This is a genomic window from Candidatus Rhodoblastus alkanivorans (assembly GCF_022760755.1).
Classification (GTDB): domain Bacteria; phylum Pseudomonadota; class Alphaproteobacteria; order Rhizobiales; family Beijerinckiaceae; genus Rhodoblastus; species Rhodoblastus alkanivorans.
This window is the reverse complement of sequence record NZ_JAIVFP010000001.1, coordinates 3939194-4050849: the sequence shown is the minus strand read 5'-3', so window position 1 is coordinate 4050849 and position 111656 is coordinate 3939194. Positions and strand designations below refer to the sequence as shown.

The window sequence follows — 111656 nt, the reverse complement described above, 5'->3', positions numbered from 1 at the left end:
GCGAGGTGGTGCTGCCCGAGACGATCACCATTCAGGAACTCGCCAACCGCATGTCGGAGCGCGGGGTTGACGTCATCAAGCTCCTGATGCGCCAGGGGCAGATGCACAAGATCACCGATGTGATCGACGCCGACACTGCGGAACTGATCGCGGTCGAACTGGGCCATTCCGTCAAGCGCGTCGCCGAATCCGACGTCGAGGAAGGCCTGTTCGACACGGCGGATGCCGACGAGCAGTTGGTTTCGCGGCCGCCGGTCGTCACCATCATGGGCCATGTCGACCACGGCAAGACGTCGCTGCTCGACGCCATTCGCCAAGCCAATGTGGTTTCGGGCGAGGCCGGCGGCATCACGCAGCATATCGGCGCCTATCAGGTGCAGTCGCCGCTCGGCGGCAAGATCACCTTCATCGACACGCCCGGCCACGCGGCCTTCACCGCGATGCGCGCGCGTGGCGCCAAGGTCACCGACATCGTCGTGCTGGTGGTGGCGGCCGATGACGGCGTCATGCCGCAGACGATCGAGGCGATCAGCCACGCCAAGGCGGCCGGCGTCCCACTCATCGTCGCCATCAACAAGATCGACAAGCCGGACGCCAAGCCCGAGCGCGTGCGCACCGAATTGCTGCAATATGAGGTTCAGGTCGAAAGCCTCGGCGGCGAGACGCTCGAAGTGGAAGTTTCCGCCAAGCAGCGGCTCAATCTCGACAAGCTGCTCGAAGCCATCACCCTTCAGGCCGAAGTGCTCGACCTCCGGGCCAATCCCGACCGCTCGGCCGAGGGTACGGTCATCGAGGCGCGGCTCGACCGCGGCCGCGGCCCGGTCGCGACCGTGCTCGTCCAGCGCGGCTCTTTGGCGGTCGGCAATATCGTGGTGGCGGGCGCGCAATGGGGCCGCGTGCGCGCGCTCATCGACGACAAGGGCCACAATTGCGTCCACGCCGGTCCGTCCTTCCCGGCGGAAGTGCTCGGCTTCAACGGCGCGCCGGAGGCGGGCGACCGTGTCGCGGTGGTCGAGTCCGAAGCCCGCGCCCGCGAAATCACCGAATATCGCGAGCGCCAGAAGCGCGAACAGGCGGCCGTGCGCGGCGGTTCGGCGCGCTCGTCGCTCGCCGACATGATGAGCCAGCTCAAGACCGCCGGGCGCAAGGAATTCCCGCTGGTGGTCAAGGGCGACGTCCAGGGCTCGGTCGAAGCCATCATCGCGGCGCTGGAAAAGCTCGGCAATGACGAAGTCGCCGCCCGGGTCATTCATGCGGGCGTCGGCGGCATCACCGAATCCGACATCTCTTTGGCCGAGGCCTCCAAGGCGGCGGTCATCGGCTTCAACGTCCGCGCGCACAAGGAGGCGCGCGAGGCGGCGGAGAAACTCGGCATTGAAATCCGCTATTACAATATCATCTACAATCTCGTGGACGATGTGAAATCGGCCATGTCCGGCCTGCTCCCGCCGACTTTGCGCGAGACCATGCTGGGCAATGCGGAAATCCGCGAGGTGTTCGCCATTTCCAAGATCGGCAAGGTCGCCGGCTGTCTGGTCACGGATGGCATGGTGGAGCGCGGCCAGCACGTCCGCCTCATCCGCGACAATGTCGTCGTCCACGAGGGCAAGCTCTCCACGCTGAAGCGCTTCAAGGACGAGGTCAAGGAAGTCGTCGCCGGCATGGAATGCGGGATGGCCTTCGAGAACTATCAGGACATGCGGCAGGGCGACGTCATCGAGTGCTACCGCGTCGAGGAAATCAAGCGGAGTCTTTGATTTTTTAGCCCGACGCGGCAGACCGCGTCGAGCGCCCCTCGCATCAGCTCAGCGACGCGTTCGCTCCTCGCCCGGCCCTTCCGGCCGGGCGGCGCTAGCGTCGCCGGAATTGCTGCTCTGCCGCCGGTATGGGGGCCGGCGTGTCGAAAGGCAACCATGTCCAGACTTCATCAAAAGGGCGGCGAGCCCAGCCAGCGCATGTTGCGCGTCGCCGAACTGATCCGCCACGCCATGGCGCAATTGCTGTCGCGCGGCGAAATCAACGATCCCGATCTCGCCGGGTTGGTCGTCACCATTCCTTCCGTGAGGATGAGTCCCGATCTCAAGCTCGCCACCATTTATGTCATGCCGCTCGGCGGCGCGGCGCAGGAGCAGATTGTCGCCATTCTCGACCGCCACAAGAAGTTTTTGCGCGGCGAGATCGCCCATCACGTCAATCTGAAATATGCGCCGGAAATCCGCTTCAAGGTGGATGAATCCTTCGCCAATGCGGAAAAGATCGACGCTCTGCTCCATTCGCCCAAGGTGGCGCAGGATTTGACGGCGCCGGCGCAGGACGACGATCAGGACAACGGGGACGGGAATTGAACGCGCCGCGCTCCACCCGCGTCGAGGTCAACGGCTGGGTCGTGCTCGACAAGCCCGTCGGGCTCACGTCGACCCAGGCGGTTTCCAAGCTGAAACGCCTGTTCAACGCCAAAAAGGCCGGTCACGCCGGCACGCTCGACCCGCTCGCCTCGGGCGTGCTGCCGGTCGCCTTTGGCGAGGCGACCAAGACCGTGCCCTTCGTCCAGGACGGCGAGAAAGCCTATCGCTTCACCGTGCGCTGGGGCGTCGAGACCGACACCGATGACGCCGAGGGGCGGGCGGTCGCGACCAGCGACGCGCGGCCCGAGGCGTCGGCGATCGCCGCCCTGCTGCCGGGCTTCACCGGCGAGATCATGCAGCAGCCGCCGGCTTTTTCGGCCATAAAAATCAATGGCGAGCGCGCCTATGACCTTGCCCGCGACGGCGAAGTGGTCGAACTTGCCCCGCGTCCGGTGACCATTCACGCCCTGCGCCTCGTCGCGACGGAGCGCGACGAGGCGGTGCTGGAGGCGGAATGCGGCAAAGGCACTTATGTGCGCGCCATCGCCCGCGACCTCGGCCGCGCGCTCGGTTGCCACGGCCATGTCGTCGCCTTGCGCCGCACGCGGGTCGGCCCTTTCTTCGAGGAGGATTCCGTTCCGCTCGGCGAGTTGCTCGATGCGCCGGAATCCGCTCATCAAGATATGCTCGGCGTCGAGGCCGGCCTCTCGGAACTGCCGTGCGTTCTGCTCGACCGCAATGGGGCGGCGCGCGCCCGGCGCGGCCAGTCGGTGATCCTGCGCGGCCGCGAAGCCCCGGCCGAGGGCGCGGCCTATGCCGTCTGCTCCGGGGTGGTGATCGCGTCAGGCGTGGTCGAGCGCGGCGAGTTTTTGCCGAATCGGGTGTTCAACCTGCCATTCTGAGGCAAAAATAAGTCGTCAATCGCCGGGGCGCGCCCCATCCTCCTTGCTGGAGGAGAGCAATGTCGCGCGCGAAAGCATTTGACATGACGCGCCGCGCCTTTGGCGCGGGCCTTTGCCTGTGCTGCCTGCCCGCGCTCGCCCGCGAAAACGCCTTCGCCCTGGAGGAGGTTGGACCTTCCGTCTTCATGCGCCGCGGCATCGACGCCGAAGTGGACGCCGCCAATCTCGACGGCATCGCCAATATCGGCTTCATCATCGGCGAAAAATCGGTACTGGTGACCGAAAGCGGCGGCAGTCTCGCCGACGGCCGGCTGCTGCGCAAAATGATCCGCGACAAGACCGACAAGCCGATCCAATATGTCGTGCTGAGCCATGTCCATCCCGATCATGTTTTCGGCGCGGGCGCTTTCGTCGAGGACAAGCCGGTCTTCATCGGCCACCACAATCTCCCCGAAGCCCTGGGGATGCGCGGCGCGTTCTACCGCAAACGCCTCGTCGACATCTTGGGCGAAAGCAATGCCGGGCCGGTGGTCGCGCCGACGAGGACGATCAAGGGGCGGGAGGAGATCGATCTCGGCGGGCGGCGGATCGTCTTCACGGCGCATGAGCCGGCCCACACCACTTCCGACCTGTCGATGCTCGACATTTCGAGTGGTCTGTTCCTGCCCGCCGACCTGCTGTTCGTCGGCCGCATGCCCTCGCTTGACGGCAGCCTCACCGGCTGGATCGCCCAGCTCGAAGCCATGCGGAAGCAGAATTACGGCGGCGCCGTTCCGGGGCACGGGCCTGTGAGCGTCGAATTCGGTCCCGCTTCCGCCGCACTTCTGCGCTATCTCACGGCGGTGCGCGACGGCGTGAGGGCGGAAATCGACGGCGGGGGCTCGATCGAGCGCGCCATGAGCCATGTCGCGCAATCCGAACGCGACCATTGGAAGCTGTTCGACGATTACAATAAGAGAAATGTCGCCGAGGCCTTTTCTGAACTCGAGTGGCAATAGGAGGAAAGATGAAAACGCGCCTTGCGACAGCATTTCTCGGCCTGTGCGCGCTCGGCCTCGCCGCCGCGCCGGCCTTTGCGGACGATCCCGACAGCCCGGCCGCCCGGCAGAGCCGCTGGCAGGATCTTGAAAAGACCGTCTTTCACGGCAGGACGGCCGGGCCGTCCAACGGCGTGGTGACGCTCGAAGCCCCTGAACGGGCCGAGGACGCGGCCCTCGTGCCGATGACTGTGACTTTGAAACCGGCCGACAAGGTCAAGGCGCTCTGGCTTATCATCGACGACAATCCGATGCCGGTCGCCGCGCATCTCGTGTTCGGGCCGGCCGCCGATCCCCATCAAATGAAATTCCGCGTCCGCGTCAACAGCTACACCAATGTTCATGCGGTGGCCGAATTGCCGGACGGCTCGCTCGTCGCCGACGAGAAATTCGTGAAAGCCTCCGGCGGCTGCTCGGCGCCCATGGGCGAGGGCGTGGTCGCGGCGCTCAAGGGCATCGGCGAGATGCGGCTGAAGTTCGCGGGCCCGGTCCAGCCCGGCGCGCCGGTCGAAGCCAAGCTGATGATCCGGCATCCCAATTTCAACGGCATGCAGATGAATCAGGTCACGCGGCTCTATACGCCGGCGCGCTATCTCGACAAGGTCTCGGTGCGCGACGGCGACGCCAAGGTTTTCGATATGGACTCAGGCATTTCGCTCGCCAGCAATCCGGTTTTGTCCTTCGGCCTGATCCCTCAAGCCTCCGGGCGCCTGACGGTCGAGGCCTATGACAGCAGGAACAGCCACTGGCGCAAGGATTTCGACATTCTGCGCATGACCAACTGACATGCGGGCCAAATCTTCCTTCGCGCCGGTCGCCGTCCTCGTTCTCGGCCTGACCGGCGCCGCCGTCGCCGGGACGAGCGAGCCGCCGGGCCTGTGGACCGGGCCGATGCATGGCGAAACCCCGGCGGCTCTCGCCGGCGCAAAGGTCGTCGACGCGGCCGCGGTCGCCGAACTCAAGAAAACGGGCGCCGTGCTGATCGACGTCGCGGAAGCGCCCGCCAAACCCCCGGGCCTCTCGCCCGATCAGCCCTGGCTGCCGATCCATATGTCGATCCCCGGCGCGGTCTGGTTCGCCGGAGGCGGCTTTGGCGATGGGAGCCCGGCCTATCAGCAGCGTTTCGCCGCGCGCGTCGCCGAATTGACCGGCGGCGACAGGAGCCGCGCGGTGGTCGCCTTCTGCCACCCGCACTGCTGGGGGAGCTGGAACGCCGGCAAAAGGCTGGTCATGCTCGGCTATGAAAAGGTCTATTGGTTTCCCGGCGGCGTCGAGGCTTGGGAAGACAGATTTGCCGCGGCGCCGGTCAAGCCCGACAAGGCGTGGGAGGTGAGCCGCCGCTGACGCGGCCCGAACTCCGGGCTGGCCCTGGCGACGAAAATGTGTATAGAAAGCGGCTTGCGCCGGGATCTTCCGGCGCGAACGAAAAGTCGCGACCGCGCTGGACGACATCCCGGAGCGGCCCGTTTTTCGTTGCACTATTCAGAAAAGGACATCCGATGTCGATCACTGCCGAGCGCAAAGCCGCGCTCATCAAGGAATACGCCACCAAAGCGAATGACACCGGCTCGCCGGAAGTGCAGGTCGCCATTCTGACCGAGCGCATCTCCAATCTGACCGGGCATTTCAAGACGCATGCGAAGGACAATCACTCGCGTCGCGGCCTGCTCAAGCTGGTGTCATTGCGCCGCCAGCTTCTCGATTACGTCAAGAAGAACGACGAAGCGCGCTACAGGACGCTGATCGAGCGCCTCGGCATCCGCCGCTGATCTTTCGCGTGGCCGGCATGGCCGGCCACGCTTTTCCAGGGGCGCGCAAGGACGCGCGCGCAGAAGACGGGCGGCAGGGGCCGTCCGCCAACCGGACGAAGCGTTCGGGCCATGGCAGGATCGTCAGACGCCGTTTTTGACGCGGCGTCTCGCCGTCTTGCCCATGGTGGAGCGCTTGTCCCATTCATGAAAGACGAGACAACATGTTCGAGATTCATCGCGAGGAAATCGACTGGTGCGGGCGCAAGCTCGTACTCGAGACCGGCCGCATCGCGCGCCAGGCCGACGGCGCGGTCTTCGCTTCCTATGGCGAGACGACGGTGCTCGCCACCGTCGTGTCCGCCAAGGCGCCCAAGCCCGGTCAGGACTTCTTCCCCCTCACCGTGAATTACCAGGAAAAGGCCTTCGCCGCCGGCCGCATTCCGGGCGGCTTTTTCAAGCGCGAGGGCCGGCCTTCGGAGCGCGAGACCCTGATCTCGCGCCTGATCGACCGTCCGATCCGCCCGCTGTTCCCGGACGGCTATACCAATGACACCCAGGTCATCATCACCGTGCTCAGCCATGACATGGAGAACGACCCGGACATTCTCGCCATGGTCGCCACTTCCGCCGCGCTGACGCTTTCCGGCGTGCCCTTCATGGGCCCGATCGGCGGCGCCCGGGTCGGCTATATCAATGGCGAGATCAAGGTGAATCCGACGATCGACGAGGCCAAGACGTCGGACCTCGATCTCGTTGTCGCCGGCACCGCCGACGCCGTGCTGATGGTGGAATCGGAAGCCAAGGAACTGTCGGAAGAGACCATGCTCGCGGCGGTCATGGCCGGCCACGCCGGGTTCCAGCCGGTGATCGACGCCATCATCCGTCTGGCCGAGCGCGCCGCCAAGGAGCCGCGCGACCTCAGCTTGCCCGACAAGTCCGAGGTCGAGAAGGCGGTCGCCGAGATCGCCGAGACCGAGCTGCGCGCCGCCTACAAGATCACCGCCAAGCAGGAACGCTATGCGGCGGTGGACGCGGTGAAGGCCAAGGTCAACGCCGCATTGCTGCCCGAGGGCGGCGAAGCCAGGTTCGACAAGCAGCTCGTCGCCGACGTGTTCCACGAACTTCAGGCCAAGGTCGTGCGCTGGAACATTCTCGACGACGGCGTCCGCATCGACGGCCGCGACTTGAAAACCGTGCGCCCGATCGTCGCCCAGGTCGGCGTGCTGCCGCGCACCCACGGCTCGGCCATTTTCACCCGCGGCGAAACCCAGGCTCTGGTCGTGGCGACGCTCGGCACCGGCGAGGACGAGCAGTTTATCGATTCGCTGGAAGGGACCTACAAGGAAAACTTCCTGCTGCATTATAACTTCCCGCCCTATTCGGTGGGCGAGACCGGCCGCATGGGTTCGCCGGGCCGCCGCGAGATCGGCCATGGCAAGCTCGCCTGGCGCGCCATTCATCCGATGCTGCCGACCGCGGCCGAATTCCCCTATACGATCCGCGTCGTCTCCGAGATCACCGAGTCCAACGGCTCGTCCTCGATGGCGACGGTCTGCGGCTCGTCGCTCGCACTGATGGACGCCGGCGTGCCGTTGAAGCGCCCGACCGCCGGCATCGCCATGGGCCTGATCCTCGAAGGCGAGCGTTTCGCGGTCCTGTCCGACATTCTTGGCGACGAGGACCATCTCGGCGACATGGATTTCAAGGTCGCCGGCACCGAACACGGCGTCACCTCTTTGCAGATGGACATCAAGATCGCCGGCATCACCGAGGAGATCATGAAGGTCGCCCTCGGCCAGGCCAAGGACGGCCGTCTGCACATCCTGCATGAAATGGCCAAGGCGCTCACCAGCGCCCGCGCCGAGCTCGGCGAATTCGCGCCGCGCATCGAGACCATGAAGATCCCGACCGACAAGATCCGCGAAGTGATCGGCTCCGGTGGCAAGGTGATCCGCGAGATCGTCGAAAAGACCGGCGCCAAGATCAATATCGAGGACGACGGCACGGTGAAGATCGCCTCCAGCGACGGCAATTCGATCAAGGCCGCCATCGCCTGGATCAAGTCGATCGCCTCGGACCCGGAAATCGGCCAGATCTACGAAGGCACGGTGGTCAAGACCACCGATTTCGGCGCCTTCGTCAATTTCTTCGGCGCCCGCGACGGCCTGGTGCACATTTCGCAGCTCTCCAGCCAGCGCGTCGCCAAGACCACCGACGTGGTCAAGGAAGGCGACAAGGTCAAGGTGAAGCTGCTCGGTTTCGACGATCGCGGCAAGGTCCGCCTGTCGATGCGCGTGGTGGACCAGGAGACCGGCGAAGACCTCGAAGCCAAGGCCAAGGCCGAAGCCGCCAAGGCGGAAAAGGCGGAGGCCGAGGAGCAGCAGGCCTGAGGCCTCGCAAAGCGGATATCCGAAGCGGCCGGCGACGAACCGGCCGCTTTTTTTCGTTCAATCGCTGCGCGGCATGACCTGAAAAGCGTGAAAAGGCGTGCCCTTGATATCGAGCGGGCGCAGCCAGCCGGGAACATGGCCCCGGGTCAATTCGGCGCCGAGCCCGTCCGGCGCCATTTCGCGCAAGGCGGCCTCGTCCGACGGCTTCGCCCAGCACAGCAGCACATATTTCGCCCCGGCCTTGCGCGCCAGGCTTTCGGCCAGGGCAGGGGGGCTGCGCAATATATCGAGCGCCAGGCGATTGCCGTGGTTGTCGCGATGATAGGGCGCGGCCAGCACGCTCAGGCTGGTCTGGGCGAGGAGATAGGAGCCAGGCGAAATCTGGGAGACCGCCAGTCCCGGCCCCAATGCGGCCAAAGGCTCGTAACTCGCCGATTCGAGACAGGGATCGGGCCGCCGCCAGGCCTTGGCCGCGGAATTCTCGATCGCCGCGCTGATAGGAAAAGGCGGTTCGGCGAGGGCGACGCCGAAGGAGGAAAGGCCGAATAGCGCGAGCAAGGCGGTCAGCGGCGCCGCCGTCCGTCCCAGAGCGCTCGTCATGCGCGCGGCGATGAAATCGCGCAGGGCGCCGACCGGCGCGAGCAGACCGAGACCGGCCAGCGGCATGGTGGTCGAAAGCACCCGGACATGCAGCGAGCCAATGGCGACGCCAATGGCGATCAGGGCCGAGAGGAAGAGCCAGCGCGCCCGCGCCATGCCGGACGCGCGCCACATCCCGAACAGGGCGCCGAGAAAGCCGATCAGGATCGTCGCGGCCATCAGCACGGCGGCGGTCGGGTCGATGCGATAGTCCTCGACGATCGATATGACCTCGGCGTTGTGATCGAGCCAATAGCGCCGAACGATCGGATCGAGGCCGGCGAAGGGATCGGCGAGGCAGGCCGGCGACATCAAGGCCAGGGGCGCGATGGTGATGGCGGCGGCTAAGGCGGCCGCGGCGAGACGCGCCGCGGGCGAAGAAATCCGCGCGCCAAAAATCGCCAGCAGGGCATAGATGGCGCAGCCCGTCAGAGCCGAGACGAGATGGGCCATGGAGAGCGCGTCGCAGGCCTCGACGCCCCAGCGCGCCGGGCCAACCGTGAGCAGGAAAAAAAACGTCAGCGCGCCGCCAAGGCCCAGGGCGAAGCCCAAAAGCGCATCGCGCGCCTCGGCGCCGCGCAGAACATAAAGGATCGCCGGCGCCGCCGCGACCAGAGCGAAAAAGGCCAGATTTTCAAAGCCGATCGCCAGACAAAGGGCCATTATGGCGCCCGAAAGCGCCGCCGCTTTTCGGGCGCGGGCGGGATCGAAGGCCTCGGCCATAGCGGCCATCGAAAAAATCAGCGCCGTGATCTGCGGCGCATGGTGGTCGATGCGGCCGGGCGGGAACTGCCAGAACATCACGCCGCAGAACAGCATGGAGGCGACGCCGAACAGGCGCATCGACCGCCCGGCGAAAATCCGCGCCGCATAGGCGCCGGCGCCGAACAATGCGAGCAGGACAAAAGCGGGAAAGGCGATGCGCGCCGCGCGCTCGGCCATCACGCCATTGAGAAAAAGCTGGAAGAATTCGATCAGCAGGACCAGGGGCGCATCGACCACCCGCGACCAGTGCGAAAACACGCCGGCGGGCGGGTCGAGCCGCCAGGCGGTCATGTCGTACCAGCCCTGGCCTGCCATGAGATCGCGCACCTGAACCATGCGCATGGCGTCGTCGGTGTCGAAAAACGCGCCCGTCGTCCAGACCGCGCGCAGCCGCTCCGCCTCGAGGCCGAAATAGACGGCGAGCGCCAGCAGCATGGCGAGTGCAAGCGTCGCGGTCGCGGCACCGGCCGGAACAGCGCCGGAAGAGCCCGGCCTGCGGGACAATCAGGCCACCCTGCGCGGGGCGAGGCGCTCACTGACCAACGCTTCCTCGGCGCCGGAAATTCCCGCCTCGCAATATTCGGCGTCCTCGTTGACCCTCCAGACGTCGTGCGCAATTTCTCCGGCGATGATGTTCAGCGCGGTCAGGAGGCCGGTCATCATCGCGTGGTCCTGGTTGTTGTATTTATGCATGCCGTTGCGGCCGACGAGATGCAGGTTGGGGAAGCGCAGGCTCAGTTCGGCGCGGATCGTCTCGAGATTGGCAGCATAGGTCTCGTCATAGACCGGATAGGCCTTGGCCTGGCGCACGACCGAGGCGTCGGCGACGTCTTCGGGGTCCATCAGGCCGATCCGGCCGATCTCGCGCTTGGCGAGCTCGATCAGTTCGGCGTCTGAAGCGGTCCACAGGCCGTCGCCCTCGAAGCAGAAATATTCGAGCCCGAGGCAGGTGGAGACGCCGTCGGGGATCATTTCCGGCGACCAGGAGCGGAAATTCTGGACGCGGCCGACCTTGACCGCGGGATCGTGGATATAGACCCAATTGTCCGGCAACTCCCGGCGCGACTTGCCGATCAGGACAACGGTGAGGAAATCGCGATAGCGCAGCTGGCGGGCGTGGAGCAGGCTTATCGGCGTCGGCGACAGATTGGACATTAATTCGCGGATCGGGGCCGAGGACACCACATGGCGCGCGCGAAAAGTTTCGCATTGGCCATCGGCGGTCCAGGCCTCGACCGTCCAGATTTTGTTCGCTTCGTCGAAATCGAGCTTTTCCACCGCGCGGCCCATCAGGATCTCGCCGCCGTTGCTCTTGATTTTCGCGGCGGCGGCCTCCCACATCATGCCGGGGCCTTTTCGCGGGTATTGGAAGCTTTCGATCAGGGTCCTGGCGCTGTTTGCTCCATTGTTCCCGCTCTTGTTGAGGCCGAGCGAGCGGCGCAACCCGTCGAAGATCGCCGCGCCAAGACTCAGGCCCTTGATGCGCTGGGCAGCCCAGTCTGACGAAATTTCGTTACAGCTCATGCCCCAGACCTTTTCCGTATAGGTCTTGAAGAAGATCGAGAACAGCCGCTCGCCGAACTGGTTGCGCACCCAATGGTGGAATGTGGCCGGATTGCGGAACGGAAAAGCGCGGGCGAAGCCGAACGAGGCCATGCAGCGCGCGCTTTCCCACAAGCCCAGATTGCGCAGGGCCTCGAAGCCGCGCAAAGGGTAGGCGTAGAATTTGTTTTGGTAGAAGATGCGCGACAGGCGCGGGCGCTCGATGAAGTCGTCGGGCAGGATTTCACGCCACAGGTCGACGATGGTCTTCGACTTCGAGAAAAAGCGATGGCCGCCGATGTCGAAGAGGAAATTCTTGTAATTGACCGTGCGGCTGATGCCGCCGACATAGATCGGATCCTTTTCGAGGACGATGACTTCCCGTCCTTCCTGCGAAAGCTTGTAGGCGGTCGTTAATCCTGCCGGCCCGGCGCCGATAACCAAAGTTTCGATGAAACGAACCATGCGACAACTCCTGCCGTTTGGCTTGTTCTGCCACGGCAGGCGTTAACCGCTGCTTAGTGCTGGCCTCCTTTTATGAAAGGCCGCGCGTCGGGCCGTCTCCTCACGTCCGCGTTGGGCCGCAACGGGAGATGATCCCGGGAAGGATCAGGAAAGGCCTTGGTCCAAATCGGCCTTCAAACTGCCGGGCTGGGGCATGGAGACGATGTTATAGCCCGCGTCCACGAAATGAATTTCGCCGGTGACGCCCGCCGCAAGGTCGGAGAGGAGATAGAGCGCCGAGCCGCCGACGTCCTCGATGGTCACGGTGCGCCGCAGGGGCGCGTGGGCCTTCTGGAAATTGAACATGAAGCGGGCGTCGGCGATGCCGGCGCCGGCGAGCGTCCGGATCGGGCCGGCGGAAATGGCGTTGACCCTTATGTTCTGCGCGCCGAGATCGGCGGCGAGATAGCGCACGCTGGCCTCGAGCGCCGCCTTGGCCACGCCCATCACATTGTAATTGGGCATGACCCGGGTCGAGCCGCCATAGGTCAGGGTCAGCAAAGCCCCGCCGTTCGGCATGAGTTTTTGCGCGCGCTGGGCGATTTCCGTGAAGGAAAAGGCGGAGATCACCATGGTGCGTGAGAAATTTTCGCGCGTGGTGGCGTCCACATAGCGGCCCTTCAGCTCGTTCCTGTCCGAAAAGCCGATGGCGTGGACGACGAAATCGAGGCTTTGCCACTGCTGTTCGATCGCGGCGAAAACCGCGTCGACGCTCGCAAGATCCTCGACGTCGCAGGGCAGGGTAAGACTGGAGCCGAGGCTCTCCGCCAAAGGCTTGACCCTCTTGCCGAGCGATTCGCCCTGAAAGGTGAAGGCGAGTTCGGCGCCTTCCGCCGCCAACGCCTGCGCGATGCCCCAGGCGATCGAATGATTGTTGGCGACGCCCATGATGAGGCCGCGTTTGCCGGCCATAAGACCCTTGGCGGAGATAGTCATGCGCAATCTTTCGGTCAGGCGTCGATATGTTTGAAGATCAGCGTCGCATTGGTCCCGCCAAAGCCAAACGAATTGGACAGGACCACGCCGAGCTGCTGGTTGTCCCTGCGCTGGCGCAGGATATTCATATCGGCGAAAGCCGGGTCGAGATTAACGATATTGGCGCTTTCGCAAATAAAACTATTCTGCTGCATCAACAGGCAATAAATCGCCTCCTGCACCCCCGCGGCGCCGAGCGAATGGCCGGTGAGCGATTTGGTCGCCGAGATCGGCGGGCATTTGTCGGCCCCGAAGACGGCGCGGATCGCCTCGATTTCCTTGAGGTCGCCGACCGGAGTCGAGGTCGCGTGCGGATTGATGTAATCGATCGGAAGCTTGCAGGTCTCCAGCGCCATGCGCATGCAGCGCTCGGCGCCTTCGCCGGAAGGCGCGACCATGTCGTGGCCGTCCGAGGTCAGGCCATAGCCGGCGAGTTCGGCGTAAATTCTGGCACCGCGCGCTTTCGCCCGCTCGTATTCCTCCAGAACGACCACCCCCGCGCCGCCGGCGATCACGAAACCGTCGCGGTCGGCGTCATAGGCGCGCGAGGCCGTCGCCGGCGTGTCGTTATAGGACGAGGACATCGCGCCCATGGCGTCGAACAGCACCGAGAGCGTCCAGTCCAGCTCCTCGCAGCCGCCGGCGAACATCACGTCCTGCTTGCCGTATTGGATCATTTCGGCGGCGTTGCCGATGCAATGCGACGATGTGGCGCAGGCCGAGGAGATCGAATAATTGACGCCCTTGATCTTGAACCAGGTGGCGAGCGTCGCCGAAGCGGTCGAGGACATCGCCTTGGGCACGGCGAAGGGGCCAACGCGCTTCGGGCCCTTTTCGCGGGTGATGTCGGCCGATTCGACGATGGTTCGCGTCGAAGGGCCGCCCGATCCCATGATGATCCCGGTGCGCGGGTTCGAGACGTCGGCAGGCTCCAGTCCCGCATCGGCGATGGCCTGATCCATGGCGACATGGTTCCAGGCGGTGCCCGTGGCGTGGAAGCGCATGGCGCGGCGATCGACGAGCTTTTCCGGGTTGAGCGTCGGAGCGCCGTGGACCTGGCAGCGAAAGCCGAGTTCGGCGTATTTTTCGGCGCGCACGATGCCAGGCCGCGCGGCGCGCAGCGAGGCTGTAACTTCCGCGGCGTCATTGCCGATCGCGGAGACAATGCCGATGCCGGTGACGACGACGCGTCTCATGATGTCCTCCTTGCAGCCGATGTGCTTGAGCGCGGCTCAGGCCGCGGCGGGCTGGAACAGGCCGACGCGCATGTCCTTGACTTCGTAAATCCGCGCGCCGTCGGCCTCAAGCCAGCCGTCGGCGATGCCGAGCACCAGCTTGCCCTTGAACACGCGCTTGAAATCGACGCCATAGACGACCTTTTTGACCGTCGGCAGAACCTGATCGGCGAATTTGACCTCGCCGACGCCGAGCGCCCGGCCGCGCCCCGGAAGACCGAGCCAGCCGAGGAAGAAGCCGGTGAGCTGCCACAGGGCGTCGAGTCCGAGACAGCCCGGCATGACGGGGTCGCCCAGAAAGTGGCAACCGAAGAACCACAGATCCGGCTTGATGTCGAATTCGGCGCGGACATGGCCCTTCCCGTGGGCGCCGCCCTCTTCGCTGATCGCCACGATGCGGTCGAACATCAGCATCGGCGGCAGGGGCAATTGCGCGTTGCCCGGGCCGAAAAGCTCGCCGCGGCCGCACGCCAGCAGATCTTCATAAGCAAATTGAGAGCGTTTCTCGCCCATGTGGGATTTTTCCCCTGTTCGGCCCACGAGAGCCCGGATTGCAGTCATCCGCGACGACGCGCGCCGCGTCGCCGGATTATTGACCGCGCCTTCTAACATAGCGCTTGCCGCGCCGAAAGCCGCGCCGAAAGACTCATTTCCAGCCCCGCACAGCTTCTGGCGGACGAAGCGCGACGCTGTTGCCGGTCCGCGCGCAAAAGTCTATATCTGGAGCAATCGCGCGTCCTCGCGGCCGCGACGAATTTCCGATTCGCCGGGCGGCAGCGCGTTCTCCCATCGGGGCAGACTTCCGTCTTCATGGGGAGAAAAAGGAAATTCCTATGGAGAAGAGGGACAGCGCGTCACGCGCCCGCCGGGCGTCCGAGCGCGGAGCGAAAGGCGGCGGCGCGGTCTATGCGGCGACGGCCGCGGGGGCCGACCTCAGCGGTTGCCCGTTGCACGACCTGCGGCGCAAATTGAGCGAGGCGGGCTTAAGGCCGACGCGCCAGCGCCTGCGTCTCGGCTGGCTGCTGTTCGGCGGCGGCGACCGCCACGTCACCGCGGAGCGCCTCTATGACGAGGCGCGCGCGGCGCGCGCCCCGATCTCGCTCGCGACCGTCTACAACACCTTGAATCAGTTCACGTCCGCGGGCCTGTTGAAGGAAGTGACGGTGGACGGGGCCAAGACCTATTTCGACACCAATCTCGCCGAGCACCAGCATTTCGTGATCGACGACGAAACCCATATGCTCACCGACCTGCCCAAGGAGCTGATCGACTTCACCCGCCTGCCGGAGCCGCCCGAAGGCATGGAGATCGCGCGCGTCGATGTGATGATTCGTCTACGGCGCAAGGCGTCGTGAACCCCGCCGAAACCCGCCCGGCCTGTCGGCGGGGCGGGCCTGACAAAGCTCACACGTCCGAACTATAGTCGTCGCCGCCGGAATAATCGTCGTCGCCCGAATAATCGGCGTTGGAATAGTCCTGATCGCCGTTGTCGGAGGGGTCGAAGGCGGCCTGGGTCTTATCGTTGGGCGGCGTGTCGTAATAATTGTTCACGATCGTCTCGCCGCCGCCAAGTCCTTGCCCGCCAAGTCCTTGCCCGCCAAGTCCTTGGCCGCCGCCGAGCCCCTGACCGCCGCCCAACAGGCCGGCGCCATGGCCGCCGCCGGAGAACAGGCCGCGAATCGAATCAGCCAGAAGCACGCCGCCGGCGACGCCGGCCGCCGCGCCCATCGCATTACGCAGGAAGCCGCCGCCCGCGGAGGGCTGCTGGGGCGCGCCCCAGGGCGAGGGAGCGGGCTGAGGCGGCGGGGCAGGCGGAGGCGCATAGGCCTCCTGCTGCTGCGGCGCAGCCCCCCAGGGATTGGGCTGGGGTTGGGGCTGTGGCGACGGGCGCCCGCCGCCGAACAGGCCGCCCAAAAATCCGCCGCCGCCTTGCGGCGCAGCGGATTGCGCCTGCTGCTGAAGATGGCTGACCTGGGCCTGCAGGTCCTGGAGCTTCTGGTCGGCCGCGCGCAGCGCCTGCTCCTGGACGATGACCGCCTGGGCCAGGAGATAGGGGGCGTAGGGCTGGCCGCGCACGGCGTCGGCGATGAAGTTTTCGGCGTCGCGGTCGCGCGGCGCATTCGCCTGGCTGCGGACGCGATCGAACAGTTCGGAGAGCAACTGGCGTTCTTCGGGCGACATCGCGCAACTCCTTTGGCGCATTCTCTGGCCGTGACCGGCGCATTCCGGATGGCCTGACGCCCGGAATATGGGAGGCGCGCGCGAAGTTGGGAAGTCCGCGGCAGATGAAATTTCCGTCATGTCGGAATTTGGCCGGAGTTTGGTCCAAGGCTGCGCCGCAGCCAGCCGCAAAAAGGACACAGAGCAGGAGAAATTGCGCGACGATCCGCAAAAGGCTTGGCAAAGACTTCTCAATCGTTCTTAAAGAAGGGCACGTCCCGGGGACCTTTCGAATCATGAGGCGCGCGCAAACTATCCCGGCTCTTCGCATCCCGGTTCTTCTCTTGGCCGTGACGCTCGGCGTGACGCCCTTTGCTGCGGCGGCGCAAAGCCCGCTTTCGCCCGAGCCGATGGCGACCCAGCCAGTGGCGCCGGCGGCGGCCCCGCCTGCCGCGGAAGCGCCCGCCGCGCCGAAACCGGCCGCCAAACCGGCCGCGGGCGCCGTCGAATCCTTGCCGCTGCCGCCGCCAGCCGCGACGCCCGCGGCCCAGGCGCCGACTCCCGCCGCGCCGGCGGCTGAAGCGCCCGCCATCCCCGCGGCCGCGCCCATGCCAGCTCCGGCCCCCGCGGCCGCGCCCATGCCGGCTCTGGCCCCCGCGGCTGCGCCTCACACCGCGGCGCCGCGTACGCCGACGACGGCCGAGACCGAGCGCGCCAAGCCGAAGCCCAGGCCGCGCCCCAAGCCGGTCCCGCGCGAAATGGCGCTGTCGGACGATCCGACCCCGGTCCTGCAGCCGGAAACCTTTTATACCACCGCCAAGGCTTCGGAACGTTATGCGGCGATCGCCGACGCCGGCGGCTGGCCGACGGTTCCGGCCGCATTGCGGCCCGGCTCGCGCGGTCCGGCGGTCGAGATTTTGCGCCGGCGCCTTGCGATCGAGGGCGATCTCGTCGGCGCCGAGGCCAATGGAACGCATTGGACCCCGGCGCTCGCCGCCGCCGTCAAGCGCTTCCAGTTCCGCAACGGCCTGAAACAGACCGGCATCGTCGCCGGAATGACCTTGCGCGCGATGAATGTGCCGGCCAATGTCCGCTTCAAACAGCTCGCCTCAAGCGCGCAGCGGCTCGCGGGGCTCAATTTCCCGTTCGGTGACAAATATGTGGTGGTGAATATCCCATCCACCGCCGTGGACGCGGTCGAGAACGGCCACGTTGTCCATCGCTACGCCGCAATCGTCGGCGGCCCGGAACATCAATCGCCTCAGCTCACCGCCAGGATCGTCGCGATCAACCTCAATCCGACCTGGACGGTGCCGGTCTCGATCATCAAGAACGAGATCATCCCGAAAATGCGCAGGCAGCCGAATTATCTGGAGCGCGCCCATATCCGCATTCTCAACTACCAGGGCAAGGAGATCAATCCGCGGTCGATCGACTGGAATTCGGAAAGGGCGACGAATTACATTTTGCGTCAGGACCCCGGCAAGGGCAATGCGCTCGGTCTGATCCGCATCCAGATGCCCAATCCGGACGCGGTCTATATGCATGACACGCCGACGCGGAACCTGTTCGCCAATGATTACCGCTTCCTGTCGCATGGCTGCGTGCGGGTGGAGGGCGTCTATGATCTCGCCGCCTGGCTGCTCCAGGGCGTTCCGGTGACCGGGCCCAGAGTCGCGTCGGCGTCGCCTTCGGCCTCGGCGATTTCGCCCGATCTCGGGGTTTGGACCTCCCGGCTGATCAGGGAGCGGATCGCCACCGGCGTCCGCGAGGACATCAAGCTGCCGAAGCCCGTTCCGGTGGTCTGGGTCTATCTGACCGGCTGGGCCTCGGCCGATGGCGTGGTCCATTTCCGCGACGACGTTTATACCGTCGATACGGTCGGGGGCTAAGACCCCTCAATCCGCTTCGGGATTGGGCTGCGTCTCGGCCTCGGTCGGCGGCTGGGTCAGGTCGAGTGTGACTTTTTTGACGCCATGTTCCGCGGGGTCGTCCTCGATGCGGAAGCCAAGCGCCTGATTCATCGACAGCATGGTCTGGTTCTCGCTCAGGACCTGGCCCTCGATCATTTTCACGCCCTCCGCACGGGCGAATTCGATCATATATTTCATCAGCTTCCAGCCGAGTCCCTGGCCCTTGAGGTCGGAGCGCAGCAATATCGCGTATTCGCCATGTTCATGATCGATGTCGAGCATCAGCCGCACCACGCCGAGCATCAGTCCGGTCTGCTCCTCCACCGCGACGGAGACGAAGGAGCGCGCATAATCGATCTGGATGAGGCGGGCGATGAAGGCGTGGGAGAATTCCTTCACCGGCGCGAAGAAGCGCAGGCGGATGTCTTCCGGCGAGACATGGGTGAAAAAGACCTTGTACATCTCCTCGTCTTCGGGCCGAACCGGGCGCAATTGCACCGCCGTCCCGTTCTTCAACGTGGTGCGGCGCTCCTGCGCCTTGGGATAGGGCGCGATGGCGAAGCGCGGGTTGCAGCCGGCGAGCGTGCGTCCCTCGGCCGGGGCGACCGAGGCGCGGGCGTCAACCACCACCACGCCGTCGGCGTCGGCCAGCACCGGGTTGAACTCCAGTTCGCGGATTTCGGGAATGTCGGCGGAAAGCTGCGACAGCTTGACCAGAATCAACGCGACCGCGTCGATGTCGGCCGCCGGGACATCGCGGTAATCGCGCAATGCGCGAACCACCCGGGTCTGTTCCATGAGGCCGCGCGCGAGCGACAGGTCGAGCGGCGGCAGGGCGAGCGCCTTGTCGTTGACGACCTCGACCGCCTTGCCGCCGCGCCCGAACACGATCACCGGGCCGAAGGTCGGGTCATCGGCGACGCCCATCACCAGTTCGCGGGCGTTGGGGCGGCGCACCATGGGATGGATGGTGACGCCGTCCACCCGGGCGTGCGGGGCCTCGACCGCGACGCGCTCCAGCATTTTCGTGGTCGCCTCGACCACCTGCTCGACCGTGCGCAGGTCGAGCGCGACGCCGCCGAGGTCCGATTTGTGGATGATGTCGCGCGACATGATCTTGACGACGCAGCCGCCATAGCGGCCAAGCACCAGCCGCGCCACTTCCGCCGCCTCCTCCGGCGTGCGGGCGAGGCGCGCGGGGGCGATCGGTATGTCATAGGCTTCGAGCAAAGCGCTGATCTCGACCGGCGCCAGCCAGGCGTTGCCGCGGGCGATCGCCTGCTGGACGACGGCGCGCGCCTTTGACGTATTGGGCGCGAAATCGACGGGCAGCGAGGGCGGCGCCGCCATCAGCGCCTCGCGCGCCTGGCGCCATTTGACCATATACATGAAGCCGGCGACCGCGCCGCCTTCATAGCGCGGAATGCGCGCCTCTTCGAAAATGCGGCTGATCGCGTCATTGGCGCCATACCAGACCGCGAAGACCGGCTTCTGATTGATCGAGGCGCGCCGGTGCTTTTTCACCGCCTCCACCGCCGCCAAAGCGATCTCCTCGGCATTGGAGAGAACGTTCGGCGAATGCATCGCAAGCACCGCGTCATTGGCGCGGTCCTGCAGGACGAGCGACAAAACCTGTCCATAATGCGCGGCGTCGGCGTCGGGGGGGAGTTCGACCGGCGGCGCGCCGCCCCAGGCCTCCGACGCCAGCGGCTTCAAGGCGTCGCGCGTCGTCGGCGAAATGTCGGCGAGCTTGCCGCCGAGATCGAGCAGCCGGTCGATGGCCAGATAGCCCACGCCCCGCCCGTTGGCGACGATGGCGAGACGATCGCCGTTGAAGGGCTTGATCCGCGCCAAGGCCTCGGCGGCCTCAAACAGGGCGCCGATCGAGGGCACGCGGAGCAGGCCGGCGCGGCGGAAGGCGGCGTCATAGACCTCGTCGGCGGTGGCGAGATTTCCCGCATGGGTGCCGGCGCGGCGCGAAGCCTCGTGGCGGCCCGAACGGATCACGATGACCGGCTTGATGCGGGAGGCGGCGCGCGCCGCCGACATGAAGCTTTTCGCGTCCTCGAGATATTCGACGTAAAGCAGGATCGCGCGGGTCATCGGATCGAGGGCGTAGTAATCGAGCAGATCGTCCATATCGACGTCGGCCATGTCGCCGAGCGCCGCCATGCCCGAAAAGCCGACCTGCCGGCGATGGCCCCAGGCGGCGATCGCCTCCATCACCGCCGCCGATTGCGAAATGAGCGCGAGGTCGCCGGCCCGGACCGGTTGCGCCGAAAGACTGGCGTTGAGCTTGACGCGCGGCGCGATGACGCCGTGGCAATTGGGACCGAAGATGCGGATGCCGCTTTTGCGGGAGATGGCGCGCATCTGTGCGAACAGGGAATCGGCGCCCGGCTTGGGGTCGTCGGTCATGACGATGGCCGCCGGAATCCCGAGGTCCGCCGCCTCCTGGACGATTCCGGGGACGTTTTCCCTGGGCGCGACGACGATGACGAGGTCCGGCGGTTCGGGAAGCTCGCGCAATTCCTTGAACGAACGCCGGCCCGCGATCTCCTGGTGACGGGGATTGACGACATGGAGCACGCCATCGAAGCCGGTGGAGACGATATTGTCGAGCACCGCCTGGCCGGTGGAGCCGGCGCGGTCCGACGCGCCGACCAGCGCCAGGGATTTCGGTTGCAGGGCGCGGTCGAGTTGGCGGATGCTCATGACGATTCTCCGTCGCGTTTCGCACGTGCGAACATAGCCGTTTTGCCGGGCCAATTCATCCCGAACGCGCGATTCGCGCGTTACGCCAACCGATAAGCTCTTGCGCGAAGCCGTCGAGACGGATTTAAGTCGCATTCTCGCCCTCCGGCGACGCGCGATTCGTCCCGGGCCGATGTCCCGTTTTTCCGCCCGCGCGGGCGGCTTCGCAACTTCGCCAGAGGATTCGACAGGAGGAACCATGCGCTTTTTCGATCGTCGCGCGCTTGGCGGCGCCATTCTGGCGGCGGCGACGCTGGCGTCCGTCGCCTGCGCGGCGGCCGCGCAGGACGCGGAAGGCACATGGATGCGCGAGGACGGCGCCACCAAGATCCGTTTCGCGCCCTGTGGCGGCGCCCTGTGCGGCACTGTGGTCTGGCTCAAGAATCCCCATTCCAAGGCGCGCGTCGGGCAAAGAGTCTTTTTCGACATGGTGCGCGCCGACCAGAACAGCTGGGCCGGCCGCGCCTTCAATCCCCAGGACGGCAAGACCTACAGCGGCCGCATGGTGGTCTCGGGCAAGAAGCTGCGCACCAGCGGCTGCGTGTTCGGCGGTCTGATCTGCAAGACCATGTATTGGGTGCGGGCGAACTGATCACCCGTTGATCTTGCGCTGCAACAGCCCGCGCGCCTCGGCGTCGGGCGCGCCGAACCAGCGATGACGCACGCCCAGAGTCTGTGAGGCGAGCAGGCCGTAAGCGTCCGAGCCGTCGAGCGCGATCAGAAACGAGACGAAATTGCCGCCGCAATCGTGCGGAATGCAGACCGCGCCATAATAAAACGGCTTTCCGTGCATGGTGACGCGCTCCAGCGGCGTGGAGACGCCGTCGAGCCTGGCGATCCAGGGTTCGCGGCGATAGGCGCGCGGCGTGATGGCGCGCCAAGCGGCCAAGGCGGCCGGCGCCGCCTTGGCGATTTCAGGCGGATAGGTCTGCGCCCTGGCCCCGCAAAGCGGCGTCAAGGCGAGAAAAAAGCACAGGCTGACCTTGAGCATTGGTCCCTCCCCCGCGATGTCCGCCGGGGATCATACCATGGCGAGGGCCTCAGCGAACCCGGGAGAAGGCGCCGAAGCGGCTCACGCCGCCGCCAGCCCCCGCTTCAGATCGTCGATCAGGTCCTCGACGTCTTCGAGCCCGACCGACAGGCGCAGCATGCCCGGCCCGATGCCCGCCGCCTGGCGCGCCTCCTCGCTGAGGCGCTGGTGGGTGGTGGTCGCGGGATGGGTGACGAGGCTCTTGGCGTCGCCGAGATTGTTCGAAATTTTTATGATCTCGAAGGCGTTGGCCATGCGGAACGCTTCGGCCTTGCCGCCGGCGACGTCGAAGGCAACCATGGTCGAGCCGCCCTTCATCTGGCGGCGCGCCAGCTCATATTGCGGATGGTCCGGCCGGCCGGGGTAATAGACCCGGGCGATCTTCTTTTCGCCGGCGAGGAAATCGGCGATTTTCCCAGCGCTGTCCTGCTGCTGGGCGACGCGCAGCGGCAGGGTTTCGAGGCCTTTCAGCAGCACCCAGGCGTTGAAGGGCGACAGCGACGGCCCAGTCTGGCGGATGAAATTATGGACATGGGTCTCGATGAAGGCGTTGGAGCCCAGCACCACGCCGCCGAGGCAGCGGCCCTGGCCGTCGATATGTTTGGTCGCGGAATAGACCACGCAATCGGCGCCGAGTTCGAGCGGCTTCTGCATCAGCGCCGCGGCGAAGACATTATCGACCACCAAGGTAGCGCCGGCCGAATGGACGATTTTTGCGATCGCCGCAATGTCGAGCACGCCGAGGGCGGGATTGGTCGGGCTTTCGAGAAAGGCCGTTTTGGTGTTCGGCCGCAGCGCCGCCTTCCATTGGTCGAGGTCATTGCCGTCGACCAGAGTGGATTCCACCCCGAAGCGCGGCAGCAGATCGGTCACGATATAGAGGCAGGAGCCGAACAGCTGGCGCGAGGCGACGACATGGTCGCCGGCGCGCACCTGCCCCATCAGCGCCGTGGTCACTGCCGCCATGCCGGTCGCGGTCGCGCGAGCGGCTTCGGCGCCTTCGAGCAGAGCCATGCGCTGTTCGAACATGGCGACGGTCGGATTGCCGAAACGGCTGTATTGATAGCCCTCGTCGGCGCCGGTGAAGCGGCTTTCCGCGACTTCCGCGCTGTTATAGACAAAACCCTGGGTGAGGAACAAAGCCTCGGAGGTCTCGCCATAGGCCGACCGCATCGTCCCGCCATGGACCATTTTCGTGCGCGGGCGCAGGTTCGTGGCGTCGAGAGGCGGGCGGTCATAGGCGGACATGGAAAACTCCTCCGGGCGCGAGACGCCCGATCGTTCGAAGCCATGCAGCCGGCTGCTCGATTTTCGGCAGAACCGACCTTTTAGCTCCTTGATTTAACGTGGCGGCAAGCCGGCCGGCTCAAAGGACCACAGTAGCGCTTGTAGCGCCGCGCCGGCGCGGGGTCAACGATTTCGCCTTGGGGCGGGGAGCCGTCACAAGTCGGATGGCCGACTATGCCCGGGCAGCAGCCGGTCGCCGATCGGCAACGCCTCTCCAGAACGCTAAAAAGTTCGCTTGAAAAGATCTCCGACCTCGCCGTGGCCCGTATAATTCCCTGATTGCGGACTGTGACCAGGAACGCGCCATGTGAGGGGCCGGGTCAAACGCTGCAAACACCGCAGGAATCCTTCCCCACGCAAAATCATTGTAGGCGTTGCGAAACATTGCGGAATGGCTGTGGCTCGTCGCTCGCCTCCAAAACCAGGTTTTGCAGGGTGACAATAACTTGGCCGCGGCTTCCCTTTTCTGATCGCAAACTTCTCGCGTGGACGTCAGATGAACGCGCGCTGGCGTTCGCATTGTCAGGCGCGCGCCTCGATGACCATATTGAACGGACCCTCCGTCGCTCTGCGTACGTCCGAAAATCCGCCCGCACGAATGACTTCGACGAGTTTGGCCTCGCCTGCCTGGGCTCCCAAGCCCTCGCCGACCTCCTGATCGAGCGAGGTGGGCACGCAGATCATTGTCGAGCCGTTGTAGTAGAGGCGGCCAATGGGGTTCATATTGTCCCTCGCCTTGTCGCCCGCGATCGGCTCGACGATCATCCATGTGCCGTCGCGTTTAAGGATTCGGCGCATATGCGTCGCGCATCCGCGCGGATCGCCCATATCGTGCAGGCAGTCGAAGGAACTGACGAGATCGAAATCCGATTCCGCGATTTCTTTCGCCTTCGCAGTTTCAAAGCGAACCCGATCGGCGAGACCATGCTGTTCCGCGTGACGGCGCGCTTCCTCGATGGATGGCGCGTGAAAATCGAAGCCGGTGAACCGGCTCTCCGGAAAGGCGCTCGCCATCAGCAGGGTCGAAAACCCGACGCCGCAACCGACGTCGGCGACTTTGGCGCCCGCCTTCAGTTTTTCGCTCACGCCGCGCAGAGAAGGCAGCCAGTTCTGCACGATATTATTGGCATATCCTGGCCGGAAAAAAGCCCCGGTCGCGCAAAACAGGCAAGGCGCCGTGTCGCCCCAGTGCACGCCCGTTCCCGACCGAAACGCCTGCTCGACCATTTTTTCACCTTCGATCATCGCGGCGACGAGGCCGAACGCGCCTGCGAGATAGACGGGACTGTCCTTTACGGCGAAAACCATAGCCTGCTCCGGCGAGAGGCTGAACGTTTCCGCCTCCGGATCATAGTCGATGAAGCCGTTGGCCGCCTGCGCAAGCGCCCATTCCCGGACGTAGCGGGCCGCCAGCCCGCCGGCCTTGGCCGCTAGGTCTTCCACCGTGAGGGGACCTTCCCCGTACAGCGCGTCAAATAACCCGAGGCGCAAGCCGATCCGTGTCGTCGGCACGCAGAACGCGCCACCAAGATCGCCCAACATTTTGCCGATGAATAGTTGCAGCTTTTCGTCATTGACTTGGCTCATCGGTTCCTCCCTGTCATCTTAAGATCGTGCGAGTGTCCGTGGGCCCAGGTCCGCCCCGAGGCCCACATGACGCCCATCAGACAGATTCCGAATTGAACGTCAGGTCGATGAGGGCGAGCGCGATCCGGAGCACATTCGTGCGATGAGCGTCAGACATGGTTGCGTCTTCCATCCGATGGGCTCAGGAATACGCCGTCAACGGGTCGATTACGGTGACCGTCTCATTGACTCTGGTGATTGGAAAGCCGGCCAGGCGCGAGTGCTCGCGAACGCGATCTTCGCTCTCGGCCAGGTAGACGCAGAACGTGTTGTCGGCGGCGATGTAGGACTGCACCCATTGCACGGTCCCGGAAAGCTTGGCGACTGCGCCGTTCGAGGCGGCTGCAAGTTCCTTGAGCTGAGTCTGGCTCAAGCCGCCGACGCCAGGGATATGACGTTCGATCACATAGCGTTTCATTGTTTGGCATCCTTTCGTTTCGCGTTCGACGCGTGGATACGGAGGTCAGCCTTTGGGCAAATAGGCGATTGCGCCGGCGACGTCGGTATCGTCGATCAGGTGAAGCCGGCTTTCGCTGCCGCGCTGGCGGGCCATAGCGAACGGCGCGTAGTCGGGATCGCCGGTGAAGGCCGTCGCGGCCTCAGCCGATGGAAATTCGATGAGCGCCACCAAGGTGGCGTCCAGCGGCCGGCCTTCGAGTGTTTTCACATTGGCGCTGCGGGCCAGGTATTTGCCGCCGTGCCTGTGCACGAGGCCGTGCACGGTTGCGGCATAGCTCGGCAACCACTTATCGTCTGTCACCTTCACGTCAGCGATTAGGTAAACTGGCATCGCTTCCCTCCTCAGGTTAGTTTCGGGCTACGTTTGGTTGAATGAGCCTCGATAAGGGGAGGAAGCTAGCGCTGGACGCGGACTGGCGTCAGGTCGGGTTTCGTCAAAAACGATCCTTTTATGCCAATTTCTGGTGCGGGAATGGCCAACACCAATGCCAAGGCTATCGAGGCGTTGATCCTCGCCTTGCCGGAATCCGCGGGTTCCGCGATCTACGGGTTGATCGACGTTTTTGCGTCGACCGGGACGCTGTGGCTCGCGCTCGTCGGCGATGAGCCGAGCGGGCGGCAGATCCAGCCGAAAATTGTCTCGCTCACGCACGACCCATTCCGATGCGGCAACGCCATTCCGGTCACGCCTGACCTGACCATCGGGGAGGCGTCCGGCGCCGACATCATCGTCATCCCGGAGCTATGGCTCGCGCCCGACGACGACTTAAAAGATCGCTATTCGGAACTGAAGGAATGGCTTCGCAGCCGCCACCGGGCCGGCAGCACGATCTATTCGGCCTGCTCGGGCGCAGTGCTGCTCGCGGCTTCCGGCCTGCTCAACGGCAAGGCGGCGACATCGCATTGGGGCTATGCGGACCTATTCCGTAACAGTTTTCCGGACGTTCGATTTATTCCTGAACCCAATATCGTGTTCGCCGACGATGGCGGACGTATCGTGACCGCGGGCGGCGCCACCGCTTGGCACGACCTCGCGATTCACATCATCTCGCGCCATTGTAGTCCAGGCGAGGCGTTGCACATCGCGAAAGTTTATTTGCTCCAATGGCATGGCGCCGGCCAACTGCCGTTTGCCAGCTTGGTTCGGCGTCAAACGCACGCAGACTCGATCGTGCGTCGGGCCGAGGACAGGCTGCGCGCGCATTACCACGAGCCGCAGGCGGTTGCTGGGGTGGTCGCGGAATGCGGCATTCCCGAGCGCAGCCTCAAACGTCGCTTTGCGGCTGCCACGGGATCGACCGTCATAGGCTATGTGCAAAATCTTCGGATCGAAGAGGCGAAGCGGCTGCTCGAGACCAGCGACATGTCGGTCGATGATATCGCTGCAGTGGTCGGTTATGAAAATCCGGCATTTTTCCGGAAATTGTTCAAGCGGCGCGCTGGTCTCATGCCAAAAGATTACCGCCGCATGTTCCGTCCGATCTACGATGCGGCTCGTGTGAAGGGTTTCGGTCGCCGGCCCTGACACGCGTGATCGGGTCGCCGCGGGGCCGGCGCCCGAAACCCTTCACAAAACCGGTAACCCAAATTAAGGCGCTGCTTGGCAGCGGCAGGTCTGTCAATAAAATCGCCGTAGCTTACGACACGGCGTCGAGGCCGATCACGGAGAAGCGCCCTTCGCGATCGCGCCAGGTTCGGGCTGTTCGCCATCCGGCGCTCGTGGCGAGCGCGGCGAAATCGGCCGGGTCATATTTCCGCGAGCTTTCGGTGTGGATCGTCTCGCCGGCGCGAAAGGCGAAATATTGGCCTGAGACCGGGACGACGCGCGAATCGAGGCTGACGAGGTGCATTTCGACCGCCGATTCGGCTTCGTTCCAGCGCGCCTCATGGGCGAAGCGGTCGAGGGGAAAGGCGCCGTCAAGCTCGCGATTGATCCGCGCGAGAAGGTTGAGGTTGAAGGCGGCCGTCACGCCCTGGGCGTCGTCATAGGCGTTCAGCAAGGTGGCGAGATCCTTTTTCAGGTCGATCCCGACGATCGCCTTGCCCCGTCCCGCGACGTGGCGGCGCAGGCGCGACAGGAAGGCGGCGGCCTCGCGGCGGTTCAGATTGCCGATCGTCGAGCCGGGAAAGAAAGCGATTCGCGGTCCCGGCGGCAGGTTATCAGGCAGATCGAAATCGTGATTGAAATCGGCGACGATCGGAAATGTCTTCAGGCCCGGGAAGCGGGCCTCGATGCGGCGCGCGGTGCGCGCGAGTACGTCGCCGGCTATGTCGATCGGGACATAAAGCCGGGGGGCGGCCAGGGCCGCGATCAAAATCTCGGTCTTGACGCCGGCGCCGGCGCCATATTCGAGCAGCAAGGCGCCCTCGCCGCAGAATTGAGCGATTTCGCCGGCGTGGCGCGCGAGAATTTCGGTTTCGGCCCGGGTCGGATAATATTCGTCGAGCCGGGTGATGGCGTTGAAGAGATCCGAACCGCGCGCATCATAGAGCCAGCAGCAGGGGATCGTCTTTTGCGGGCGCGACAGCCCGGCGACGACGGCGGCGTGAAACGCCTCGTCCCAATGCGTTCGCACGTCAGCGTCTGTCATCATCTGCGTCTCCAGCTAGGCGCACGCCGGAAAATTGCCAGCGGGCGTCGGGCGGAAAGAAATTGCGATAGGTCGCGCGCATATGGCTTTGCGGTGTCGCGCAGGAGCCGCCGCGCAACACGAATTGTCCGCACATGAATTTGCCGTTGTATTCGCCCGCGGCGCCTTCGGCGGGACGAAAGCGCGGGTAGGGGGAAAAAGGGCTGCAGGTCCATTCCCAGACGTCGCCGAACATCTGGCGCAGGCCGTTTTGCCCCGCTGTCGCCGGCGACGGCCGCATCAGGCCGGATTCGACGAAATTGCCCTCGACGTCCAGCGGCTCCGCCGCGCGCTCCCACTCGGCTTCGGTCGGCAGCCGGCGGTTCGACCAGCGCGCGAAGGCGTCGGCCTCGAAAAAGCTGATATGGACCGCCGGCGCCGCCGGATCGACGCGTTGGAATCCCGATAGGGTCATGGTCCAGAATTCGCCGTCGCGCTCCTCCCAATAGAGCGGCGCCGACCATTGGCCATCCAGACATTTGGCCCAGCCCTCCGACAGCCACAGCAGGGGCTGGCGATAGCCGTCGTCGGCGATGAACTCCATCCATTCGCCATTGGTGACGAGCCGGTCGGCGAGCCGATAGGGCTCGATCAGGACGCGGCGGCGCGGCCGTTCGCAATCGAAGGCGAAGCCCTCGTCGCCCGCGCCCGATTCCGCGATCCCGCCGGCGAAATTTTCGTAAGCCATGGCTGTCGGCTCGGCGCCGCCGGCGTCCGGCGCAGGATCGAGATAAGCGGGGCGCAGCGGATTTTGCGCAAACAGATGGAGGATGTCGGTCAGGAGCAATTCCTGATGCTGCTGTTCGTGATGACAGCCGAGTTCGATCGAAGCGGCGACACGGTCGGAAGTTTCGCGCCGGAGCAAATCCTCGATCGCCGCGTCGACATGGTCGCGATAGGCGTGAATTTGTTCGAGCGTCGGCCTGGTGAGCATGCCGCGCCGCGGCCTTGGCTGGCGCGCGCCCAAGGTCTCGTAATAGGAATTGAACAGAAAGTTGAAGTTCGGGTCGAAGACGCGATAGGAGCGCGAAAAGGGTTCGAGCACCATCGCCTCGAAGAACCAGGTCGTATGCGCCAGATGCCATTTCGCCGGGCTCGCGTCCGGCATGGATTGCACGGTCGCGTCGGCGTCGGTCAGCGGCGCCGCAAGCCTGCGGCTCGCCGCGCGCGCCTTTTGGAATTGGACGAGGATTTCAGTTTTTCCGGATGACACGCGGCCTTGGCCTCCGTCGTTGGCGACCCCTTCGGCTCCCCTCCTATCACGCGGATGCGTCAATATGGCGCCGCTTTCCGGCCCGCCCGCGGTCCGGCGAGGGCCGCGGGCGAATTGGTTCGAGTTTCGCATGACCGCCGCCCTCGGGGAATCGTAAAACGCCTGGCCGTGCTCCCGTTAATCGGCTCGGCGTCCAAAGGTTCCGGCCCATCCGCCAAAAAATCTCGCGATCTTTACCGCAAATTCCAGTTTGCTCAGCTTGCCTCAAGAGCGTCAGGAACCATCTCGATTTTCAGGTCTTGTTTCGACGTCGATCCATTCCGGCGCTGACAACAGCCAATATTCAATGGAGGCAACCATGAGCGCACACAACAAAAACGCGCACGGCGTTCAATCCAAAAAGCCCGAGGCCGCCAAGGCCGAACCGAAATCAGGATCGGCGGCCGAGCGGAAGGAGCGTTGGGACGAAGTGGCGGAGGCGTCATGGGAATCCTTTCCCGCCAGCGACCCTCCGTCGTGGACGATGCGGCGTCCGGCGCAGCCAGAGAAAAAGCCGCACGACGAGAAGTGACCAGGCGGCCGCCCGCGGAAATTCGAGCTGAATTTCGGACATCAACGCCCCGCGGCGCGGGCGTCTTGTGGCTGGCGCCCGAACTCGACGGGGAAATCGTCCGCCGCGCCGATCCCCTGTCGGCCTGCTCCATCGCGGCGCCGAAAAGCGCGCCGAATATAAGAGATCTGGCTTCGCAAATTCGGACAGTAGCTTGAGTGGATTTTCTGCCTGACGGCGGCGAGGATTTTCGCTGCGAATCAGGAGCTTTCGATGACGAAGAGAAGCCGTTGGCCGAGTTGGCGCAGCAGTTCGACGTTCAGCCGAACCAGATCACGACGCGGAAGAACCAGCTTCTGGAAGGGGCGCGGGGCGTGTTCGGGGAGGAGAAGGCAGGATCGATAGAGGCGCCGCGTTGGCAATTTGCGACGCCATCAAAGCTACCAACAATTTTGCGAACGCAAACGCGCCGCCTCGGACGCCTGTGAACGCCTGCGGAAGGTTAGATAACTTATATATCAGTGAACTATTGACTTCATCGGCTGCCTGCGAACGTCAGCGGATAAGGAAGTGGTGCCAGGGGCGGCATCGAATATGCGGCATAATACACTGATATATAATGCTAAAATATCTTCAAAAAATATTTATACCAACAATTATACCAACAAGTTTCGGCGCTGCGATTTTCGCCAACCCGCCCGCCGTCAGGCAATGGTTGTCTCGATTCCTGCGAGAAACGGTCGAAACCCTGTGCATAGTTCGTCGAGTGGACTGGACGTTGCCGGACACTGGTGGAGGATACAAGCAATAATTTTTCTTGCCCGAATAGGTTGCCTCAATGGACCGCATCAAACGCTGGAAACTCGCCGATGAGTTGAATGCATTTCAGATCGCCCTTTTGATCTCGGGCTATGATCCTTCGGAGTTTGAAGGTGACGCTTATGACAGATGGCCAGATGAGGTAAAGGTTGAAATATCAGCCTACCTAAACGCAATAAAGAATGCGGCCCGTGGTGGAAAGCTCACATATACACAAGTCAAATATGAAGAATATAACGAAATAAATTGGATTTTATCGACAATTGACGTCGATAGTTTTTGTGACTGGATGCGCTCCAGAAACTTTGTCGATGGATTTTTTCTCACACATGGCGCTAGTCCAGACGGCTTGGCTGACACATCAAGCGTGTTCTATGCGCCGAAGCTCGCCGCGGCCGTTCGGGCATGGAATGAAGTCACTTCGAATCCTGAGGCGTTGAGCGGCAAGACGCCGAAAAAAGCGCTTGAAATTTGGCTCCGCAAACACGCGAACGAATATGGCCTGACCAACAAAGACGGCAATCCGAACGAACTTGGCATCGAGGAAATCTGCAAGGTTGCCAACTGGAAGCCGGCAGGAGGCGCAAGCCCGACCCCCACCCCCACTTCGACGCAAAAGCCCCCGGAGGGTTCATCGCCGTGGGGTAGGAAGGAACGGTCATGGGGTAGGAGGGATAAGCCAAACCCTCCCACCCCAAAGTCCATTTTCACCATCGATGATGACATACCCTTCTGACCGCGGACCCTTTTTGCGGCACCAAGGGTAGGTGCGTTTCGGCTAATCCATCAGGCCAGTTTTCTTGTAACCGCCCAGCTATTTGAAACGCTGGTTCGCGTTCATCTTCCTATCGTGTCCAACAAAGCACGGATAGATTCGATGAACACCGGAAAAGAAGACTTCAAGCCCTCTTTCATTCGTCTTGAACAGGTGAAGGCGCGCACCGGCCTCAGCCGCAGTACTCTTTACGCTTATATCCGCGAAGGCCGTTTTCCGGCGCCCGTTGCCATTTCTGAGCGGTGTATCGCTTGGGTGGAAGGCGAAATTGACGGCTGGATTGCGGAGCGCATCGCCTCTCGCCGGGCTTGAGGCGCCCGATGCTCACGCCAATCAAAAAACCCGCGCGGCGTCGGCGCTACCCGGTCAACCGGATCAAGCAATCGTCCAGCTACGATCCGGGCGAGATTGCCAAGCTCTTCGGCGTTCACCGCAACACCGTCCGGCACTGGCTCAAGGACGGCCTCAAGGCCATCGATGATCGCCGCCCTATCCTCGTTCATGGGGCGGCGCTGAAGGCGTTCATTTCCGAAAAGCAGCGGGCGAGGCGTCAGAAATGCGCGCCTGGCGAATTCTTCTGCTTCCGGTGCCGAGCGCCCCGCAAGCCTTGGGGCAACATCGCTGACGCCTCCTGGCATACCGACAAGATCGCGAAGCTCACCGGCCTTTGCTGCGTTTGTGACACGGCAATGCACCGCTCGGTCCGCCGGGCCGACCTCCCGAAATTCGCGGCGCTGATCGACATTCAGCCGATGGCGTCGGAGCGATTGAGGGATAGCCCGAATGCCAGTGCAAACAGTGACTTCAACAAGGACCGGAGCCATGTCCAAGATCAACCCGCAGAATGAACGCATCAAGCGCGATTATTTGCGCTTCCTGAAGGAGGCGCGCGGCAAGAGCGAGGCGACGCTCGACGCCATCCGCAAGGCGCTGGCGCGCTTCGAGGATTACACGGGCGCCCGTGACTTCAAGACCTTTCGCCGCGAACAGGCTATCGCTTTCAAGGAGCGTCTCGCCGAAACCAACGGCTGCCGCAGCGGCGAGGCCCTCAGCCATTCGACGCAAACCAGCACACTCACCGCCCTTAAGGAATTTTTCACTTGGCTGGCGTGGCAGCCCGGCTTCAAGTCAAAAATCCATGTTCCCGACATCGAATATTTCAGCCCGTCGAACAGGGACATCGCGACGGCGAAGGCGCCCAAGCTTCGCGATTTCCCGAGCCTTGAACAGGTCCGGGCCGTCATCGCGGCCATGCCTACCGAAACCGTGATCGACCGCCGGAATCGCGCGTTGGTGACCTTTGCGATTCTGACCGGGATTCGCGACCGCGCGCTGGCGTCCCTCTGCCTTCGTCATGTCGACATGAGCAAGGCGCCGCCGCTGGTTCGGCAAGAACCGGATCGCGTGGCGACGAAGTTTGCCAAAAGCATCAATACGTTCTTCTTCCCGTTGGGCGACGACCTGACCGAAATCGTCCGCGAATGGATCGACGAATTGCGCACGATCCACCTGTTCGCGCCGAATGATCCTGTCTTTCCCAAAACGAAGGTTGGCCAAGGGCAGGACATGGGCTTTCAGGCCTTTGGAATTGAAGCGCAGCATTGGTGCGACGCCTCGCCGGTGCGGGCGATATTTCGCCAAGCTTTCGAACGGGCGGGCCTGCCTTATTTCCCGCCCCACTCCTTCCGGCACACTTTGGGGCATTTGATGCAGAAAACTTGCCGGACGCCGGAACAGATCAAGGCATGGAGCCAGAACTTGGGCCATGAGAACATCGCCACCACGCTCACGTCCTACGGCAAGATCGATCCGCACCGCCAAGGCGACGTGATCGGCGCTATTTCATTGGAACCGGAGGTGCCTGACGCTGATTTGCGGGCGAAACTTCGCGCTTTGATTGCATAGGCCAGACGCATCACCTGCGCGGCGCGGACTTGCGACCGAAACCGCCGACCGGCATGGGTTTCTGCGCCAAAATTTGCTCGGGCGAGCCGGGCGCAAGGGCGATTTCCGCCTTTGCAGGCGCAGCAGCCGTTCTTCGATCATTGACCAGGGAACCGCACGCCGGAAAGCGCCGCATTGCCTTGCCGCATTTGATCCGCTCCGCCTGACCTCGTCACAGGCCGAGAGCAGATTTCGGGGTGGACACCCAAAGGCCTCCGCCAGCCAAACCAGCGCAGGAACTCATTGAAAATCGTTGTAGACGAATTCTGCGGAGCGGTCGGTCCATTTGGCGCGGCCATAAGCGCCAGGGCCATCATATTCGCCAAGCCAGCCCAGCAGATGCTGCTTTTCGGTCGTGTACCAGGGCCGCGAAGGTCGGGCACCAACCGCAAGATCGGCCTGTAAATGCAGATAAATTGGGCTGCCAGCGTCGAGTGGGCGGATGAGATCGACAAGATTGGCGTGGTCCTGCGCTAAGATTTGGAAATGCTGGAAATGTGCAGGAAATTCACGGCCGTCTTCAGCCAGTTCGTGGAGGTAATTGGAAGAACGCCAAACGAGTGATTTTCAACATACTCGGGAGTGACATATGGCGCATTTCCATCCTGCAGCGCCGGCACGATGATGAACGCGCCATTCGCGGGGAGCCCACGAATTCGCAAAGCATCTCGATACCGATGAATATCAGCCAATCCTTGATCGATCGCCTGCCCACCAGACCGATATTTGGCGTCGAGGATTATCCAACTGACAGGTTTGCCATCTTTGCGCAGCACGATAATGTAATCCGGTATGAAGACGCCGCTCAGGCTCGAAAACATCCTCAAGTCCGGTGGAATGCGCGCCCGCGAAAACCATTGCTGGTATCGTAGTTCGAGTCTGAAGCCGTCTGGTCCGCTGAACCCCCAGGCCGCCCTGTCTGGCAACCGTTCCTCACGGCCGATGTATGGCAGCGCCTTCGCCTTGCCGACTGACCAGCCCGGTCCGAGGAGACCAGGCAACCCGTCGACAATTCGATAGAGCACGAATAATTCGAACAGATCATAAGTGTGCTTCAACGACGATTGGAGGTCGCCGCCTGGATCATAGGCGAGGCCGGGCTCCAGCAACTTTCGGGCGGCGCGGTAAATCGCGGCATAGAGCGGGTGGTCACTCAGTGCCTGAAGCGTGGTCTCGCCAATGGGCTCCGGCGTGATCTGTTTGAAGAGCGGCAGCACGAGAAGGGCGTCCAGCCGGCGCGCCGCCGCCTCAATTGTCGCCGCGAGCATTTCGGCGTGCGCTTCGATCGTTGGATCAAGAAACGGCCGACCACGCGTTTGACGCAGAACGTCAACACTTTCCTTGAACCGCCTGCGAAGCCGTCGAAGGACATAAGCGAAATAACGGGTAATCGGATGGTCCGTGGACAGGACGGCGCTGGGCTGATCAATGGGCGTTCGCGCATCCATGAAAGCTCCAACGTCCTTGTCGCCAGTCACCGCTTTCAGCACGGCGGGGCGGCGCCCGAGCCAACGCAAAGTGATCAGATCAGCGCGGCGCGAGAAATTGAGCGGAAAGGCATCGCGAACACGGAGCGTCACCATAGGCGGCGCGGCTACATAGCGCTCCAACAGTCGCTCGAACACTGGCAGCTGGCTGGTGATGACTGCAGGATGGACGATAGCGAGCGTGGACATGGAAATCATTCCTTTCGCCGCGCCCGGCGACAAGCCCCAGACCAGGCCCTGCGACCGCTCGGATAGCTCGGCGAGCATCTTGTCGAACTCGTTCGCGCCGAGCTTTTGCTGATGAGGGTCGATCTCCAGCGTCGTGGTGACAATCTTTTCGCCGTCTCGCGCCTCAATGAGCGTGCGGCCCGCCCATGTCATTATGGGGATTTCAAACCGTGCCGAAAAGCCTTCGGAGTCGTTCTTCAACCCGCCCGCAGGAAGCTCAGCGCCGGCAACTCTCATCACGGGCAGGTTCTTGGTGCGCGTGTCGATGTATATCGTGTCGCCCTCGAAACAGGCCCAGCCGCCCGCGCCGAGCGTCAAATCCTGGCGCTCGCCGGCGACAATTCGATAGGGGGCAAGCTCCAGCATGTTCAGGACCAGAACCGCACGATCCCGAGCGCCGAAAGGCTCTTTTGCATCTGTTGAAGCTTGTGCGCCGAACGCGGCAGCTTGGTCGCGTTGCAAATATCCAGGGCCTTCTGCAGGGCCTCAGGCAATGCGCCGCCTGCGTCGCCCCGAAGCTTCGGCAGGATTTTCGTCAGGACGGCGGCGTCCAACGCCGAGAGCAATTCCAAACCGGCGGGCGCGGTGCAAAAGCGGAGGACTTCGTCGCATGTTCGGTAGCCGAAGTGTCGGCGCGCTGGCTCCAGCGCCTGATAGAGCGATTGAAGCAAGTTGAATATGACATCGAAGGCGACGGCGTCGTCGCCTTTTGCGGCCTTCTCCTTCCACGCCGCGAGATCGATGTCCCAAAACTCGAACGTGAAGGCGCGGTCGAGCACCTTGTCGGAAAAGGGGTGCGTGGTTTCGTCCATGTTGACCGTGCCGAAGATGAAGAGGTTTTCGGGCCACGGCATTCTTGGGGGCACCTCATCGATTTCGACATCGCCGGCATGGATGGCGAGTTCGGTTCTGCGGCCCTCCATTGCGGAAAGAAATGGTGCGAAATAATGCTCGACCCGCGCGAGGTTCATTTCATCGAGGCAGAGGAAATATGGCTTGTCCTGGTTGGTGTTGGCCGCCATCAAAAGGCGCAGGGCTTCCGTCCTGTGATAATCAGGCGGCGACGCTAGGGGATTGACGAAGCCGAGCAGGCCAGAAGGATCGGTCCAGTCCGGCCAGACAGCAACCTGTGTGTAATGTGCGTTTGGCGCAATCCCCAACGCCGCGCAATAGGCCTGAGCGTATGCCTTGGCGATTGATGTCTTGCCTGCGCCGGAAAGTCCGGCAAGCAACACGAAACGTTTACCCTCGGCGCTGTGCAGCGCTGCATGGAGCACCCGAACTTGTTCATCGCTATAGATGAAGCGGCTGGTCTCCGGACTTTCACGAAAATGGCTCAACACGGCGTCGATTTTCGCCGGCGTGAAGGGGGGCGGCTCAACGTCATAAATGTGTGCGGGCGAGACAATCAGCGGCTCTTCAGGCATCTGGTCAGTGAGCAAATGATCCGGTGTTTTCAGATTGGCGGGCAATCCGGTAACCCAATATTGCCCGTTTTCGGTAAGTTGAATTTGTGCTGAGCGACCCGCCCCTGCCACGGAGATCAGATCGAGTTCCCGCATCCAGGTTACCAAAGCATTCGGCGCAAACTCCGAAGTCCATTTTGGATAATAGCCCTGTGCACGCTTTGCGATTTCGCCGCGGGTCAAAATGCTGGATTCGCGCAGATCATCGAGAATGAGCGCAAAGCCGAAGATCGAACGGACGAAAAAGGGCGTCAGCACATTGGCGGGGCTTTCGCCTTCCAGAAGGCGGCGACCGTTGGGCGTGACCCTGTAAACGCCATGCTCGACGATGATCAGCCCCATCGACGCCGCTTGCGAAAGGACCTGCGCGCGCGATCCTGCGTTTAGGGCCGGCGCTTCCTCGGCGATCTGCTGGAGCAAATCCTCCTTTTCGACACCGGTCTCGGCTGCACGAACGATCGACAGGATCACCCGCAAATTGTCAGTGACGTAAAACATGCCCTTGCGTTGCATTACCGCGGGCAGGATCACCAACCGCGGGACATCGGTTGGTCCCTTGATCACGTCGCTTTCAGCAGCCTGAGGCCCTGCCGCCTTTGCATCATCCGACGGCACCATCTCCCAAGCGAACCAAGCGAACTGATTATAAGCGATAGCGTCGTCGAGGCTTTTCTCCGGACCGAGGGCTTCCCGTAATGCCGCTCGGGCGATGACGTTCTGGCCAATCATGTGCAAACCGAAGGTCGGCTTTTCGAGCCACGAGCGCAATTGTGCCGTGCGCGACCAATCCATCAAGCACAGTACATCGTAGGGTCGCAACATAGCGAATACGCGCGCCAATCGCGCCGATGGGCGACGGTCGGAGTGACGCGGCGACACCAGGGCAAGGATGCGTTCAAATTCGGCGTCCAGATGCTTGGCAACTTCTTTTGAGTCGGCCGGCGCTTCCCAATTTTTGAGTGACCAAAGCGCGTCAATGATTTCCGCGTCTGCATAAGCCCCTTTCACGGTGACGGAATTGCCCGGTCCAATGCCAGTGATGCCGTCTCGTTCCCAGAGGCCCTGCTGGGCCTGCGGCGAGCGGAACGCCGCCTCATCGAGTCCTGCCGCCCAGACGACGTCGCCGCGATAGGTGAAAAACCATTCCTTGTTTTGCGCCGGGAGGAACTGCTGCTCGTAAATAGATTTGATGTCGGGCACTGGCTTTCCTCAATTCTCTCTTTCAGAAAATGGCAACGGAATATTGCGGTCCAAAGGTGGCCCACCCCATAATTAGCCTCCGCCGTCGCCTGTTTCAGCAACGACGATGCGCAAGACGCTCATTCCTCCCGGATCGTCATCATCGATCAGTTCAACGCCTTCAATCGGCGGCGGAGGCCCGCCGGATTCGACCAATGCGTACACGCCTTGCGGCGCGGCTTGCAAAAACGCGATACCAGTCGCGCCTCGTGCAACTGCATGGTTGCCCAGCGTTGGTTTATGCCGAAAGACTTTTCCGTATGTAACTTTCATGAGCAGGTCGACGACCGCACTCCAATCGTCGGCGCCATTCTCGATTGCGCGTCTGCCGTAATTCAGGCCAGTTTGCCCAATCATATTTGCCACGAACTTGCCCAGCGTCGGCTCGGTCGTAATCGCCGATGGGGTGGGTAACGCCTGATGCTGCGTCCAGATCGGTGGCTCGATTGCCGTGTTTTTCAGATGACGATCAATGACGCCAAACGTTCCGGCATCTTCGCCGCAAGTCGGCTGAAGATTGAAGATACGCGTACCGTAAACAGCATCAGCGAACGAAAAAGCAGGCCAATTTTGATATAAATGAAGCTGCCGAGGGCTCGACTTGCCGCCGAATGTGACGCGCGTTGCTCTGGAGGCCATTTTCGCCTGAACGAGCGACGCTGAACGCTCAACGCCCCCGCTCTGATGCAACACGTCCACGACGACGAGCAAATCAGCTAACTCGCATTCCGTTTCCTTTCGGGCTGACGATGGATGCCAAAACCGCACCATTGGCGCCGCGTGGCAAAAAACCCCGGACAGCTTGAGGCCGTAACCAATGCTCGCAAGAATTGGCGACCATTCTTGCGTAATTCTTTGAACGCTGCTCAGGACGATCGATGCGACCAGTCCGACCTCGGTCCTGGGCGGATTGCTCATCGCTGGCGAACCATGAAGAAGAGTTTCGCCAATAACTAGGTCGGCAGCGGCAGTCATCGCCTGAACAGCTGAGGAATCTATGGGCAACGAATTGGTCTCCGCGATAAAAAGCTGTTTCTAAATCTTCCCCTTACACGGGAGGCTCACGCTTCAATGGCAGGCGATCAACCTGCTCGATTTGCCGGTCCAAAGCTCTCAGAGTGCTCAGAGGGATTGAACGCTGTCCATTGTCCCCCTTATTTCCGCAGCGTTCCCAGGCCACGTTTCCGGGGCCGTTGAAAACGACCGTTACGGGGCCGTCCTTCAGGCGCTGCAAAACGATGAGATGGTCGGGTTCGTGGCGGATGGCCACGCGCGCGCCCTGCGTCAATTTCACTTCGATCTTCCGGCCATCCTGCGCAATTGCGTCGTGGCCCTTGTTCGATCCGCGCAAAAGGTCGAGGTCGAACATATAGGCGGCGATCACCTCGCCTATGCTGCCGACCAAATGCCCGTCAGGCGTGAATTTCCGACGGGGAAAGATCGCTTCGAGGCGGCTGATCGTTGAATAGAGTCCGTCGAGCAAAAGGCGGATTTCGGCCCAATCGACCGCAGGCCCCACTGCGACCTCCGCGTCTCGCCCTTCGGCCGGTATTAGGATTTTTGGGCGGGAGAAGGTCATGCGTCAGCGATCCATCCGCTTCGGCGCGCATACAGAATTTCCATGCGTCCGTTGATCGGCCCGGTTTTGAAGGTCGCGACGTTGACCTCGGTGCGGCCGACTTGCGCGAGATATTCGTCGTAGGTCTTGCTCGCCAACATCGTTTCATAGAACTTGTGACGAGGATCATTTTTTCGCGCCGCCTTCTCGCGCAAAAACGTGTCGTTCACGATCCGGTAGCGTCCGCGCAATTCCGTCATGACTGGCTCCGCTGATTCTTGTTGCTCATTGCGCCGCCTCCATGTCGCGCGCCTCGACCGGCGCGAGGGCTTCGGCGAGGAGGGATTCGAGGAGTTTGGCGCGGGTGGTCTCAGTGGCGGTCAGGCTCGCCTCCAGGCGGTCGCAGAGCGCCATCAGTTCATCGACTTTTTTGACGATGCGGCGTTGTTCGGCGAGGGGCGGGAGCGGAATAGTCAACGACGCCAACTCGGTAGAGTTTACGTTTTTGAGCCCCACGGCGGACCTGATCGGCTTCTCAATCTGATCTCGGACATGATCTGTGTTTGTGGTGAGCCAGATGTAGCGAGGAAGAACATTTTCCAAGCTCAGTCGGATGCGGACAAGATAGCCCGCAAATGACATCCCTTCTGCCGAAGTGCCTACTTCGGCGGCGCGACCGACAATTTCCAGGCTTCCATTTGAGCGGATAAGCAGAAGATCACCACACCGGAGGCTTAGGTCTGCGATTTCAGTCGTTGTGAGCGGTCCGAACTTCAAATCAGCAAGGCTGATTTGCCCGCCTGAGAACCCGACTCGAATTTCAATTCTGACTGGCTTTTGCCCTCGCCAGCCTTCGCATGAGAAGGAAAGCCAGGGCCAATTGCAGCCACGCGAGGGCGGATTCGATGGTCGCCTCGAAGTCTTTTGACAGACGGCGCGCGCGATTGATCCAACCGAGCGTCCTTTCGACGACCCAGCGTTTCGGCAGCACCGTAAATCCTTTCACCTCTTTATCGGTTCGCTTGACGACGGTGATGGAAATGCGGCTCGCCTCGAAGGCTGCGCGCTTGGCTTCATCACCCTGATAACCCCCGTCGACGAAGGACATTTTCACCCACGGGCTCTTGCGATGCACGGCCTTCAGCAACGGCGCGAGAGCGTCGCGGTCCTGCACGTCGGCGGTCGTGATCTGGCATTCGATGGGCAGACCGATCGTGTGTTGTAGCCCCTTAAGTTTCGGACAGACACTCTCCGGCTTCGGCGGCCAAGCGATCCGCGATGAACTCGCGGGGTGAACGATAGCCAAGCGCGCGATGCGGATGGCGTGTGTTGTAATGCTCGAACCACGACGGCAGCAAGCGGATCACGGTTTCGGCGTCCGGCAGTGGCGACACGCGCGCGTAATCGCGTTTGATCGTGCGGACGAAGGCTTCGGCCATTCCATTCGATTGGGGGCTTTCGACCGGCGTGGTCAGCGGCTCAAGGCCGATTTCGCGGGCAAAATGTTTCGTGTCGCCAGCGATGTAGCAAGACCCGTTGTCGGTCAGCCATTCGATCGGGCTGGGCAGGCGATTGACCGGGCCAAAGCGATATTCGACGGCGCTGACCATCAGGTCGCGGATGTCCTCGCCCTTGACGCCCGCCGTCGTGGCGACATGGCCGAGGGCTTCCCGGTCGCAGCAATCAAGCGCGAAGGCGACGCGGACTTTTTCGGCATTGTCGCAAGCGATCTCGAAGCCGTCGGAACACCAACGCAGGTTGGAGCGCAGAACGGCGATCTTGCCGTCATGCCGGCGGTTTTCGCCGCCGCCGGCATGACGTTGAAGCAACAGGCCGTGCGCCCTCATCACCCGATAAACCCGCTTGCGGTTGACCGGCGCCGCGCCCTCGGCGCGTCTTTTGCGGCGCAGGTCGGCCCACACGCGGGCGTAGCCCCAGGACGGCTGTTCGGCGATGATCCCCTTGATCTCGCAGAGCAGATCGTCTTCCGGCAGGGGCGGTCGGCCCATGCGTTTGGCCGCGCCGCCGGCAATGCGCGCGGCGACATTCGAGCGGGCGACGCCGAGGGTTTCGCAGACGGCCTTCATCGCGAACCGTCCCGTGGATTGAGCGTCGGCAGCGACAACGACCGCAACATCCGTTTTTTTGAGCCTACGGCGACTTCAAGCGCCTCTTTGAGGATTTCGGCCTCCATCGACTTCTTGCCGAGCAGGCGCTGCAGTTCGCGCACCTGGTCGACCAAAGCCCTGTAGGCGGACGCCGGAACGACGTCCTCCTCGGCCTGCGTCGCGGTCAGGGCGCCTTGGTTCGCCAGCCGCCGCCAGGTGAACAGCTGATTGGGGGCGATGCCGTGACGGCGCGCGACAAGGCTAACCGTCATGCCCGGCTCCATCGTCTCGGCAATGATCGCCAATTTCTCCGCCGACGTGCGCCGACGCCGTCGTTCTCGGCCCGGCAGGACCTCACTCTTCGGATTGTCACCAGTCATAAACACCACATTACTCCTACCTCTTAGCGAAGTGGGAGTGCCTGTCCGGCGACTTACGGGGCTATTTCATCGCTTGAATAGCGCGCCCGAATGACTTCATACTTCGCGCGATCGGCCTCGCTCCACGGCATCGCGAATCTCCCAAAGTTGTTGCAAACCAAGGGAATCAAGGGCCGCGAGGCCGGTCAACCAATTTCAGGTCAGGCTCTGAGACATTGGGAATACGGAGAACCGGCGTTCCCTCGATTTCATATTCACATTTCTTGGAAGTGCCGTACCGCATATCGAGCGCCAAAGCGCCGAGGGTCGTCCAACTCCAGGTCTTTGGCAGGTCAAACGACGCTCGTGCGTCGTCGAGACCACAATTGTCGTTCCGGGTTTGCCGAGCACTGCGGTTGGATTCGCTCTTTGTTTTCGCGATCCTTCGCGATAATTCCAGCGCGGGCTCATCGCCATCGTCCTGCGGCACCAGTTTCCCGCGCACGGCGAGATTGAGGATAGTTTGGCGGATTTGTTTGATCTGGTCGGGGCGCGCGGTCAGGGCGGGGAGCGCGTTGAGGGCGAAGCGGGCGTCGTCGGCGAAGGTTTCGCGATCGGGCGCGTTGAGGCGGGCGAGGCTCGCCGCCGCGAAGAAATCGCGTTTCGCCTCGCGCGTCCCGCGCGCCGTCTCCAGCCGGTCGCACAAAGCCATCAATTCATCGACCTTGGCGACGATGCGGCGCTGCTCGTCGAGCGGGGGAAGGCCGACGACAAACTCTTCGACATCTTCCCGTGAAATGCCGGGTATCAGGCTTCGCGCCCGCATCTGAAGTGTTTCGGCAAGCAGATGAGTTATCATCACTAAAAACTGACTATCCCAGCCGATGGCGGTTAAAGCCATCAACTGACGACTGATGGCAACCTCGTCGATGTCGCATGTCGTGGTTTTGCCGACGCCCGAGCCTTTGACAGTAAGAAGCAATTGGCCGCGCGTCGCCACAGCTTTCTGGACCAAAGCGAACCTGGTGATCTGAAGGCCATTGGACCCAAAGTCGGATGGCCCCGTGATGTATGGAAGTCCCGCGTTTGGGTCATCGGAATACTCGGGTGGCTGCAAATGTTGGCCGGAGACAAGATGTATGATTGTGCCTAGCCGGACCAATGCCCATCCCGCTGGCAGCTTGAACGGCTCCATACCGAGCTTTATCGAGGGAAGAGGTTTTTCCTTCCTGATTTCGCCGATTTTGACTAGTCGTGCTTTTTCAACGGCAATTTGTTTCAATAACGCGAACGCCGACTCATTTTTCGGTTCTTGCGGCACAAGTTTGCCGCGCACGGCCAGATCGAGAATGAACCGCCGCAGCCGCGCCGCGGCGTCGGGCGCATCGGCGATGTGGGCGTAATGCTTTAAGAGCCGTTCGGTGTTCATCGCGCCAGCGCCTCGGCCAGAATGGCCTTCAACTGATCGCGCAGTCTTGCTGTCTCGGCCTCGGCGGCGTTGAGATCGGCCAAAAGATGTTCCGGGTCGCCGTGATCGTCGGCGACCTCATGCGGATTTTTGAAATCGAGATTGTAATTGCGCGCCTTGACCTCTTCCGCCGTGACGCGCCAAGCCTGCGGCGTCTTCTCGCGGTTCTTGCGCTCCGGCCCGCCCCACCAGTCGATGCAGGATTTAAAATGCTCCAGCCGGATCGGCCTGGTCATGGAATAGGCCTTCTGGCCCTCCGGCACGCGGTGCTCATAGAACCAGATTTCTTTCGTCGGCGCGCCCTTCTCGAAGAACAGCAGGTTGGTGCCGATCGAGGCATAGGGCTTGAACACCGAGTTGGGGAGGCGGACGATGGTGTGGAGGTTGCACTCCTCCATCAGATGTTCTTTCAGTCGCGTTTTGACGCCCTCGCCAAAAAGGGTTCCGTCGGGCAGGACGACGGCGGCGCGGCCTTCCGGCTTAAGCAGCCGGATGATCAATGCGAGGAAAAGATCGGCGGTTTCCTTGGTGCGGAAGGTCGGGAAATTGTCCTCGACGCCGTCTTCCTCGCGCCCGCCGAACGGCGGGTTGGTGAGCACGATGTCGACGCGCTCGTCCTTGCTCCAGGAGACCAAAGGCCGGGCCAGGGTGTTGTCGTGGCGGACGAAGCTCGCGTCCTCGATGCCGTGCAACAGCATGTTGGTGACGCAGAGCATGTGCGGCAGGGGCTTTTTCTCGACCGCGCGCAGGCCGTTCTTCAATAGCCATTCGTCGGACGGCTTTTTCACATAATGCTCGCGCATGTGGCGGATCGAGCAGGTCAGAAAGCCGCCGGTGCCGCAGGCGGGATCGAACAGGATTTCGCCAGGATGAGGGTTAATGCGATCGACCATGAAGGAGGTGACGGCGCGCGGGGTGTAATATTCGCCGGCGTTTCCGGCGGACTGCAGGTCGGCGAGAATCTGCTCGTAGATGTCGCCAAAATGCTGGCGTTCGGCGAGATTATTGAAATCGACCTGGGCGATCTTGTTCACCACCTGCCGCATAAGCTGGCCGGATTTCATGTAATTATAGGCGTCCTCAAACACGTCGCGGACGACGCGGCGTCGGTCGCCGGACTTTCCGGTCGGCGTCAGGTTTTTCAGCGCCGGGAACAGTTCGCCATTGACGAAATTCAACAAGGCGTCGCCGGTGATGCCCTCCGGATCGGCCGCCCAGTTCCGCCATTGCAGCTTTTCCGGAAGGGGCGAGATGTAAGAATCCTGGGTCAGCTCCAGTTCCTGATCCTGATCGTCGATGATTTTCAGGAAGAACATCCAGCACAGCTGGCTGATGCGCTGGGCGTCGCCATCGACGCCGCTGTCCTGGCGCATGATGTCCTGAATGGATTTGACGAGGGTGCGGACGGACATAATCTTAAACGTCTCTCACAGGTCTTCAGAATAATTAAATGCGGCGAGGTTGTTGGCGGTGGCGTTATAGTCGTCAGGTCCGCCGCCATCATCGTCTCCGGCGATTCGCGACAAACGCGCATATACGCCGCCGGAGCCTCCGTAGGCCTTTCGCAGGCAGTCAACGACTTCTGCTCGCACAGCGTCGCAGGCGACGGCGATAGCCGCGCACTTGAGGTCGTATTCATCGTGGTACAGCAGCGCGTCGCCTTTCATGTGCTCGCCAGCGATGACGCCGAGCGCGAGTTGGTCGAAGTCCAGTTCGGAAGCGCAATCCGCTAAGTCGTCGTCCGCGCCTTCATCCCATTTTTCACGAGAGAACTCGCCGCAAATTTGTCTGAGAACAAGCAGACGCAAAAGCGACAGCGTGTAAACGACCGGGCCATCGTCGTCCGCAAGACCAGCCGAAGCCAAGTGTCCCCAGGTTTCTTTCGCGAAATGCAAGTCGCCCTCGCTCGTCCAAATGTTGAAGATTCGGGCGGCCTGCGGCTCAATTTCATCCCAGTCCAATGGCATCGCTTAACCCGCCTCCTGATAGAGCGCGTCTTGCAGTTCGTGCACGGCTTTCTCGAATCCCGGCTTACCGCCAAATTCCCTGACAAGCTGGACGACGCTGCCCATGGCGGTGAAAGGCGGGATTTTTAGCACGTTGGTGTCGTCGAGGCTGAGCACGCCTTCGTCAGCATATTTGGCGAGCAGGGCGTCGAGCACCGCGCGAGCCTGCGGGCCGTATTTGGTGAAAACGTCGCGCTTCTTGACCTTCTCCGCCCGTTCGCGCCGGGTCAGCGGTTTCTGACCGAAAGCGACGTGGCAAATCAGGTCGAAGGGATCGAGATTCTTGCCGACCTCGTCGGCTAGCGGGTCGAGCGAAAGACCTTCCTCCGCCAACTCGTCAATGATCGCCTGTTTGCGTTCGGTAGATTTCCAACGTTTCAAAAAATCGTCGAGGCTGGCGAAGCGTTTTTTCAGCGCCGCCTTGGTGAAATCCCGCAAGGATTCCGTGACCAGCTTGCCGTTCTCGTCCAGATATTCGACGCGCTCGGCGACGATCAGCACATCGACGCCATCGACATAGATCTTCTTCTGCTTGCCCTTCTTGTCGGGGAAGGTGACCGATGTCGGGTCGTCGATGGTGGATTCGTCCGGTCCCGGTTGCGTCGGCGCGTCGGTGGTCGAGGACGCGTCGTCAGGCGGGGTGATGGGGTCGTTTTCCCCGGGCTGGTATATCTGGACCGGCTCGCCGTCGAAATCCGGGTCGGCGAAATGGCTGGTCGCGCCTCGAAAATCGATCAGGGTGAAATAGAATTTCTTGGTGTCCTCGTGGACGCGGGTGCCGCGGCCGACGATCTGCTTGAACTCGGTCATGGAGCCGACGGCGCGGTCGAGAACGATGAGGCGGCAGGTCTGGGCGTCGACGCCGGTCGAAAGAAGGCGCGAGGTCGTGACGATGACGGGATATTTTGATTCCGGGTCGATGAAATTTCCCAGTTGATCCTGCCCCTCCTTGTCGCTGCCGGTGATGCGCATGACATAGCGCGGATTATCGGCGCACAGGTCGGCGTTCTCGTTGATCAGGGCCTGCCGCATGCGGGCGGCGTGCTCCTGGTCGACGCAAAAGACGATGGTTTTCTGGAAACGATCGCCGCTTTCCTTCAGGAACTCTGTGACCTTCGCTGCCACCAGCTTGGTGCGGTCGTCGAGGACGAGGTTCCGGTCGAAATCCTTGGTGTTGTATATCCGATCCTCGATTTCCTCGCCCTCGCGGTCGAGTTGGCCCTTTTCCGGCCGATAGCCTTCAATGTCGCGATCGATGTGGACTTTGATGACCTTGTAAGGGGCAAGGAAGCCGTCGCTGATGCCTTGTTTCAATGTGTAGGAATAAACCGGCTCGCCGAAATAATGGATGTTGGAGGCATATTCGGTCTCCTTCGGCGTCGCGGTCAGGCCGATCTGGGTCGCCGACGAAAAATGGTCGAGAATCTCGCGCCACGCGGAATCGGCGGCGGCGCTGCCCCGGTGACATTCGTCGATGACGATCAGATCGAAAAATCCCGGCGAGAATTCGCGGAAGATTTTGTCCCGGTCCTCGGGGCCGGTGATGGCCTGATAGAGGCCGAGGTAGATTTCAAAGGCGGTGTCGATCCGGCGTTTCTTGTCGAGGGCCAGCGGAAGATCGACGGTCGCGCCGTCAGGGCGTTCGATGGTCTTGGCGCTGGTGGACAATTTCGCCATGGCCGGGCCGAAGGGCCGAAAATCATTGGCCATGGTCTGGTCAATCAGGACGTTCCGGTCGGCCAGAAAAAGAATCCGCTTTTTTCGCCCGGATTTCCACAGGCGCCAGATGATCTGGAAGGCGGTGTAGGTTTTGCCCGTGCCGGTGGCCATGACCAGCAGGACGCGGTTCTGGCCTTTGGCGATCGCCTCAATCGCGGCATTGACGGCGGCGACCTGGTAATAGCGGGGCGCCTTGCCGCTTCCGTCGTCGAAAAAGTCCTGAAGGACGATCTTTTCGGCTTCGGGGGGCAAACCTTTCCATGCGCAATAACGCGCCCATAAATCGGCTGGCGAGGGAAAGGCGTCAAGGCCGAGATTGGTCTCGATCGCCGTGGCGGCGCCGGTACGGTCGTGAAGAATGAACCCGTCGCCATTCGACGAGAAGACGAACGGGACGCCGAGGGCCTCGGCATATTCGAGGCCCTGCTGCATCCCGTCGCCGACGGCGTGGTTGTTGTCCTTCGCTTCGATCAGGGCGACCGGGATGTTCTGTTTAATATAAAGAACGAAATCGGCCTTCTTGGCCTTGCCCCGGCTGACCAGCTTGCCGCGGACGATGATCCGCCCCTTGGTAAAATAAAGTTCCTCGCGGATTTGGGAAATGACATCCCAGCCTGCGCGCGTGAGGGCGGGCAAAATGAATTTCGTGCAAATATCGCGCTCGGAAAGGCTGCGCTTGTCCATCGATGGGCTGAATCGCTTGAGCTATTCAGCATTGTTGGCACATATTTTTTCCAATTGCACGCGCCGGCAGGAGCTTTACGCGCGCAGGGGGACGACCTCGCCGCCGCGACGCAATTCATCGCATTTATCGGCCCACCACGCCATCATGCGGACGCGCTCGTCCCAAAAATCGGCGCGGGCATATGCTCGACGGATGCTATCGTTATCGACATGCGCCAACTGACGTTCGATGGCGTCGGAATTCCAAAGGCCGCTTTCATTGAGGATCGAAGAGGCGGCAGACCGGAAGCCATGGCCCGTCATCTCGTCTTTGCTGAAACCAAGGCGGCGTAAGGCCGCATTGATGGTGTTTTCGCTCATGCAGCGCGTCGCCGAACGAATGGACGGAAACAGAAGTTTTCCGGCCCCCGTCAGCTTTTGCAAGTCGCGCAGGATGACTACAGCCTGCGGCGCAAGCGGGACGCGGTGCGGGCGCTTCATTTTCATCTTTTCGGCAGGAATCGCCCAAACAGCGGCGTCCAAATCGAATTCGGCCCATTCCGCAGCGCGAAGCTCGCCGGGACGAACGAAGGTCAACGGCAACAAACCTAACGCCGCCTTTGTTTCGGGGGCGCCTTCATAAGTCGCGATGGCGCGCAACAACCCGCCAAACGCTTTTGGCTCGATAATGGCCGCGCGATTTTGGACAATTGGCGTGGCCAGGGCGCCTTTCAGGTCGGAGGTTGGGTCGCGCTCGGCGCGTCCGGTGGCGACGGCGTAACGAAAGACCTCGCCAATGACGGCGCGAAGCCTTCTGGCTGTTTCGCGCCGTCCGCGCGCTTCGACCTTTCGCAACGCTGCTAATATTTCCGGCGTGGACAGTTCGGCAATCGGGCGCGCCCCAATATCGGAGCGGGCGAGACTGAACAGCCATTCGACCTTGATGATGGTTTGAGCGGCCTTTCCCTCGTTGCGTTTTTTGTCCAACAATTCGGCCGCTATGGCGTCGAAAGTATTGGCCGACGCGGCCACCTTGGCGACCTTAGCGAGCTGTTTGGCTAGCGTCGGGTCTTGACCGGCAGCCAACAAGCGCTTGGCCTCCTCCCGCGCCACACGGGCTTCCTTGAGGCCTATTGCGGGATAAACGCCGATAGCCAACGCTTTTTGCGAATCATTGTAGCGATAGGCTAGGCGCCAGCGCTTGGCCCCGTCGGGAGAAAGCCACAATTGCAGGCCGCCGCCGTCCGAAAGCTTGATGATTTTTTCGCCGGGCTTGGCGTTGCGGATTTGGAGTTCCGTGAGAGCCATGTTGGTATCTCAAATGTTGGTATCGGGCCTGTTCCAACAAATGTACCAACAGTTTTGGCGGACGCAACTGAACCGCGATGAACGACTTTGGACTGAAAAACCAAGGAAATCCTTTGTTTTTCAGTTCTTTTCGGACGTTTTTGGACTGCTTTGGAAGGAGATATGGTGCCCAGGGGCGGAATCGAACCACCGACACTGCGATTTTCAGTCGCATGCTCTACCAACTGAGCTACCTGGGCGATGACCTCGTCGCGACGGCCGGGGCCGTCGAGGTTCGCGCCTTATAGAAAGGCGAAAGCGCCTTGTCCAGCCCCGAAAAAGCGAAGTCGGCCGGACCGTTCAAAAATCTGCATCGCCCCGGACGCCCCGCGTCCGCCTTAATGCGCGCGGGCGAGCCGCCGAGCGTTGGCGCGCACCTTTTTCCGCGCCGGCCGGGTCGCCGCGGCCGCGACATCCATCATATGGCCGGCCATGGCGAGGGGATCGGCGTCCCCGGTCATGACCTTCATGGTCGCCTTCGCCGTTTGTAAGGCGCCGAGCCCGATGCCTTCGGACGCGGCCTGGAGCTTTTCCGCGACCATGTCATGGGTTTCCTGGCGCTGCTGCTCCGTGGCGAAGCCCGAGGCGGCGGCAGCAATCATGGGAAGGCGCGCGGAAATGGTCGTTAGCGCGGCGGTCTGGATTTCGACCAGCTCGAAACTCGTGCGCATCAGGCGCTTTTGCAAAGTGAACAGATTTTTCATCGCTCAACCATGTTTGATCGTCGAAAAGTCTTGGTCGTTGTTCCCATCGCGCGCCATTGGCAGACGCGTCGCAATTTGTTATAGCGCGACCGGCTCGTTAAAGCTCGGCCAGCTTGTCCGACCGTGGCCGACGGACCATATAGAGCGCAGATATATTTCACAAACCCATCGCGCAAGCGTCAGGCTGGCGATCAATTCACCTTGATCGAGTTCGGCGGCCATGGCAAGCCGACTTCCGGCGTAGGCCGCGAGGAGTTCGAAACGTCGCGACCGGGACAGGCCGCGAGTATGGCAAGGATCCAGATGTCGAAAGAAGAACTGTTGGAATTTCCCGGCGTCGTCAGCGAATTGCTGCCCAACGCCACTTTTCGGGTGACTCTCGAAAACGACCATGAAATCATCGCCCATACGGCGGGGAAAATGCGCAAGAACCGCATTCGCGTGCTCACCGGAGACCGCGTTCTGGTGGAAATGACGCCCTATGATCTGACCAAGGGCCGGATCACTTATCGCTTCAAATAATTGCGCCCGGAACGCCCGTGACCGCTGAGCCGAAAACCCGCACCGCGCGTCTCGCGCTCGCCTCCGGCTCGCCGCGCCGCCTCGCGCTTCTCCAGCAGATCGGGATTGAGCCCGACGCGCTCCTGCCCGCCGATCTCGACGAATCGCCCGGGCGCAACGAATCGCCGCGCAAGCTCGCCGCGCGGCTCGCCCTCGAAAAGGCCCGCGTCGGCGCCAAGACCGCGCAGGGCCGCGCGGAACTGCAGGGCGCCTATGTCGTCGCCGCGGACACCGTGGTTTGCGTCGGGCGGCGCATCCTGCCGAAATGCGAGACCTCGGATGACGCCGATCATTGCCTGCGGCTGCTTTCGGGGCGCGCCCATCGCGTCTACACCGGCGTCGCCGTGATCGACCCATCGGGCCGCGAACGTTCCCGTCTGGTCGAGGCTCGCCTGAGATTCAAGCGCCTGTCGGGCCACGAAATCGCCGCTTATCTCGCCTCGCGCGAATGGCATGGCAAGGCGGGCGGCTACGCCATCCAGGGCGTCGCCGGGGCCTTCGTGGTGAAACTCGTCGGGTCCTATAGCGCCGTCGTCGGCCTGCCGCTTTATGAAACCATGGCGCTTCTCGACGGCCTCGGCTATCGCGCCCATGAATCCTGGGCCGCGCCCGAGGTCTTCGCCTGATGGCGCGAAAGGCGAAACAGGTCGCCGCCTGTTCGATCTGCGGCAAGCCCGTCCAGGAGGCCTACAAGCCTTTCTGCTCGAAACGCTGCGCCGACGTCGATCTGCACCGCTGGCTGAGCGGCGCCTATGTCATCGGCGGCGAGTCCGTCGAAGAAGAGCCGCCGTCTCCGCCCGCGGCTGAGGCAATTCGTCGCGGCCCCAAAGCTTAGACGATGTCTAAAATCTCCCCCTCTTGATCGCGGCCGGTCGGCGGCGGCGCCAAAGAGGCGCGGAAGAATCCTTGAGAGTGCTGACATGGCTGACCTGAGCGAAGTTCTGCCGCGCCGCGCACGTTTGGGCAAATTTCTCGCGGTTGCGGGACCCGGCATGGTGGTCATGCTCGCCGATACCGACGCGGGCAGCGTCATCACCGCGGCGCAAAGCGGCGCCGCCTGGGGCTATCGCCTGCTGTGGCTGCAATTTGCGCTGATCCCCGTTCTTTATGTGGTGCAGGAGCTGACCGTCCGGCTGGGCCTCGTCACCGGCCAGGGCCATGCGGAGCTGATCGAAAAGCATTTCGGACGATTCTGGGCGTGGTTTTCGGTGCTGACCCTCATCATTTGCTGCGTGGGCGCGCTGCTCTCCGAATTCGCGGGCCTCGCGGGCGTCGGCGCGCTGATGGGCCTGTCCGCGCCGGTCACCATGTTCCTGGTCGCCTCGGCGCTCCTGCTCATGGCCTATACCCACTCCTATCTGACGGTCGAGCGCATCGCTCTGGCGGTCGGCGCCTTCGAGCTGGTGTTTCTGGTCGTGGCGATTCTGGCGCGCCCCGATCCTGCCGTGGTTGCGGCGCAAGTGATCGATATTCCCTTCCGCGATCCGAAATATCTCTATCTGGTCGCCGCCAATATCGGCGCGGTCATCATGCCCTGGATGGTGTTTTTCCAGCAAAGCGCCGTCGTCGAAAAGAAACTGACCGTGGCGGACATTGGCGCGGCGCGCGCCGACACGTTTATCGGTTCGATCGCGACGCAAATCATTATGGCCGCCGTACTCGTCGCCGCCGCCGCCACGCTCGGCGCGGCGGGCAAAAGCGGCGAGCTCGACACGGTTCAACAGATCGCCAAGGCGATCACCCCTTTCCTCGGCGAGTTCGCCGGGAGGCTTCTCTTCGGTCTCGGGCTTGCCGGCGCGGCCTTGGTGGCGGCGATCGTGGTCACCGTCACCGCGGCGCGCACCCTGGGCGAAATTCTCAAGGTGAATTGCAGCCTCGACCATTCGCCGCGCGACGCGCCCTGGTTCTATGGCGCCTATACCATCGTTCTGATCGCCTGCGCGCTGACCGTGGCCTCGGGCGCCAATCTGGTTTCGCTGAGCATCGGCGTTCAGGTGATGAACGCCCTGCTTCTGCCGACCGTTCTGGGCTTTCTCTACCTGCTGGCGCGCCGCTTGCCGGAGCCCTGGCGCCTGCAGGGCGGCTACGCCGCGCTTTGCGGCGCGATCGTCGCCATTGCGGCGGGTTTCGGCGTCTATTCCGCCTTTGCGGGACTGTTCGTGTGACGAGGCGGCGGGTTTTCCGCCCCCCACTTTCCTTTGACGAGAAAGGTTTCAGCCCTTATGACGCTTTTTCCAAATCCTTGGGCGCCAAGCCCGCGCTGAAAAACCCGGAAGAAGCACGATGCGCGTTTATTACGATAGCGATGCCGACATCAATCTGATCAAGGGCAAGAAGGTCGCCGTGGTCGGCTATGGCTCGCAGGGCCACGCCCACGTTCTCAATCTGCGCGATTCCGGCGTGAAGGAAGTCGCGGTCGCCCTGCGTCGGGGGTCGGCCACCGCCAAGAAGGCCGAGGGCGAGGGCGTCAAGGTGATGAGCGTGGACGAGGCCGCGCGCTGGGCCGACGTGCTGATGATGCTGACGCCGGACGAACTCCAGGCCGAGATCTACAAGAACGAGATCGCCGACAATATCCGTCCCGGCGCGGCTTTGCTGTTCGCCCATGGCCTCAACGTCCATTTCGCCCTGATCGAACCGCGCAAGGACATCGACGTGCTTATGGTCGCGCCCAAGGGCCCCGGCCACACCGTGCGCGGCGAATATCTCAAGGGCGGCGGCGTGCCGTGCCTGATTGCGGTCCATCAGGACGCCTCCGGCAACGCCCATGACATCGGCCTGTCCTATGCCTCGGCGATCGGCGGCGGGCGCTCCGGCATCATCGAGACGACGTTCAAGGAAGAATGCGAGACCGACCTGTTCGGCGAGCAGGCCGTGCTGTGCGGCGGCCTCGTGGAACTGATCCGCGCCGGTTTCGAGACCCTGGTCGAGGCCGGCTACGCGCCGGAAATGGCCTATTTCGAATGTCTGCACGAGGTGAAGCTGATCGTCGACCTCATCTATGAGGGCGGCATCGCCAATATGAACTATTCGATCTCCAACACCGCGGAATGGGGCGAATATGTCACCGGGCCGCGCATCATCACGCCGCAGACCAAGGCGGAGATGAAGGAAGTCCTGACGGACATCCAGACCGGCAAGTTCACCTCGGAATGGATGCAGGAATACAAGGCCGGCGCCGCCCGCTTCAAGGGCATCCGCCGCGTCAATGACGCGCATCAGATCGAGGAGGTCGGCGCCAGGCTGCGCGCCATGATGCCGTGGATCGGCAAGAACAAGCTGGTCGACAAGGCCAAGAACTAGGTATTTCTACTCAGCGCGCCCGAAAAGGCGCGCTACTTGCCTCAGCCGTGAGGTCCCTCTAATGCGAAGGCGACGGAACGGACAAATGAGCGGCATGAGCGGAGGCGAAAGCGAAAGCCTGGCGTCGCAGTTTAGCAGGATGAGGTTCGAACAGATCGTCTCCACTTTGCTCGATCGGCGGAGCGATCCCGCAAAGCTCGAGGCTTTGTTCGCGCCCGAGGCCGATTGGATGATGAATGGCGACCGGTCGCGCTGGCCCTATGCCGGCCTGAGCTGCCGCAGAGAGTCGATTCTGGCCTATCTCAAGGCTTTTTCGGTTGAATTTCAGCAGAAGAAAATTCGTTTCCACGACGTGCTGATCAACGGCGAACAGGCCTGCGCCCGTTATGAGATGCGCCTGCGCCATCGCGGCACCGGCCGCGAGGACCTCCTCCAATGTCTCAGCTTCATCCGCGTCGAAGGCGACGCCGTGGTCGAAGTGCATGAGTTCATTGATAGCGCCCTGCTGTTCCGCTTGCGCGAGAGCGTGGAAGACTGAGCGGGATTTCCGAAAATCGCGCGCCGGTTTTCAGAAATATCCCTGCTATGACAATGGCCCCTAACCGCGAACCAGATCGGACAAAAAGCCGACGAGATCGTCCGTCGCGAAATCGACATGCGGCGGCGTGTCGTCGTGCTTTTCCCACGGCTCGCGGTGGTCGGCCGCGCCTTCTTTCGGGCGCACCAGAACAGTGATCATGCCGCTTGCATGAGGCGCCGTAAGGTTGTGCACTATGTCTTCGAACATAGCAGCGCGCGCGGGATCAACCGCGTGGCGCTCGAAAAATTTCTGATAGGTTTCGATGTGGGGCTTGGGCAGGTAATCGCCATGCTCGATCGCGAACATGCCGTCGAAAAGATGATCGATCCCGAGCTGTTTTGCGGTGGCGAGCGCATGGGCGTGCGAGCCGTTGGTGAGAATGAGCTTGCGGCCCGGCAGCGCCTCCATGGCCCCGGCCAAAGCCGGATTGGGATCGAGCGAGGAACGGTCGATGTCATGGACGAAATGCAGAAAGTCGTCCGGCGCCACGTCATATTCCTTGATCAGGCCGGCCAGCGTCGTGCCATAGACGCGATAATAATGTTTCTGCAGCGCGCGGGCCGATTGGCCGTCGAGTCCGAGCAGCGCGATCATATAGGCGGTGATGCGGGCGTCGATGCGCGGCCAGAGATCGCTGTGGGGCGGATAAAGGGTGTTGTCGAGGTCGAATACCCAGGTGTTCACCCGGCGGAAGGCCGCCGGGTCGCGCGCGAGATGGGCGTCCGTTTTGGTCACCTTGTGATCAGCGTGCCGGCGCCGTGGTCGGTGAGCAATTCGATCAGCACGGCGTGGGGAATCTTGCCGTCGAGAATGACGACGCCCTCGACGCCCTGTTCGATGGCGTAGATGCAGGTCTCGACCTTCGGAATCATGCCGCCGGTGATGGTTCCATCGGCGATCAGCGCCGGGATATCTCCGATTCGCAATTCCTTGATCAGGTTCTTGTCCTTATCGAGCACGCCTGGCACGTCGGTGAGGAGCAGCAGGCGCTTGGCGGCCAGGGCCCCCGCGATTGCGCCGGCGAAAGTGTCGGCGTTGACATTATAGGTTTCGCCCTCGGCGCCGAGCGCGACCGGCGCGAGCACGGGGATCAGTTCGCGGCCGAGCACCTGCTCCAGAACAGTCGCGTCCACTTTGGCGGGCTCGCCGACAAAGCCGAGATCGACCGGAGGCCGGCCGTCGCCGTCTCTCTTTTCGACCTTGCGGGCGGTGACCATATTGCCGTCCTTGCCGCACAGGCCGATGGCGCGCCCGCCGGCGTTGTTGATGAAGCCGACGATCTGCTTGTTGATCGAGCCGGCAAGGACCATCTCGACCACCTCGACCGTGGCCTTGTCGGTCACCCGCAGGCCGTCGGCGAATTCCGACTTGATGCCGAGCTTGTTGAGCATGGCGCCGATCTGCGGGCCGCCGCCATGCACGACCACCGGATTGACGCCCGATTGTTCGAGCAGGACCATGTCGCGGGCGAAATTGCGCGCGGTGGTTTCGTCGCCCATGGCGTGGCCGCCATATTTCACCACGACGATGGCGTCGTCGTAATGCAGCATATGGGGTAGCGCCTGCGTCAGGATTCGGGCCTGATCGATCGCGGCGGCTTGGCTGAGAGGGGCGGTCGTGGCCGGGGCTTCGCTCATGGTTGTCGCCTTTGGTGCTGCCTCTTGCGGAGAATTGGCTGTTTAGCCGATCTGCGCGGGCTCGAAAATCGTTCTGTCGCGTTCGAACAGGAGCCGGGCCACCGCGGCGCGCAATTCGGGCAAACCTTCGCCCTGATGCGATGACAGGAAAATGACGTCGGGATGCGCCGCCGGGTGGCCGCGCAGGACGGCCTGGGCGTCAGCGATGGTCTTTTCGATCTCGCCCTTCTTGACCTCGTCGCGCTTGGTCAGCACCAGCTGATAGGACAGGGCCGCCTGGTCGAGGCGCTTCAGCATGTCGCGGTCGAGATCCTTGAGGCCGTGGCGCCCGTCCACCAGCACGAAGACCCGCGCGAGCGACGCCCGTCCGCGCAGGAAATCCTGCATCAGCCGCGTCCAGCCGGCGATCTTCTCCTTGGAGACGGCGGCATAGCCATAGCCGGGCATATCCACGAGGCGCACCAGCGGCGCTTTGGAATCCGGGCCGAGGGCGAAGAAATTGAGCTGCTGGGTCCGCCCCGGCGTATGCGAGGTCCGCGCCAGGGTCTTGCGGCCGGTCAGCGCATTGAGCAGGGACGATTTCCCGACATTGGAGCGCCCGGCGAAGGCGATTTCGACCGGCCCCATCGGCGGCAATTCCGCGATCTTCGACGCCGCCCAGACGAATTCGCAATTCCAGGCGAAGAGTTTTCGCCCGATCTCAATGAAATCCATGGCAGATTCGGTGTCGGTCAAGACCATTGCCCTAATGCTAGCTCGATGCCGATCACTTCATCGCCCTCTCCCCGCATACGGAGAGAGGGATGGCGTAAGGCGCGGACGGCGACGGCTTCGCTCACGCCGCCTTGCGCGAAAAAGTCTTGCGCAGATTGTCGAACAATTCGACCTTCACGCCGGCCTTTTTCATGATCAGCATTTGCTGCGACACCGAGAGAAGATTGTTCCAGGTCCAGTAGATCACCAGACCCGCCGGGAAAGAGCCGAGCATGAAGGTGAAGATCACCGGCATCCAGGCGAACATGGTCTTTTGCACCGGGTCGGTTGGTTCGGGGTTCATCTTCATCTGAACCCACATCGACACGCCCATGACCAACGGCCATACGCCGAGGTGCAGGAAATGGCCGAACACCGGCAATTGGGTCGGCTCGAAGGGCAGGAGGCCGAACAGATTGAAAATATTGGTCGGATCGGGCGCCGAAAGGTCCTTGATCCAGCCGAAGAACGGCGCCTGGCGCATTTCGATGGCGACGAACAGGACCTTGTAGAGCGAGAAGAAGACCGGGATCTGGAGGATCATCGGCAGGCAGCCGGACACCGGATTGATCTTCTCCCTCTTGTAAAGCTCCATCATCTCCTGCTGCTGCTTCATCTTGTCGTCGGGATAAAGCTCCTGCAGCGCTTTGATTTTGGGCTGAGCCTCCTTCATCTTCGCCATCGAGAGATAGGAACGGTTGGCGAGGGGGAAGAACAGGAGCTTGACGACCAGGGTGACAGCGAGAATGGCGACGCCGAAATTGCCGACGAGCTTGTAGATCGTCTCCAGCAGCCAGAACATTGGCCTGGTAATGAAGAAGAAATAGCCCCAATCGATCAGCAGATCGAGTTTCTTGATGCCGACATCCTTCTCGTAATATTCGAGAATGCTGGACTCCTTGGCGCCGGCGAACAGCCGCGTCGTCAGGACCATGTTGGCGCCGGGCGCGAGGGTCCGGGCCTTGCCGAAGGCGTCGGCCTGATATTGCGGCAGCGCGCCGGGGAATTCGCGGAACCAGCCCTTGTAGCTCTCGGTCGGGTCGGGGATGACCGCGGTCGCCCAATATTTATCGGTGAAGCCGAGCCAGCCGCCTTCGGCGTAGGAATCGACCGGCAGCACCTTGGCTTCGTTGGTCTCCTTGGCGATCCCATGGTAGGTGATCTCGGTCGAGCGCGCGTCGGCGCCGATCACGCCGACGAAGCCCTCATGCAGCACGCTATAGCCCGAGGTCTTGGGCGTGCCCTGCCGGGTGACGCTGGAATCGGGAAAGAACGCAACCGTGTCCTTGCCGCGGTTCTCGACCGTGTCGGTCACCGTGAAGAGGTAATGATCGTCCACCGAGACCTTGCGCTTGAAGATCAGGCCGGAGCCATTGTCGAAAGTAAGCGTGACCGGCGTCGCGGGCGTCAGCTTGTCGCCGTCGGCGGCCCAGATCGTGTCGGAATTCGGCAGTTTCAAATTCCCGCCGTTTTGCGCGACATAATTGAAATCGACGAAATAGGCGTCGGGCGCGCCGGAGGGCGACAGCAGGATGATGTTCGGGCTCTTGGGATTGGTCGTCTCGCGGTAATGGCGCAACGAAAGATCGTCGAGACGCGCGCCTTTCAGGGCGATGGAGCCGAACAGGCTGGGCGTTTCCAGCGGAATTCTTTTGCTCTGTGCGAGGGCCTCGGCGCGGGTCATAAACTGCGTGACCGGCCCTTGGCCGGGCGCTTGGCCAGGCTCGGCGACGCCGGGATGGGCGGCGCCTGCGCCCTCCATCTGGCTGAGCTGCTGCTGCATCCGCCGGGCCTGCTCGACCTTGGGCGCGCCGAAGAAATGGCTCCAGCCGAGAATGACCAGGAGCGACAAGCCCATGGCGATGAGAAGATTGCGGGAGTCCTGCTGCATGTTCAGAGGTCTTGCTTGCGGTCGCCGGCCGGCGCGACGGGAGGCCGGAGGGTTCCGGCCCGATGGATTTTCTTCAGCGCGCGGAACAGTTCGCCGCGCAATTCGTCGAAGGGAGCAGCCAAGGCCTCGCGCCGCGCCGCCACGACATAGTCGCAGCCCGGCGTGAACGGTTCTGCCCCGGCGAGTCTCACGACCTCCCGCAGGCGTCGGCGAATGCGGTTGCGGACGACCGCCTTGCCGACCTTTTTGGTCACGGTGAAGCCGACCCGGGGCCCCTCGGTCTCGCCGGGCGCCGATTCGCGCTCGCGCGCCTGAAGCACGAAAGCTTTTTGATGCTGGCGGCGCCCCTTGGCGGCGGCGACGAAATCGGGGCGCTTTTTAAGCCGCAAAACGCCAATACGCACGCCGGAGCCGGCGTGCGCGACGGGGGACGGGCCGTCCTTTCGACGGGTCATGGCGAAAGCCGGTCGCGCCGGCGCCGATGCGTCAGGCCGAGAGACGCTTGCGGCCGCGGGCGCGGCGGGCGTTGAGAATCTTGCGGCCGCCGACGGTGGCCATACGGGTGCGAAAGCCATGACGGCGCTTGCGCACGAGCTTGGAGGGCTGATAGGTCCGCTTCACGGGAATGCTCCGCTTGGTTTGCGCGTTGATCTTGGCGCATTGGTTTTGGCGCGTCGCCAAAGGGCCGAACGCCGCCATGTCGTCAATGGTTCGCGCTCGCCGTTTCCGTCCGTTGCAGTGACAAATCCGTCCGTTGCAATGACAAAAACGACCCCGGCGCGAAGCCGAAAATCGCGAGCGGCCTTATAGGGCGATGGTCCGGAAAAAGTCAACGCGAGGGGCGCGATTTTGGCGGCCGGCCGCATCTTTGCCTATTGCCAAGGCGCGTGGGAGCCGCTAAACAGCGCCACCGTCGCCGGACCGCAAGGCTGGCGAGGCGATGCGCCCGTAGCTCAGCTGGATAGAGCACCAGACTACGAATCTGGGGGTCAGAGGTTCGAATCCTTTCGGGCGCGCCATTAAAGTCAATCTGTTAGGGCGATTCCGTTCACGGCTGTTCTTGTTCTTAGCTACCATATAGCTACCAGGCTGCATGCTTCGGTTAGAACTTCCCGAACAAGCCTCATCCCCGCGGCGTATGGCAGGGCTACGACAGGGGGGAATGTTCAGGGCGATCATGATGGTTCTGTGCCTCCACGCCCTTGTCGCTCCCGCTTATGCTTGTGACAGTCCGGCCACTTGCAAGGCTGAAGCGGACGCTGCCGAAGCCGCATACGAAGCTAATCTCAACGCTCTGGTTGCTCGTGAGCAATCCGAAGCCGCCGAGGCCGAAGCGGAAGCCAGATTTCGTGATATTGAGGCGAATCAGCGCCGCCTCGAAGCTGAGCAAGCCGAACAAGCGGCGCGCCTGCGCAAGCTTCGCCAAGAACAAGAACTGAACGAGATTGCGGGCCCGCGCTGGTGATTGCAAGCGGTTAGCAGGTTCGACCGCTGTCTCCGAAAACAACTCTTTGAATGCACTCAGAAAAAATGCCACAGGATTTTCTCAGGGGTATCCGCGCACGCGAGAGCGGTGATTTTTGTCCCCCGGTCCCACGGGACGCATGCTTTTCGCGCCAGCAGGCCCGCGCCCCTCATTGTCGCCCGTCCGCTGCTGTGCGAAAATTATGCCGGCGCGGTCTTGGCCGCTGGCCGGCGGCGTCGCCATGACATCAATTGCTGCGGCGACCGGATTCCTGCGGCATCCCGCTGCTCTTGAGCCGTTAGACGATCCGCGGTCGGGTGACGCCCAGCATGCGCGCCGCCGCCGCGAGATAGCCCTGCGCCTTTTTCACGGCTTTCATCAGGAGGAGCGTCTCCCGTTCGTCGATCGACACAGGTTCGACGGCGGCGTCTCCCTTAAGCAATTGTTCGACGCGGGAGAAGAGGCGCTCCTCCTTTCCCGGCGCAAGATCGCTTTGACTGCGCGCGGCGGCGCCTGGACTGCGCGCGACGGCGCCTGCCTCCACGATCCGTCCTTCGTCATCCACGATGAAACGCCTGGAGTCGAAGCGCTCGCCGCGGCTCGAACGCGACGATTTCGTCCCGGTTTCGAGCGACGGGAAAAGCTGATGGAGCCGAAGCGGGCGCGCGGTCGAAAGCCCGGGCGCCCGCAGGTTCGGATTAGTGTCTTGTCCTGGCGTCGCGCCTCTCATAATGCGCCTGGTTCCGTGGCTGCGCGGCGGCCTGCTGCTCATCGCAGGTGATGGGCGCATATCCCCAGTAACCGGGCCGAACGATGCAGGTCGAATTCGAGTGAGCCGCCTCGCCCGCCAGGGCTGCGCCGGCGCACAGGAATCCCAACCCCGCCAGTCCATAAATGATCGCTCTATTCATCGTCTCGCCTCCTGCTTTCCAAGATGCGAAGAAGCTAACCGCGGGCCCATCCCGCGATAACTCCTGAAAAATCAACTTCAATATTCCATTTTTGTTCCTAATCGCGCCTCATGGCGGTTTGGCGCCGACAAAGCCCTTCCGATGGCGGGCGCTTTCGATGACGAAGTCAATGAAGGCGCGAATCTTCGGATCCGTGGGGGAGCGGCGCTCATAAATCAGCGACAGCTCCAGCGTCGCCTCGAGCCGCCAATCGTCGAGAAGGACGACCAGATCGCCCTTCTCGATATGCTCCTGGCAGAGCCCCTCATAGAGTACGGCGGGGCCCACGCTGGCGAGCGCATGGGCGAGCAGGAGCATCGGCTCGTTGGAAGCCAGGCTGGGCGAAAACGTCAGCTCCGCAATGTCTCCGCCGCGCAGGAAACGGAGGACGGAAGATGCGGCCAAACTCGGACACCCCAGGAACACGGGGCCGGTAAGGATCGCGATATTGCGCCCGGCAAGATCGTGCGGCGAAGGGGGGAGGCCGTCCCGCGCGATACAATCCGGCGCGGCGACGACGATCGATCGTCCAGTAAAGAACGGGCGCGCGACATAGGGCGAGTCGGCGATCGGTCCCGCGCGGAATGCGACGTCGAAATCATAGTTCGTCAGATCGATCGGCTCGTTCGTCAGTGCGATTTCAAGCCGGATCAAAGGAAAGGCGGCCTGAAAAGCCCGAATGATCGGTTCGAGGCGCAGAAGGCCGAAGGCATAGGGCGCGGCGACCCGGAGAAGTCCCGACGGCGTTTCGCGCCGCGCCAGAACGATCGCTTCCGCCTCTTCGAGCGCGGCGACGCCGCGCGACGCCGCAGCGAAAACCTCCGCGCCGGCCTCGGTCATGGAAAGCCGTCGCGTTGTTCGCCGCAGCAACGGCATTTGCAGGCGCGCTTCCAGTTCCTGGATCTTGCGGCTCACCGTCGCGGGCGGAAGCCCGAGCCGCCGCGCCGCGCCGATGAAGCTCCCGCTTTCGACGACGCGGACGAAAACCAGGAGGTCGTCGATCTTACGCATGTGACGCGGCGCCCGCGGATCGTCCACGCTCAAACCGTCGCGATCGCCGCCTGCCTGGCATGGCCATAGCCCCGGATTTCGTCCGGATATCGAACCAGCGCGAGGGCCGCGCAATCGTCTGGCGTAAGGCCCGCGAGAGCGTCGCCGCCGCCCATGTTCACGACGCCTCTGTCCCGGGTCCAAATCATCGCGACGTCCTGTTTGGAAGCCATGTATTTTGTCCCCGCCGAGCGCCTCTTTCGCGTCGATCCTTCTGCCCGAACAGCCTTCCGGCGCGGTCGTGCTTTCCCGCGTCGCTTGCGTGTCGCGCCGAACGCCGGGAACTGGCGCTCGCCTGAATGCGCCGCCCTCCCCGTTTCAGTTCATAAATATCGATATCCCATAAAAGCGTATTTTGCGGAAGATGAAGAATATTTCCGGCTGTCAATCCATTGAACTGCGCTCGACTCGTCGGGAAAAGCCTGGCCCTGGCGGCTTGCCGCGCCAGTGCGATCTTGCGGCCGACGCTGCGGCCGGCCCGACAGGCTGAGATTTGATGCGCGGCGCTACAGCAGGGGCCGCAGTTCGGCGGCGGCTTGTTCGGGCGGGCGCTGGACGTTGAAGGCGTGCAGGAATTTGCCGTCGCGGCCCATCAGATAGATGATCGCGCTATGGTCCATCGAATATTCGCCGCCCTTTTCCGGGACTTTGCGGGCATAGACGCGATATTCCTTCATCACCTTGTCGATCGCCGCGCGGTCGCCGGACAGGCCGATGACGTTCGGACCGAAACTGCCGGCATATTGCTGCATCAGTCTGGGCGTGTCGCGTTCGGGATCGACGGTGATGAACAGGACCTTGAGCTTGTTGTCCGGGCCCAAATCATTCAGCACCTGGGAGATCTGCGCCAAAGTCGTCGGGCAGACGTCGGGGCAATGGGTATAGCCGAAGAAGACGAGAAAAGGCTCGCCGAGCAGGTCGCGGTCGGTGATCGTCTTGCCGTCGCCGGTCTTGAGCGCGAAGGGGCCGCCGATGGCCGAAGGCGCCGGCGCGCTCGCGCGCTCCCGCGCCAGCATGCCGAGCCCGACCGCGGAAAGCGCGAGCGCGGCGGCAAAAACCGCGAGGAGCGCCAGCAGCGCGCGCGGGGTTTTGGGCTGTGCTTTGTTCGTGCTCGAAGCCATGATTTTGCGGGCGGATCAGTTGCGGGCGGGCCCGGGGGGAGCCAGCCATCCTTATGCGTCAATTATGAGGCGGGTTCATGAGGCGAGACCAGCGTCTCCGTTTTCGCCCGCATCAAGCCTCATGTCCAGCCTTGGAAGGCGTCGGAATGCGGAACCAGGTGAGATAAAGCGCCGGCAGGAACAAAAGCGTCAGCACCGTGCCGACGACGATGCCGCCCATCATCGCATAGGCCATCGGCCCCCAGAAGATTTCGCGCGAGATCGGGATCAGCGCCAGGGTCGCGGCGGCGGCCGTCAGCATGATCGGCCGCATGCGGTGCTCGGTCGCCTCGCGCACCGCCTGCCACGGCGCGACGCCTTCTTTCCGCAATGTGTCGATCTGCACGATCAGGATGACCGAATTGCGGATCAGAATGCCGATCAGCGCCAGAACGCCAAGCGTGGCGACGAAACCCATCGGCGCATGGCTCGACAGCAGGGCGGCGACCACGCCGATCACCGCAAGCGGCGCGACGGCGAAGACGAGGAACAATTTGCTGAAGGACTGGAGCTGGATCATCAGGATGGTCGCCATGATGAACAGCATCAGCGGCATGACGGCGTTGATCGGCCCTTGAGCCTTGGCGCTCTCCTCGACCGCGCCGCCGACCTCGACCTTATATTCGGGCGGCAGCGTTTCCGCGAATTTCTTCACCTGGGAGCTAAGTTCGTTGACCGCTGTGGCCGGCTGGGCGTTGTCGGTGACGGCGACCTTGATGGTGATCGTCGGCTGGCGCGAGCGCCGCCAGATCGTCGGCTGCTCCAGCCCATAGGTGAAATTGGCCACGGCCGCCAGCGGCACGGACTGGCCGTTGGCCGCCGGCAATTGCAGGTTCTGCAGGGTTTCGACCGAGCCGCGCTCATTGTCGCGGGCCCGGGCGATGACGTCCACAAGATAGATGTCGTCGCGGACCTGGGTGACATTGGCGCCATTGACGACGCTGTCGATGGTGGTCGCAATGTCCTGCGAGGACACGCCCATGGCGCGGGCCTTATCCTGCAGAACATTGACGCGGACCATGCGCGCCGGCTCCATCCAGTCGAAGGTCACATCGCCGAGATGGGGGTTCTTGGCCACGATATTGCCGAGCGCCTGGGCGTAGTCGCGCACCTTGTTGATGTCGGGGCCGCTGACGCGATATTGCACCGGTCGCCCGACCGGCGGCCCGATGTCGAGCAGATGGACGAAGGCGTCGGTTCCCGGAAAAGCCTTGCGCAGCCAGGCCTGATATTTCGCGCGCAGGCGGTCGCGCGCTTCGATGCTCCTGGTCAGGATCACCATCTGGCCGAAGGCGATATTGGCAGGCTGGACGTCGAAGGACAGGACGAAGCGCTTGGCGCCCTCGCCGACATAGGTCGACCAGTGATCGACGTCCTTGTCCTTGGCGAGCACTTCGCGCTCGAACCGCGCCATCTGGTCGTTGGTGTCCTGGATCGAGGCGTTCTGGGGCAGGTTCCAGTCGATGATCAGTTCCGGACGGTCGGAACTGGGGAAGAATTGCTGCTGCACAAATCCCATGCCGAAAAGGGCGAGGCCGAAGGCGGCTAGCGTCGCGCCGATGGTGATCCAGCGATGGCCCATGCAGAAATCGAGCGTATGGTCGAAGCCGCGCGCGAACCAGGATTTGCCGGTTTCATGATGGCCCTTCATGGTCGCCGGCAGGAGCGTCACGCCAAGCAGGGGCGTAAACAGCACCGCCACGATCCACGAGACGATCAGCGACACGGCGATGACCACGAAAAGCGTGAAAGTGAATTCGCCCGCAGCGCTGTCGTTGAGCCCGACCGGAATGAAGCCCGCCACCGTCACCAGCGTGCCGGTCAGCATCGGAAAGGCGGTGCTGGTATAGACATGGGTCGCCGCCTTGCGCAGATCGTCGCCAAGCTCCAGCCGCGCCACCATCATCTCGACCGCGATCATGGCGTCGTCCACCAAAAGGCCGAGCGCGATGATCAAGGCGCCGAGCGAAATGCGCTGGAGGGAAATGTCGGTGCTTCTCATGACGAGGAAAGTGATCGCCAGCACCAGCGGAATGGCGATGGCGACCACAAGGCCGGCGCGCCAGCCAAGGCTGATGAAACTGATGCCGAGCACGATGACAATCGCCTCGAACAAGCCACGTGTGAAGCCGGACACGGCCTCGTCCACCACGGCGGGTTGGTCGGAGACGCGATAGACGTCCACGCCGATCGGCAGCTCGCTCTTGATCAGATCGACCTTCTTTTCCAACGCCGCGCCGAATTCGAGCAGATTGGCGCCCTGTTTCATGCCGATGGCGAGGCCGATCGCCGGCTGGCCGTTGTAGCGGAACAGCCTTTTTGGCGGGTCGATATAGCCGCGCTTGATTTGGGCGACGTCGGTGAGCGGAAAGAAACGGTTGTTGACGCGCAGATTGATCGCGCGCAAGGACGCCTCGGAGGTGAACTGGCCGGAGACGCGAACGGCGATCCGCTCCGGTCCGGCCTGCACGAAGCCCGAGGGCGTCACCGCGTTCTGTGCGGCAAGCGTGTTCATCACCGATTGCATGTCGAGACCGAGCGCGGCCAGCTGCCGGGTCGAGAATTCGAGATAGATCGCTTCGTCCTGCTCGCCGATCAGATCGACGCGGCCGACATTGGGCACCGTCAGGATCTGCGAACGCGCGAACTCCACCTGGTCGCGCAACTGGCGCAGGGTCAGTCCGTCGGCGGTGAAGGCGTAGATATTGCCATAAACGTCGCCGAAACGGTCGTTGAAGAAGGGTCCCTGGACGCCCGAGGGAAACTGGCTGCGGATATCGGCGATCATGTTGCGCACGCGCACCCAGGTCGCCGGGACATCGCGCGCCTTGGTGGTCGGCAGCAGGTTGACGAAGACGGTCGTGCTGCCGGCGGTGGTGATCGACTTGGTGTAATCGAGCGATTCCAGCTCTTCGAGCTTGCGCTCGATCCGCTCGGTGACCTGGAGGGTGGTTTCCTCGGCGGTCGCGCCTGGCCAGTTGGCCTGGATCACCATGGTCTTGATGGTGAAATTGGGGTCTTCCTCGCGGCCGAGCTTGATATAGGAGAAAACGCCCGCCAGCAGAAAGACGAGCATGAAATACCAGACGAGCGAGCGGTGATCGAGCGCCCAATCCGACAGGTTGAAACGGCTCACGGCGCTTCGCTCCCATAAATCTTCACAACCTCGCCCTCCTTCAGGCGGTGGACGCCGGCGGTGACGATGCGCTCGCCGGCTTTGAGGCCGGCGCGCACGATCCAGCGCCCGGCCTCGCGGGCGGGCGCAATCTCGACATCGCGCAACCTGACCTGCGACGTCGCCGGATCGACCACGAAGACCCGCGCCTTTTCGCCCTCGCGCAGCAAGGCCGACCCTGGAATGCGGATCGCCTCGCGCGCGGCGCTCGCGAGGCGCGCGAAAATGGTGGCGCCGATGCGAAACGAATCCGGCGGATTCTCCAGCGCGATCTTCACCCGGCGGGTGCGAGTCACGGAATCCGATTCCGGCGCGATCTCGCGCACGGCGCCGATGATCGTTCTCGTCGGATCGATCTGCAGGGAGACATCGAATTTCTGGCCGATATAGAGCGCGTCGACGATGTTCTCCGTGGCGTCGATCACCGCGTCGCGCTTGCTCGGCTCGGCGATCGCGACGATCGACTGGCCCGGCGACACGGTCTGGCCGACCTCGGCGTAAGTGGCGGTGACCAACCCGGGATAATCGGCCTTCACCACGGCATAGGATAGCTGCTCCCTGGCTTTGACGAGATTGGCCTCGGCCTGCTCCATATTGGCCTGAGCGGCGGCGCGCTCCTGCTGGGCGGTGTCGAAGCTCGCCTGCGACGTCGTCTTTTTCTGGAGCAGCGCGGCCTGCCGCGTCTCCGTGGCGGCGGCGTTGTCGAATTGGGCGCGGGCGTTGGCGAGATTGGCTGTCGCCGTGCGCGCCGCCATTTCGAGCGAAAGCGGATCGATCGCCGCCAGCGTCTCGCCCTTCTGGACCCGGTCGCCGGCCTTGACCGGGCGTGAAATCATCCGCCCCATGACGCGGAAGCCGACCGGCGTCTGCACCTGGGGCTGCACCGTGCCCGAAAGCATCAGGTCGAAGGCGGCGCTCGGCTCCACGACCATGGTGAAGGCCGGGCGCGGCGGCGGCGGCGCGTTCTTCTCCTCTTTGCAGCCGGCGAGCGCCGCGACCGCCGCAAGAGGCAGAACCAGCGAAAGGCGAATCGTGCGAACCATCAGGAACGCTCCTCCGACCGGGGAGCGACGATCTGCCCCTCGCGCAAGAATTTTCCGCCCTCGGTGACGACGCTCTCCCCGGGCTTCAGGCCGCCGCGCAGGACGACCCGTTCCTTCACATAGAAGGCCACGGCGACCGGGCGCAGATGAACGGAATTGTCGGCGGGATCGACGACCCACAACGCTGGCTTGCCGTCCTTGGAGCTCAGCGCCGTCCAGGGCAGGACGAAAACATTGTCGAGGCGGAGGCGCCCGCTTCCGGTCACGGCGGCGCCAAGCGGCAGGTCCGGACCTTTCGCGTCGATCTGCACCTTGACCTGGACCGTTCCGGTCTTCTCGTCCACGACGGGTGAGATTTCTCGAACCCGGCCGGAGGTCTTTACCGAAGGATCGCTGACCAGCACGAGAGAAATGTCGGGCGAACTGAGCTTTCTGGCGAAAGCCGATTCATAAACCGCGAAGACGGCGTCGCGCGGGCCGTCCTGCGCCAGGGTAAAGGCCATCTGCGCCGCCTGCGCCACCTGCCCCACTTCGATATTGCGCGCGGTGATCATCCCCGGATGGCCGGCCCGCAGATAAGTATAGGACAGGGCGTCCTGGGCGGTCGTAACCTGCGCCTTGGCCACGTCGAGCGAACCGGCGGCGGTGCGCTGGGCGCGCTCGGCGAGGTCGAACGCCGCCTGCGTGGCGTAGCCATTGGCGAGCAGGGCCTTCTGGCGCGCGAAGGCGGCGTCGGCCTGGCGCATGGTCGCCTCCGCGCCCGCGAGCCCCGCCTCCGCCGACTTGAGATCCGCCTGCTGCTCGGTCGGGTCGAGCCGGGCGAGCACTTCGTCGGCCGTGACATGCTGGCCGACATCGGCCTTGCGCTCGATTACCCGCCCGCTGATGCGAAAGGACAATTCGCTCTGGATTTGCGCGCGCACGGTTCCCGTGAGCGTGATGTCGCTGTCGAAGGATTGCGGCTCGGCCTTTTGCGTCAGCACGGCGAAAGGCGACCGCGGCGCGGGCGGCGCGTCCTTGCCGCAGGCGGAGAGCGGAAGAACCGCCAGCAGAACGATCAGACGCGGAACGATCAGGCGCGGACTGGGCGACATAGGAGCTCCCTGCGGCCCGGCGAAATTTTGATGGGCTTTTCCCATTGGCAGGATTATTATTGACTGACCAGAAAGTCAATAAGCGGAAACGCGAGGAGTCGGAGATGAAAGAACGGGCGCGCCGCAAGGCGCAGCGGCCGGGGGAAATTCTCGAGGCGGCGTTCGACGCCTTTGCCGAGCGCGGCTTTGCGGCGACGCGGATGGAGGATGTCGCGGCCCGCGCCGGGGTGACCAAGGGCGCGATCTATTTCTATTTCCCAACCAAGGAGCGCCTGTTCGAGGAAATGGTGGACCATTATTCGCGGGACATGCTGGCGGACGCCGGCGCGATGCTTGCGTCGGCGCAAGGCGGCTCTGCGGAGAAACTGCGCGCCTTTCTCGAATTCATGTACGGGCGCTGCGCGCGCGATCGTTACGGGCGCGAGATCATTCGGCTCATGGTGTCCGACGGCAAGAGTTTCCCCCAGTTGGTCGAGCGCCATCACCGCGACTTTTTCGCGCCGGCGATGCGCATGGTCTCCGAACTGCTCGCGGCCGGCGCCGCGAGCGGAGAATTTCGTCCCGAAGTCGCGAAACATGGCGCGGAAATCGTGGTCGCGCCCTCGGTCTTTTTGACCCTGATGCGGCTGATCTTCGGCGGCAGCCTCGAATTGAACGAGGACGCCTATATCGTCTGCCATATCGAACTTCTGCTCAACGGCCTGCTGACGCCCTCGGGCCGCGCGAACTTGTCGCCAGCAAAGGCTTGCGGCGAAGACCGCTCCCCGATATAGAACGATTCCCTCCGCTGCTCCCTTCGTCTAGCGGTCCAGGACGTCGCCCTCTCACGGCGAAAACAGGGGTTCGAGTCCCCTAGGGAGCGCCAAGGAAATCCAATAGTTAGACTGGATATTGGGTCTGATTTCCGATCCGTACGGAAATTATACGGAAAACATGTCCCTGAATTGGTGTGAACGATGGCGAATGCAAGCACTTGCCCCGCCGCCGACAATTGCGCGCCTTAAAGGGCAGAGAGTGACTGTCTTTTCTCGGTGAAAGAGCTGGGTCAGTTCCTCGCGGAATCAGCAGGAAGGATGGGCGGCGCTGTGGGCGTGAGAGCGACGCACAGGGGGGCGGCGATGGCTCAGGGGGCGTCGGGAAACCCAGGTCCCTACTGCGACCCGAACAAAACAAGTTCCCAACTCTTGCCCCCCTGTCACCAGTGACAAAAAGCCATCGGCCATCGTGTCTCGCGACCTGGGCGGCATCATCTCGTTATACCGGGGCGCCTTCGTCGGAATCAGCAATAGCTGCATTTTTCCGCCGCCGCTGACATCCGACGCCGTGCCGAGCCGCTGATCCAGTCAGGGGTGAAGACGGCGCGCTCAAGACGTCCTATTTCGCTATACCAACCCGGAGTGTCTTGCCAAGGCAGAGCTCTTGCCGCTCATTGCTTACGACTAGCATCATCGGCTCCCCCGCTTCTAGCGTCGCTTCAACGTGCTGCTCGGTTTGATCGATGCTCATCTTGAGGTGGCGGCCGCGCCACTGAAGGCGGAAACCGAGGCTGCGCCAATCCGTCGGTAGCTTCGGATCGACGGCTACGCTGTCATTTTGCAAGGAAATTCCTGCAAAACCAAAAACCGCCATCAGCCAGACCCCGCCCAGAGCCGCAATGTGCACGCCACCACCAATCGCCGCATGGGTATCCGCGAGATCGATTGCCGCGGTCTGCCGAAAATAACATAACGCCACGTCGGAGAATCCCAGCCGGGCTGCGACCATCCCATGCATGGCGGGGCTCAGCGAGCTGCCGTGGTCGCAGCGAGCCTCGTAGTAAAGGAAATTCTTCGCCGCGGTCTCGCCACCGAACTCCTCCGGCAACAGCCCCAGAAGCGCGACAACATCGGCCTGTTTGATCACCTGGGATTGCCGCGTCCGTTCCCGCCCAAGCACCACGTCCATTGGCACGGAGCGACCTGCGTAGGCGGAGAGATCAATCTCTTCGAGCGTGAAGAAGCCCGCGAACTGCTCGAACAGTCCGGATTTAGCATCGAAGCCGGTCGCCATGGTTTCCGCGACCTTCCGCCACTGCTCGAGTTCGGCGTCGTCTAGCCCGAGCCGGCTTGAGAGACTTGTCCATAGCTTTGGCCAACGCTCACGCAACAATGTCGCCACATCAAGGGCGCGCCGGATGTTCCAGCGCGCCATGACGTTGGTGAAGGCGTTGTCGTCGATATGCACGTGATACTCGTCCGGTCCGATGACGCCTCGAATATGGTGGCGTCCGTCCGCCTCCAGTCGAGCGCGGCTGGACCAAAACCGGCCAGTCTCGATGAGGATCTCGGCGCCTGCGTCGCGCAAGAACGCATCATCCCCGGTCGCCTGCCAGTATTGCCAGACCGCGTAGGCGATGTCCGCGCTGATGTGCTGCTCCTGCTTGCCGCATAGGATGTCGATGATCTGACGATCCGGAGCGATCGCATGTTCAGGCGTCGTCTCAATGCCGGTGTCCGTGGATTCCCATGCGTATAAGGCGCCGCGCCAGCCCATCCCAGCGGCTTTTGTCCGCGCCGCATCGAGCGTGTGAAAGCGATACATGAGCAGCGCCCGGGCCGCCTCTGGCCAAGTCAGGATGAAAAAGGGCAGCAGAAAGATTTCCGTGTCCCAGAACACATGCCCGCGATAGTCGTCGCCGGTCAGCGCGCGCGCGCCAATTGACACATGCTCGTCGGCGGGGTTGGCCGCGCTGTTCAGATGGTAGATAGCGAACCGCAACGCTTTCTGTGCAGCGGCGTCGCCGTCGACCTCGACCTGACTGCATCGCCAGCGGTTTGCCCAGGCCGCCTCGTGCTCATCGATTGCGCGTCGCCAGCCAAGTTGTCGCGCAACGTCGATCTTATGGCGCGCTCCGCCGCCAGGGTCGAGACCTTGGGCGTCACTCCGCACCACGGCGACGAAGCGTTCGAAACACACGACCTGCCCGGGACGGGATTTCCAGCTCCAGGAACATTTTAATTGACCCAGCGGGGTCGGCGGAAGGTCGTGGCCATCGACCTGCAGGAACGCGGCCGTCGCCATGGCGAGTCTCTTGCCGGAGCGCAAAGTGCGCCATACGCCAAGATCCTGCTCGAGCCTCTCGGGCACGAGCCCGAGGTTCAACCCTTCGAAGGAGGCTTCGAGCGTGACCTCGACCTCTCCTTCCTCGATCTCCATTCGGATCAATTGTATCCCAACCGCGCGTTCGTTCAATGAGACAAGGCGCGCCGTGCGCACACGCATGCCCACGTCAGGTGGCTTTAGCTGGCCGAATTCCGTGAACAATACGCCCCGCCTCACGTCGAGCGTCGTGCGATGCGACGACACGTCACCCGGGTGATGCACCAATGCTCCGTTGGGCAGCAAGATGTGGACGTGCAGCCAGTCGGCGGCCGGGATAAGCCCTGGCGTTGCTCCCTCGGCGCCGGGCGTGTCGAACAGCCCAGCCACATAAGTGCGCGGCGGAACGATCCAGTGGCCCCCCCGAGTCGCCGCTCGTGAGCCCCTTACGCCTAAAAAACCGTTGCTGATGGCGAAGCGCGATTCGAGGTTGCCCTCACGAAGCAGATCATAACCGTTCGCGACGAGAACCCAAGCGGGGTCGAAGGTTGGCTTCAGCGCGCGTTCCATCGAGTCCGATCCGATCAATTTGGCCGCAGGCAGAGGCGCTGGTCCGCCAGTTCATTTATTGCGATTTCATCCAGGCTCGTCACCACGAGATTTGCCCCTGCCGCCCACAAAAGAGCTGCGTCTCCACGGCGGGCCACGCCGAGCGCCGTCATCCCGCCGGCCCGAGCCGCCTCAATGCCCGCCGGCGCGTCCTCGACCACGAAGCAGTGTTCGGGCTCTATTCCTAACTCCTCGGCAGCGAGCAGGAAGATCGCCGGGTTGGGCTTGCCTTCACGTAAATCACGTCCGCAGACATTGACGCCGAAGGCGTCGAGCAGGCTTTGACCGGAATCGAGGCGGATCACCCTCATCATCTGGTTGGCGTTGCGTGAGGAGGATGCGACCGCCATAGGCCAACCCAGCGTATGGAGCGCCCGAACGAGGCGGAGCGCGTCGGGAAAGGCCATGACTGTCCCGGCTTCGATCAGTTCCTCCAGCCGCTTCTGCTTGCGCTCGGCATAGACCGCCGCCTGCCGCCCGGCGTCCGGCACACCCAATGCCTCCAGGGCCGCAAGGGCGCCGCTGAGACGCGGTTTGCCCGCCACATGAGCCTGATACATCGCGGAGGTGAAATTTTCGGGATCGGCAAAACCTTGCAACGCTTCGCGCCAGGCGCGCTCATGCGGGGATGCGAGCAGGACGCCGTCCACATCGAAAATGCCCGCGGTCAGCGCTGGCGGCGAGTCTGGCCATGCCTTTGTTGATTTGGAAGCGATCATGACGCTTGCAACACTTTCACGCCGATTCCCCAAAACATGCGCCGCCATTCGATTTGATGGGGCGGCCTACGTGTGAACAGCAGTCACACGAAGCTGTCCTTCCCGTCGCAGCACGCGCAGGGAGACTTCTTCGTCGTGACGACCGATGGCGAGATCGACGCTGGAATTTCCAAGACGAAGCTGACGCAAGATGACTTCGTCAAGGAATGACGGGAGCCGGGGATTCATCAGCCGGATTTCGTTCATCTCGGGATTGAAGCTGAGCCCGAGCGACGCCTGAAGCAGCGCGAAGGGCGTCGCCGCGGCCCACGCTTGCGGCGCGCAAGCGACAGGATACAGCGTCGGACCGCGCCCACGCCGGCGCTGGAAGCCGCAAAACAACTCCGGCAGGCGGCTGATGTCCATGTAAGTCGCCGCGTTGAACATGCCCTTGAACACGCGCTCGATGGGGCGCGGCAAGCCATTGCGCGCGAAGCCAAGCGCAATCATGGCGTTGTCATGCGGCCACACCGAGCCGTTGTGATAGGACATGGGATTGTAGCGCCGTTCTTCCTGCGATAGTGTGCGAATTCCCCACCCGGAAAAAAAGCTTGGGCGCATAAGGCATTCGGCCACTGCGACCGCGCGGGCGCGTGAGGCGATGCCCGTGAAGAGAACCTGCCCGGCATTCGATGTTCGGATTTTGCATTGTTTCTTCGCTCCATCGAGCGCAAGCGCATAGGTTCCTATTTCCGGACACCAGAAGGCTTCCTCAAAACGGACAGCAAGCTCGATCGCTTGTCTATCGAGCGCATCAGCGAGGGCATGATTTCCCAAGCGTCGCGCTACGCGAGCGGCGAGTTGCTTGGCCATGAATACATAGCCCTGCACTTCCGCGAGCGCGATCGGTCCCTTCGCCAATTGCCCGTCGGCATGGAAGACGGCGTCATGGGAGTCCTTCCAACCCTGATTGGCGAGCCCCTGTTCGGTTTGACGATGATATTCAACAAATCCGTCGCAATCGGCATCGCCCGGTCCATCGATCCACGCCAGAGCAGCTTCTATTTGCGGCCACAATTCCAAGATCGTATCGCCGTCGCCCGTGCGCTCGAAATAGAGCCCCGCGAGCATGACAAAAAGCGGCGTCGAATCTACGCTTCCATAATATAACCCAAACGGCACCTCGCGCAGGATGGCCATTTCGCCCGACCGCATCTCGTGCAGAATTTTTCCCGGCTCCGCGTCGCTGATCGGGTCGAAGCTCTTTGCCTGATAGGCTGCGAGCCGCTTCAGCACGCCACGAGCAATGCTGGGATCACACCACAGCATCTGGATTGCGGTGATGATGCCGTCACGGCCAAAGGTCGTCGAATACCACGGTATGCCCGCATAAGGATAAGGCCCCTGTGCGGTTTCCGTTGTCAGCATTCGCAAATCGGCCATCGAGCGGCATAAGATCTGATTGAACAGGTCGTTGGAGGTTTCCACAGTGGCCGTATTTGCGGTCGCGTCTTTCGTTGCGCGAGCCGCCGAGACCAGTCCCCTCAGGAAAGGAGCAGGCGGCGTTCTTCCTGAGCCATCGCAGCCGACGGTAGCGAACAGCGATTGTCGCTGCCCGGGCTCTAAGTCGATTGCGTAGGACGCAACGCTGGAGGTAAGTTCGGTGGGTGGAGGATCGAAATTCAGAGCGCTGGTGCGCACGCGACCATCGAGCCCCTCATAGCTCAACAGGACATTTTTCTCATCAATCACGCGAGCAGCCGCAACGCCACGATGCTCGCGTCGAATGCCCCGCACTTCGAAAATGTCGGCAAAATCGCTACCGAAGGCAAACGACAGTCTCAACGAGACAGTCTGGTCGCCATGATTTTGAATGCCAAACCGCTGATAGGCGGTTCCACGCCATAAGAACAAAGTCCGCACGATGTGTAAAACATCTTTATGCAAAACAAGCTTGTTCTCGAAGTAGATGTCGGGGTTCGTCAAATCGACAGTGAGGACCGAATTGTCATCACGCATATTTGAGCCAAGCAGCAGTAGTTGCATGCCGTTGAGCAGGAATTCAAACCACGAGAGGTATCGGGTATCGGCGAGAAAGATTCCATCGGAGTCACCGGCGCTGGCTCCGATGTCGCCATGACTGTCAACCACGGCAAAGGTGTCGTCATGCTTCAAATTGCGCCTAAGTCGCGTTGGGCCGGTCGCGGGAATATAAAAATCGGCTTCCGGCGCCGCCGGATCTATCGAGTCGATGGTCGATGGCGACACGGCCTCTTTCAATTTGCGGGCCCCGGTGAGTATTTAAGTCTTCGCGGTGCGCCAGCGTCGCCTTTTTCATCAAGAACGACCGCAGGAACGTTCATCAACAACGAACGATATAGGCTCACGTAGTTCTTCGCCATTAATGTGGCCGAAAAGCGCTCCTCGAAACGCCTACGGACGGCGCGGCGGTCCAGCACCAAAACCCGGGGCAGAGCGGCGGCTGCCTGCTCCATGCCATCGACAATCACGCCGGTGACGCCGTCATCGATAATCTCAGGGACGGACCCCCTTCGGAACGCCAGCACCGGAGTTCCGCAGGCCATCGCTTCGATCACCGTCAAGCCGAAAGGTTCAGGCCAGTCAATCGGAAAAAGAAGGGCGAGAGCCTCCCCGAGAAATTGAGTTTTTTGCCGCTCGTCGATCTCGCCAATAAACTCGACCCCCGGGCCGTTGAGCAATGGAGCGACGCACTCGCGAAAGTACCCTTCGTCAACTTTGTCGACCTTTGCCGCAATCTTGAGGGGAATCCCCAATGTTCGAGCGATCTGAATAGCCTGCTCAGGCCCTTTTTCTGGCGAGATGCGTCCCAGAAACGCTAGATAACCTCCGCGCGGATCGAAGGTCGGACGGTGCAATTGTAATGGCAAACCATGGAAAATCGTCGCGGCGAAGTTGACCTTCGGAAGGGGCAATCGTTGCGCGTCTGAAATCGACACCAACGGCATGTCGTCAAAGGCTCTGTAGAAGGGTGGTAAATCCGGAAGATCCTGTCTCCCATGCAAAGTGGTCACCGTGCGCCGCGCGATCGAACGAAACAACGGGAAGTGGAAAAAGTCGATGTGAAAATGGAGGATATCGAATTTATGGGCCTGCTGCCGCACGCGGTCGAGCATGAGCATGTAGTATGGAATCGTGTCATGAACTTGCTTGTCGAGCCGCAGCGCCACCGGTACGCAAGGAACGAGATTGGCTGAAGTCAGAGAATCTCCGCTTGCGAACAGAGTGACGTCATGGCCCAGCTTAACGAGTTCTTCGGTGAGGTAAAAAACAACCCGCTCCGTGCCGCCATAAAGACGAGGAGGGACGCTTTCGATTAGCGGGGCTATCTGGGCGATTTTCATGATTGTTGTCTACTCCTCGCTCGAAGACGCAGGAAAAGGGCGCATGTTTCACCTCATGCGCCAAGCCTATACGTTGGGCAATCGCGGGAGCAGGCTCGGAATCTACTCATTCTTGAACCGTTACGTGACCGTTGGCGTCAAGGCTCGCAACGGCCTGCATGGCTCAATGCTTGCGGCGACGCCACGTTTCTGGAACGCCGTGTCGGTTTCTCCGACTCAGGGGTCATGAACCGCGCCCCTGCGGGCAAGGAGCCTGGCGTCGAGTCTGTCGGTCTTGGCCAGTTTGCCTGTCGCCTGGGCAAAGCGCCGGGCTTGGCGGGGATTGACCTCGACCGGCGGGAGGCCCGCCTGCGCCAGCGCGCGCTCGAAAGCCCGATGATAAGGCCCAGTTGGCTCGAAGACGACGCGTTCGACCAGCGTTTGCGCCAGTCATTTGATCAAAGCCCGAAAGCCAGTTTTGTCGTTGGGGGAGCACGGCTGGCGCAGAGCGGATACCAACGATTGTACCAACATTTGCGGCGGATGCCAGCGCGCGACGATGGACGCCTTTGCACGGAAAACCCAAGCTCTTCTTAGGTTTTTCAAGGCGTTTTGGACGGCTTCGGGCTGTCTTGGATGGGTCATTGGTGCCCCTGGCCGGGATCGAACCAGCACTCCTTGCGGAACTCGATTTTGAGTCGAGCGCGTCTACCAATTCCGCCACAGGGGCTTTTCCGGCGCAGCGGCCGGAAGAGGCGCGAAATATAGCGTGCGGCGTCGCCCCGTCAATCGCCGCGAAGGCGGTTCCGTCATTTTTAGGACTTGAAGCGTAGGCAAGACGCCTTGGCCCTTTTCCCGCGAAGGTATACCAAGGCGGCGCGCGCAAAAAGATCGGATTCTTATGTTCAGAAGGCTCTATGACTGGACCTTGGCGCTGGCGGAAAGCCGGCATTCGACGCTGGCGCTCGCCGGAATAGCCTTCGCCGAAAGCTCCTTCTTTCCCCTGCCGCCCGATCTCATCCTTTTACCCATGTCGCTGGCCAAGCCGCAAAAGGCCTGGTTCTACGCCGCCGTCTGCACCATCGCCTCGGTTGCGGGCGGCGTGCTCGGCTATGTGATCGGGGCGGCGCTTTACGACACGCTCGGCCATTACATCATCCAGCTTTACGGCTATGGTTCGCGCATCGATGCGCTTCGCGCCTTTTACGCCCATTGGGGCTGGGCCTTCATTCTGGTGAAGGGCCTCACGCCGATCCCGTTCAAGCTCGTCACCATCGTCAGCGGTTTGCTCGGCTATAATCTGCCTCTCTTCGTCCTGCTGGCGCTGATTACGCGCGGCGCGCGCTTCTTCCTGCTGGCGGCGGCGATGAATCATTTCGGCGATCAAATGCGGGTCTGGCTGGACAAGCATTTCGCCTGGTTCGTCATCATCCTGTTCGCGATCATCGTTTTCGGCTTCTGGGCCGCCGCGCATCTGGTGTGACATGACCCTCTTCGCCAAATTCCGCGCCGCCCTCCAGCCCGTGACCGCCGCAGCCGTGGTTTTCGCGGCGGCGGCCGCCGCGCTCGCGGGGGCCTGGACCTTTCAGGCCCTGGGCTTTCAGCCCTGCGAATTGTGCCTGATTGAGCGCTATCCCTATTACGCCGCCCTGCCGCTGGCGGCGGCGGCGTATTTTCTGGCCCGCAACGCGCCGCCGCTTGCCGCGCGGCTGGTTCTCGGCCTGCTCGCCGCGATCTTCGTCGCTGGCGCGGGCCTTGCCGCCTATCACGCCGGGGTGGAATGGAAGTTCTGGCCGGGCCCGGCCGGCTGCACCGGCAATTACGTCGCGCCGACCTCGATGGAGGCGTTCCGGGCGCAGCTCGAAAAGGTCCATATCGTGCGCTGCGACGTGCCCGCCCTGCGCATTCTCGGCCTGTCGCTGGCGGGATGGAACGTCCCGGTGTCCCTCGCCATCGCCTTGGTGGCGCTGCTTGGCGCGACGGCGCCGAAAAAAGCTTAGCTTTCTCGACTCTTGTCGCCGAGCACCGCGCTGAGCGGCGTTTGCGCCGTGCCGGGCTTGAGCGGTTTCTGCTGGCTCTCATGCGGCGCCCAGCCGGAAGCCCACACGATTTCGAAGGTCGCGCGGATGCGGCCGTCGGGGTCCGAAAAGTTTTCGGCGTAAAGCGCGGCGGCGAGTAGCGCCACGTCGCGGCGCAAAGGCCGGCGGGCGCCGGCGGCGAGCACATTGGTCGCGCCCATGGCGCGCAGGTCGCGCATCAGCTCGAAAGCGTTGGCGTAGCGCACCGTAAAGGCGTCGCTGTCGGTCACGGGCAGAGCGAGGCCGGCGCGCTGCAGCAAGCCGCCGAGGTCGCGCAGATCGACGAAGGGCGCGACTCGCGGGCTTGCTCCGCCTTCGATCTCCTCCTGCGCCTGGACGAGGCAAAGGCGCAGTTCGGCCAGGGTCTGGCCGCCGATCAGGGCGGCGAGGAAGAGGCCGTCGGGGGCGAGAATGCGGCGAACCTGCGCAAAAACGCCGGGCAGGTCGTTGACGAATTGCAGATTGAGCGCGCTGACGACGAGATCGAAACTCTGCGGGGCGAAAGGCAGGGCCTCTTCGTCGGCGACGAGCGCGGGGGCGCCGCCGCCGAGCGCCGCGACGACCGGCGCCGTGCGCGCCACAAACCGCCCCGGCGCGGCGAGCGCGCCAAAAATGGCCGGATGGGGCGAGCCGAGGTCGAGCGCGCGCGGAAAAGCGCGGCTGATCGTCGCAAGGCGGAAGGCGAGGTCGTCGGCCGCGCGCGCGACCAGAAAATCGCAGGGGCGTTGCGCGCCCAGGGCGCGGGTCAGGCGCTGGCGCCACAGGCGCCGATCGAAGATGAGGGGCGGGGTCGTCACCCGGCCCTTATGCGCCCTCGCGGGGTTGAGGTCAAAGTCACGGAACCTCCCGAAAAGCGCCAGGCAGGATTCCCGAAAAGTGGTTGCCGGCTTTCAGATAAAATCCTGCTAACTCAAACGAATCCAAGCATGAATTGGTTGGCTCGCCGACGAATTCATGCGTAGGCTGGGGCCATGTTCCGGCTCATTCCCGCGCCGCTCCAGGTGCAAAACTGGTTGAGAGAAGGCGCGCTCGCTTTGAAAAAGGCGGGCGGGGCCACGCTTGACCTGCTCTACCCCCCGGCCTGCCTCGCCTGCCGCCGCGCGGTTTCCGAACATGGCGGGCTGTGCCCGCAATGCTGGAGCGCCATGCGCTTCATCGAGCGCCCTTTTTGCGAGCGGCTCGGGACGCCCTTCGCGGCGGATTTCGCGGCTGAAGCCGGCGGGCGGACGATCTCGCCCGCCGCGTTCGCCGATCCGCCGGTTTTCCAGCGCGCGCGGGTCGTGGCGCGTTTCGAGGAGGGGCCGGCGCGCCAGCTCGTCCATCGCCTGAAATATGGCGACCGCGACGAGCTGGCGGGGCCTATGGGGTTGTGGATGGCGCGCGCCGGGGCCGAACTTCTATCCGACGCCGACCTGCTCGTCCCGATTCCCTTGCATTGGACGCGGCTGGCGCGGCGCCGCTTCAACCAGGCGGCGGCGCTCGCCGCGGCGATCGAAAAAGTCTCGGCCGTGCCGGTCGAGACCGAACTTCTGTTGCGCGTGAAGCCGACGCCGCCGCAGGTCGGGCTCACCCGGCGGCTGCGCGCCCAGAACATTCAGGGGGCCTTCGTTGTGCCGGAGGAGCGGCGCATCGAGGTCGAGGGCTGTAGAATCGTCCTTGTCGACGACGTCATGACCTCCGGCGCGACGCTCAACGCCGCCGCCCGCATTCTCCTGCGCGCGGGCGCGAAACGCGTGGACGCGCTGGTCTTCGCCTGCGTCGTCCGCGAATCATGAATGTTCCGATTGCCCGCGCGAATGTTTCCATTGCCCGGGCGGCTTGGCCGAATTAGAAGGAGCTGATGAAAAAGATCGAGATTTACACCACCCAGACTTGTCCCTATTGCGTGCGCGCGAAGGCGCTGCTCAGCAAGAAGGGCGTCAATTTCGAGGAAATCCGGGTCGATTACGACCCGCCGCGGCGCGCCGAAATGGTGGCGCGCGCCAATGGGCGCTATACCGTGCCCCAGATTTTCATCGGCGACCGTCATATTGGCGGCTGCGACGATCTTTACGAGCTGGACCATGACGGCGAGCTCGACGCCCTCCTGACGGCTTGAGGCGCGTCATGATCCGCTTCGCCCTCATCTGCGACAACGGCCATGAATTCGAAAGCTGGTTCGCCAGCAACGATTCTTTCGATTTCCAGATCGAGAACAAGCTTGTCGCCTGCCCGCACTGCAACGGGACCGAGGTCGCCAAGGCGGTGATGGCGCCGGCGGTGGCGCGCGCCGGCGGTGGGCCCGGCGAGCCTGCCGCGCCCGCAAAATCGCCGAAGCAGAATGTCGCGCTGCTGGGCGAGGGCGATCGCGAATTGCGCACGATGGTTCGGGAGCTTCACGCGAAAATCGTCGCGGCGACTGTGGATGTCGGCGCGGAATTTCCGCGCGAGGCGCGGCGAATTCACGACGGCGCGGCGCCGGAGCGGCCCATTCGCGGCCAGGCGTCGCTCGAAGAGGCCCGGTCTTTGCTGGAAGACGGCGTCTCCATCCTGCCGATGCCGACGCCGCCCGAGGACCGCGGCTGAGAGATTCGCCCCGCCGGCTCCATCGGCGATCCGGCGATCCGTGAAAATCCGGGGGTTGCATGAACGGCGCGTCGCCTTCGAAACCTGCGTCCTACGACAAGAAAGTCGCCCTCGTCCTTCAGGGCGGCGGCGCGCTCGGCTCCTATCAGGCCGGCGTTTATGAAGCGCTGTCCGCGACGGACTATCTGCCGGATTGGGTCGCCGGTATTTCGATCGGCGCGATCAACGCCGCCATCATTGCCGGAAATGCGCCCGAGCACCGGGTGGCGCGGCTGCGGCAGTTCTGGACCGAAGTGACCAGGCCGGTCTTTTGCCCCGCGCTGCCGGCGCCCCTAGGGATCAATGAGAATCTGGCGCCGGCAAAGGCGCTCATGTTCGGGCAGAACGGCTTTTTCACGCCGCGCCCGCCGCTGTCGTTCTGGCTCGGCGAGGCGCCGAGCTTCTATGACACCAGCGCCTTGCGTTCGACGCTCGAAAGACTCGTCGATTTCGACCGGATCAATGGCGGCGAGACCCGCCTGTCGGTGGGTTCGGTCAATGTCGCGACCGGGAATTTCGCTTATTTCGACAGCGCCGAAATGTCGATCGGCCCCGAACATGTGATGGCGAGCGGGGCCTTGCCGCCGGGATTTCCCGCCGTCGCGGTTGGCGACGATTTCTACTGGGACGGCGGTCTCGTCTCGAACACGCCGCTACGCTATGTCGTTGAATATTATCCCCGCCGCAGCCGGCTGATTTTTCAGGTCGATCTTTTTCCCGCGCGCGGGCCGGTTCCGGAAAATCTCGCCGAGGTGGCGGAACGCGAAAAGGACATCCGCTTTTCCAGCCGCACCCGCGCGGTGACGGACTTGATCCGCCGCGAGCACGACCTGCGCCACAACATCAACGAACTTTGGGAGAATCTGCCGCCAGAGCTTCGCGCTTTGCCCTGCGCGAAAACGCTTTATGAATTCAGCTGTGTCACGAGAATGGACATTGTGAACCTGATCTATCGTCCCGCCGAGTCGCAGGGTCCGACCAAGGACTTCGATTTCGGTCGCGAGGCGATGGCGGCGCGGTGGCGGGCTGGATTGGACGACGCCTGCGCAACGCTCACGAAAGCGCCGTGGATGGAGCCCATGGACCCGCAGGAAGGCGCGCGCACATTCGACGCGCTTCGCGACGCCGCCCCGCCCGTGCGCGGCGGACGGGGCGGGCGCGACGGCTGACTTTTCGGTCAGGCCCGGCTTTTCCACCAGTCCACGAAGGCCTTGACGCCGACCTCCACCGGAGTCGCGGGGCGGTAGCCAGTCAAGGCCTGCAACAGGCGATGGTCGGCGAACGTCGCTTTCATGTCGCCGGGCTGCATCGGCAGCAGGTTCAGAACGGCCTTGCGCCCGAGACTGTTCTCGATCGCCGCGATGAAATCCATCAGGCCGACCGCTTTGCCCCCGGCGATATTGACCACCCGCCAGGGCGCGGCGGGCGAAAGGCTGTCCGGCGCCTCGGGCGCGCTCGAAACCCGCGGTTCGCCCGGGATGCAGGCGGAGAGGCGAAGGATTCCCTCGATGAGATCGTCGATATAAGTGAAGTCGCGCTGCATTTCGCCACGGCCATAGACGTCGATGGGCCGCCCTTGCTCGATCGCCTCGACGAATTTGAACAGAGCCATGTCAGGGCGCCCCCATGGCCCATAGACAGTGAAGAAGCGGAAACAGGTCGTCGGAATCCGCCACAGATGGGCATAGGAATGCGACATGGCCTCATTGGCTTTCTTGGTCGCCGCATAGAATGTCGCCGGCCAGTCCGTCCTGTGGTTTTCCGCATAGGGCATGTCGGGATTGGCGCCATAGACGGAACTGGTCGAGGCCAGCATCAGATGGCGCGGCTTCAGTTCGCGCGCGATTTCCAGGACGTTGAACGCGCCGACCAGATTGCTTTCGACATAGGCGCGGGGATTTTCGAGGCTGTATCGCACGCCGGCCTGGGCGGCGAGATGGACGATGAGTTCGGGCCGCGCTGACTCGGCTGCGGCGCGCAGCCTGTCCATGTCTTCAAGCATGCCCTCGACGGCGCGGAATTTTTCAAAACGCGTGAGCAGATCGTGGCGGTCCCGCTTCAACTTGAGGTCGTAATAGGGCGTCATGCCGTCATAGCCGGCAACCTCATGGCCTTCGGCGAGAAGTCGGCGCGCGAGATGAAAACCGATGAAGCCGGCGGTTCCGGTGATGAAAATTCTCATGACGAAAGTCCCGACGCCAGTCTGAGCCCAAACCGGAACGCTATTATGGCGCAGACGCCATAAACGAAACCGGTTTCGCGCACCATACCGATACTAGAGCGTTTTCCGACCATATTGACGCCATCTGCCGAGGGGATTTCGCGCCGTGGCCAGGAGGGTGGCGACGGCCGTGTCGGGGACACGGCCGAGCCGACCGACGCCGCGACGGCGCGAAAGCCCGCGGCCCGAAGGGTTCGCTTTCGGCGGACGCCCGGCGTCGCGCGCGCCTCGACCGCATCCCCAATGCGCTCTTCGGCGCGCGCTTGCCGGATCGTCTCTCCGAAAGCGAACAGATTGCGTCAATATGGTCGGAAAACGCTCTAACTTGAATACCTTCGAGGTCCGGCAAATCTTAACGCCTCAAGGCGAGAATGGCGGCGCATCGGAGGCGCCGCCTTGAAATTCAGGTCCTTGCTCGACGCGCTGCGCGAGGCGCGATGGTTCGATATTTCGCGCGCCCGCGCTTATGTGGCCATTCTGGCCGCCGTCCAGGCGCTGGGCCTGATCGGGCTGCTGCTCAGCGCGCGGCATGGCCTCGATCCGCGCGGCGAGCCGATCGGCACCGATTTCGTGAGCTTCTGGACGGCGGCGCGGCTCGCGATGTCCGGCGCGCCGGCCTCCGTCTATGACCCCGCCGTCCATTTCGCGGCGCAACGAGCGGCGTTCGGCGGCCATTTCGGCTGGTACGCCTTTTTCTACCCGCCGGTCTTTCTCCTCTATGTGCTGCCGCTCGGCGCGCTGTCTTATTTCGGCGCTCTGGTCCTGTGGCTCGGCGCGACTCTGGGCGCCTATGTGCTCGCCTTGCGGCAAATCGCCGCCAAACCCCTCGGTCTCTTGCCGATTTTGGCCTTTCCGGCGGTTCTGATCACTCTGACCCACGGCCAGAACGCCTTCCTGTCCACGGCTCTGTTCGCGGGCGGGGCGGTTTTGCTGGAGCGCCGGCCCGTTCTCGCCGGCCTGCTCTTGGGCGCGGTCTGCTACAAGCCCCAATTGGCCATTTTCATTCCACTCGCCCTGGCGGCCGCCGGACGCTGGCGGGCGTTCTTCGCCTTCGGCGTTGCGGCTCTGGCCCTGGCGGGCCTTTCCTATGTCGTGTTTGGGGATGCGGCATGGCGCGCCTTTTTCGCCGAGACAGCCCTGGCGCGGGCCACGCTCGAACAGGGCCTGGTCGAGCCCGGCAAGATGCAAAGCCTGTTCGCCGCCTTGCGGCTGTGGGGCGCGCCGTTCCAGCTCGCCTATGTCGTTCAGGCGCCGGTCAGCCTCGCCGCAGCCGTCTCTCTGGTCTTTCTCCTGCGCCGGACCGGCGACGCGCGGATGCAAATCGCGCTGACCGTGGTCGCGACCCTGTTGGCGACGCCTTTCGTGCTCGACTACGACTTCACCTTGCTGGCGCTGCCGCTGGCGGTCGTGCTGACGCGTGCTTTGCGTACGGGCTTTCTGCCCTATGAGAAAATTTTGTTGCTTGCGGCCTATATGCTGCCGGGCGTGGCTCGGGTGCTGGCGCTTTACGCCCTTCTGCCGCTTTCGCCCTTTGTCCTCGCCTTGCTCTTTGCGAGCATGGCGCGACGCGTGAGCCTGGAAGCGAGCCGGGCAGGCCGCGATGACGCGCGGCCCAGCCGCAAGGCAAATAAAAGCCCCCGCTGTGAGGCGGGGGCTGGAACTGCCGAAATTGGCGCGGTCAATGGACCGTAGCGCTGGCGGTTTCGGTTTTCAGTTTGCTGATTTCGTCCTTGAGTTGCAATTTACGCCGCTTGAGTTCATGCAGTTTGAGCGCGTCGGTCGCGGGGTGGAGCTCTTCCTTCTCGATCTCGCGTTGAAGCGCCATATGACGGCGTTCGAGTTCGGCGAGATGGCTTTGCAAGGACATGCGCAACTCCTATCGATGCTTGAACGACAGGATTGTGACACGAACGAGGGAAGTCGCAAGAGGGAAAATTATTCTGCGACCGCGTCCCGTAACTCAGGTGATTCGATATGGCAAGCCCATAAATATTGTCGAAATAGCGTTTTTTTTCTGGCGGCGGCCATACTCGGCGTCCGCCGCAAATGGTTGAGGCAATCATGCCGGCGCAACCATCTTGGCCTTGCTCTCGGGGCGCGTCGCGCCCATAATCCGCCATGCGGCGCGAGGGCGCCCCAGAAAATGCCCAGCGGTTTTCGATGTCGAGAGAACTGAGCGAAGAAGAACGGGCTGAGTTCGTCTTCGAAGTCGAGCGTTTACGCCAGGAACATCGCGATTTGGACGTCGCGATCGATGCGCTCATGGCGGTCGGGGCCACCGATCGTCTTCAGCTGCAGCGTCTCAAAAAGCGCAAGCTGATGCTGCGCGACCGAATCACCACCCTCGAAGACGCGCTCACGCCCGACATCATCGCCTGAGCCGCGGCGCCTTTTGCGCGCAATTCTGGCCAAAATCGCGCCTTGCGCCAAAATCGCGCTTTCCCTTTTCGGCGTGGCGCTTTAGACCGTCGCCTTCCCAACCGCCCGAGTTTCGAGCCTTGTCGAAGAATCAGCCTCCCGTCGCGATCATCATGGGCAGCCAGTCCGATTGGGCCACCATGCGCCACGCCAAGGAAACTCTCGATTCGCTCGGCATTGTGGCGGATGCGCGCATCGTCTCGGCCCATCGCACGCCGGACCGGCTGGTCGATTTCGCCAGGGGCGCGCGCGACGCCGGGTTCAAGGTCATCATCGCCGGCGCCGGCGGCGCGGCCCATCTTCCGGGCATGACCGCCGCCATGACGTCCTTGCCGGTCCTGGGGGTGCCGGTCGAATCCAAGGCCTTGTCCGGCGTCGATTCGCTTTATTCCATCGTTCAGATGCCGGGCGGCGTGCCGGTCGGGACTTTGGCGATCGGCAAGGCGGGGGCGATCAATGCGGCGCTGCTCGCCGCCGCCATTCTGGCGCTCGAGGACGGCAAGCTCGCGGACCGGCTCGACGCCTGGCGCGCGAAACAGACGGCGGGGGTCGCGGAGCGGCCGAAACAGGATGGCTAAAACAACGCTCGCGCCAACAACGCTCGCGCCTGGGGCGCGGATCGGCATCGTCGGCGGCGGCCAGCTTGGCCGCATGCTCGCGCTCGCGGCGGCCCGCCTCGGCATGTCCTGCCATATCTATACCGACCGCAAGGACGATCCGGCGATCGAGATCGCGGCGGCCGCCACTATCGCGCCCTATGACAATGAGATGGCGCTCGCCGGCTTCGCCGCCGACGTGGACGTGATCACCTATGAATTCGAGAATATTCCGGCCTGGTCGGCGGAATTTCTCGCCGCGATCAAGCCGGTGCGGCCCTCGCCCGCCGTTCTCGCCTTGACCCAGGACCGGCTGGTCGAAAAGAATTTTATCGCCAGCCTCGGCATCGAGGTCGCGCCCTTCGCCCAGGTCGACGACGCCGGGGCGCTCGCCCGCGCCATCGCCCAGATCGGCCGGCCCTCGATCCTGAAGACCCGGCGCTTCGGCTATGACGGCAAGGGCCAGACCCTGGTCCGCGAGGGCTCGGACCTCGCCGTCGCTTTCCGTTCGCTCGGCGGCCAGCCTTCGATCCTCGAAGGCTTCGTGCCCTTCGTCTGCGAGGTTTCGGTGGTGGCGGCGCGCGGCCTTGATGGCGATTTCGTCGCCTGGGACGTGGGGCTCAACACCCATGAGCACCACATCCTAGCCACCACCGAGGTCCCGGCCTCGATCGACCCCGATCTGCGCGTCCGCGCCCGCGACAAGGCCATGCGGATCGCCGAGGCGCTCGATTACGTCGGGGTGTTGGCGGTGGAAATGTTCGTGGTCTCGACGCCGGAGGGCAAAAGGCTGCTGGTCAATGAGATCGCGCCAAGGGTGCATAATTCCGGCCATTGGACGCTCGACGGCGCGGCGACCTCGCAATTCGAGCAGCATATTCGCGCGATCTGCGGCTTTCCGCTCGGTCTCGCCCGCGCCCATGGCCCGGTCGAGATGATCAATCTGATCGGCGACGATATTTTCCGCTGGCGCGATTTTTTGGACGTTCCGGGCGCATGCCTGCATGTCTACGGCAAGGCCGATGCCCGACCGGGCCGCAAGATGGGGCATGTGACGATTTTGAAAAGCGCGGAACGTGACGACGACGATTCGACGCGCTAAAGCATGTTCCCGAAAAGTGGAAGCCGGCTTTCGGAATTGATCATGCTCGGACAATGGCCCGAATTGTAACGGAAAGCGCAAGTGGCCTATCTCTCGACGCGCGGCGAAGCGCCCGAAATCTCTTTCACCGAAGCCCTGCTTGCGGGGCTTGCCCCCGATGGCGGCCTCTATGTGCCGCATAAAATGCCGCGCCTTTCTCGGGACGCCATCGCCGGCTTCGCCGGAAAACCCTATGTGGAGGTCGCGGAAGCTGTCATTTCGCCCTTCCTCGACGGCGCGCTGGGGCGGGAAGATTTTCGCGCCATGCTGGAGGCGGCCTATGAGACGTTCCGCCACAAGGCGGTGACGCCGCTCGCCCAGATCGGCGACAATCTTTTCGTGCTGGAGTTGTTCCACGGACCGACGCTCGCCTTCAAGGACGTGGCGATGCAATTGCTCGGCCGGCTGATGGACCGCGCCCTGAAAGCGCGGAACAAACGCGCCACCATCGTCGGCGCGACGTCCGGCGACACCGGCGCCGCCGCGATCGAGGCATTTCGCGGGCTCGATCAGGTCGATGTCTTCATTCTCTATCCTCACGGCCGCGTTTCCGACGTCCAGCGCCGCCAGATGACCACGGTTGCGGCCGGCAATATCCATGCAATCGCGCTCGAAGGCACGTTCGACGACGCCCAGGCGATGCTGAAGAGCTTTTTCCGCGACAAGCCCTTGCGCGAGGAACTGGGCCTGTCGGGGGTGAATTCGATCAATTTCGCCCGCGTCGTGGCGCAGATGGTCTATTATTTCACCTCTGCCGCCGTATTGGGCGGGCCGCTGCGCAAAGTGTCCTTCACCGTGCCGACCGGCAATTTCGGCGACATTCTCGCCGGCTTCATGGCCAAGCAAATGGGCCTTCCGGTCGAAAAGCTCATCGTTGCGACCAATTCCAACGACATTCTCGCACGCGCCCTGGCCACCGGCCGCTATGAGGTGCGCGGCGTCCATGCGACCCAGTCGCCGTCGATGGACATTCAGGTTTCGTCCAATTTCGAGCGCCTGCTGTTCGACGCCCTGGACCGCGACCCGGCGGCCGTGCGCGCCCTGATGGCGCGCCTCGACCAGTCGGGCGCCTTCGACATTCCTCGCCATGCGCTCGAAAAAATCCGCGCTGATTTCGCCGCCGGCAGCACGGACGAGGCGGAGACTTCCGCCGAGATCGGGCGCGTCTGGCGCGAATGCGAGGTCCTGCTCGACCCGCATACGGCGGTCGCGGTTCATGTGGCGCGGAAAAATCTGGCGCATGATCCGGCGACGCCCATGGTGGCGCTCGGCACCGCCCATCCGGCCAAATTCCCCGACGCCGTGCGCGCGGCGACCGGCCGCTCCGCGCCCTTGCCGGCCCATCTCGCCGATCTGTTCGAGCGCAAGGAGCGCTTCGACGTCCTGCCCAATGACGCCGGCGCCGTCGCATCTTTCATCCGCGCCCGCGCCCGCGCCGTGACTGAAAAACATGACGGTTGAGACCAGCACGCTCGCTTCGGGCCTGCGCGTCGTCACCGACGCCATGCCGGGGCTTGAGACCGCCTCGCTCGGGGTCTTCGTCGCCGCCGGCTCGCGCAACGAGAGCGAGGCGGAGCAGGGCCTGTCGCATCTGCTCGAACATATGGCCTTCAAGGGCACGCGGCGGCGCGGCGCCCGCGCCATCGTCGAGGCGATCGAGAGCGCCGGCGGCGATCTCAACGCCGCGACCGGCGTCGAAAGCACGGCCTATTACGCCCGGGTGCTGCGCGAGGATTGCGGCCTCGCCCTCGACGTCCTCGCCGACATTCTCACCGAGAGCCTGTTCGACGCCGGGGAGCTGGAGCGCGAGAAGGACGTGATTTTGCAGGAAATCGCCGCCCTGCAGGATGCGCCCGACGAATGGGTGATGGACCTGTTCAACGCCGCCGCCTTCCCCGGCCAGCCGATCGGCCGCGCCATTCTCGGCACGCCCGAGACGGTCGCCGGCTTCAATCGCGACGCCATCCGGGCCTATCTCCAGCGCCATTACGCGCCGCGCTCGGTGGTGGTCGCCGCCGCCGGGGCGGTCGATCATGCGCAGGCGCGCGACGAGGCGGAGCGCCTGTTCGCCGGTTTGGCGGCGGCGCCGCCCGTGGCCGCGGCCCCCGCGGCCTATGTCGGCGGCGAGGCTTTGGTCGCCCGGAAACTGGAGCAGACCCAGGTCGTGATCGGCTTCGAGGGCCGCGCCTATGCCGATGGACAGAATTACGCCGCCCATATTTTCGCCAATGCGGTCGGCGGCGGCATGGCCTCGCCTCTGTTCCAGGAGGTGCGGGAGAAGCGCGGGCTTGCTTATTCCATATCCTCCTTCCATTGGCCTTTCCTCGATTCCGGCCTGTTCGGCTTCGAGGCCGCGACCTCGGGGCGCCAGGTCCGCGAACTGGTCGAGGTCGGCCTCGCCTGCCTCGCCGAGGCGGCTCATGGCCTGGACGAGGCCGATCTCGTCCGCGCCAAGGCCCAGACCAAGGTCGGCCTGCTGACCGCGTTCGAAAGCTCGTCGGCGCGGGCCGAGCAGATCGCGCGCCAGACCATGATCTTCGGCAGGGTCCTGACCCGCGCGGAAATGATCGGCAAGATCGACGCCCTGAGCCTGGACGAGGTCCGCGCGGCGGGCGCCGCCATGCTGCGCTCGGCCCCGACTGTCGCGATTCTCGGCGCGGCCCGCAAGGCGCCGGGCGCGGCCGAGGTCGCCGCGGCGCTCGCCGGGGTTTGACGCGAAGCGGTCGAAAGTCGCCGACAAACATGCTAATCAGGCTCCATTCCCGCCGTCGGCCCCCGTGAATCTGCCATGAATCTGTTCGGACTTTCGCGCAAGAAGACGTCTCCCAGTCGCATCGAGGGCGAAGGCCTCTATCTGCGCCCCGCGGTTCCGGGCGATTTCGAATCCTGGCGGCTGCTGCGGGGCGAGAGCCGCGCCTTTCTGACGCCCTGGGAGCCGAGTTGGCCGCTCGACGACCTCACCAGGCCCGCCTTCCTGCGCCGCATCCTGCGCCAGGACCAGGAGCGGGCCGAGGACGAGAGCCATGGCTTTCTGATTTTCCGCGCCGGCGACGACGCTCTTCTCGGCGGGATCACGCTCGGCAATTTGCGCCGCGGCGTCGCTCAATGCGGGACGCTCGGCTATTGGATGGGCGAGAAATATGCCGGCAAGGGCTTTATGACCAAGGCGGTGCGGGCGCTGCTGCGCCACGCCTTTCTCGAAATGGGGCTGCATCGGGTCGAGGCGGCCTGCGCCCCCGAGAACGAGCGCTCACGCCGCCTGCTGGAGCGGCTCGGCTTCCAGCGCGAGGGCTACGCCCGCGCCTATCTCCTGATCGACGGCGCCTGGCAGGACCATCTCCTCTTCGCCATGCTGGAGCGCGATTTTCTGCGCGGCGACCAGCCCGGGAACGCGCTGCCGGAGCGAGCGCCATAAATCCCATGGTCACAGTTTCGACATCAAGCTGGAGCACGGCGGGCCTCTCGCCGGCCGAGCATTTCCGGGCTAGGAAATTGCGGCGATATTTGCGAAAAGCCCTTGCGGCCTTCCGCAGCCGTTGACACCAACTTCCGCTCGAAAGTCGCTTGCGCCCGTTTCGTCTCGTTCTCCTGCTGCTGCCGCTTCTTTTCTCGCTGTTCGGGCCCGGCCCGGCGCAGGCGGTGGAATCGGTGCGCGTGCCGCCGGACGCCCCGGCGATCGATCTGACGCATTGGGTCGAGAAATATTCCAACCAGGGCGACCGTATCCAGGTCTCGACCGCTCCTGGCCCCGACGGCATCATTCGCCGCATCGAGGTCCACGCCCGCGACGCGGGGGCCCATCCCTCCTGGATCGTCTTCGCCCTTACCAACGACACCGACGAGCAGATGGAGCGGCTGATCGTCGCGCCCCATTTCCGCCTCGTCGGCTCCGGCGTGATCTGGCCCGATCTCGGCTCGGAGCGGATCACCGAAATCACCGCGAGCCAGGGCATTCCCCCCGAGAAGGAGGACGTGGACGACGCCGACGTCTTCCGCATCACCCTCGATCCGGGCGCGACCGTCACCTATGTCGCCGAGCTGAAGACGCCCAAGCTTCCGCAGCTCTATCTGTGGGAGCCGGACGCCTATAAGGACAAGACCACCGACCTGACGCTCTACAAAGGCATCGTCATCGGCATTGCGGGCCTGCTCGCCCTGTTCCTGACCATCGTCTTCGTCGTCAAGGGCGCGGTCATCTTCCCGGCCGCGGCCGCGCTCGCCTGGGCGGTGCTCGCCTATATTTCGATCGATTTCGGCTTCTGGGCGAAGATTTTCGGCACCGAGGTCAATGCCGACCGCATCTGGCGCGCCGGCGCGGAAACCGTCCTCGCCGCGACCCTGGTCGTCTTCCTGTTCGCTTATCTCAACCTCAGACGCTGGCATGTCCGCGCCTCCCATGTCGCGGTGGTGTGGATCGCCTTCCTGATCGCTCTCGTCGGCCTCGCGGTCTACGATCCGCCGATCGCCGCCGGCATCGCCCGGATTTCGCTGGCCACCACCGCCGGCGTCGGCTTCATTCTGGTGATCTATCTCGCCACCCATGGGGTCGAGCGCGCGGTGATGCTGATCCCGACCTGGCTCCTGCTGGTGGTCTGGGTCGCGGCGGCGGGCTTCATCGTCAATGGTTCGATCGCCAACGACCTCGCCTCGCCAGCGCTGCTCGGCGGTCTGGTGCTGCTCGTCATGCTCATCGGCTTCACCATCATGCAAAGCGCCTTCGCCTCCGGCGGCGTCGCCATGGGCGCGATCAGCGATGTCGAGCGGAAAGCGCTGGCCCTGACCGGCGCCAGTGACATCATCTTCGACTGGGACGTCATCAACGACCGCATCTTTGTCAGCCCCGAGATCGAGGAGCAGCTCGGCGTGCGGCGCGGCGAACTCGAAGGGCCGGCCTCGTCCTGGCTCAGCCTGCTGCATCCGCTGGAGCGCGACCGCTACCGGACCTGCCTCGACACCGTTCTGGAACAGCGGCGCGGCCGCATCGCCCAGGATTTCCGCTTCCACGCCAGCGACGGTCATTATTTCTGGTTCCGCCTGCGCGCCCGCCCGGTGGTGGGGCCGGAGGGCGACGTGGTGCGGCTGGTCGGCACGCTCACCGACGTGACGGACCAGAAAAACGCCTTCGAGCGCCTGCTGCACGACGCGGTCCACGACAATCTCACCGGCCTGCCCAATCGCGAGATCTTTTTCGACCGGCTGGAGCTGGCCCTGCTCCAGGCCGAGGCCGAGGCCGACAAGCGTCCGACCGTGCTTTGCGTCGACATCGACCGTTTCAACCGCATCATCCAGGCGGTCGGTTCGTCGGCTGGCGATTCGGTCCTGCTCACGGTCGCGCGGCGCCTTGGCCGGCTGCTTCAGCCTCGCGACACTTTGGCGCGCATCGCCGGCGACACTTTCGCGGTGATCCTCGCCTCGGCGGCCACGACCGAGCAGATCGTCCATCTCGCCGACCGCATCCGCCGCACCGTCTCGACGCCGATCACTTTCGCCAATCGCGAAATTCCGCTCTCCGTCTCGGTCGGCGTCGCGCTCTACGATCCGCAATGGCATCCCCGACGCGAAGACATGCTGAAGGACGCCGAAATCGCCATGCGCCACGCCAAGCGCGACGGCGGCGGCCGGATCGAGGTGTTCCGCCCGTCGATGCGCGCCCAGGGCGCGAACCGGCAGGCGCTGGAAAGCGAATTACGCCGGGCGCTGGAGCTCGACGAAATCAAATTGTTCTTCCAGCCGATCGTGAGGCTCGACGATCGCACGGTCGCCGGCTTCGAGGCCTTGCTGCGCTGGGAGCATCCGCGGCTTGGCCGGGTCGAGGCCAGCGAATTCCTGCCTCTCGCCGAGGAGACCGGGCTCATCGTCGATCTTGGACTGTTCGCCATCCAGCGCACGGCGCGCGAACTCGCCGCCTGGCAGAAGGCGCTCGACGTCAATCCGCCGATCTTCGCCTGCGTCGATATTTCCTCACGGCAAATCCTGCGCCATGACCTGCTCGCCGACGTCAAGAACGTCCTGACCAGGGTCAGCGTGCTGCCCGGCTCGCTCAAGCTCGAACTGAACGAGGGCCTGGTGATGGAAAATCCCGAATATGCCGCTCAGATTCTCGGCCGCCTCAAGGAGCTGGGCTCCGGCCTCGCCTTGACCCGGTTCGGCTCCGGCTATTCGTCTCTGGCCTATCTCCAGCGTTTTCCCTTCGACATGATAAGGATCGACCGCGCCTTCGTCCGCCAGGACGCCTTGACCAATCGCGCCGCCATGCTGCGCTCGCTGGTCACGCTCGCCCATGATTTCGGCATGGAGGCGATCGCCGATGGCGCGGAGAACGAATCGGACGTGATCGAATTTTCCCAGATCGGCTGCGAATATGCTTTGGGCTTCGCCTTCGGCCTGCCGTTGAGCGCGGCCGAAGCCCGCAAGCTCGTGGGCGCGGCGGCGGAGCCGGCTATTTGATCCGACGGGGAAAGGCCAGGCTTTTCACCGCCGGCATTCAATAAGGAATATCGAGTCGTCTCGCTTTCGCTTCGCTTCTGTTATGGCAAGCCGAGAACGGTGACTTTCGCCGTGGTGATTTCGGTCGGCCACAACACTTCCGTCAGTCCGGTCGCGGCCGCGACGCGCTGGCCCGCGCCCGTGTCATAGGTGATCACGCCGCCGCCAATGGCGCCGCCGATCTTCCGGCCCCACAATTTCTGACCGGTGTCGGCGTCGAGGACATAGAAGTTCCCGCCCATGTCGCCAAAGAACACGACGTCGCCGGCGGTCGGCGTCACGCCGCTCTGCACCGGATAGTTCGATTTGGCGCGCCAGCGCCAGGCCCCGGTGTCGGCGTCGACGGCGGTCACCCAGCCCGCCCAGTCGAAGACGGGATCCTGCTTGCCCCACATGTTGTATGGATTGATCGACGCCTCTCCCGACCACGGCTTGCCGAGCGCCGTGCCCTGCAATTGGCCTTTCGACTGCAGCGTGACGGTGGTGCACCATTCCACCTCGCCGACCATGATCGTGTTGTTCCGCGGATCGAAGGCCGGCCCGTTCCATTCCGCGCCTCCGATCGACCCCGGGCAGAAATGAACGGATCGCCCTTCGGCGAAGGCGGCGTCGGCGTTTTCCACCTTGGTCATCGGCACGCGATAGAGCAGCGCCGCATCGCTTAAATCGAAGCCGTAGAGATGTCCGTCCTTGGGCGCCACCGCGAGGACGTTTTTTCCGCTCGCGGTTTTGATCAGGGCCGGCGCGCTGGAGACGTCCCAGTCGTGCCAATCCTTGGGCACGATCTTGAAATGGGACTTGTAGGCCCCGGTTCTGGCGTCGAGCACCACCACCGAACCCGTATAGAGATTCGAACCCTCGCGCATGCCGGCCGCGAAATCGGGGGCGGGATTGCCGCCGGGCACATAGAGCAGGCCCTTGTCCGGGTCGAGCGTGTAGGACGTCCAGGTCGCGCCGCCGGTGATCGGGGATCCTGGCGGCGTTTTCCACGTAGAGAGATCGAGCGGCGAGGCGCCTTCCGGCCCGCGCACCGGGTCGTCCGCCTGTCTGGGCACGAGATAGAATTCCCAGACGATCTTGCCGGTCTTGGCGTCGAGGGCGTACATGCGACCCTTCACGCCCTTGATGTCGCCGCCGGCATTGCCGATGAACACCAATCCGTTCCAGGCGATCGGCGCGGCGGGCGTGCTTTCACCCTTTTTCGGATCGGCGACGCGGGTTTCCCAGAGTTTGGCGCCCGTGTTGAAATCATAGGCGAGCACCCGCCCGTCCTGCGTCCCGCGAAACACCGCGCCGTCGAGAAAAGCGGGGCCTCGGTTCACATCCTGCGGCGTAGCCGGCGTGTAATTCTCGTGAACGCGCCATTTCAACTGGCAGGTGTTCGCGTCGATGGAAAAAATGTCATATTCGGTCGAGAACAGCAGCGATCCCTTGACTTCAAGCAGGCCGGTGTTGAACCCGGTGTATTGGCCGGTGTCATAGGTGCAAAGCGGCTTCAGTTGTCCGGCGTTGGCCTTGTTGATGCCTGAAAGCGGCGAGAAGCGGTTGGACGTCAGGGTCTTGTTGTAGCTCGTCCAATCGTCTGTTCCGCGGGCCGGGGGCTGGGCTCCCGCGGCCGGGGAAGCCGCCGGCTTCGCGCCAGGCGCCATTTCGACCGTCAACTTGCCCTTGGGCGCCGAGGCGTAGCGCACATAATTGATCCCCATCGCGGCGATCGGAACGAATTCGTCCCATTTCAGATAAATCGCCGCGGCGCCGGCCACGCCCACGACGGCGATTGTTCCGAGGAGGACGGATTTCGTGCGGTTCATGGGGTTTCCCTTTTCTCGATTCGGGCCGTTTCACACGGTGGGGCGGCATCCGGGCTCGGGATTGCTTTCCTCGCGAAGGCGAATAAAGAAAGAAATGCAATAGACATAGCGTCATTGAGCAACGGCTATTTTCCGCTTTTTATAGTAACGCCTCACTGCAAACGTTTTCTGACGCTTGGCAAAGTGCATGTCGGCTTTTTGGCCGGACGAGGCTATCTATATTCGACGTGCTACAACTAGGTTTGTTCCAACATCAAGCCATAAAAATTTGGAGCTCTGACGTGTTGAAGGCCACAAGCTCCGAATAAGCGCATGAATGGACGGGACCTGTCGCTCGGCGTCCGGCGCGCCAATGGGGCGAATGGGGTTGATCGGCGGCGACAGCTTCGACGCCATGTGCGCGCCTGTCGGCGACAACGGCCTGACGGGCCCGGGCGCCCGTCAGGCGTGGCCGGCCTCGTCGGCCAAAAACCTCAGATCGACCCCGATCGCCCCCAGCGCGTGTTCATATTTGGCTTCGTGCTCGGCGTCGAACAAAAGGGTGGGATCGGCCGGACAGATCATCCAGCTGTTGGCGAGGATCTCCTTTTCGAGCTGGCCGGGCGACCAGCCGGCATAGCCCAGGGCCAGCACCGCCTTTCGCGGTCCCTGGCCATGCGCGATGGCGCGCAGGACGTCGAGCGTCGCGGTCATCGAGACGCCATCGTCGATCGCCATGGTGGCGTCCTCGGCGCGGTAATCGGCTGAATGGAGGACGAAGCCGCGGCTCGCGTCCACCGGCCCGCCGGAGAGGACGCGCTGGTCGCCGACGGATTCGGCGAGGCGCGTCGCGTCGCCCGAATCGATCACCTTGAGTTGCAGGAGAAGATCGACCAAATTGACGCCCGGCGCGGGGTGGTTGACGATGATTCCCATCGCTCCTTCCTCGGAATGAGCGCAGACATAGACCACCGATCGGTTGAAATGGGCGTCCTGCAGGCTGGGCATGGCCACGAGGCATTTGCCTTCGAGAAATGGATTGGGTTCTGTCGTATTCACTGTCGCGCCCTTGCTCCGCGCCCGGCGCGTCCGGCGGGAAGGTCGGACGCCGGCGCTACGGCTTCAGGAGACATGCTAAAGGATGAACGCGCAAAGTGAAGCCCCATCGTCGTCGATCCTCCGCCGCGCCACAATGGCGGCCGCGCTGGCGCTGGCCCTCACGGGCGCCGCGCGGGCGGGCGATTGGGTCGCGGGGCCGAAATCCGAGGCGCGGCTGGTCGATGGCGGCGTTTACAATGGCGCCCGCTATGCCGTGGCGCAGATCCGCCTGGCGGGCGCGGCGGTGACCTATTGGCGCGATCCGGGCGAAGCCGGCGCGCCGCCGACGTTCGATTTCGCCGGCTCCGACAATCTCGACGGCGCCGCAGTTCTTTATCCCCAGCCGGCGCGGATCGACGAGGACGGCTCGCTCGCTATCGGTTACCAGCATCAGGTCGCCTTCCCGATCCGGGTGACGCCGGCGGATCCGCAAAAGCCGGTGACGCTCGACCTTCGCCTCGATTATGCGGTCTGCGACAAGATCTGCATTCCCGTTCACGCCCAGTTGAGCGAGGTCCTCGCGCCTCAGCCTCAGGCGCCCGACAGCGCGCTGCTCGAAAGCGCGATGAAGGATGTGCCCAAGCCGCTCGACGGCGAAACCGCGGCGAGTCAGGCCAGCGTCGAGCCGGCGCCGCCCGCCGGCGGCAAGCCGCAATGGCGGGTCGCGATTCTCGGCGGCGAGGCTCGCGACCTGTTCGTCGAGCCGCCTGACGGCTTTTATTTCGACGTCAAACCGGCGAAAGCCAAGAACGCCTTTCTCCTGACCCTGGTCCAGCATCCCGCCAAAAGGATGCGGCCCGAGGCGCCCTTGCGCGTGACGATCGCCGGACCGGCGCCGGTGGAGTTCAACCTCTCGCTCCCCGCCCGGAACTGACGCCGCGAACCGATGTCGCAAACTGTGTCGCAAACTATGTCGCGCCTGGATTTCACCACCCAACGCCTCTGGCTGGCGGCGCCGCTCGCCGCCGCCGCTCTGGTCGAACTCACCCGCGAACAGGCCAATTATCTCGTCAATGTCCTGCGGCTCGGCGAAGGCGCGCAACTTCTGGTCTTCAATGGCCGCGACGGCGAATGGCGCGCAACGCTCGCGCCGCAGGGCAGGAAAGGCGCTGTCCTTAGAATCGAGGCGCAAAGCCGGCCGCAGGAAGGCCTGCCCGATCTCGATTATCTGTTCGCGCCGCTGAAACACGCAAGACTCGATTATATGGCGCAAAAGGCGGTGGAGATGGGCGCGCGGCGGCTGCGCCCGGTTCTGACCCGCCGCACCCAGGCGAGCCGGGTCAACCTGGACCGGATGCGCGCCAATGTCGTCGAGGCCGCCGAGCAATGCGGCCTGCTCGCCCTCGCCGAAGTTCTGGAGCCGGAAAGCCTGGAGGCGGCGCTCGGGAACTGGCCGCAGGACCGGCTGCTGATTTTTTGCGATGAGGCGGCGGAAATCGCCGACCCGCTCGACGCTCTGCGCGAGGCCGGCGCGGATTTTGCCAAATTCGCCGTCCTGATTGGCCCCGAAGGCGGCTTCGACGAATCCGAACGCGCACGCCTGGCGCGAATTGCTCCTGTCGCGCGCATTTCGCTTGGTCCGCGCGTGCTGCGCGCCGACACCGCCGCCGTCGCCGCGTTGGCGCTGGTCCAGGCCGTACTCGGGGACTGGCGCGGCTGAACCGGTCGTCCCGCCCCGCCGACATGATCTCGCCATCATGTTGGGGTCAAAAACGGTCCATGACAGAAAGATTCGGGATGCCCGGGAAGATTCGGGAACCGTCAGCCGCGCGGCGGCTGTTCGGCTGGACGGCTTTGACGCTTATGGCGCTGGCGCCGGCGTCCGCCTTCGCGGCGGAGGGTTTTTTCGAATTCGACGCGCCTTTCGTGCTGGCGCGGCCGTCATTCAGCGGCGAAACCCGCATTCCGGCCGCCCGTCCGCCAGCGTCCGGTCCGGCGCGCGCCAATTACATGGAGCGCAATAATGACTTGGAGCGCAATGCGGAAAGCGCCCAGCCGGAAGGCCGCCTGCGCCTGAAGCCCATGGCGTTCGGTGGGATGTAAGGCTTCCCGGGCTTTTTAGTAAATGCATTCCCGGAAAGCGGGCAGGACGCTCTCCTTCCAGGCGCCGTGATAGAGCGCCAGCCGCTTTTGCGCCAGATTCTCGCCCGTCGCCGCGATCTCTTCCAAAACCGCGAGATATTGAGTTTCGTCCCGGCCGTGCTGGTCGAGGCGCATGCGGCGTTCCAGTCCCGCGCGCGCGAGCGGCATGATGTCGCGCGCCAGATCCAGCAGGCTGCGGCCGCGGATTTTTGCCGCCAGGCCCGTGCGCGGAGCGGCCTTGCGCAGATCGTCACGATCCTGCGCGGAAAAATCCTTCACCAGATCCCAGGCCGCGGCGCTGGCCTCGCGGTCGTAGCACAGGCCCCCGCAAAGCGCGGTGAAGGCGAGGATATGGGCGCGCGGCCCGACGTCGGCCCCGCGCATCTCCATATAGCGTTTGAGACGCACTTCCGGAAAAATCGTCGAAAGATGGTTGGCCCAGTCGGAGATCGTGGCGAATTCGCCCGGCAATTGCGGCAGCTTTCCCGCCAGCAGGTCGCGGAACGAGGCCCCGGCGACATCATGATAGACGTCGCCGCGCTTGACGAAATACATCGGCACGTCGAGCGCGTAATCGACATAACGCTCGAAACCCATGCCCGGCTCGAACACGAAGGGCAGCATGCCGGTGCGGTCGGGATCGGTGTCGGTCCAGATCTGCGAGCGCATGGAGAGGAAGCCGTTGGGCTTGCCGTCGGTGAAAGGCGAATTGGCGAACAGCGCGGTGAAAAGCGGTTGCAGGCTCAAGGCCAGCCGCATTTTCGCGACCATGTCGGCTTCGGAGGCGAAATCGAGATTGGTCTGCACGGTGGAGGTGCGGAACATCATATCGAGGCCGAGACCGCCGACGCTCGGCATGTAGCGCGCCATGATCCGGTAGCGCTGCTTGGGCATGACCGGCGTCTCCTCGCGCCGCCACAGGGGGCTCATGCCGAGATCGAGGAAATCGACTCCGAACCGCTCGCAAAAGGGGGCGAGCGCCGCGAAATGGGCGTCCAGTTCGGCGCGAGTCTGATGGACATCGTCGAGTGGGGCGCCGGACAGCTCGAACTGTCCGCCCGGCTCCAGCGAGATCGCGCCGCCGCCGGCGGGATCGTAAAGCCCGATCAAGGCGCCGGCGTCCTCTATTGGTTCCCAGCCCGAGGCCGCCTGGAGCCCTTCGAGCAAAGCGCGCACGCCGGCGCCGCCGAGTTCGGGGCGGCCGTCATAGGGCAGGGGAGAACAATCCGCGCGGTAAAAGGGAATTTTTTCGTGCTCGGTCCCGATCCGGAACGGCCCCTCCGGCTTGCAGCCGTCCTCCAGCCAGCCGACCAGTTCGTCGCGCGACGAGATCACCTGTTCATCGTTAAGGTCACGCGCCATGTGCGGCTTTCACAAGGAGTTTCTCGCCCGGCGGAAGCCAGGCCGTCTGTAGATGGGAATCCGGCGCCGGGAGGCGCCTCGCTGCGGCGACGGCGTTGATAAACCTTTGCGGCGGGCGCCGCAATCGCGCGCCATAGGGATCGCGGCGTGCGTTTTCGCCAACAAAAATCCGATATAAGCAGGATTTGCGCCAGACAAGGGCCTGACGCGGCCATTCGAAATTATTAAGAATTTCTCATTCGGCGGCGCCTTCGACGATGTCCCGGCTTTCCGGGGTCAGGCCCTGCGACTTGCCGGCCGGCCTGACCAGGGGCTCGGGGTTGAGGCGCGGCTGGTCGGGCGCGAAAAAGGGCGGCGGCGGCGCGCCGCCCGCCTGCTGGATTGCGAGCCGGTCGAGGTCGCGGGCGCGGGCGGCCTCCACCGCCTCGCGGCCGGCGTCGGGGTCGCCGCGCAATTCGGCGATCGCCGCCCCGCCGAAACTCAGCGCTGATTCGAGCGTCTCGCGAATCTGGTAATCGGCGCCGCGCTCGAGCAGATCGATGGCGTGGATGCGGTCATAGGCGCGGGCGAAGATCTTCGCGACCGGAAAATTGTCGCGGGCGAGAGCGACGATCGCATTGGCGATGTCGCGGTCGCCGACGCAGATGGCGATGATGCGCGCCTCGCCCGCGCCCGCCGCGCGCAGGACGTCGAGCCGGCAGCCGTCGCCGTAATAGACCTTGAAGCCGAATTTGCCGGCGTCGCGGATGCGCTTGACCGAGGAATCGATCACCGTCACATCGATGCGCTCGGCGAGCAGCGGCTGCACCGCGATCTGGCCGAAGCGGCCGAAGCCGATCACCAGCACGTTGCCACGCCGCTCCTTGGGAACGGGCGGCGGCGGCGGTTCGCCGGCGCCTTCGGGCGGGGGCGCGCGGCGCTCGAATTTCGCGGCGACGCGTTCCGTCGCCTTGGCGAAGAACGGCCCGGCGACCATGGTGATCGCGGCGAGCGCCGACAGCAGGCTCGATTCCGCCGCCGACATCAGGCCAGCCCCCGCGGCGAGGGGAAAAATGGCGAAGGAAAATTCGCCGGCCGGGGTGAGGACGCCCGCCGCGCTTAAGGAATCGCGGGCGGACGAGCCGGTCAGGCGGAACAGGACGAAGCCGATGATGAGTTTCGCCCCGAGAATGGCGAGCGCCGCCCCCGCGAGCAGGCCGAGCCTTTCGCCGACCAGGCCGATATCCACCGACATGCCGACCGACATGAAGAACAGGCCCATCAGCAGGCCGCGAAAGGGCTCGATATCGGCTTCGAGCTGATGGCGGAAATTCGATTCCGACAGCAGCAGTCCGGCGAGAAAGGCGCCGAGCGCCATCGACATGCCGACCGCCTGCATCAGCACCGCCGCGCCGAGCACGATGAACAAAGCCGCCGCGGTGAGGATTTCACGCGCCCCCGCCCGAGCCAGCAGGCGGAACAGGGGATTGAGCGCGTAATGGCCGGCGAGGATGACGAAGGAAAGCGCCGCGAAGGCCCATGAAATATGGAGCAAAGCGTCATGCATCGAGCCGGCGAGCGAACCCGAGGCGGGGCCGCCGCCGAGCAGCGGAATGAGCGCCAGAACCGGCGCGACGGCTATGTCCTGCGCCAGCAGGACCGCGAAGGCGCGGCGGCCGTAGCCGGTCTGGGCGTCGCCGCGCTCCTCCAGCAATTGCATGGCGATGGTCGTGGCGGAAAAGGCGAGCGCCAGCCCCGCCGCCAGCGCCCCGAACATGTTGAGATGGAGGAAATGTTGCGCCGCGACGATCAGGGGGGCGGCGGTGAAGACCATCTGGCCGACCCCGATCAGGCCAATGTCGCGGCGAAGCGCATAAAGCCGCTGGGGTTTCAGCGACAGGCCGATGAGAAAGAGCAGCAGGACGACGCCGAGCTGGGATATGTTGAGGGTCGTCCGGGGGTCGTGGATCAGCCCCAGTCCGGAGGGGCCGATGGCGAGGCCGGCGACGAGATAGCCGATCACCGAGCCGAGCCCGGCGAAGCGGAACGAGGGCGCGAAAAGGATCGCTGCGGCAAGAAGAATCAGGATCGGGACGAGGAAGCTCGTCTCGCTGCTCAGTTCCGGCATGTGGCCCGCTGGAGATGTTAGAAAGGCGACGATTCGCCGCGCCCGCACGGCTTAAGGAAGGATAGAGGCGAAACGGCGGCGCGGGAAACGAATTTGCGCCCCGGGTCCGTGGCTTGACATCGCGGCGGAGGGCGCCCACAACAATCCCGCGATCCCCAGAGGCTCCGGATGAGCGACAAGCCCAAACTCAATGTCTATCTCTGCGCGCCGCGCGGCTTTTGCGCCGGCGTCGTTCGCGCGATCGACGTCGTCGAACAGGCCCTGCGCAAATTCGGCGCGCCGATTTATGTGCGCCACGAGATCGTCCATAACCGCTATGTGGTCGAGGGGCTGAAGCGCAAGGGCGCGATTTTCGTCGAGGATCTGGCCGAAGTTCCCGACGGCGCCGCGCCGGTGGTCTTTTCCGCTCATGGCGTGCCGAAATCCGTGCCGGAAGAGGCCGGGCGGCGCAATCTCCGGGCGATCGACGCCACCTGCCCGCTGGTCACCAAGGTCCATCGCGAGGCCGAAATCCATTTCCGCCGCGGCCGCAAGATCGTGCTGGTCGGTCATCGGGGCCATATCGAAGTGGTGGGCACCATGGGCCAGTTACCCGAGGGCGCGGTCGTCCTGGTCGAGAAGCCCGAGGATGTCGCCCGCCTGACCTTTTCGCCGGACGAGCCTCTGGCCTATGTCACCCAGACCACTTTGTCGATGGACGACATGGCGGAAGTCGTCGCCGCCTTGCGCGAAAAATATCCCCGGATCGTCGAGCCGCACAAGCAGGACATCTGCTATGCGACCACCAACCGCCAGCAGGCGGTGAAGGAAATCGCCGGCAAGGTCGACGCCTTCATCGTCGTCGGCTCGCCCAATTCCTCCAATTCGCAGCGTCTGAGGGAAGTAGCCGAGCGCCATGGCTGCCGCCGCGCCCAGCTCGTTCCCCGCGCGGCCGACATCGATTGGAGCCTGCTTGAAGGCGTGGCCGCGATCGGGGTCACCGCCGGGGCCTCGGCGCCCGAGGTGCTGGTCGAGGAAATCCTCGACGCCCTCGCCGAGAAATATGAGCTGATCCTCGACACCATCACCACCGCCACCGAGGACGTGTCCTTCCCCCTGCCGCGCGAATTGCGCGAACGCGTGGCCTGACCCTCGCGCCTCGTGAAATTTCTCCTTGAGCGCGCGCCGCCTCGAATTCGTGACCTATGCAAAAAGACCCTTCCGCCGAACATCCCTTCGACGCCTTCCGCGCTTTGCTCGCCCAGATGCCTTCGGCTTCGATGGAGTCCGTCGAAGCGGTTCGCGCGCGCGACATAAAACTCACCAAGCCGCCGGGCGCGCTCGGCCGTCTGGAGGAGATCGTCGAATGGCTCGCCGCCTGGCAGGGGCGGCCTGAGCCGAAGCTCGATCGCCCGACGGTCGTGGTTTTCGCCGCCAATCACGGCGTCGTCGCCCAGGGCGTCTCGCCTTATCCGCCGAGCGTGACCGCGCAGATGCTCACGAATTTCTCGGCCGGCGGCGCCGCGGTGAACCAGATCTGCGCCGTCAACGGCGCCGGGCTGAAGGTTTTCGAACTCGCGCTCAACATGCCGACCAAGGACATTACCGAAGCTCCGGCGATGGAGTCCCGCGAATGCGCGGCGACCATCGCCTATGGCATGGAGGCGATCGCCGGCGGCGCCGACCTGCTGGCGCTCGGCGAAATGGGCATAGGCAACACCACGGTCGCCGCCGCGATCTATCATGTTCTTTACGGCGGCGAGGCCGAGGACTGGGTCGGGCGCGGAACCGGCGTCGACGACGAAGGTTTGAAGCGCAAGGCGGACGCGGTGCGCCGCGCCGTGGCCCTGCACAAGGATTTTCTCGACGACCCGTTCGAATTGCTGCGCCGGCTCGGCGGGCGCGAGATCGCGGCCATGGCGGGCGCCATTCTCGCCGCGCGCATGGAGCGCACGCCGGTTCTGCTCGACGGCTATGTCGTCTGCGCGGCGGCAGCCGTGCTCCACGCCCTCGATCCCGCGAGCCTCGACCATTGCCTCGCCGGCCATGTCTCGGCCGAGGGCGCCCATGCGAAAGTGCTGGAAAAGCTCGGCAAGAAGCCGCTGCTCGACCTCGGCATGCGGCTCGGCGAAGGCTCCGGCGCGGCGCTGGCGATCGGATTGGTCAAGGCGGCACTGGCCTGCCATCAGGATATGGCGACGTTCGATTCGGCCGGCGTGGACAATAAGGACGCGTGAAGCGCGGTTCACGTTGATGGGAACCGCGAGTGGTCGAAACCCGCCACTTGACGGCCTCGCCAGATGGCTGCGTTCGGCTCGTTGCCGACCTTCCTGATCGGGTCGGCGACCGTCTCATGTTGACCCATCTCGGACGTCGGATGGCTGGCTGCGCGCGGATGTCGCGCGCGAACCGTCAGCCGTTGCAGCGGATTAACCGAGGAGCCTCTATCATTCGCAATTCGACAGCATCTTCTGGAGTATTGCCTCGACCGAGTGCGGCGAAATCCCAAGTTCAACAAATCCTGGCGTCTCCGGCGATGACACGGTGTCGATTTGCATCAGTTCCACTTGATTGCGCGTGAGGAGCGGGGTTGGGAACATTTCGGAGGCCCATGCAAGCGCATTCCAAACGGCAAACGGGATTGGAATCAGTCGTGGCGCAAGTCCAGCTTGGTGCGCAACGGCCCGAAGAAACTCCTCGTAAGAGTAGACGCGCGGGCCGCCAAACTCGAAGATCATTGAAGGCGTTACCGCTCGCTGCATGGTCCGGCCAACCGCCTCGGCAACATCCTCCACATAGGCCGGCTGCAATTTCGTCAGGCCGCGGCCGAACATCGGATAGATCGGAAGCTGGCGGAGAAGCCTGAGGATGGTCGTGAGAAACGCGTCGTCCGGTCCGAACATCACCGACGGGCGGACGAAAAGTGCATTGCCGAAGGCGTCCCGGACCGCCAGTTCGCCTTCGCCGCGCTTTCGGATGTACCGTGATCGTGAGGCGGCATCGGCGCCGATTCCTGAAATGTGAATAAGCCGATCGACACCGGCACGGAGGGCTTGAGCCGCTATCCGTCGGGCGGCATCGACGTGAACGGAATGAAAAGTCTCCTGTCCATGTTCGACGTAAAGGCTAACCGCGTTTACAACGCCGTAGGCGCCGGCAAGCGCATCTGCGACGGACCGTTCGTCGTAAATGTTGGCCCCTACGGATTGAAGGTGCGGATCATCAGGACCAAACAATCCGTGCCCCCGATCCGGATGCCTTGACGCGGCCCGAACAGAAAATCCATGAGAGCGCAGATGCCGAACGATGCGGCGGCCGAGGAAGCCGGTTCCGCCGAACACGGTGACGGTCTGATCATTCGTTGCCGCCATGATTCGAATTCGCCAATTCAGGTGGGATCGAACGGCCCTCTGGATGCGGTGGGCCTCCGCCGTTAGCTATCGTTTCTTTGCTGGCGCGACCGAAAGCACGGCTGCCGCGCCTTCCGGGTTGATGTTGAAGGGCAAGAATATCGATGGCTCATTGCATGGATTTCGCGGATAGTCGGAGCACCATACGCTCTCACAGCGCCTCTTGGAATAGCAGGCGCCTTTGGGTTTGTTTTGGATGGAAAACATAGAGCAGAGGCGATCCGCAGGCTCAGCTTCAGATTGACAAGGCCGCAGTTTCATTGTGCTTCGTAAACGGCCTCTATCCGCTGAACACGCGGGTTCGTTCCGCAAACGCGGAATTTCCGTTCATGGCGCGATCCTGCCCTTGCTGGCGGCGCTCATGGCGGTCCGCAATCCGCCGTTTTGCGTCATTCATGTTTTCCCGGGACATGATGCGAATTCACCAATTGCAGCAAGGGTGCAGAGGAGCGGCAGGATGGGCTCGAACCGGCGGCGCTGGGGTCGGTTGGGCTTTCGCCGCCGTCGCTGTGTCCGGCGGCCCCCGCACAGCGAAAAAATTCAATCATCGGTTGCAAAATGGCAGGAAAAAACAGTGAAAAAGCGCGCGATTTTTTGCAAATTCGCGCCATTTTCGCGCAAAAAAACGGCTATTTTCACCCCTTGCAACCGCGCGGTTGTGCGCGAACCTCCCGCCGCCAGCGGATTTTCGCACCCGGCGAAGCGGCGCGCGCGCGCCGGTTTTCCCTTCGCGCGCAGCGACGAATATGGCGTCAGAACAATATCTTATTCGAATAGGCGCCTTTGAGTCCTTAAGCGAACTCGGCGCAAGGAGTCATCGCGGATGTTTCACGTGAAAACAAAACAAGAACATTTTTCGCGAATCCGAAGGGTTTCCACCCCGTCGAATCGATTTCCACCCCCGCCGCTCTCCCCAAAAGCGGCCCGACCGGTCAGGCGGCGCCGCGGCGGCGCGCGGCGGGCGGCGCGACGGGATCGAGCTGGGGCAGGGCGGCCATGACCCTTTCGGGCGGGAAGACCACGATCACTTCGGTGCCCTCGCGCAATTTCGAGCGCAAGGTGAATGTTCCGCCGTGAAGCTCGACGAGACCCTTGACGATGGGCAGGCCGAGGCCGGTGCCCTCGTCGGCGTTTTTCTGCGCCATCGAGCCGCGCCCGAAGGACGACATGATGACCGGGATTTCCTCTTCCGGGATGCCCGGCCCAGTGTCGCGCACCGAGAAATATTGGCCCCCGGCCATGGTCCAGCCGGCTTTGATCGTGACCTGCCCGCCCTGCGGCGTGAATTTGATCGCGTTGGTCAGAAGGTTCAGGGCGATCTGGCGGACGGCGCGTTCGTCGGCCCACAGGCGCGGCATGTCCGGTTCGATGATCTCGGTCAGCAGCACGCCGCGTTTTTTCGCGCGCAGGGTCAAAAGGTGACGGCAGTCCTCGATCACGCCGGAGAGCAGGACGGCTTCTTCCTTCAACTCATAGCGCCCGGCCTCTACCCGCGAGAGATCGAGAATTTCGTTGATGAGCATCAGCAGATGCTGGCCGCTGGCGTGGATGTCGTTGGAATAGTCGCGGTAGGCTTCGACCGAATGCGGGCCGAACAATTCGCTTTTCATCACCTCCGAAAAGCCCAGGATTGCGTTCAGCGGCGTGCGCAGCTCATGCGACATGGTGGCGAGGAAGCGCGATTTGGCGAGACTCGCCTCCTCGGCGCGGCGGCGGGCCTCGTCCGAATTGGCCTTGGCCTGCTCCAGTTCGGCGATCAGCGAATCCTTCTCGGCCTGGATGCCGAGCGTTCCGACCTGCCCGGCGTAGATGCGGCGGGCGAGGGCGGCGAAATAGAGCAGGGTCGCGCAGCTCAGAAGGGTCAGGGCGGCGTTGGGGCTGTTGAGAACGGTCGGGCGCATGTAAAGCACGATGGCCAGCGCATTGGGCGCGAGCGCCGCATAGACCGCTTCCGGCACGAAAGCCGCCACCACCGTGTGGATCGCCCCGGCGAGCATGAAAACGACCATCACGTAAGCGATCGCCCAGGGCGTGTCGACGCCGCTCATCAGCAAGGCGAAGGTCGCCCAGGCGAAACCGTCGGCCGCCGCGGCCAGGACGAAGCGCGACCGCCATTGGCGCGGGTTTTGCGCGGTCTTGTCCAGCCCGAGGAAGCGAAGCGCCAGCACCCAGCCCAAGGTCAGAGTGCTGAGAACGAGCGCCAGCCATGCGCCCACCAGGGTCAATGGCAGCCAACGGGCGGTCATCACCCCGACGGCGATGCTCAACAGGCCTTGCGGCAGAATGGCGGCGCGCCGGCTGCGCGCGTAAAGGCGCAACAGTTCGACGTCGAAGCGCACGTTTCCGGCGCCGGATGAGGTCAGCCGCTCCCGGGCCTCGCGCATGCGGCCGGCCATGCGGCGCCGCTCACGAGCGCCGGCCTCGGCAAACCGCCCGCGGGCGATCATTTCTGCGGTGACTTCGGACATGCCGGTAAATTTTCACGCACACACTGACGCGAACGCTTGCGCGTCCCCCTCCAACTTGACCGAAAAAGCTTAATGAGCGGCTGATGCGACGGCTAAAAGCCTTTGCAGCCCTGCAAATGGCGGACTGGCGGCGCCGGCGGGCGATTGACAGCGGCGCGCCGCCGGCTCCATCCTCGCTGCTTCTCGCCGAGGTCCGTCATGAAGCTTTACGATTCCCCGGTCGCGCCCAACCCCCGCCGCGTTCGCATCTTTCTCGCGGAAAAGGGCGTTTCCGTCCCGAAAGAAACGGTGGATCTGGCGAAACTGGAGCAGAAGGATCCGGCCTTCGCCGAGATCAATCCCCTTCAGCGCATTCCGGTTCTTGAACTCGACTCCGGCGAATTCCTGAGCGAGACCGTCGCGATCTGCCGCTATTTCGAGGAAATCCAGCCCGACCCGCCGCTGTTTGGACGCGATCCGCTGGAAAAGGCGCGGGTGGAAATGTGGCAGCGCCGCGCCGAACTGGAGTTTTTCTTCCCCATCGCCTGGGCCTTTCGTCACAGCCATCCGGCGATGGTGGAAATGGAAAAACCGCAGATTCCCGAACTCGTCGCGTTGAACCGTCCGCGCGCGGTCGCTTTCGCGCGATTTCTCGATTCCGAACTCGCCAGGCGGCCTTTTCTCGCCGGCGACGCCTTTTCCATCGCCGATATAACGGCCCTGGTCGCGGCGGATTTCGCCAAGCCCGCGCGCATTGTCTTTCCCGACGATCTCATCCATTTCGCGCGCTGGCGCGCCGACGTTTCCGCGCGCCCGAGCGCAGCCGCGTGACCTTGGCCGGCTCCGACGACCTCGACGCCCTGGTAGCGCGCATTCGCGCCTGCCGCCTCTGCGTCGAGCGCCCGTTCGGGCCGCCGCTGCCCCATGAGCCGCGCCCCGTCCTGCAAATCTCCGCCCGGGCGCGCCTGCTTGTCGCCGGCCAGGCGCCCGGGACGCGGGTCCACGCCACCGGCCTGCCCTTCAACGATGCTTCCGGCGAAAGGTTGCGCGACTGGATGGGCGTCACCCGTGAGCAATTCTACGATCCGTCGCAGATTGCCGTCGCCGCCATGGGCTTCTGCTTCCCCGGCCAGGACGCCAAGGGAGGCGACCTGCCGCCGCGCCGCGAATGTCGCGCCTCCTGGCACGATGCGCTTTTCCGCCTGGCGCCGCAGATCGAGACCATTTTTGCCGTAGGCCGCGCGGCGCAGGAGTATCACAGCGCGCGGCTCGGCCGGCCGCTGCCCAGGGGCGCCTCGCTCGAGGAGGTCGTCCGTCTTTGCGCGGCAAGAATCGAGCTCAAGCCGCATCTGCTCGCTTTGCCGCATCCATCCTGGCGCAACAACGGCTGGTTACGGCGCAGGCCGTGGTTCAGCGAGGAAATCACGCCTTTGGCCCGCCGGCTCGCCGCGGAAGCCTTGGCCCATTCTTAGTTGGTCCATTCTTAGAATGCACAAATTTTGGCCGGCGCCGCGAATTTCACTTGCGATGTTGCGTTGCGACAATATGATGAAAGTTGACGTTTTTTTGGCGAAACTTTCCGGACTTGGGGCGCATCGCCCGGGGGCTTGTCCGCGAAAGGTTCGATACGCCCGCAAGGAGTATCATTGTGCACGCCGGTCAAAAAGTCCGCCTGAAAGCTGCTTCGCCCCTGAAGCAAAGATTGAATCTCCCCTCCGAGGCGCAGGGCGCCGTCATGTGTTCGTACCGGCTGCTGCGGACGGCCGGCGACGGCGCGAAGCGCCTTGACGTCCGTTTCGGTCCGGGCATCGTCGTCTGGGGCGCGCCCGACGATCAATTCGAGGCGATCGAAGACGACGTCGCGGCATAAAGCATGATTCCGAAACGTGGAAACGACTTTTGAAAATTATCACGCCAATATAGAGGCGCCGGCGCGGGAAGTCTTATTCGGAAACCATCCCGCTCTCGCGCGCGACCTGCGCCTCACGGCACATTGTACTTGTTTATCGCATTGCCGACCTGACAGAAGTTATAGCTGGTGATTCCGCCGCTTGGCTGCCAATAAATAAGCTGGTCGTAACGGGGCGGCGTGGTCGCCGGTTGCGTGACCGACGAGCGGAAGCGCGGGTTCATATAGGTCGTTTGCGTGATCGTATAGCCCGAGCCGCCATTCAGCGGCTGGTTCCATTGATAGGGCTCGAAGCCGAAATTCGGCGCGAATTTATAGGAGACGTCGGCGACAATGACGAAATTGTCCGTCTTGTTGCCGCTGGCGACATAGGCTTGGCCGCTCGTCACCGCGTCGCCCATGCCGCCCGGATAAAAGCCGGCCGGCATATCGGCCGGGCCGTTCACGCCATTCGCCGATTGGGTCAGCAGTCCACAGGCGCGCAGGGTCGGGTTGGCGCCAAAGCCTACGCTCCATACCACCCGCGCGCGGCAGCAGGCGGCGTTGTTGCTGCTGACATTGTCGAAGACGACCTCGGTGAGCGTCATGTTGGCGACGTTGGAGAACGGAAACAGCACCGCGGTCGAGGCGTTGAAAATATTGGTGAGGTCGGTGTCCGTCAGGCAGGGAACGCTCGCCATGTCGACGCCGCTCACCGTCGTTCCGTGAGCGCAGGTTCCCGTGGATGAGGTTCCGGGCAGGGTCTGGGTGGTGAGGTCGGCGAGCGTCCGCGACAGGAGCTGGACCTTGCGTCCCACTTCGAGTCCTTGCGAAAGCACCACGACGCCGAAATAGATGGTCAGCATCAGGGGCAGAATCAGGGCGAACTCCACCGCCATGACGCCCGCCTTGCGGCTGCGCAGCCGCTTCGCCTCGCTCCGCAGCTTTGCGGCCGCCGCCGCCGCCTTTTCGAAGATCTGGGTGAGCTTTCTACGCCCGCGTCCGGTCATGGCTCGTTCCTGAAAACCACGGTCGAAAAAATGGCGTGGACGAAGAGCGCTGCATTATTGGGATCCCGGTAAACGGATTTCGACGTGTGGCCGAAGAGATTGTCGAAGGTGTCAGCGCTGGTCGCCTCCAGGACGGACAGATAGACCGGCATCGGATAGAAGGCCTGGAAGACGACGATCCATCCCGGCGAGCCGAGATTCACGTTTCCGGATGGGTTATTGTGCCAGGACGTGGTGACGCCGGAGCCGATGGCCGAAAAGCTGGTGGAGGACGGATCGAAGGCCTGGACGTTCAGCGCGACTTTGCTGCAGGTGATGACGGCCGGCAGGGCGGGGCAGAAGGTGTTGGTCTTGAAAGCGGTCGCCGTTTGCGTCGTGTCGCCGGAGAAGCTGTTCACCAGGACCTGGCGCGCGACGTCATTGACCGTGTTCTCGAAGGATTCCTGCACGAAAAAGACGAAGGCGGTTTCGAAGATTGCGGCGAGCAAGCCGAGGAATGGCACCGCGACCATGGCGAATTCGATCGCCGCGACGCCCCCGCGCCCGCGAGCGAAACGCGCGAGAAGTCCAGGCTTCTGTTTCGGCGCGGACGAGCCTCGCGTTTCACTCTGCTCCATCGATCGATCCCCGATCGGCATGCCCGGCCCAAACGTCTGAGCGACGACTTCGTCGGTTCGGCCATTATCGGCGGCGGAGATTGCCATAAGGTTACGCGGGGTGAAGGACGTATTCCGGTCCGCCTGGCGTCACTTGCCCATTGCAAAGGCGTTGTGCGCGGCGACCGCGGCGGTTCGATTGGCGGCGATCGCCTTGGCGTCGGCGAGATCGATCGTCGGGAGGCACTGGGGATTGCAGATGAAGCTCTCCTGATTGAGACCGTTCTGCAGGAGAAGATCGGGTTTCGAGGCGCCGACCCGGACCGTCCATTCGCCA

108 protein-coding genes, 4 tRNA genes, 2 pseudogenes and 1 riboswitch (2 of these 115 running past the window's edge) are annotated in these 111656 nt (G+C 63.3%); of the genes and pseudogenes, 52 read left to right on the top strand and 62 right to left on the bottom strand.

The window, feature by feature from the left end; genetic code table 11:
• From infB to pnp, 8 genes are all read left to right on the top strand, one after another.
• Window positions 1-1757: the 3' portion of a translation initiation factor IF-2 gene (gene infB, locus K2U94_RS18865; RefSeq protein ID WP_243068918.1), read on the top strand. Its footprint begins 961 nt before the window's first position; 1757 of the gene's 2718 nt are visible here — the last part of the coding sequence; the start codon falls outside the window, past its left edge; the stop codon is at window positions 1755-1757.
• Window positions 1758-1913: 156 nt separating this feature from the next.
• Complete coding sequence (gene rbfA / locus K2U94_RS18860) at window positions 1914-2345, top strand: 30S ribosome-binding factor RbfA (protein ID WP_243068688.1); 432 nt, start codon at window positions 1914-1916, stop codon at window positions 2343-2345.
• Window positions 2342-3247, top strand: coding sequence for a tRNA pseudouridine(55) synthase TruB (gene truB, locus K2U94_RS18855; RefSeq protein WP_243068687.1), 906 nt, complete (start codon window positions 2342-2344; stop codon window positions 3245-3247). The genes rbfA and truB overlap by 4 nt, the downstream gene beginning before the upstream one ends.
• A 59-nt stretch (window positions 3248-3306) precedes the next feature.
• A complete protein-coding gene (locus K2U94_RS18850) occupies window positions 3307-4245 on the top strand; it encodes a quinoprotein relay system zinc metallohydrolase 2 (RefSeq protein WP_243068686.1) in 939 nt (312 codons plus the stop codon).
• Between the two features lie 8 nt (window positions 4246-4253).
• The gene (locus K2U94_RS18845) at window positions 4254-5069 is read left to right on the top strand and encodes a quinoprotein dehydrogenase-associated SoxYZ-like carrier (RefSeq protein WP_243068685.1); all 816 of its coding nucleotides are present in this window, start codon (window positions 4254-4256) and stop codon (window positions 5067-5069) included.
• Window position 5070: 1 nt separating this feature from the next.
• Window positions 5071-5628, top strand: coding sequence for a rhodanese-like domain-containing protein (locus tag K2U94_RS18840; RefSeq protein WP_243068684.1), 558 nt, complete (start codon window positions 5071-5073; stop codon window positions 5626-5628).
• Window positions 5629-5783: 155 nt separating this feature from the next.
• Window positions 5784-6053: a 30S ribosomal protein S15 gene (gene rpsO / locus K2U94_RS18835; protein WP_243068683.1), complete on the top strand. Its 270-nt coding sequence runs from the start codon at window positions 5784-5786 to the stop codon at window positions 6051-6053.
• Between the two features lie 203 nt (window positions 6054-6256).
• Window positions 6257-8425 (top strand): polyribonucleotide nucleotidyltransferase, encoded by a 2169-nt coding sequence (pnp, locus tag K2U94_RS18830; protein WP_243068682.1) that lies wholly within the window; start codon window positions 6257-6259, stop codon window positions 8423-8425.
• Window positions 8426-8482: 57 nt separating this feature from the next.
• Here pnp and K2U94_RS18825 read toward each other — a convergent pair whose 3' ends face one another.
• The 5 genes from K2U94_RS18825 to fabA form a co-directional block, all read right to left on the bottom strand.
• Entirely contained in the window at window positions 8483-10333 is a 1851-nt protein-coding gene (locus tag K2U94_RS18825) for a hypothetical protein (RefSeq protein WP_243068681.1), read from the bottom strand.
• Entirely contained in the window at window positions 10334-11836 is a 1503-nt protein-coding gene (locus K2U94_RS18820; RefSeq protein ID WP_243068680.1) for an NAD(P)/FAD-dependent oxidoreductase, read from the bottom strand.
• 144 nt (window positions 11837-11980) lie between these two features.
• Window positions 11981-12811, bottom strand: a complete 831-nt coding sequence (gene fabI, locus K2U94_RS18815; protein ID WP_243068679.1) for an enoyl-ACP reductase FabI — start codon at window positions 12809-12811, stop codon at window positions 11981-11983.
• Window positions 12812-12825: 14 nt separating this feature from the next.
• Complete coding sequence (fabB, locus tag K2U94_RS18810) at window positions 12826-14046, bottom strand: beta-ketoacyl-ACP synthase I (RefSeq protein WP_243068678.1); 1221 nt, start codon at window positions 14044-14046, stop codon at window positions 12826-12828.
• Between the two features lie 36 nt (window positions 14047-14082).
• Window positions 14083-14598: a 3-hydroxyacyl-[acyl-carrier-protein] dehydratase FabA gene (fabA, locus tag K2U94_RS18805; protein ID WP_243068677.1), complete on the bottom strand. Its 516-nt coding sequence runs from the start codon at window positions 14596-14598 to the stop codon at window positions 14083-14085.
• A gap of 320 nt (window positions 14599-14918) precedes the next feature.
• Between fabA and irrA the strand changes: the two genes are divergently transcribed.
• The gene (gene irrA / locus K2U94_RS18800) at window positions 14919-15440 is read left to right on the top strand and encodes an iron response transcriptional regulator IrrA (RefSeq protein ID WP_243068676.1); all 522 of its coding nucleotides are present in this window, start codon (window positions 14919-14921) and stop codon (window positions 15438-15440) included.
• Window positions 15441-15489: 49 nt separating this feature from the next.
• Here the strand turns inward: irrA and K2U94_RS18795 are convergent, their stop codons facing one another.
• On the bottom strand, window positions 15490-16266 hold the full coding sequence (locus K2U94_RS18795) for a DUF2076 domain-containing protein (protein WP_243068675.1): 777 nt from the start codon (window positions 16264-16266) through the stop codon (window positions 15490-15492).
• A gap of 275 nt (window positions 16267-16541) precedes the next feature.
• Here K2U94_RS18795 and K2U94_RS18790 point away from each other — a divergent pair, with 275 nt between their 5' ends.
• Window positions 16542-18137 carry a L,D-transpeptidase family protein gene (locus K2U94_RS18790; protein WP_243068674.1) on the top strand — a complete coding sequence of 532 codons (1596 nt, stop codon included), beginning with the start codon at window positions 16542-16544 and terminating at the stop codon, window positions 18135-18137.
• 6 nt (window positions 18138-18143) lie between these two features.
• On the opposite strand, the gene K2U94_RS18785 is transcribed toward K2U94_RS18790, so the two are convergent.
• Window positions 18144-20873: a bifunctional acetate--CoA ligase family protein/GNAT family N-acetyltransferase gene (locus K2U94_RS18785; protein ID WP_243068673.1), complete on the bottom strand. Its 2730-nt coding sequence runs from the start codon at window positions 20871-20873 to the stop codon at window positions 18144-18146.
• Window positions 20874-21111: 238 nt separating this feature from the next.
• Between K2U94_RS18785 and K2U94_RS18780 the strand changes: the two genes are divergently transcribed.
• The gene (locus tag K2U94_RS18780; RefSeq protein ID WP_243068672.1) at window positions 21112-21504 is read left to right on the top strand and encodes a DUF2147 domain-containing protein; all 393 of its coding nucleotides are present in this window, start codon (window positions 21112-21114) and stop codon (window positions 21502-21504) included.
• On the opposite strand, the gene K2U94_RS18775 is transcribed toward K2U94_RS18780, so the two are convergent.
• From K2U94_RS18775 to K2U94_RS18755, 5 genes are all read right to left on the bottom strand, one after another.
• Complete coding sequence (locus K2U94_RS18775; RefSeq protein ID WP_243068671.1) at window positions 21505-21903, bottom strand: Ivy family c-type lysozyme inhibitor; 399 nt, start codon at window positions 21901-21903, stop codon at window positions 21505-21507. It lies immediately after the preceding gene.
• An 81-nt stretch (window positions 21904-21984) separates the two neighbouring features.
• Window positions 21985-23190 (bottom strand): O-succinylhomoserine sulfhydrylase, encoded by a 1206-nt coding sequence (locus tag K2U94_RS18770; protein WP_243068670.1) that lies wholly within the window; start codon window positions 23188-23190, stop codon window positions 21985-21987.
• Between the two features lie 60 nt (window positions 23191-23250).
• Window positions 23251-23330, bottom strand: a riboswitch (SAM riboswitch).
• Between the two features lie 421 nt (window positions 23331-23751).
• The gene (locus K2U94_RS18765) at window positions 23752-24816 is read right to left on the bottom strand and encodes a class I SAM-dependent methyltransferase (RefSeq protein WP_243068669.1); all 1065 of its coding nucleotides are present in this window, start codon (window positions 24814-24816) and stop codon (window positions 23752-23754) included.
• 181 nt (window positions 24817-24997) lie between these two features.
• Window positions 24998-25273 (bottom strand): DUF4242 domain-containing protein, encoded by a 276-nt coding sequence (locus tag K2U94_RS18760; protein WP_243068668.1) that lies wholly within the window; start codon window positions 25271-25273, stop codon window positions 24998-25000.
• A 45-nt stretch (window positions 25274-25318) separates the two neighbouring features.
• Window positions 25319-25645, bottom strand: coding sequence for a DUF1330 domain-containing protein (locus K2U94_RS18755; RefSeq protein WP_243068667.1), 327 nt, complete (start codon window positions 25643-25645; stop codon window positions 25319-25321).
• A 141-nt stretch (window positions 25646-25786) separates the two neighbouring features.
• Here K2U94_RS18755 and K2U94_RS18750 point away from each other — a divergent pair, with 141 nt between their 5' ends.
• Window positions 25787-26839, top strand: a complete 1053-nt coding sequence (locus tag K2U94_RS18750) for a GlxA family transcriptional regulator (protein WP_243068666.1) — start codon at window positions 25787-25789, stop codon at window positions 26837-26839.
• A 112-nt stretch (window positions 26840-26951) separates the two neighbouring features.
• Here K2U94_RS18750 and egtD read toward each other — a convergent pair whose 3' ends face one another.
• Both egtD and egtB read right to left on the bottom strand, forming a co-directional pair.
• Window positions 26952-27908 carry an L-histidine N(alpha)-methyltransferase gene (gene egtD, locus K2U94_RS18745; RefSeq protein WP_243068665.1) on the bottom strand — a complete coding sequence of 319 codons (957 nt, stop codon included), beginning with the start codon at window positions 27906-27908 and terminating at the stop codon, window positions 26952-26954.
• A complete protein-coding gene (gene egtB / locus K2U94_RS18740) occupies window positions 27892-29157 on the bottom strand; it encodes an ergothioneine biosynthesis protein EgtB (RefSeq protein ID WP_243068664.1) in 1266 nt (421 codons plus the stop codon). The genes egtD and egtB overlap by 17 nt, the downstream gene beginning before the upstream one ends.
• 250 nt (window positions 29158-29407) lie before the next feature.
• Here egtB and K2U94_RS18735 point away from each other — a divergent pair, with 250 nt between their 5' ends.
• The 6 genes and pseudogenes from K2U94_RS18735 (at window position 29408) to K2U94_RS18710 (ending at window position 33206) form a co-directional block, all read left to right on the top strand.
• On the top strand, window positions 29408-29728 hold the full coding sequence (locus K2U94_RS18735; RefSeq protein ID WP_243068663.1) for a hypothetical protein: 321 nt from the start codon (window positions 29408-29410) through the stop codon (window positions 29726-29728).
• A 260-nt stretch (window positions 29729-29988) separates the two neighbouring features.
• A pseudogene (locus K2U94_RS20850) lies at window positions 29989-30120 on the top strand (IS3 family transposase); the annotation flags it as partial.
• Between the two features lie 425 nt (window positions 30121-30545).
• Complete coding sequence (locus tag K2U94_RS18725; protein ID WP_243068662.1) at window positions 30546-31262, top strand: hypothetical protein; 717 nt, start codon at window positions 30546-30548, stop codon at window positions 31260-31262.
• 141 nt (window positions 31263-31403) lie between these two features.
• Window positions 31404-31613 (top strand): helix-turn-helix transcriptional regulator, encoded by a 210-nt coding sequence (locus K2U94_RS18720; protein WP_243068661.1) that lies wholly within the window; start codon window positions 31404-31406, stop codon window positions 31611-31613.
• A gap of 8 nt (window positions 31614-31621) precedes the next feature.
• Window positions 31622-32149: a helix-turn-helix domain-containing protein gene (locus K2U94_RS18715; RefSeq protein ID WP_243068660.1), complete on the top strand. Its 528-nt coding sequence runs from the start codon at window positions 31622-31624 to the stop codon at window positions 32147-32149.
• Window positions 32124-33206 (top strand): tyrosine-type recombinase/integrase, encoded by a 1083-nt coding sequence (locus K2U94_RS18710; RefSeq protein WP_243068659.1) that lies wholly within the window; start codon window positions 32124-32126, stop codon window positions 33204-33206. Before K2U94_RS18715 ends, K2U94_RS18710 begins: the two co-directional genes overlap by 26 nt.
• 512 nt (window positions 33207-33718) lie before the next feature.
• Here the strand turns inward: K2U94_RS18710 and K2U94_RS18705 are convergent.
• From K2U94_RS18705 to K2U94_RS18630, 16 genes and pseudogenes are all read right to left on the bottom strand, one after another.
• Window positions 33719-35422, bottom strand: a complete 1704-nt coding sequence (locus tag K2U94_RS18705; protein WP_243068658.1) for a nuclease domain-containing protein — start codon at window positions 35420-35422, stop codon at window positions 33719-33721.
• The gene (locus K2U94_RS18700) at window positions 35329-37626 is read right to left on the bottom strand and encodes an McrB family protein (RefSeq protein WP_243068657.1); all 2298 of its coding nucleotides are present in this window, start codon (window positions 37624-37626) and stop codon (window positions 35329-35331) included. The genes K2U94_RS18705 and K2U94_RS18700 overlap by 94 nt, the downstream gene beginning before the upstream one ends.
• A gap of 72 nt (window positions 37627-37698) precedes the next feature.
• Window positions 37699-38670, bottom strand: coding sequence for a hypothetical protein (locus K2U94_RS18695; RefSeq protein WP_243068656.1), 972 nt, complete (start codon window positions 38668-38670; stop codon window positions 37699-37701).
• A gap of 43 nt (window positions 38671-38713) precedes the next feature.
• On the bottom strand, window positions 38714-39148 hold the full coding sequence (locus tag K2U94_RS18690; protein WP_243068655.1) for a DUF6998 domain-containing protein: 435 nt from the start codon (window positions 39146-39148) through the stop codon (window positions 38714-38716).
• A gap of 92 nt (window positions 39149-39240) precedes the next feature.
• A complete protein-coding gene (locus K2U94_RS18685; RefSeq protein ID WP_243068654.1) occupies window positions 39241-39483 on the bottom strand; it encodes a hypothetical protein in 243 nt (80 codons plus the stop codon).
• A gap of 25 nt (window positions 39484-39508) precedes the next feature.
• Window positions 39509-39865 (bottom strand): restriction endonuclease subunit S, encoded by a 357-nt coding sequence (locus K2U94_RS18680; protein WP_243068653.1) that lies wholly within the window; start codon window positions 39863-39865, stop codon window positions 39509-39511.
• A gap of 178 nt (window positions 39866-40043) precedes the next feature.
• Complete coding sequence (locus tag K2U94_RS18675) at window positions 40044-40529, bottom strand: transposase (protein ID WP_252393686.1); 486 nt, start codon at window positions 40527-40529, stop codon at window positions 40044-40046.
• A protein-coding gene (locus tag K2U94_RS18670; RefSeq protein WP_243065398.1) for an IS3 family transposase occupies window positions 40453-41711 on the bottom strand; the annotation gives its coding sequence in 2 pieces (ribosomal slippage) (window positions 40453-41372 and window positions 41372-41711; 1260 coding nt in all). Before K2U94_RS18670 ends, K2U94_RS18675 begins: the two co-directional genes overlap by 77 nt.
• A gap of 166 nt (window positions 41712-41877) precedes the next feature.
• Complete coding sequence (locus K2U94_RS18665; protein ID WP_243068651.1) at window positions 41878-43119, bottom strand: restriction endonuclease subunit S domain-containing protein; 1242 nt, start codon at window positions 43117-43119, stop codon at window positions 41878-41880.
• Entirely contained in the window at window positions 43116-44570 is a 1455-nt protein-coding gene (locus K2U94_RS18660; RefSeq protein ID WP_243068650.1) for an N-6 DNA methylase, read from the bottom strand. Before K2U94_RS18660 ends, K2U94_RS18665 begins: the two co-directional genes overlap by 4 nt.
• A gap of 15 nt (window positions 44571-44585) precedes the next feature.
• Window positions 44586-45119 carry a hypothetical protein gene (locus K2U94_RS18655; RefSeq protein WP_243068649.1) on the bottom strand — a complete coding sequence of 178 codons (534 nt, stop codon included), beginning with the start codon at window positions 45117-45119 and terminating at the stop codon, window positions 44586-44588.
• A gap of 9 nt (window positions 45120-45128) precedes the next feature.
• Window positions 45129-47567 carry an EcoAI/FtnUII family type I restriction enzme subunit R gene (gene hsdR / locus K2U94_RS18650; RefSeq protein ID WP_369334831.1) on the bottom strand — a complete coding sequence of 813 codons (2439 nt, stop codon included), beginning with the start codon at window positions 47565-47567 and terminating at the stop codon, window positions 45129-45131.
• Between the two features lie 75 nt (window positions 47568-47642).
• Entirely contained in the window at window positions 47643-48206 is a 564-nt protein-coding gene (locus tag K2U94_RS18645) for a tyrosine-type recombinase/integrase (protein ID WP_243068917.1), read from the bottom strand.
• A gap of 75 nt (window positions 48207-48281) precedes the next feature.
• Window positions 48282-48854: pseudogene (locus K2U94_RS20845) on the bottom strand (tyrosine-type recombinase/integrase); the annotation flags it as partial.
• A 163-nt stretch (window positions 48855-49017) separates the two neighbouring features.
• A tRNA-Phe gene (locus K2U94_RS18635) sits at window positions 49018-49093 on the bottom strand.
• Window positions 49094-49231: 138 nt separating this feature from the next.
• Window positions 49232-49597: a hypothetical protein gene (locus tag K2U94_RS18630; protein ID WP_243068647.1), complete on the bottom strand. Its 366-nt coding sequence runs from the start codon at window positions 49595-49597 to the stop codon at window positions 49232-49234.
• A gap of 303 nt (window positions 49598-49900) precedes the next feature.
• Here K2U94_RS18630 and infA point away from each other — a divergent pair, with 303 nt between their 5' ends.
• The 6 genes from infA to K2U94_RS18600 all read left to right on the top strand — a co-directional run bounded on the left by infA (window position 49901) and on the right by K2U94_RS18600 (window position 53999).
• A complete protein-coding gene (infA, locus tag K2U94_RS18625; protein ID WP_243068646.1) occupies window positions 49901-50119 on the top strand; it encodes a translation initiation factor IF-1 in 219 nt (72 codons plus the stop codon).
• Between the two features lie 17 nt (window positions 50120-50136).
• Complete coding sequence (locus K2U94_RS18620) at window positions 50137-50784, top strand: Maf family nucleotide pyrophosphatase (protein WP_243068645.1); 648 nt, start codon at window positions 50137-50139, stop codon at window positions 50782-50784.
• Window positions 50784-50993, top strand: a complete 210-nt coding sequence (locus K2U94_RS18615) for a DNA gyrase inhibitor YacG (protein WP_243068644.1) — start codon at window positions 50784-50786, stop codon at window positions 50991-50993. The genes K2U94_RS18620 and K2U94_RS18615 overlap by 1 nt, the downstream gene beginning before the upstream one ends.
• A gap of 85 nt (window positions 50994-51078) precedes the next feature.
• Complete coding sequence (locus tag K2U94_RS18610) at window positions 51079-52323, top strand: NRAMP family divalent metal transporter (RefSeq protein ID WP_243068643.1); 1245 nt, start codon at window positions 51079-51081, stop codon at window positions 52321-52323.
• A 118-nt stretch (window positions 52324-52441) separates the two neighbouring features.
• Window positions 52442-53461, top strand: a complete 1020-nt coding sequence (gene ilvC, locus K2U94_RS18605) for a ketol-acid reductoisomerase (RefSeq protein WP_243068642.1) — start codon at window positions 52442-52444, stop codon at window positions 53459-53461.
• 85 nt (window positions 53462-53546) lie between these two features.
• Entirely contained in the window at window positions 53547-53999 is a 453-nt protein-coding gene (locus K2U94_RS18600; RefSeq protein ID WP_243068641.1) for a nuclear transport factor 2 family protein, read from the top strand.
• 60 nt (window positions 54000-54059) lie between these two features.
• Here K2U94_RS18600 and K2U94_RS18595 read toward each other — a convergent pair whose 3' ends face one another.
• The 6 genes from K2U94_RS18595 to rpmH all read right to left on the bottom strand — a co-directional run bounded on the left by K2U94_RS18595 (window position 54060) and on the right by rpmH (window position 58943).
• Window positions 54060-54776: a pyrimidine 5'-nucleotidase gene (locus K2U94_RS18595; protein WP_243068640.1), complete on the bottom strand. Its 717-nt coding sequence runs from the start codon at window positions 54774-54776 to the stop codon at window positions 54060-54062.
• Window positions 54773-55678, bottom strand: a complete 906-nt coding sequence (gene argB / locus K2U94_RS18590) for an acetylglutamate kinase (RefSeq protein WP_243068639.1) — start codon at window positions 55676-55678, stop codon at window positions 54773-54775. The genes K2U94_RS18595 and argB overlap by 4 nt, the downstream gene beginning before the upstream one ends.
• Before the next feature lie 42 nt (window positions 55679-55720).
• On the bottom strand, window positions 55721-56392 hold the full coding sequence (gene yihA / locus K2U94_RS18585) for a ribosome biogenesis GTP-binding protein YihA/YsxC (protein WP_243068638.1): 672 nt from the start codon (window positions 56390-56392) through the stop codon (window positions 55721-55723).
• A gap of 121 nt (window positions 56393-56513) precedes the next feature.
• The gene (yidC, locus tag K2U94_RS18580) at window positions 56514-58322 is read right to left on the bottom strand and encodes a membrane protein insertase YidC (RefSeq protein ID WP_243068637.1); all 1809 of its coding nucleotides are present in this window, start codon (window positions 58320-58322) and stop codon (window positions 56514-56516) included.
• A gap of 2 nt (window positions 58323-58324) precedes the next feature.
• The gene (gene rnpA / locus K2U94_RS18575; RefSeq protein ID WP_243068636.1) at window positions 58325-58777 is read right to left on the bottom strand and encodes a ribonuclease P protein component; all 453 of its coding nucleotides are present in this window, start codon (window positions 58775-58777) and stop codon (window positions 58325-58327) included.
• Between the two features lie 31 nt (window positions 58778-58808).
• On the bottom strand, window positions 58809-58943 hold the full coding sequence (gene rpmH / locus K2U94_RS18570; protein ID WP_243068635.1) for a 50S ribosomal protein L34: 135 nt from the start codon (window positions 58941-58943) through the stop codon (window positions 58809-58811).
• Between the two features lie 321 nt (window positions 58944-59264).
• Between rpmH and K2U94_RS18565 the strand changes: the two genes are divergently transcribed.
• Window positions 59265-59341: transfer RNA gene (locus K2U94_RS18565), tRNA-Arg, on the top strand.
• A gap of 143 nt (window positions 59342-59484) precedes the next feature.
• On the top strand, window positions 59485-59787 hold the full coding sequence (locus K2U94_RS18560) for a hypothetical protein (RefSeq protein WP_243068634.1): 303 nt from the start codon (window positions 59485-59487) through the stop codon (window positions 59785-59787).
• A gap of 298 nt (window positions 59788-60085) precedes the next feature.
• Here the strand turns inward: K2U94_RS18560 and K2U94_RS18555 are convergent, their stop codons facing one another.
• The 8 genes from K2U94_RS18555 to K2U94_RS18520 form a co-directional block, all read right to left on the bottom strand.
• Window positions 60086-60352 (bottom strand): helix-turn-helix domain-containing protein, encoded by a 267-nt coding sequence (locus K2U94_RS18555; protein ID WP_243068633.1) that lies wholly within the window; start codon window positions 60350-60352, stop codon window positions 60086-60088.
• A 133-nt stretch (window positions 60353-60485) separates the two neighbouring features.
• Window positions 60486-60698 (bottom strand): hypothetical protein, encoded by a 213-nt coding sequence (locus K2U94_RS18550; protein ID WP_243068632.1) that lies wholly within the window; start codon window positions 60696-60698, stop codon window positions 60486-60488.
• A gap of 108 nt (window positions 60699-60806) precedes the next feature.
• A complete protein-coding gene (locus K2U94_RS18545; RefSeq protein ID WP_243068631.1) occupies window positions 60807-61748 on the bottom strand; it encodes a LysR family transcriptional regulator in 942 nt (313 codons plus the stop codon).
• A gap of 29 nt (window positions 61749-61777) precedes the next feature.
• A complete protein-coding gene (locus K2U94_RS18540) occupies window positions 61778-61960 on the bottom strand; it encodes a hypothetical protein (protein WP_243068630.1) in 183 nt (60 codons plus the stop codon).
• A 333-nt stretch (window positions 61961-62293) separates the two neighbouring features.
• Complete coding sequence (locus tag K2U94_RS18535; RefSeq protein WP_243068629.1) at window positions 62294-62908, bottom strand: SCO family protein; 615 nt, start codon at window positions 62906-62908, stop codon at window positions 62294-62296.
• A 112-nt stretch (window positions 62909-63020) separates the two neighbouring features.
• Complete coding sequence (locus K2U94_RS18530; protein WP_243068628.1) at window positions 63021-66083, bottom strand: efflux RND transporter permease subunit; 3063 nt, start codon at window positions 66081-66083, stop codon at window positions 63021-63023.
• On the bottom strand, window positions 66080-67165 hold the full coding sequence (locus K2U94_RS18525) for an efflux RND transporter periplasmic adaptor subunit (protein ID WP_243068627.1): 1086 nt from the start codon (window positions 67163-67165) through the stop codon (window positions 66080-66082). The genes K2U94_RS18530 and K2U94_RS18525 overlap by 4 nt, the downstream gene beginning before the upstream one ends.
• A complete protein-coding gene (locus tag K2U94_RS18520; RefSeq protein ID WP_243068626.1) occupies window positions 67165-68259 on the bottom strand; it encodes an efflux RND transporter periplasmic adaptor subunit in 1095 nt (364 codons plus the stop codon). The genes K2U94_RS18525 and K2U94_RS18520 overlap by 1 nt, the downstream gene beginning before the upstream one ends.
• A gap of 104 nt (window positions 68260-68363) precedes the next feature.
• Between K2U94_RS18520 and K2U94_RS18515 the strand changes: the two genes are divergently transcribed.
• Entirely contained in the window at window positions 68364-69032 is a 669-nt protein-coding gene (locus K2U94_RS18515) for a TetR/AcrR family transcriptional regulator (RefSeq protein ID WP_243068625.1), read from the top strand.
• A gap of 16 nt (window positions 69033-69048) precedes the next feature.
• Window positions 69049-69124: transfer RNA gene (locus tag K2U94_RS18510), tRNA-Glu, on the top strand.
• 509 nt (window positions 69125-69633) lie between these two features.
• On the opposite strand, the gene K2U94_RS18505 is transcribed toward K2U94_RS18510, so the two are convergent.
• From K2U94_RS18505 to K2U94_RS18490, 4 genes are all read right to left on the bottom strand, one after another.
• Window positions 69634-71907, bottom strand: a complete 2274-nt coding sequence (locus K2U94_RS18505; RefSeq protein WP_243068624.1) for a glycoside hydrolase family 65 protein — start codon at window positions 71905-71907, stop codon at window positions 69634-69636.
• A 14-nt stretch (window positions 71908-71921) separates the two neighbouring features.
• Window positions 71922-72665 carry an HAD family hydrolase gene (locus tag K2U94_RS18500; RefSeq protein WP_243068623.1) on the bottom strand — a complete coding sequence of 248 codons (744 nt, stop codon included), beginning with the start codon at window positions 72663-72665 and terminating at the stop codon, window positions 71922-71924.
• A 66-nt stretch (window positions 72666-72731) separates the two neighbouring features.
• A complete protein-coding gene (locus K2U94_RS18495; RefSeq protein ID WP_252393685.1) occupies window positions 72732-74924 on the bottom strand; it encodes an amylo-alpha-1,6-glucosidase in 2193 nt (730 codons plus the stop codon).
• Window positions 74921-76027, bottom strand: coding sequence for a glycosyltransferase family 4 protein (locus tag K2U94_RS18490; protein ID WP_243068622.1), 1107 nt, complete (start codon window positions 76025-76027; stop codon window positions 74921-74923). Before K2U94_RS18490 ends, K2U94_RS18495 begins: the two co-directional genes overlap by 4 nt.
• On the opposite strand from K2U94_RS18490, the gene K2U94_RS18485 reads away from it, so the two are divergent.
• Window positions 76026-76256 carry a hypothetical protein gene (locus tag K2U94_RS18485; RefSeq protein WP_243068621.1) on the top strand — a complete coding sequence of 77 codons (231 nt, stop codon included), beginning with the start codon at window positions 76026-76028 and terminating at the stop codon, window positions 76254-76256. The two genes, K2U94_RS18490 and K2U94_RS18485, sit on opposite strands and share 2 nt — an antisense overlap.
• On the opposite strand, the gene K2U94_RS18480 is transcribed toward K2U94_RS18485, so the two are convergent.
• Both K2U94_RS18480 and K2U94_RS18475 read right to left on the bottom strand, forming a co-directional pair.
• Window positions 76244-76444, bottom strand: a complete 201-nt coding sequence (locus tag K2U94_RS18480) for an IS110 family transposase (protein ID WP_425332560.1) — start codon at window positions 76442-76444, stop codon at window positions 76244-76246. The two genes, K2U94_RS18485 and K2U94_RS18480, sit on opposite strands and share 13 nt — an antisense overlap.
• 207 nt (window positions 76445-76651) lie before the next feature.
• Window positions 76652-76736 (bottom strand) — tRNA-Leu (locus K2U94_RS18475).
• A 171-nt stretch (window positions 76737-76907) separates the two neighbouring features.
• Here K2U94_RS18475 and K2U94_RS18470 point away from each other — a divergent pair.
• Window positions 76908-77489, top strand: a complete 582-nt coding sequence (locus K2U94_RS18470) for a YqaA family protein (protein ID WP_243068620.1) — start codon at window positions 76908-76910, stop codon at window positions 77487-77489.
• 1 nt (window position 77490) lies between these two features.
• On the top strand, window positions 77491-78006 hold the full coding sequence (locus K2U94_RS18465) for a disulfide bond formation protein B (protein ID WP_243068619.1): 516 nt from the start codon (window positions 77491-77493) through the stop codon (window positions 78004-78006).
• On the opposite strand, the gene K2U94_RS18460 is transcribed toward K2U94_RS18465, so the two are convergent.
• Complete coding sequence (locus K2U94_RS18460; RefSeq protein WP_243068618.1) at window positions 78003-78881, bottom strand: methyltransferase domain-containing protein; 879 nt, start codon at window positions 78879-78881, stop codon at window positions 78003-78005. The two genes, K2U94_RS18465 and K2U94_RS18460, sit on opposite strands and share 4 nt — an antisense overlap.
• 174 nt (window positions 78882-79055) lie before the next feature.
• Here K2U94_RS18460 and K2U94_RS18455 point away from each other — a divergent pair, with 174 nt between their 5' ends.
• From K2U94_RS18455 to K2U94_RS18440, 4 genes are all read left to right on the top strand, one after another.
• Window positions 79056-79859: a ComF family protein gene (locus K2U94_RS18455; RefSeq protein ID WP_243068617.1), complete on the top strand. Its 804-nt coding sequence runs from the start codon at window positions 79056-79058 to the stop codon at window positions 79857-79859.
• A gap of 65 nt (window positions 79860-79924) precedes the next feature.
• Window positions 79925-80182: a glutaredoxin 3 gene (gene grxC, locus K2U94_RS18450; RefSeq protein ID WP_243068616.1), complete on the top strand. Its 258-nt coding sequence runs from the start codon at window positions 79925-79927 to the stop codon at window positions 80180-80182.
• 8 nt (window positions 80183-80190) lie between these two features.
• Window positions 80191-80649: a DUF1178 family protein gene (locus tag K2U94_RS18445; RefSeq protein WP_243068615.1), complete on the top strand. Its 459-nt coding sequence runs from the start codon at window positions 80191-80193 to the stop codon at window positions 80647-80649.
• Window positions 80650-80708: 59 nt separating this feature from the next.
• Window positions 80709-81857 carry a DUF3734 domain-containing protein gene (locus tag K2U94_RS18440; protein WP_243068614.1) on the top strand — a complete coding sequence of 383 codons (1149 nt, stop codon included), beginning with the start codon at window positions 80709-80711 and terminating at the stop codon, window positions 81855-81857.
• An 8-nt stretch (window positions 81858-81865) separates the two neighbouring features.
• Here the strand turns inward: K2U94_RS18440 and K2U94_RS18435 are convergent, their stop codons facing one another.
• Window positions 81866-82870 carry an NAD-dependent epimerase/dehydratase family protein gene (locus K2U94_RS18435; RefSeq protein ID WP_243068613.1) on the bottom strand — a complete coding sequence of 335 codons (1005 nt, stop codon included), beginning with the start codon at window positions 82868-82870 and terminating at the stop codon, window positions 81866-81868.
• Window positions 82871-83305: 435 nt separating this feature from the next.
• Between K2U94_RS18435 and K2U94_RS18430 the strand changes: the two genes are divergently transcribed.
• Window positions 83306-84601 (top strand): glycosyltransferase family 87 protein, encoded by a 1296-nt coding sequence (locus tag K2U94_RS18430; protein ID WP_243068612.1) that lies wholly within the window; start codon window positions 83306-83308, stop codon window positions 84599-84601.
• On the opposite strand, the gene K2U94_RS18425 is transcribed toward K2U94_RS18430, so the two are convergent.
• Window positions 84588-84776 carry a YdcH family protein gene (locus K2U94_RS18425; RefSeq protein WP_243068611.1) on the bottom strand — a complete coding sequence of 63 codons (189 nt, stop codon included), beginning with the start codon at window positions 84774-84776 and terminating at the stop codon, window positions 84588-84590. The two genes, K2U94_RS18430 and K2U94_RS18425, sit on opposite strands and share 14 nt — an antisense overlap.
• Before the next feature lie 293 nt (window positions 84777-85069).
• Here K2U94_RS18425 and K2U94_RS18420 point away from each other — a divergent pair, with 293 nt between their 5' ends.
• The 7 genes from K2U94_RS18420 to K2U94_RS18390 all read left to right on the top strand — a co-directional run bounded on the left by K2U94_RS18420 (window position 85070) and on the right by K2U94_RS18390 (window position 93511).
• Window positions 85070-85288 (top strand): YdcH family protein, encoded by a 219-nt coding sequence (locus tag K2U94_RS18420; RefSeq protein WP_243068915.1) that lies wholly within the window; start codon window positions 85070-85072, stop codon window positions 85286-85288.
• 152 nt (window positions 85289-85440) lie between these two features.
• A complete protein-coding gene (gene purE / locus K2U94_RS18415; protein ID WP_425332559.1) occupies window positions 85441-85905 on the top strand; it encodes a 5-(carboxyamino)imidazole ribonucleotide mutase in 465 nt (154 codons plus the stop codon).
• Window positions 85898-87025 (top strand): 5-(carboxyamino)imidazole ribonucleotide synthase, encoded by a 1128-nt coding sequence (locus K2U94_RS18410; RefSeq protein WP_243068609.1) that lies wholly within the window; start codon window positions 85898-85900, stop codon window positions 87023-87025. The genes purE and K2U94_RS18410 overlap by 8 nt, the downstream gene beginning before the upstream one ends.
• A gap of 81 nt (window positions 87026-87106) precedes the next feature.
• On the top strand, window positions 87107-88525 hold the full coding sequence (thrC, locus tag K2U94_RS18405) for a threonine synthase (protein ID WP_243068608.1): 1419 nt from the start codon (window positions 87107-87109) through the stop codon (window positions 88523-88525).
• Window positions 88515-89777, top strand: a complete 1263-nt coding sequence (locus tag K2U94_RS18400; RefSeq protein WP_243068607.1) for a M16 family metallopeptidase — start codon at window positions 88515-88517, stop codon at window positions 89775-89777. The genes thrC and K2U94_RS18400 overlap by 11 nt, the downstream gene beginning before the upstream one ends.
• Before the next feature lie 75 nt (window positions 89778-89852).
• Window positions 89853-90479, top strand: a complete 627-nt coding sequence (locus K2U94_RS18395) for a GNAT family N-acetyltransferase (RefSeq protein ID WP_243068606.1) — start codon at window positions 89853-89855, stop codon at window positions 90477-90479.
• Window positions 90480-90628: 149 nt separating this feature from the next.
• Window positions 90629-93511, top strand: coding sequence for an EAL domain-containing protein (locus K2U94_RS18390; RefSeq protein WP_425332536.1), 2883 nt, complete (start codon window positions 90629-90631; stop codon window positions 93509-93511).
• An 80-nt stretch (window positions 93512-93591) separates the two neighbouring features.
• Here K2U94_RS18390 and K2U94_RS18385 read toward each other — a convergent pair whose 3' ends face one another.
• Together K2U94_RS18385 and K2U94_RS18380 are read right to left on the bottom strand one after the other, a co-directional pair.
• The gene (locus tag K2U94_RS18385; RefSeq protein ID WP_243068605.1) at window positions 93592-95361 is read right to left on the bottom strand and encodes an outer membrane protein assembly factor BamB family protein; all 1770 of its coding nucleotides are present in this window, start codon (window positions 95359-95361) and stop codon (window positions 93592-93594) included.
• Window positions 95362-95802: 441 nt separating this feature from the next.
• Complete coding sequence (locus K2U94_RS18380; RefSeq protein ID WP_243068604.1) at window positions 95803-96399, bottom strand: YqgE/AlgH family protein; 597 nt, start codon at window positions 96397-96399, stop codon at window positions 95803-95805.
• A gap of 82 nt (window positions 96400-96481) precedes the next feature.
• Between K2U94_RS18380 and K2U94_RS18375 the strand changes: the two genes are divergently transcribed.
• From K2U94_RS18375 to K2U94_RS18365, 3 genes are all read left to right on the top strand, one after another.
• A complete protein-coding gene (locus tag K2U94_RS18375; RefSeq protein ID WP_243068603.1) occupies window positions 96482-97312 on the top strand; it encodes a protein-disulfide reductase DsbD domain-containing protein in 831 nt (276 codons plus the stop codon).
• Between the two features lie 36 nt (window positions 97313-97348).
• Window positions 97349-98098 (top strand): 16S rRNA (uracil(1498)-N(3))-methyltransferase, encoded by a 750-nt coding sequence (locus K2U94_RS18370; protein WP_243068913.1) that lies wholly within the window; start codon window positions 97349-97351, stop codon window positions 98096-98098.
• Between the two features lie 77 nt (window positions 98099-98175).
• The gene (locus K2U94_RS18365; RefSeq protein ID WP_243068602.1) at window positions 98176-98481 is read left to right on the top strand and encodes a hypothetical protein; all 306 of its coding nucleotides are present in this window, start codon (window positions 98176-98178) and stop codon (window positions 98479-98481) included.
• 15 nt (window positions 98482-98496) lie between these two features.
• Here K2U94_RS18365 and K2U94_RS18360 read toward each other — a convergent pair whose 3' ends face one another.
• Together K2U94_RS18360 and K2U94_RS18355 are read right to left on the bottom strand one after the other, a co-directional pair.
• Window positions 98497-99882 carry a glutamate--cysteine ligase gene (locus K2U94_RS18360; RefSeq protein ID WP_243068601.1) on the bottom strand — a complete coding sequence of 462 codons (1386 nt, stop codon included), beginning with the start codon at window positions 99880-99882 and terminating at the stop codon, window positions 98497-98499.
• A 235-nt stretch (window positions 99883-100117) separates the two neighbouring features.
• Window positions 100118-101989 carry a monovalent cation:proton antiporter-2 (CPA2) family protein gene (locus K2U94_RS18355; RefSeq protein WP_243068600.1) on the bottom strand — a complete coding sequence of 624 codons (1872 nt, stop codon included), beginning with the start codon at window positions 101987-101989 and terminating at the stop codon, window positions 100118-100120.
• A gap of 168 nt (window positions 101990-102157) precedes the next feature.
• Between K2U94_RS18355 and ispH the strand changes: the two genes are divergently transcribed.
• Entirely contained in the window at window positions 102158-103117 is a 960-nt protein-coding gene (gene ispH / locus K2U94_RS18350) for a 4-hydroxy-3-methylbut-2-enyl diphosphate reductase (RefSeq protein ID WP_243068599.1), read from the top strand.
• Window positions 103118-103173: 56 nt separating this feature from the next.
• Window positions 103174-104205: a nicotinate-nucleotide--dimethylbenzimidazole phosphoribosyltransferase gene (cobT, locus tag K2U94_RS18345; RefSeq protein WP_243068598.1), complete on the top strand. Its 1032-nt coding sequence runs from the start codon at window positions 103174-103176 to the stop codon at window positions 104203-104205.
• 210 nt (window positions 104206-104415) lie between these two features.
• Here cobT and K2U94_RS18340 read toward each other — a convergent pair whose 3' ends face one another.
• Entirely contained in the window at window positions 104416-105339 is a 924-nt protein-coding gene (locus tag K2U94_RS18340; protein WP_243068597.1) for a complex I NDUFA9 subunit family protein, read from the bottom strand.
• Between the two features lie 400 nt (window positions 105340-105739).
• Between K2U94_RS18340 and K2U94_RS18335 the strand changes: the two genes are divergently transcribed.
• Entirely contained in the window at window positions 105740-106165 is a 426-nt protein-coding gene (locus K2U94_RS18335) for a hypothetical protein (protein ID WP_243068596.1), read from the top strand.
• A gap of 145 nt (window positions 106166-106310) precedes the next feature.
• On the opposite strand, the gene K2U94_RS18330 is transcribed toward K2U94_RS18335, so the two are convergent.
• The gene (locus K2U94_RS18330) at window positions 106311-107846 is read right to left on the bottom strand and encodes a sensor histidine kinase (RefSeq protein WP_243068595.1); all 1536 of its coding nucleotides are present in this window, start codon (window positions 107844-107846) and stop codon (window positions 106311-106313) included.
• A gap of 198 nt (window positions 107847-108044) precedes the next feature.
• Here K2U94_RS18330 and K2U94_RS18325 point away from each other — a divergent pair, with 198 nt between their 5' ends.
• The 3 genes from K2U94_RS18325 to K2U94_RS18315 all read left to right on the top strand — a co-directional run bounded on the left by K2U94_RS18325 (window position 108045) and on the right by K2U94_RS18315 (window position 109695).
• A complete protein-coding gene (locus tag K2U94_RS18325; protein ID WP_243068594.1) occupies window positions 108045-108656 on the top strand; it encodes a glutathione S-transferase family protein in 612 nt (203 codons plus the stop codon).
• Window positions 108653-109297, top strand: a complete 645-nt coding sequence (locus K2U94_RS18320) for a uracil-DNA glycosylase family protein (protein ID WP_243068593.1) — start codon at window positions 108653-108655, stop codon at window positions 109295-109297. Before K2U94_RS18325 ends, K2U94_RS18320 begins: the two co-directional genes overlap by 4 nt.
• Before the next feature lie 230 nt (window positions 109298-109527).
• A complete protein-coding gene (locus K2U94_RS18315; protein WP_243068592.1) occupies window positions 109528-109695 on the top strand; it encodes a hypothetical protein in 168 nt (55 codons plus the stop codon).
• A 113-nt stretch (window positions 109696-109808) separates the two neighbouring features.
• Here K2U94_RS18315 and K2U94_RS18310 read toward each other — a convergent pair whose 3' ends face one another.
• From K2U94_RS18310 to K2U94_RS18300, 3 genes are all read right to left on the bottom strand, one after another.
• On the bottom strand, window positions 109809-110723 hold the full coding sequence (locus K2U94_RS18310; RefSeq protein ID WP_243068591.1) for a TadE/TadG family type IV pilus assembly protein: 915 nt from the start codon (window positions 110721-110723) through the stop codon (window positions 109809-109811).
• Entirely contained in the window at window positions 110720-111340 is a 621-nt protein-coding gene (locus K2U94_RS18305; protein ID WP_243068590.1) for a TadE/TadG family type IV pilus assembly protein, read from the bottom strand. The genes K2U94_RS18310 and K2U94_RS18305 overlap by 4 nt, the downstream gene beginning before the upstream one ends.
• 129 nt (window positions 111341-111469) lie before the next feature.
• Window positions 111470-111656 carry the 3' end of a pilus assembly protein N-terminal domain-containing protein gene (locus K2U94_RS18300; protein ID WP_243068589.1) on the bottom strand. Its footprint extends 278 nt past the window's final position, so the window shows 187 of its 465 coding nt (coding positions 279-465); its start codon lies beyond the right edge, outside the window; its stop codon occupies window positions 111470-111472.

What these genes read in the sequence shown, in the direction of transcription:
- yihA (WP_243068638.1), bottom strand. Translation starts at nt 56,392, where the DNA reads ATGGATTTCATTGAGATCGGGCGAAAACTCTTCGCCTGGAATTGCGAA.
- cobT (WP_243068598.1), top strand. Translation starts at nt 103,174, where the DNA reads ATGCAAAAAGACCCTTCCGCCGAACATCCCTTCGACGCCTTCCGCGCT.
- K2U94_RS18500 (WP_243068623.1), bottom strand. Translation starts at nt 72,665, where the DNA reads ATGATCGCTTCCAAATCAACAAAGGCATGGCCAGACTCGCCGCCAGCG.
- K2U94_RS18750 (WP_243068666.1), top strand. Translation starts at nt 25,787, where the DNA reads ATGGCCAACACCAATGCCAAGGCTATCGAGGCGTTGATCCTCGCCTTG.
- rbfA (WP_243068688.1), top strand. Translation starts at nt 1,914, where the DNA reads ATGTCCAGACTTCATCAAAAGGGCGGCGAGCCCAGCCAGCGCATGTTG.
- K2U94_RS18385 (WP_243068605.1), bottom strand. Translation starts at nt 95,361, where the DNA reads ATGAACCGCACGAAATCCGTCCTCCTCGGAACAATCGCCGTCGTGGGC.
- K2U94_RS18785 (WP_243068673.1), bottom strand. Translation starts at nt 20,873, where the DNA reads ATGAGCATCCGCCAACTCGACCGCGCCCTGCAACCGAAATCCCTGGCG.
- K2U94_RS18335 (WP_243068596.1), top strand. Translation starts at nt 105,740, where the DNA reads ATGGCGGTCCGCAATCCGCCGTTTTGCGTCATTCATGTTTTCCCGGGA.
- K2U94_RS18560 (WP_243068634.1), top strand. Translation starts at nt 59,485, where the DNA reads ATGTTCAGGGCGATCATGATGGTTCTGTGCCTCCACGCCCTTGTCGCT.
- K2U94_RS18440 (WP_243068614.1), top strand. Translation starts at nt 80,709, where the DNA reads ATGAACGGCGCGTCGCCTTCGAAACCTGCGTCCTACGACAAGAAAGTC.
- K2U94_RS18615 (WP_243068644.1), top strand. Translation starts at nt 50,784, where the DNA reads ATGGCGCGAAAGGCGAAACAGGTCGCCGCCTGTTCGATCTGCGGCAAG.
- K2U94_RS18845 (WP_243068685.1), top strand. Translation starts at nt 4,254, where the DNA reads ATGAAAACGCGCCTTGCGACAGCATTTCTCGGCCTGTGCGCGCTCGGC.
- K2U94_RS18820 (WP_243068680.1), bottom strand. Translation starts at nt 11,836, where the DNA reads ATGGTTCGTTTCATCGAAACTTTGGTTATCGGCGCCGGGCCGGCAGGA.
- K2U94_RS18535 (WP_243068629.1), bottom strand. Translation starts at nt 62,908, where the DNA reads ATGGCTTCGAGCACGAACAAAGCACAGCCCAAAACCCCGCGCGCGCTG.
- K2U94_RS18540 (WP_243068630.1), bottom strand. Translation starts at nt 61,960, where the DNA reads ATGGCTTCCAAACAGGACGTCGCGATGATTTGGACCCGGGACAGAGGC.
- K2U94_RS18770 (WP_243068670.1), bottom strand. Translation starts at nt 23,190, where the DNA reads ATGTCCGCCTATGACCGCCCGCCTCTCGACGCCACGAACCTGCGCCCG.
- purE (WP_425332559.1), top strand. Translation starts at nt 85,441, where the DNA reads ATGGGCAGCCAGTCCGATTGGGCCACCATGCGCCACGCCAAGGAAACT.
- K2U94_RS18340 (WP_243068597.1), bottom strand. Translation starts at nt 105,339, where the DNA reads ATGGCGGCAACGAATGATCAGACCGTCACCGTGTTCGGCGGAACCGGC.
- K2U94_RS18610 (WP_243068643.1), top strand. Translation starts at nt 51,079, where the DNA reads ATGGCTGACCTGAGCGAAGTTCTGCCGCGCCGCGCACGTTTGGGCAAA.
- K2U94_RS18375 (WP_243068603.1), top strand. Translation starts at nt 96,482, where the DNA reads ATGAACGCGCAAAGTGAAGCCCCATCGTCGTCGATCCTCCGCCGCGCC.
- K2U94_RS18550 (WP_243068632.1), bottom strand. Translation starts at nt 60,698, where the DNA reads ATGAATAGAGCGATCATTTATGGACTGGCGGGGTTGGGATTCCTGTGC.
- K2U94_RS18465 (WP_243068619.1), top strand. Translation starts at nt 77,491, where the DNA reads ATGACCCTCTTCGCCAAATTCCGCGCCGCCCTCCAGCCCGTGACCGCC.
- K2U94_RS18400 (WP_243068607.1), top strand. Translation starts at nt 88,515, where the DNA reads ATGACGGTTGAGACCAGCACGCTCGCTTCGGGCCTGCGCGTCGTCACC.
- K2U94_RS18420 (WP_243068915.1), top strand. Translation starts at nt 85,070, where the DNA reads ATGTCGAGAGAACTGAGCGAAGAAGAACGGGCTGAGTTCGTCTTCGAA.
- K2U94_RS18370 (WP_243068913.1), top strand. Translation starts at nt 97,349, where the DNA reads ATGTCGCGCCTGGATTTCACCACCCAACGCCTCTGGCTGGCGGCGCCG.
- K2U94_RS18395 (WP_243068606.1), top strand. Translation starts at nt 89,853, where the DNA reads ATGAATCTGTTCGGACTTTCGCGCAAGAAGACGTCTCCCAGTCGCATC.
- egtD (WP_243068665.1), bottom strand. Translation starts at nt 27,908, where the DNA reads ATGATGACAGACGCTGACGTGCGAACGCATTGGGACGAGGCGTTTCAC.
- ilvC (WP_243068642.1), top strand. Translation starts at nt 52,442, where the DNA reads ATGCGCGTTTATTACGATAGCGATGCCGACATCAATCTGATCAAGGGC.
- argB (WP_243068639.1), bottom strand. Translation starts at nt 55,678, where the DNA reads ATGAGCGAAGCCCCGGCCACGACCGCCCCTCTCAGCCAAGCCGCCGCG.
- fabB (WP_243068678.1), bottom strand. Translation starts at nt 14,046, where the DNA reads ATGAGACGCGTCGTCGTCACCGGCATCGGCATTGTCTCCGCGATCGGC.
- hsdR (WP_369334831.1), bottom strand. Translation starts at nt 47,567, where the DNA reads ATGGACAAGCGCAGCCTTTCCGAGCGCGATATTTGCACGAAATTCATT.
- K2U94_RS18760 (WP_243068668.1), bottom strand. Translation starts at nt 25,273, where the DNA reads ATGAAACGCTATGTGATCGAACGTCATATCCCTGGCGTCGGCGGCTTG.
- K2U94_RS18780 (WP_243068672.1), top strand. Translation starts at nt 21,112, where the DNA reads ATGCGCTTTTTCGATCGTCGCGCGCTTGGCGGCGCCATTCTGGCGGCG.
- K2U94_RS18665 (WP_243068651.1), bottom strand. Translation starts at nt 43,119, where the DNA reads ATGAACACCGAACGGCTCTTAAAGCATTACGCCCACATCGCCGATGCG.
- K2U94_RS18765 (WP_243068669.1), bottom strand. Translation starts at nt 24,816, where the DNA reads ATGAGCCAAGTCAATGACGAAAAGCTGCAACTATTCATCGGCAAAATG.
- grxC (WP_243068616.1), top strand. Translation starts at nt 79,925, where the DNA reads ATGAAAAAGATCGAGATTTACACCACCCAGACTTGTCCCTATTGCGTG.
- yidC (WP_243068637.1), bottom strand. Translation starts at nt 58,322, where the DNA reads ATGCAGCAGGACTCCCGCAATCTTCTCATCGCCATGGGCTTGTCGCTC.
- K2U94_RS18685 (WP_243068654.1), bottom strand. Translation starts at nt 39,483, where the DNA reads ATGACGGAATTGCGCGGACGCTACCGGATCGTGAACGACACGTTTTTG.
- infA (WP_243068646.1), top strand. Translation starts at nt 49,901, where the DNA reads ATGTCGAAAGAAGAACTGTTGGAATTTCCCGGCGTCGTCAGCGAATTG.
- K2U94_RS18365 (WP_243068602.1), top strand. Translation starts at nt 98,176, where the DNA reads ATGCCCGGGAAGATTCGGGAACCGTCAGCCGCGCGGCGGCTGTTCGGC.
- K2U94_RS18310 (WP_243068591.1), bottom strand. Translation starts at nt 110,723, where the DNA reads ATGACCGGACGCGGGCGTAGAAAGCTCACCCAGATCTTCGAAAAGGCG.
- K2U94_RS18485 (WP_243068621.1), top strand. Translation starts at nt 76,026, where the DNA reads ATGATTGTTGTCTACTCCTCGCTCGAAGACGCAGGAAAAGGGCGCATG.
- K2U94_RS18660 (WP_243068650.1), bottom strand. Translation starts at nt 44,570, where the DNA reads ATGTCCGTCCGCACCCTCGTCAAATCCATTCAGGACATCATGCGCCAG.
- K2U94_RS18325 (WP_243068594.1), top strand. Translation starts at nt 108,045, where the DNA reads ATGAAGCTTTACGATTCCCCGGTCGCGCCCAACCCCCGCCGCGTTCGC.
- K2U94_RS18455 (WP_243068617.1), top strand. Translation starts at nt 79,056, where the DNA reads ATGTTCCGGCTCATTCCCGCGCCGCTCCAGGTGCAAAACTGGTTGAGA.
- K2U94_RS18490 (WP_243068622.1), bottom strand. Translation starts at nt 76,027, where the DNA reads ATGAAAATCGCCCAGATAGCCCCGCTAATCGAAAGCGTCCCTCCTCGT.
- K2U94_RS18410 (WP_243068609.1), top strand. Translation starts at nt 85,898, where the DNA reads ATGGCTAAAACAACGCTCGCGCCAACAACGCTCGCGCCTGGGGCGCGG.
- K2U94_RS18505 (WP_243068624.1), bottom strand. Translation starts at nt 71,907, where the DNA reads ATGGAACGCGCGCTGAAGCCAACCTTCGACCCCGCTTGGGTTCTCGTC.
- K2U94_RS18435 (WP_243068613.1), bottom strand. Translation starts at nt 82,870, where the DNA reads ATGAGAATTTTCATCACCGGAACCGCCGGCTTCATCGGTTTTCATCTC.
- K2U94_RS18840 (WP_243068684.1), top strand. Translation starts at nt 5,071, where the DNA reads ATGCGGGCCAAATCTTCCTTCGCGCCGGTCGCCGTCCTCGTTCTCGGC.
- K2U94_RS18520 (WP_243068626.1), bottom strand. Translation starts at nt 68,259, where the DNA reads ATGTCGCCCAGTCCGCGCCTGATCGTTCCGCGTCTGATCGTTCTGCTG.
- K2U94_RS18425 (WP_243068611.1), bottom strand. Translation starts at nt 84,776, where the DNA reads ATGTCCTTGCAAAGCCATCTCGCCGAACTCGAACGCCGTCATATGGCG.
- rpsO (WP_243068683.1), top strand. Translation starts at nt 5,784, where the DNA reads ATGTCGATCACTGCCGAGCGCAAAGCCGCGCTCATCAAGGAATACGCC.
- K2U94_RS18850 (WP_243068686.1), top strand. Translation starts at nt 3,307, where the DNA reads ATGTCGCGCGCGAAAGCATTTGACATGACGCGCCGCGCCTTTGGCGCG.
- K2U94_RS18755 (WP_243068667.1), bottom strand. Translation starts at nt 25,645, where the DNA reads ATGCCAGTTTACCTAATCGCTGACGTGAAGGTGACAGACGATAAGTGG.
- fabA (WP_243068677.1), bottom strand. Translation starts at nt 14,598, where the DNA reads ATGGGCGAGAAACGCTCTCAATTTGCTTATGAAGATCTGCTGGCGTGC.
- K2U94_RS18725 (WP_243068662.1), top strand. Translation starts at nt 30,546, where the DNA reads ATGGACCGCATCAAACGCTGGAAACTCGCCGATGAGTTGAATGCATTT.
- K2U94_RS18795 (WP_243068675.1), bottom strand. Translation starts at nt 16,266, where the DNA reads ATGTCGCCCGAAGAACGCCAGTTGCTCTCCGAACTGTTCGATCGCGTC.
- K2U94_RS18355 (WP_243068600.1), bottom strand. Translation starts at nt 101,989, where the DNA reads ATGCCGGAACTGAGCAGCGAGACGAGCTTCCTCGTCCCGATCCTGATT.
- K2U94_RS18630 (WP_243068647.1), bottom strand. Translation starts at nt 49,597, where the DNA reads ATGAAAAATCTGTTCACTTTGCAAAAGCGCCTGATGCGCACGAGTTTC.
- K2U94_RS18720 (WP_243068661.1), top strand. Translation starts at nt 31,404, where the DNA reads ATGAACACCGGAAAAGAAGACTTCAAGCCCTCTTTCATTCGTCTTGAA.
- K2U94_RS18710 (WP_243068659.1), top strand. Translation starts at nt 32,124, where the DNA reads ATGTCCAAGATCAACCCGCAGAATGAACGCATCAAGCGCGATTATTTG.
- K2U94_RS18600 (WP_243068641.1), top strand. Translation starts at nt 53,547, where the DNA reads ATGAGCGGCATGAGCGGAGGCGAAAGCGAAAGCCTGGCGTCGCAGTTT.
- K2U94_RS18525 (WP_243068627.1), bottom strand. Translation starts at nt 67,165, where the DNA reads ATGGTTCGCACGATTCGCCTTTCGCTGGTTCTGCCTCTTGCGGCGGTC.
- pnp (WP_243068682.1), top strand. Translation starts at nt 6,257, where the DNA reads ATGTTCGAGATTCATCGCGAGGAAATCGACTGGTGCGGGCGCAAGCTC.
- K2U94_RS18360 (WP_243068601.1), bottom strand. Translation starts at nt 99,882, where the DNA reads ATGGCGCGTGACCTTAACGATGAACAGGTGATCTCGTCGCGCGACGAA.
- K2U94_RS18545 (WP_243068631.1), bottom strand. Translation starts at nt 61,748, where the DNA reads ATGCGTAAGATCGACGACCTCCTGGTTTTCGTCCGCGTCGTCGAAAGC.
- fabI (WP_243068679.1), bottom strand. Translation starts at nt 12,811, where the DNA reads ATGACTATCTCCGCCAAGGGTCTTATGGCCGGCAAACGCGGCCTCATC.
- K2U94_RS18715 (WP_243068660.1), top strand. Translation starts at nt 31,622, where the DNA reads ATGCTCACGCCAATCAAAAAACCCGCGCGGCGTCGGCGCTACCCGGTC.
- irrA (WP_243068676.1), top strand. Translation starts at nt 14,919, where the DNA reads ATGGAGAAGAGGGACAGCGCGTCACGCGCCCGCCGGGCGTCCGAGCGC.
- K2U94_RS18515 (WP_243068625.1), top strand. Translation starts at nt 68,364, where the DNA reads ATGAAAGAACGGGCGCGCCGCAAGGCGCAGCGGCCGGGGGAAATTCTC.
- K2U94_RS18680 (WP_243068653.1), bottom strand. Translation starts at nt 39,865, where the DNA reads ATGTCATTTGCGGGCTATCTTGTCCGCATCCGACTGAGCTTGGAAAAT.
- rnpA (WP_243068636.1), bottom strand. Translation starts at nt 58,777, where the DNA reads ATGACCCGTCGAAAGGACGGCCCGTCCCCCGTCGCGCACGCCGGCTCC.
- K2U94_RS18305 (WP_243068590.1), bottom strand. Translation starts at nt 111,340, where the DNA reads ATGGAGCAGAGTGAAACGCGAGGCTCGTCCGCGCCGAAACAGAAGCCT.
- K2U94_RS18470 (WP_243068620.1), top strand. Translation starts at nt 76,908, where the DNA reads ATGTTCAGAAGGCTCTATGACTGGACCTTGGCGCTGGCGGAAAGCCGG.
- ispH (WP_243068599.1), top strand. Translation starts at nt 102,158, where the DNA reads ATGAGCGACAAGCCCAAACTCAATGTCTATCTCTGCGCGCCGCGCGGC.
- K2U94_RS18790 (WP_243068674.1), top strand. Translation starts at nt 16,542, where the DNA reads ATGAGGCGCGCGCAAACTATCCCGGCTCTTCGCATCCCGGTTCTTCTC.
- K2U94_RS18775 (WP_243068671.1), bottom strand. Translation starts at nt 21,903, where the DNA reads ATGCTCAAGGTCAGCCTGTGCTTTTTTCTCGCCTTGACGCCGCTTTGC.
- K2U94_RS18445 (WP_243068615.1), top strand. Translation starts at nt 80,191, where the DNA reads ATGATCCGCTTCGCCCTCATCTGCGACAACGGCCATGAATTCGAAAGC.
- K2U94_RS18330 (WP_243068595.1), bottom strand. Translation starts at nt 107,846, where the DNA reads ATGTCCGAAGTCACCGCAGAAATGATCGCCCGCGGGCGGTTTGCCGAG.